The organism is Rhodopirellula halodulae, from assembly GCF_020966775.1.
Classification (GTDB): domain Bacteria; phylum Planctomycetota; class Planctomycetia; order Pirellulales; family Pirellulaceae; genus Rhodopirellula; species Rhodopirellula halodulae.
Window position 1 is genome coordinate 115,343 of the sequence record NZ_JAJKFV010000009.1, and the last position, 115,343, is coordinate 230,685.

Consider the following 115,343-nt stretch of genomic DNA (forward strand, 5'->3'; position numbering starts at 1 on the left):
AATCTCGAATTCCGTTCCGTCGGAATGTTCGATCAATCGTTTGCAAAGTCCGTGAGCTGCCATGCCACCACCGACGATCACCAAACGCTTCGTCGACACAGCATCGACGTTGGCTGGCGGATTGGCGGAGATCGCAACTGACATGGCAGACCGAGGGTGCGCAACGAAGTGGCAAGGACGAGGGGTGTGCAGGCAGCGAGCTGTTCAGCACACATCGCCACTAATTGCACAGACCATTCCAAATCGGTCTGGGTTGTCCCCGTGTCGGGTGCCAACGGCGGTCGTCGGTCGATTAAGGGGGATCATTCCACAAAGATGCATGTGTTGGGCATCTATTGGGGCGCAGGATGAGGGCGCATTTTGCGTCTGCGACGATGACGCGGATTGTCTGGTTGAAAAGGCAGGCAGTGGGCTGCCGATTCTGCGAGCAATCGTGCGCGCTGTTTGGGCACGCGGACAGTCGTGCCTGATTCGCAGGCCGGGGGCATTTTAGGGCATTGCACCACCGAGTCTGGTCAAGAGTTCTCCCGAACATCCATCGCAGGAGTTCCATCGAAGGTGCTCGGTCGCCCCGCCGCCGTGGCTCGGGACCTACGTCGCCGACCATCTTCTCAGCCAATCACTTCGAGCTGGCAGTCTTCCAGTTTGACGCTGACGCCTTGTTCCATGAAGCGGACGGCGACGAGCAATCGCGATTCGCCTTCGCGTCGGATCACCGTTCCTTCGTACCCTTTGAACGTGCCGTTTTTAACGCGGACCTCTTCGCCTGGTTCGATGCGGCTTTCCAAAGTCAGCGGCACGCCCATTTCAATCAGACTGCGGATCTGCTTCAAATCCTCCAGCAGATGATCCACCTGCAGGATCTCGGACGCTTTCAAGATCGAGCCGGTGCAGATGGCTTGGTATTTCGCGTGTTCATCGCCGCGTAAGAAAACGTAGGTCGAGAACAACGGAACATAGGATTCACGCAGTCTTCCGTTGGGCGAACGAAAACGCTGCATGATCAGGGGAGCGTAGTGGGGGACTTGAAGCTCTCGCAGTTTTCGCATCACGGTCTTCTCTTGGCGCGAGCGCGTGTAGAGCAACCACCAAGGCGAATCAGCCGATTCCGCTTGATCGATCAAGTCTTCCGGATAGCAATCAGGTTCGAAAGGCAGGATAGGCATCGTGAAGACAACGTCCGTGTTCTGTGGTGGGGATGCAAGTGGCAGGAGGTTCTCGTCAGTTCATGCTGCGGCAGGCTTCAATCGCGCGGATCACTTTCTCCGCGGGAACATCACCCACGAGCGATACATCGCCGATGCGATTGGGCAGGATGAATCGCAGCTTTCCGTGGGCGACCTTCTTGTCGCGTGCCATCACGGGCAGCATTTGATCCGGATCCGCTTCTTTCCAAACCAGTGGCAGTTTCGCGGCTTCCAAGACCGCCGTTTGTTCTTCTAGCAGACTTGGGGGGCAGAGTTCCATGTCGATGCCCAGCCGCGCGGCCATTTGCATGCCAATCGCGACGGCTTCCCCGTGCAAGCAAACGCCGTAACCCGCGGTGGCCTCGATCGCGTGGGCAAAGGTGTGCCCGTAATTCAAAATCGCACGCCGTCCCGATGTTTCACGCTCGTCTTCCGCGACCACACGAGCTTTCGATTCGCAACTTCGCGTGATTGCGTGTCGCAGTGCGTCGGGATTTCGTTCGGCAAGACTTCCCGTGTTGTCTTTCAACCAACTGAAGAACTCTGCGTCTTCGATCACGCCGTACTTGATCACCTCGGCCATGCCGCTGATGAAATCACGATCGGGCAGAGTCGATAGAGTCTGTGTGTCGATCCAAACCATTTGTGGCTGCCAGAAGCTGCCCACCATGTTCTTGCCGCCGGGCAGATTGATTCCGGTTTTTCCGCCGACACTGCTATCAACCATGGAAAGCAACGTCGTGGGGACCTGCACAAATCGTAAGCCTCGCGTGAACGAAGCCGCGGCGAAACCGGCTAAGTCACCAACGACGCCTCCGCCCACCGCAACCACGACGCTTTGTCGATCCGTCCCGGATTCCAGCATCGTGTTCCAAATCGTTTCGAGCTGAGCGACCGATTTGCTGGTCTCGCCCGAGGGAACTTGGATGTTGGTCACGCGGATGTTCATGCCCGCGAGAACCCGTTCGACTTGGTTCGCCACCGTGTCGGCAATCGCGGCATCGTGAATTAGCACCGCATGACTGCATGATCCAACGGAATCTTGAAAGCTGGAAGCAAAGTCGACGGGGTTGGAGCCATCGGCTTGGGAGGTGGTGATCCAGATTGGATAGCTACGCTCGCCCAGAGCGACTTCGATCGATGGAGATGCCATGGGGATAGGAAAGAATGCTTCCAAGTGGGGTTCAGTTGGGTTGGGGCAACGTCCGTTGCACGGTTAGGATAGTCTAGCCCGCGAGACGAAAATGCGGCAGGGAACGTCGGCGGGTTGCAGCCGGATTGGCGGCCGTAAAACCTCAGTGATTCCATGCCTTTTGGCCTCGTTTTTACCTGTTCGAACTTGATTGTGCCTTTGATGACTGACGCTGACTCCGGCGAACTGGATTCCCTCGAATCGGGAGTCGACTTGGCTCATGCTGACAAATACAACGACCCCCGGGTTCGGGTGACGTTTCGGCATGTCTTCGCGTTGATGATGATTTTCGTTGTGGCGGTCATCGTTGCGTTCGGCAGTCTCTATGCCCGGCGGACTCAACTCGAAAAGACGACTGATTTTTGGGGGCCGGATACGATCACCGCGTTGCAGTTGGGCGACCATGTTGAGTTGATGCCCGGTCCCGGTTCTGAATTTGAACAAGTCGAGCTGACCGCGTTTCCAGGCTTGGGCCATTTGCGCAAAGCGTTGCTGGATGAGCGGCACTACGAGTGGGATTCGCTGGAGTCCGCGCCGGTGGTGGACTTGGTTGGAAAGCCGCTGGCGCCGGGGCAATTCGAAGAGGATGCGGGCGAGCCTCGAGTGGTTCGTTTGGAGTTTTCCGACCCGCACTACAAACGTGTGCCGCCATCGTTGATCGATGTGGAGTTGGCGAGTGGAACGGTTGGCCCCGCCGACGGATCCAAGCGAATCCGAGTGAACGATCGTGTGCGTCCCGCGCTGCGTCACCAATTGGGATTGTTGATGAAGGTCAGCGAGATGCGCTACGATCGCCGCGGGGAGGAAAAAGCGGCGAGCGATGAGGAGTGAGTGTGAGGATGGTGGTTTGATTGTTTGGGTTGGTGGATGTCGTTGATGCGGTAGATGCGGTAGATGCGGTAGATGCGGTAGATGCGGTAGATGCGGTAGATGCGGCACCGTACGGCTTGCGCCGTGACGCTAGATGCATTCCCGGTAAGTCCGGTTCCACCGGACGATAGATTGATCACACCTGAAAAACGTGTTGTCCGGTGGAACCGGACCTACTTTTGGTGTGGGACTCCGTTGGATGAAGCACCGTACGGGTTACGCCGTGACGCTAAGAACGGTGGATGAGCAACATTCCCGTAGGTCCGGTTCCACCGGACGATGGATTGATCACACCTGGAAAAACGTATTGTCCGGTGGAACCGGACCTACTTTTGGCGTGGGACTTCGTTGGCTGAAGCACCGTACGGGTTACGCCGTGACGCTCAAAACGTTGGATGAGCAACACTCCCGTAGGTCCGGTTCCACCGGACGCACTAATCAAAACCGCCGGGGGATCCAAAGCACCAACGCGGCAAGGATGACGTGAATGGCGACGGCGATTGCGAATCGAATTCGATAAGACGTCTTGGCCGTTTTGTGGCGAAGCCGACGCCCGGCGAAGATCGCTCCTGGCCATCCACCCAGCGCACTGGCGGTTAGCAAAACGTTCTCAGGAATTCGTCGCTTGCTGGCCCGAGCCGCACGTTTGTCGATCCAATACAAAACCGCTGTCACCGCACTGGCGAAAACAACTTCCGTGGCGATGATAGGTGGCAGCGTCATGGGCCGTTTCTCCTGTGGCGTCTTCGGTTCCCGTCGCAACGCGTGGGGATTCGCACGTTCATCGGCATGATCTCGCGGACTGATTCCGGGATCGTACTCCAATCCCTTCATCGCATGTCATCACGTTCACGGAAAGCCCGCTCGAAAGCAAAAGCTGATCGCGAAGGCAAAACGACTTTCAAGAACACATCAAGTGGGAGCTTCGGCGACGGGATTTTGTCGGGAGGCAAAACGTCCCCAGGTGGCAACGCCGATGGCAGCGAGAAATGGAACGTACCGTATCCGAATGGTTTGCCGTCGGACCGACCTCTGGATCCCGACGACTACTTTGAACAGCTCGCTATTTGGCTCGATTTGGAAGGCGATGCCGAACGAGCCCGGCTGGCTCGGTTGAGACAGATTCGCTCGCAGCGAGATGTTGAGAGCACCGGCCAGGCGATCGTTGGATTGGATTTGGTCGATTATCACACCGGGTTGGCCGGTCGCTATCTATTGGATTTGGCCAAACCGGGCGGCAAAGAATTGCCCATGAACCGGTTGAAGGTGGGTTCGCCGGTCGTGTTGTCGATGGACGATGACCCATCCGACGAAGGAATCGCCGGCGTGGTCAGTCGACGCAAAAATCACTCGATCCAAATTGCGACCGAAGTGTTTCCCGCTCGTGACCGGACGGAAGGCTCCGGCGGTAAGTCGGGGAAACGTCCGTCGGCGTCTCTTGCGTCAGATCGGTTTCGATTGGATTTGTCGCCCGATGAAACGACTCGACAGCGTCAGTTGGCGGCGATGGGCAAAGCTCAAAACGCTCGCGGGCGTTCGGGCAAGCTGCGCGATGTCTTGTTGGGAATCAAAACGCCGCGCGTCGACGGGAATCCCATCGACACCCATGAGATCGATCCGGAAAGTTTCGCCTTCGAGCTCAACGACATCGAATTCCGCACCGAGCTGAACCCGCCTCAACGAGACGCCGTGGCATTTGCTTTGATGGCGGATGATGTGGCGATCATTCACGGGCCTCCGGGGACAGGCAAAACGACCACGATTTCCGAAATCATCGCTCAATCGGTATTACGGGGCGAACGCGTGTTGGCTTGCGCCGCCAGCAACACCGCGGTGGACAACTTGCTGGAACGGTTGGTGCGTCTGATGCCCAACGTTGTTCGCGTTGGCCATCCAGCTCGCGTGTTCGAGTCGCTGCAAGAACACACTCTGGATGCGTTGGTCGAATCCGATCCGACGAACGCGGTGATCAAGGATCTACGACGCGAGTTGGATCAAATTCTGCGAGAGGCCAACCGTCCGTTTCGAGGCGACCCGGGGCGTCAACGTCGCCAACGCCGAGAGCTGTTCGCGGAAGCCGGTCGATTGCGAGGTTTGATCCGTTCACAAGAACGAAGCATTGTTCGATCCGTGATCGATCGCGCGGACGTGATCTGCACCACGACAACGATCGACGAAGAATTGCTCAGCGATCAATCATTTGATTTGGTGGTGATCGATGAATCGTGCCAGTGCACCGAACCGGGGATGTGGCAAGCGATTTTGCGAGCCGACCGATTGATCTTGGCCGGGGATCACTGCCAATTGCCACCCACGGTGCTGTCAGACGAAGCCGCACGAATCGGGATGCGAGAATCGTTGATGCAGCGTTTGGTGCAGCGTCATGGCCAGCGGATCTATCGCCGGTTGACCGTTCAGTACCGAATGCACGAATCCATTATGCGATTCAGCAGCGACCATTTCTACGAAGGAACATTGGTTGCCGACGCGTCCGTCCGAAGCCACCGTTTGTGTGATTTGGAGAACGTCGACGATTCCGATTTTACGCGAGAACCACTGCTGCTCATCGACACGGCCGGGGCGGGATACGAAGAAGAATTGGAGCCCGACGGTCAGAGCAAGCTGAACCATGGGGAAGCCAAAATCATCCTGCAATTGGTCAAGCGATTGGCCGACGCGGGAGTCACCGGGGATCAAATCGCGGTGATCGCGCCTTACGCCGCACAAGTCCGCAATTTGCGAATGCGATTGGACTTGGACGGCATCGAGATCGACACGGTCGATGGGTTTCAAGGCCGTGAAAAAGAAGTCGTGTTGATCACCATGACTCGTTGCAACCCCGATGGCGAGATTGGGTTCTTGTCGGACCGTCGTCGCAGCAATGTGGCACTGACGCGAGCCAAACGGAAGCTCATTGTGGTCGGCGACAGTGCAACGCTCTGCGGTCACGAATTCTATTCCGACCTCTTCGGTTACTTCGAAGAGGCCGGTGCCTACCACAGCGTCTTCACCTTGGAAGAAGCCTGATCAGTCTCATTTGCTTGCGGTCTGCTGCTCGCGAGGGCGATCGTTTCCCTCAAGGATGATTGCCGGGGCGTTGATGTTTCCGAGCAACAACTTGTCGTCGCTTGCGAAGAAGTACGCCCCATCGACGGTAGGGTCGGCAGTAGCACGCCGGCCCATCTCGCGTTCCGTTTCCAAGTCCCAAAATCTGACGGTTTTGTCGCTCATTGCCGTCATGAGTGTTCTCCCTTCATCAAGAAAAGCGAGCGAGTGCGGGTTGGCTCGAAAACCTCGCAACAATGAAATCTGTTCCTGGGAAGGGAATTTCTTGACTCGAAACGTTCTTCCGCGTTGATACATGGCGATCAGCTTGCCATCGTCGCTGAACTGGATGTTGTGATAAGCGTTCGAAAGGTCGCATTGTTCGAGCAACGTGACCTTACCATCTCGATAAAGCAAAAGTTGATTTTGTCTTTTGACTAGCAAAGCGGAATGGTCACCAGGAATGTTGTGCAGTTGGCGGAATCCTTCTCCGTCGAAGACGATCTCATTTTGAAGTTTGAACTCATCCGGCGAATACACTCGCAAGCGATCGTGGTAGAGCAAGCAAAGCGAATCGCTTGTGTATCGAAAGTCGATGCATTCTCGCTTCGGATCGTAGGGTTGAATTTTGTGAACAGGTAGCCCCGTCTCAAGATCCGTGATCAGCACATCCTTTTCAGAAATGGTTGCTGCCTGAAGCCCGTCATTGGACACGGCGACGTTGAAAAGTCCCGCAATTGGAATGTGACAGAGCTTCACGAGTTTCGTTTCCGGCCTCTGGTGATCATAGAGCCACAAATGACCATCAAATGCGCGAGTGTAAATTTTCGAGCGTGTGATGGGGTGCCGGAACGTGTAAGCCGCAAAAGAGCGATCTTTGTTCTGGTCGTGAAAATCGAGAGACTCAGACAGTTGTTTTGAGAGATCCCAAAGACGCACGTCTCCGTCGAGACAGGTTGATATTAGTTTGGGAATTTGATCGCCATTTGGGACAATCGCTACACTCGAAATGCCGCTGTCGCTCGCCTGAATGACAGTTGTATGAAAGAGTTGACGGTCAGCATTGGTTTGGTTCAGGTCCCAAAAATACAGAAGGCCCTCGTCGGTTCCCAAAGCAAGGTAACGACCGTCCGCACTCAGGTCAGCGTCTCTGATGTGGGAAGGAAGCTTGTCGAGGTACGCGACTAGTCGTTGATCCTTTCCGTCAACGACACGGATTGCATTGAAATCGCAAATGGCAAAACGCGGGACACCGATCTCAGGCAAAATCGCGGTTGCAAAGGCAAGTGAAATTCCCCGCGAGGGCACATCGTAGGCCACGCCATCAGTTGGCACGCTAACACGCAGCAAATCATGTCTGCCTGGGATTCTCCATACAGCAGCCACCTCGTTCGTATCACCAACGAACTCCAGGCACTCGTTGCGTGATTCGCTGTCGAATTCGGCGACTTTCTCGCCGTCGACGGAGAAGACGAACAGTTTCCGATAACGCTCCGCGGTGGCGAAGAGTTTTCCATCCGCTGAAAAGGCCGCGGACTCGATCGAATTCAAATGCCCAAGGAATGCGTGTTCGACGGTGCCGGTCTCGACGTCACAAAGGATCGATTCGTTGATGCCGAGGCTGGTGTTGGTGCCGGTGACAAAGGACTTTTTGTCCGGGCTGATTGCAATCGCACAAAGCTTTTCCCCGACTTCGTGCTTTCGAATCACTTTCTGTTGAACGAGATCGATGACGTGCACCATGCCGTCGTGGCCGACCGAAAGTGCCAGTGTTCCATCATCCGACACGGCGACTTCTCGAGCTTCCGGTTCGTGCCGAGTCAGCAACACGGATTCTTGGGGACGCGTCAATCGCTCGAGATGCCGCCAAGCGAAGTGCGTCTTTTTGAATTCGGGTTCCGTGTCAGGGTGGTATTTCAGAAGGAGTTTCCTAGCCTCGGGCAAATTGTGCGACTCGTACGCTTGGTAGGCCAGCGTCATGTCGGCAACATACAATTGACGTTGAAGCTCTGAGCGACTGCTGTTCAGTTCCGCGTTGGTCAGCGACAACTCTTCGTTGGTGTCCGCCAGCGTCGCATTGATTCGCATCAATCGACCGGAATAGATCGTGATGGTGGCGATCACCGCGACGATCGTCGTGACCGTTCCAATCAAAGCGGCCAACGCCACGAGAGGATTGCGTTCGCTCCAACGATACAGTCGCTCGCTCCAACCGGGCAATTTTGCCGCGACGGCTTCGTGATTGGCGAACCGTCGCAAATCGGCGGCCAACTCTGCCGCCGTTTGATAGCGATCCTTCGGCGAAGTCGCCATGCTGCGAAACAAGATCGCTTCGAGTGAACGCGGCAAATTTTCGCGAAAGGCTCGGGCGGGGAGGTGCGTTCCCTGGGCGACTCGGTTCAAAATTTGGTCCCTGGATCCTGAGAACGCTCGATGTTGCGTGATCCATTCGTAAAGGGTGACACCCAGACTGTAGATGTCGGATTGAGCGGTGGCTTGTCCGCCGGAGCCCGATGTTTGTTCGGGGCTCATGTAAGAAGGCGTTCCAACCATGTGCCCGGTCATGGTCAACGCTGTGTTGTCCTCTTCGTTGAACGCTAGCCCGAAGTCGGTCAACCAGATTTTGCCTTGCTCGTCGATCATCAGGTTCGATGGTTTAACATCGCGGTGGATGATTCGCTGCTGATGCGCCGAATGCAACGCGTCGGCAATATCAGCGATGGATTTCGCGATGTACTCCAGCGAGTCGTGACGACGTTCAGCCGTTGATGGCGGGCTGTCTTGGGTGTCTTTGCGTGTCGCCAAGGTGAACGATTCGGAACCTTCGATTCCGTTGAGTTCCATGATGCGTTCGGCCAGGGTGATGCCATTGATGTAACGCATCACCAAGAACTGCATTCCGTCTTGAACCCCCGAATCGAGGAGCGGCACCACATGTTCGTGGTTCAACTCCTGGACCACGGATGCTTCGCGAGAGAACCGTCGTTGCAGCCGCAGATTGTCCGCGACTTGCAGCCGAATCAGTTTTAACGCGACTTGTTTGCCTGACGTGGTGTCTTCGCCGAGATAGACATCGCCCATTCCGCCCGAACCGAGCGCCCGAAGAATCCGATACTTGCCAAAGTGAGAGTCAGAGAATGAGTCCGCTTCTGATTCCGTGTTGGTCGTCTGCGTGGCGTCTTCGGAAAAGCGAGTCACAGTGGCGGCGGAATCCAATGAGGCAGATTACGGAACGAGCCAGCAAGAAGGCCGGCTGCAAAGCAGCGTTCGAACGCTAGTTTGGTCGGACGCTAGCTTAAGGTGTGCCGAAGAGTTTTTCACGAGAAGTCTCGGTCAACCACAGATCAAGCGGCGTGTATTCGGACCCCGCGAGCAGCATATTCGCATCGCGAAAGAAATGCAGGCGGTTGCGTTTGTGCGCTCCCACCGGTAAAGAGCCCATTTCACGTTCGCTTTCTAAGTCCCAGAATTGAACCAATCCATCTTCTCCCGATGTGATGGCCGTTTTGGCGTCGTCCAGCAAAAGGCAATCGCCCGTACTTTTGGTGGTCCCACGTAGCATCGCGATGGTTTGGTTGTCGGGATAGGACTGGACGCGAATCAGGCGGTTGTCGTGGATGATCGCCAATCGGGTTCCGGATGAATCGAAGATGATTCGTCGGATGTAGTCAGAGCCGGTATCCGCTGAGTGATACGGTCGCACCCGCTGTCCATCGAAGTGGTACAACCCTTTGTTCATCTGGATCAAAAACGTCGACGTGTTCGGGACTGGAACCAATTCGCCTGAGTTGTCTTCCGGCAACGCGATGATTTGGTCCAGGTCGAACGAGGTTTCGGAGTAGACGTGGATTTCGTCGTTGTACAGCAGATAGATGCGTCCCTCGCGATATTTCACGTCGCGGATGATTTTCGCTGAATCAAAGGGTTCGATCTGTGCGAGTTGGCGATCCGTCAGCAGGTTGTAGATGTAGATTTTGTTGCGTGATGCAACCGCCAGTCGCGTTTGATCTTCGTTGGTCGTGAGGAAGTTGGTGTCGCGAATGTCGTGGCGTGCGATCACTCGTAGCCGTCCGGCATCTTTCATCGGGTTGTAGTGTGCGACCGTGCCGTTGACCAAACGCAGGTACAGATCGGGTGATCCCAGAAACGGCGAATGCACCGATACCAAGCGTGTGGCATGCGAATCCATTTTGCCGTCGGTGGGCCGCAGCGGCATGCTGCGTTCCGGATCCCAAAGTTGGACTTGGCCGTCCTCGCAGGTGGAAACGAATCGCGGAATGCGTTTCTTGTCAGGAAGCACTCGCAGGCTGCTGATCGATCCTTCGGAAACGGGAATCACCAGCGGACGAAGCAACTCGCCCGTCACGTTGCGTTGTTCCAGGTCCCAGATGAGCACCAAGCCTTCGTCGGTCCCGCAATAGGCAATGCGACCGTCTTGGCTGATACCAACACACCGACCAGTGCCCAGTTTCAGATCAAAGTCCACCGCGAGGTCTTTCTTGCCGGCGTCTTTGACCATGATGTCGCCGTAACCATGTGCAATGAATCGATAGTCATCCGGCTTGGTTGGCGACGGGCAAAAAGCGAATTCGCAAAGGGTCGTGTTGAGATCGATCGGTTTGATTGTGTCCGTTTCCGGATCCCATAGATGGATCTCACGTCGAGTCTCGTTGTCCATTGTGAACGCCAATCGGCCGTCCTCAAGGAACTGAAGCGTTTCGTTTCGAGCGCCCGAGTGAATGGTTTTGATGTGTTCGCCGGAGATGTCGTGGATCTGAATGTCGCGGTAACGGCCTCCGGTTGCGAATCGTTGCCCATCGCACGAAAAGGCAGCGGACTCGACGTTGTGCCAATGCCCCAGCAGACCCACGGTTTCTTTTCCAGTTTCAATTTCCATCAAGCTGATGCGATTGAAACCTAGGTTTTGATTCAAACCTGCCAAGAAGTGTTTCTTGTCGGGGCTGATCGCGATCGCATAAACGGTGGCTTGCAAATCATGTTGATGCAAGACTTTGTTCTGGACCAGATCGATCACGTTCACGATGCCGTCTTCGCTGACCGAGACCGCCATTTCGCCATCGGGTGACACAGAGACTTCGGTGGCGGGGCTGGTGTACCGAGTCAGCTCAACCGACGGCGGTGGCGAGGTGAGTTGATCCAGGACTTGATAGGGAAGTCGGGATCGGTTCTCAATCTCATCGTCGGACTGATACTTGTCCAACAACTCTCGAGCGGACAAAAGGTTGGATGAAGCAAATGCCTTGTAGGCCAGCGACATGTCGGACACATAAAGCTGATGACGAAGTTCAGCTTCGCGAAGTTCCAACTTCAGGTTGGCGGCGATCAGGTTGTCGTTGGAGTTTTCCAGTTGTTGGTTGATGCGAACCAATTGTTCGGAATAGATCGCCTGCATCCCCAACACGGTCACCACCAAAACCGCAACCGCAATCAATCCAGTTGCCGCGACGGCGGGATTGCGTTGGCCCCATTTCAGTGCTCGTTCGGTCCATCCCGGCATTTTCGCGACGGTGCGTTTGCCGTCGGCGAATCGACGCAGATCCGCGGCGAATTCGGCGGCGGTGGGATAACGATCCATCGGCGACCGCGACATCGCTTTGCATATGATCGCTTCTAACGCGGCGGGGACCTCTGGCCGAATGCTGCGTGGCGTGACAATGCTGCCGTGGGCGATGTTGGTCAGCACCTGTTCGCGATTGCCTTGGAATGGACGCTGAAGCGTTGCCCATTCATAAAGCGTAGCACCCAGGCTGTAGATGTCCGAACGGCGTGTGACTTCGCGATGGGAGCCAAGCGTTTGTTCGGGGCTCATGTATGCCGGCGTGCCGACCAAGTCACCGGTCATCGTGATCGCGGTTTGTTCGTCTTCCATCAGAGCCAACCCGAAGTCGGTCAGCCAGATCTTGCCGGTTTGATCCAGCAACAAGTTGGATGGTTTGACGTCGCGGTGGATGATTCGGTTCTCGTGAGCGCTTTCCAACGCGTCCGCGACATTGGCGATGGATTTCGCCATGAACTCGAACGTTCCCGGGCGACTGTCGGAAGCGATCGGGACCGCAGAGATCACCGCAGTGTCCGTGGAGGCGGTCGCCTCACCGCTGTGGTGCTCGACAATCCCTTTGGCTTCCAAGATCGAATCGGCCAGCGTTTGACCGTCGATCAGCTTCATCGCCAGATAAGGCGTGCCGTTTTCTTGGCCGGTTTCCAGCAACGGCACAATGTGTTCGTGATCCAATTCCTGGATCAGTTTGGCTTCGCGTTGAAAGCGGCGGCGAAACCGTTGCTGATCGTGCACTTGATGCTGCAAGACCTTTAGCGCGACCTGACGGCCGGTCGCGACGTGAGACGCCAAATACACCTCGCCCATTCCGCCAACGCCCAACGTGCGGATGAGTTGGTAGTCGCCGAGGTGCCGAGCGGTCATTCCCTCCGAAGTCGATGTCCGAACTTCTGTTGGGGCGTCTGTATGTCGGGACACGTTTGCAAAGACTGAGGATGAAACGAGATCGAACTCAACGCATCGTATTCACTCACATTTGTCCATCGTAGTCGATCTCGCAACAACAAACACAAGAATCGCAAACTTGCGCATTTCTTTCGCATTGACAATCCGCCGTGCAGTCGTAGCGGTCATTTCTGCGTAAACGGCGGGAATCACGGCCAATTTTGATAGCACAGGGGGCGTACAAACCGCTCTGTGCTTGAGTGTCCCACTGAAGTACTACTCGCATCTAGACTCGCGGGGAAGGGGCCACCGTGCTGAGTCGCCGCCCCGAACTCCATTCCAGTCGGCCACCCGTTGAAAACAATTCGCCCAGAAAATCTTTCCGCGACGGCTCGCCAGCGACGACAAAAGTCCGATTCTGCGTCTTCGCAGTGGATCGTGCTCGTCAACGAACCGTGAAATTGCTCGGCCACGCGAATCATGTCGGGCTCGCTGGGGCAACGGACCAAAATGGACAATGGGCCGAAGGTTTCCGAATGCAACCAGTGGTCATTGATCGCAGTTTCGACGGGCATTGCAAACCAGTGTGCACCCCGGTGCCACGGGCCGTCCGTGGACGACGCGTCCGCGATGAACAGCTCATCTACTTCCGCAGCGGCACGTAGTTTCGCGACGCCTTGATCGAATGCTTCCGCGATTGGACCGCTGAGCATGGGCAGGTTGGGCTGGCTAGCGAGGATCTGCTTGGTTGCATCGATGAACGCCTCCGCGTCATCGTCGTGGATCACAACCACACCAGGCTTGGTGCACATGTGCCCGTTGCCGAAACGCAATGACGCGGCGAAGCCTTCCGCGATCGATGTCATTCGATCGGCGATCGCTTCGCGGGTCAGGAAGACAGGGTTGGTGCTGCCCAGTTCCGCGAAAATGGGAATGGGGTTGTCGCGTTCCAGGACGGCTTTGGCCAAGGCACGACCTCCTTGGGGGCTGCCGGTGAATCCGACGGCGGAGATCGCAGGATTTTGGACGAGCGTCAACGAGGTTTGCGGCGTTCGACCGTGAAGCAATTCGAAGGTGCCATCGGGCATCGAAGTTTTCCGGATCGCTTCTTTGACCGCTTGGCCGAGTAACTCGCATGTGCCGGGATGGCTGGGGTGCGATTTCACAATGACTGGGTTACCCGTCGCGATCGCGGCGACAAAGTCATTACCAATCACCGAAATCGCCAGCGGAAAATTGCAGGCTCCGAAAACGGCGACGGGACCGAGCGGCACAAAACGACGAGTCATCCGCGGCTTGGGAAACGGTTTGCGATCTGGATCGGCGGGATCTTCGGCGGTTCGATCCCAAGGACGCTCCACCGCCAAACGAGCGAACAGGTCCAATTGCCCAGTGGCTCGTTCAAATTCACCTTCGACGCGGGCGCGGACATAGCCGGTTTCTTGCTCGCAACGCTCGACGATAGCTTCTCGCCGGACGCGGACTTCGGTTGCCACGGCTGATAAGAATTGGCTCAGTCGCTGTGGCTCGGCACTTCGCAGCTCAATCGCAGCGTCAGCAGCCCGTTGGCAAGCCGAATGGATTTGATCCGACGTTGCTTCGGCGAAAGTGCCAGGTAGCAGTTCGCCCGTCGCGGCGCAGGTGGCTGAGAAAGCGGCTGGGAAGGTGGTCATGGCGGTGTTGAGAGAGCAAGGTTTGGATTCAGCGTTTCCGCAAAACGAACAGCGCGTCGGTCAGGTCATTGTCCATTTCGCGTTGCTCAGTGATCTCGTAGTCGAAGTCATGCACGCCCACGATTTCGAACACATCGTCGACGGATGCCAAGAGGTCAAACGCTTGTTTCGGCGTGTAGACGCGAAGCGGGAATTCCGATCGCAAACGCTCGACGACTCCGTTGCGTTTGGTGGCTTTGATCGAGACGCGAAGAGTTTCACGGCGTTTGCGTCGTTGGAAATCGATGACTTTGAGTGTCACGCTGATCTGGGTCCCACCGTGAGCGGCTTTCCACCGTTCGGTGCAATCCGGATCCGCGTCCATGGGGATGCAATGAAAACCCAAAATGTAAATGCCGCCGGGACGCAGCGAGTCCGCCACGGATTGCAGATGCGACACCGCGGAGTCTTCGTCCAGCATGTGGCGAAACGTGTTGAACGTGCAAAACGCCGCGTCGATCTGTGGCGAACAAACATGAGTCGTCATGTCGCCGTTGATCAGATCCGCCGACAATTTTCGACGTTGCAATCGACGGCGCAGATAAGCGAGCATCGCGTCATTGTTGTCCAGACCGATGACGTCGTACCCGCGGGCTGCTGAAGCGGCCACCAAGCGACCGCTGCCGCATCCGGGTTCATAAACTCGCGAAACGGTTCCTGTCGCGTACCGCTGGTAGGCCTCGTCAAAGAATGCCATTTCGGCGGTCGTTTCGTCACGAAAGACCATGTCAAAGTACTGAGGCCGGTCGTACCAATCGATCGTGGCCGAGGCGGACTGTTTTCGTGGCGTCGATGCAGACTTTCTCTTCGGAGGGCTCTGTGTCACGGCGCGAGTCGAGGAAGGCATGAGGCGAAATCGTCAGAGATGAATGAATTTTCGTTTCAGACGCTGCGGTCTGGGTGACGACTGTAACGATTAGACGGCTTGTCCGCATTCTCCCACTTGTTCCGCCTAGGAAACTTCGACCATGTCTTCGGTTGAACACTCTTTTCATGTGCCTCCGTTCCCTCCCTTCCCCAGTGCGGAGCGTTACGTTCCCGTTGGATCACAAGACGAGGCACTGCAGCGAATCCAGCGAGCCATCGAGGCTTGGGAGGCCATTTCGCTGGTCATCGGACCACCCGGTGTCGGGAAATCGTTGCTTTGCCAAATGCTGCTCAAGCAGTTTGCCGGTCGTCGCGAAGTCGTGATGTTTGGCGATGCGATGTTGGACAACCCGGTTCTGTTTCAAAAACACTTGCTGACGCGACTGAATCGCGTTCAGGGGATCCACTCCACGCCACTGGAACCGGGCGAGGATCCTCAGTTTGCTTTGGTCGAACGTTTGGCTCGCAGCACCGCCGAATTCCCCGGCTTGTTGTTGTTGGTCGATGAAGCTCAAGCGTTGACGCCCGAAGTCTTGGAAACCATTCGCATCATCACCAACACGATGAGCGAAGGTCAGCCTCGTGTCAGCGCCGTGTTGTTGGGCGGACCGAAGCTGGACGAAACGTTGGCATTGCCATCGTTGGAAGCCTTGGTGCAACGAGTCGCCACGCGTTGCTACTTGCACCCGCTGAACGGCGATGAAGCGATCAAGTACGTGCAGCGTGTGATCGAAAAGTGCGGGTCGAAACCCAGCGAAGCGATCACCGACGAAGCGATCATCGCGATTCACAAAGCTTGCAGTGGCACGCCACGTTTGATCAACCAAATGATGACGGCCGCGATTGATTGTGCGGCGTCGCTGAATCAAAGCATCATCGACACCAAGATTGTCGATCGAGCTTGGGCGATGTTGCAGCAACTGCCCAGCCCCGTCATGGACGAGCCCACGTTGGCTGATACGGGATCGAATCCCACGTCGAATGTTGAGTTTGGTTCGCTGGACGATTCGGGATGGAATGACGAGCCCGTCGCGGTTGAGGCACCTGCCAAGGACGAGGAATTCGGCCGTCGCTGGGACGATGACATGAAGGTTTCGGACGAATCGAGCCTCGGTTTCGCGGCGGACGAAAACTTGATCGAAGACAACAACGAACTCCATGCGAGCAGTTGCGATCAACTGGCCTGCGGCGAATCCGCCTGCGAGGAAACCGGTCGCTGCCAAGCCAACGCTCGAGCCGAAGAAGAAGCCTGCAGCGGAATGGAATTTGGTTCGCTGAGCATTGATTGCCAAACATTCGAAGGCGACTACGAAGTGGTCTCGGATGTTGTCGGCTCTGCACTGGCGTCCGATTTGCCGGAAGGTGACTTGGCATCCACCGAAGTGACCGGGCTTGAGAACGAGTCGGTCGCCTTCGAAAGTGACGTGGAAGAGGAGCAACCGGTTGCGGCGACGCCATCGGCCGAGCAATTGTTTGGTGAGTTCGACGATGAAGAAGAGGTCGGTCGTGTCGCCGACGCTCTCACCGCGGGCGAACCAGCCGACGGTCTGAACGAGTCGATGTCCGACTTGGAAACCTCGCTGCACGAAGAAATTTTGAGCCTGCGTGGCGCGGCGAACTCGCCATTGGCTTTGGTTGATGACAACGACATGATCGTTGACGACGAAACGTCCGCCGAGGCTTGCGACAACGACGTCTGTGACCAGGAAGAGTTGGGCAAGATGCAGGAACAGTCGGCTCAAGCCGCCGCAGCACCCGTGTTGTGGATGGACGAAGACAGCGACGACATGACGATCTCCAACGATGATCGTGATATGCTGATCATCGAAGACGACGTGCAAGTCGAAACGGCGGCGCTGCACCACGAGGCGGCGGATCTGTCGAGTGGTCGCCCGGTCGCCGTGGATTTCCAAGCGATGTTGGCAAAGATGCGTTCGCCGCAATCTTGATTGCCAGTGTCATCGATGCGGAACGTTGGTTGTCCGCTCGCGATGGATGAAGGATGAAATCTCGATGCAGAAACGAACTCGATTGAGTTCGTTTGAAAAGTCGAGACTTAAAGATGGTCTGTCGGTTGAACCGGCAGGCCTGCGAGAGCTTGAAGTGTCTCGGGCTTATCAAATCGACGTGGTTGATGTTCACACCGGATCAAACCTTGCAAGCTTTGTTGCATCGAACCGTGGAGCAAGCCGTTCGCTACGGCAAGACGTTGGTGTTGGTCACGCCACGTGAACTGCGTTTGCAGCCCGCCTTCTTTGTGTCGCTCGGGCACGCGTGGCAGCAAGCCAACGCATCACACACAGACGCTGGTATCGAATCAACGCAAACAGGGATGAGCATTCCAAGGTTGCGAGTGGATTGGTGTTCGGATGACTCGACCACGATGTCGTTGACCGGTTGGTTGGATCGCCTGCACACCCGCAAGTGTGAGAGATGGTTGCGACGCGAACGGTTGTCGGAATGCGTTCAGTTGTCGCGGTGCTTGTTGATCGGCAAAGCCTCCCAGCAAACTTCGACCGTGGTGATGGGCATTGCTCCAGAAGGCCGACCACTCCCGGCGTGGGGAACCGCAGTTCCCATGCAGTGCTGATGCGGGCGAGCGACTTCTAATCGACATCCGCCGATGGGAAATTTCTATTCCGGCAGCTATGATTCGCGGGCTCGTTCGTCACCCGCCCACGTCGATGTGTTCATGCCCATTCAGTGTCTCATTAGCTTCGGATCCAATCTTGGCGACCGCCGTGAGGTGATTGCCGAGGCGGCTCGTCGCGTCGCCGATTCGGGTGTGATCGAGGCTCCTTGCCAGCAGCACGTGGGTGATGCATTGGTGAGCAGTTCGGCTCCGCTGCGAACCAGTCGTTTATTTGAAACGCCACCGATCGGCGGTCCCGGCGGGCAATCGCCTTTTTTGAACGCGGTCGCTGCCTTTGCGACCGAAGCCTCCGCTGCGGAAGTGCTGGACGTCCTGCAGCGACTGGAACTCGATCTGGGCCGCGAACGCATCGTGCGTTGGGGGGCTCGCGTGATCGATTTGGACGTCGTGCTGCACGGCAAATTGGCTGGCCCATCCGCGACGGCCGGTCGTCGTGGCTTGATCGGTGGGCGAGGTCCCGCCGGATCGTCCAAAGCCTTGGTTGTGCCGCACCCACGCTACACGGCACGTCGGTTTGTGTTGGAGCCGGCCTGCGACGTGGCAGCAGATTTCTGCGACCCGCGATTTGGCTGGACGCTGAAAGATTTGCGTGACCACATTGCGTTGGATGTTCCTTCGATCGCTTTGGTCGGCGGCGATGCGGAGCTACGGCAGTCGATTTGCCAACGGTTGTCAGAGGAACACGGGATCACGGTGATTGACCCAGATCGTCCTGGTTCGGCGAAGGGATTGAAGCAATGGGTCGCGGCGGATCCGCCGAAAGTGTTGCGGGACACGCAAGAATGCCTGGCCGTTAACGCGGAGCAACACTGCTTGCCACGCTTGTTGGCTCGCATTCAGCACACGACAGAGAGAGAGCGTTGGCCGGCACCGCATCAGATTTGGCCCGCGGGATGGAAGTGGCCGGAGTACCGATTGGAGGTCGAAGACCTGGACTGGGCCATCGGCGAACTGGCATCCGCCATCGACGCGATGCGATGCGAGATTCATCCCGTCACCGAAAACGGCCAGTGGTGGTAACCAGCCCGTAGTGCAGCCAGCCTGGCTGCAGTCGTTCTCTCGTAGTGCAGCCAGCTTGGCTGCATTCATGTTCTCGCGCCGCAGCCAGTTTGGCTGCCTCAATCCACTTCCAAATCATCGTTCCGAAGAACGCTGTCACCCGCCGACAAGTTGCCATCGATCAGCTTTTGTTTGATCTTTTCGCGAGCGTCGATCAAACGTTGTTTGCGTTCGTCATTCTTCGCCTCGCGACGTTTCAGTTTCGCGTAGCGTTTCTGAATGCCTCGTTCTGCCGCTTCGATTTCTTGCAGACGATGCTGCAGATCTGCTGAAACAGCATGTTGGCCTTTCGAGCCTCCACTCATACCGGTCAATACACCGGACAAGGCAGCTTCGTCCGATTCGTCGAGTGCGTCATCGCCCAATCGCCGTCGGCGAATCCATTCCGGTGACAGGAAAATTCCGTTGGCAACGATCATCATCGTTCCAAAGGTCATCATGCCCATGGACAACGCGATTCCGCCGTGAACCGCAACGGCCATCGCCAGAGTCAGGCCTCGAGTCAGTTTGGGCCAAATCAACGCACAGTAGAAAATTTCCCAGAACATCGTCACGTGAGTCAGCGCCGTGAACACGCGTGGGAAACGGCCAAGGAAAGTCACGTCGAGCGATTGATACTCATAGTTCGCCACCGCAAACCACAACGCTGTGCCATCCCACCAAAGATCCCCGCGGGCTTTCGCGATGCCACCAAATAGATAAATCACGCAAAGATGAATCTGCAGCAACCGAGTCGCGATGTTGGCCGAGACCGTCTTGCGATCGGCGGGGAACAACCATGCCTTCCACCCCGTCACGGTTGCTCGTCCGTTGCCCGAGAAGCGATCGCGAAGTTTGGCGTCGATGGACAAGGCGGCACCGCTGGGGGCGAACGCCAAATACATCGTGCAGTAGGTCAAAATTTGGTCCAAACCAAACAGGCTGCCCAGCAAACGGTGGATCACCATCAATTGCAGGAACCACGCCAACGGTCCCGTGATTCGCGTCAGGAATCCAATCGTGAACGCGACGGAAACCAGAATCGTCACGGCATGGTTCAGCCACAACAGCGTCGGGCTGTCGACCAGCCACAAATACGACCAGGCGGCGGTCGCCTCGCCGAGGGTGCCGTCGTGCAACCGGGCACTGGTTTCGTTGTCGATCCAAGCTTCCGTGCCGATGAACGATGAGAAGTCACTGGCCAATACCAGGTGCGAATAAACCAGCATCGCGCCGGTCAGAATTCGAAGCACCGCCAGCGTATCGATGTGTCGAGGCGTGAACCAAAAACGATCCCACGCGTCAATCCACGTCGCGCCGTATTGCTTCAACGATCCGGTCATGGAGGCTTGGTCACTCACGACGCATCCTCCTCCGGTGCAACCTCGGGTTGTTCCGTTTTGCGGTCGCCGGTCGGTGCGGGCACGGGTTCGCTATTTTCCGGATCGATCGGTGTGAGGTCGGGACCATCAGGCTGTGGCAAGGCTTCGGGGCCGACGCCGAGCAAGTCTTCGATTGAAATTGGCACATCGGGCAGCTCGATGTAAGCACGCTCGTCTGTTAGCGAGAGACCCTCGTTGACAAACAGCACAAAGTCCGGCAGTTGGTGTTCGACACGTTGGATCGACACATCCGTCTTGCCTTGTGACTGCAGGTGTTTGACCATCGAGCCCGCGATCTTTTCGTAGCGTTTGCGTCCCAGTCGTAACGTCGCCAATTCTTCGGGGCTGAGTTCTGGCCCGATCAATTGGCTGACTTCCATCGGCAGAGCGGGCTGGTACGAGTCATTCAGGAACTCGGCCAGCATGAAGTGCCGGTGATACAGCAATCTCGGCCATTGGTCCTCCAGGTTGGGAAACTGCTGGACGCTCTCGCCGCCTTGGGAGGTGGCTCGGATCAGATGGCTCGGGCCGGGATCCGGAGCGAAGAACGCGTAGCCTCGGTCGAGATAAAACATCTGCGAGATGGGCGATACCCAAGACAACAACGTCCCGACCGACGGCGACAAACCGCGGGCCCCTCGGGCTTGGAACGCCAGCGGCGGCAGCACGATCGCCAGCAGCATTCCAATGATCAGCACACTGACCAGGAATCGTTGGCGTCTCGAAAGGGAGTTGGGTGCGGTGGCTGTCACAGAGGGCGATTCAAATTGCGTGTCGGACGACTGAAACACTGGACGAGTGGCCAGCGAAATACAGTGAACGGCGGGGTCGGCCATCGGTCATTTGCATGCTCCGATTTCGCCCAACCATAGTCCGTCCGCAGTGGTTGTACAGATGACTCCGCCCCCCGGGAACTGAACTGCCCGCACCCGTTTTAGGATCGCCATGAATCGCCCTCGCCCGAAACTGCTCGAAACCACGCCGGCCGGATTGCACTGTCCGATCGGCGGTTTCTACATCGATCCGGTCCGTCCGGTCGATCGAGCGGTGATCACTCACGGGCACAGCGACCATGCCCGGTGGGGAAGCCGCCATTACTTGTCCGCCTCCCCGGGGGAACCCATTTTGCGGATGCGGCTGAGCGAGGAAGCCGAATTCGAATTTCTGGACTACGGACAAAAAACGACGGTGGGCGGCGTGCAAGTTTCGCTACATCCGGCGGGGCACATGCTGGGATCGGCTCAAGTTCGTTTGGAATATCGCGGCGAAGTCGCGGTGGTGACCGGCGACTACAAGCTGCAGTCCGATGCCACCTGTGATGACTTCGAACCGATTCGTTGCCATACGTTCGTGACCGAGTCGACGTTTGGCTTGCCGATCTACCAATGGCGTGAAGACTCGGATATCTTCGCCGACATCAACCAATGGTGGCGGACCGCGGCGGCCGAGGGCAAATGCTGTTTGCTGTACGGCTATGCCGTGGGAAAGTCGCAGCGTTTGCTATCCGGATTGGATCCGTCGATCGGTCCGATCTACACCCATGGGGCCGTCGAAAAGGGCGTGCAGGCGTATCGCGAATCTGGCGTGAAACTGCCCGAGACCACATCGGTGACGCGAAGGATCGAAACGGAGGCTGCGAACGCAAGCAAATCGACTTCCGGGGAAGTCACGAAGAGACGCCAATCCTCGCGAGCCGCCAAATTGGATTGGTCGGGATCCATGGTCGTCGCGGTTCCCAGTGCTCACGGGACGCCGTGGATGCGAAAGTTCGGAACGGTCAGCACCGCGATGGCGAGCGGCTGGATGGCGATCCGAGGAGCACGCCGACGCCGCGCGGTCGATCGAGGGTTCGTGCTCAGCGACCACGTGGATTGGCCGGGGCTGATGAACGCGATTGTCTGGAGCGAGGCGGACGAGATTTGGGTCACGCATGGCAGCACCGCCGTCGTCAGTCGCTATCTCAACGAAGGCGGACTGCAGCAACGTTTGCAGCAGCATCGTTCCAACTCGGAGTGGCAACATCGCCGTGAAACACTGTCGGCCCGCGAAATTCCGTCCTATTGGGAATCCACACCGGGTGACGACGACTCATCGGAAAACGAGCTGCCCGGCAAGGAATCCAGTGACGAATCGGGTGATGGGGGAAACCCGACATCCGGTTGATTTTGCCGCGGTAAGGGGCGGTCAGCCCAGAATTCGTCTTGGTCTGGAATGGTTAATTTAGGCATAAGCGGGGAATCGGCGCGAGTGGTCTCGTTGCCAGTCTTCTCATTTGCTCCAAATCAATCGACCAAGCATGCGTCAGGATTCTCGACGAACGCTCCTGTTGTGGCCGATCACCGCGTCGTTGGCCGTGATCGCCGCCACCACTGCTCCCTTCCTGTTGGAAGACGACTCGTGGTCCTTCGCCACCCGTTGGCTGACGCAAATTGGCGTGCTTGAACCATCTCAGCACGTCGCGGACCAAAACGCTTCGCGGCCGGACGGTTTGGCGTCCGACCGACAACATGGTTTTGGTGCTGCAGAACCATTCACGCTCCTCAATCAGTCCGACGTCGAATCGCCTCGCCCACCGGCTGAAAATGCTCATCGCGACGATCGTGGTGCTCGAGGTTTGGCCATGCCTTCGCGGTTGGTCGCCACGACAGAGGATGTGCCAGCCGAATTGAAGGCACCCGTCATCGATTCCGAGGCGGAACTAGCCGGTTTCTCCAATGCGTTGGCCGAAATCGAAGTCCACGAGATCGCGGAAGAACTGAAACAAGCCGTTCCCGCTTCGTTGACTCCCGGTTTGGATGATCCGATTGCGGCGACCGAGATGCCGTTGACGTTGCCCGAGGAAATTTTTCACGCGGACGAGGATGACGAAGAAGTCGCCGGTTCGACAAAACTGATTCCCGAATCCGTCGAGGTGCTGGCGAAACCATCCGCGACCAAACCCGATGTTCCGCAACTGGATTTGAATCTTCCGCACCTGGTCCGTCCGCCGGTGGCTTCGCCGGCCGACGTGGTTCAGGCTTCCCCCGCTCGGCACGTCACGGGGTGGCCGTTGGCGAAACAGTTGCAATCGCAGTTGTCGTCCATCGCTTCGCGAGCAAGTTTGACTCGCAAAGCTGACGCGGGAATGCAACAAACGATGCTGACGTCGGTCGACATTGCCTCGTCCGATTTGCAGTCCGTCGAAAATGAAATGTTGCGTCGTGGCGAGTCCGCTCTGTCAGCCGCCCATCGCGAAACGTTGCAACGCCAAGCGACCTCGATCGTCATGGGACGCTGGGCGGAACAAGTCGAGCAGCGTTTGGAACAATTGCGCGAACACGCGCGTTTGGGTGACGAAAGCGCCGGCGAAGTGCTGCACGAATTGTCGTCTTTGGCCGCGGCGGGTTTGCAATTGGCCGAACGAGTTCCCGCTCGCGATCAACAAGTGCAATGGCTCCAGGCTTCTCACTCGTTGGCTCGTCGAACCAGTGTGTGGGCGTCGATTTGGCATTTGGCTCGCGGACATGCAAGCGACTTCGTGCCGTCGGGGACGCTTCCCAGCGAGACATTGACACTGCATCGCCGATCCGCATCGGCGGAACAACTGGACGTTCATCAATTGCTTCGGAATGTCCGGTCCGGACTATCCGAAACCGGCGACGCGGAAGGTTGGACGACGTTTCTGTTGCTCAACAAAATTCAGTCTCTGGCATCGTCCGATGACATGGACGAGCGAGCTCTGACCGCGCAGCGGTATCTGTCTCGAATCACATCCAATCGCTTGGCACCAGAACACGAGGAGTGGTTGGACCAACCCAGCGTGAAGCAGCTGACCGAAGCGATGAAGACATGGAGTGCCATGCCGATCGACTATGTTGCGTTGCTGCAAGACTTGGAACGGGCCGAAGCGGATTCGATCGATTTGGCGGCGGTGAAAGTCACCAATGCGTTTCAGTCACTTCGCTTTTCCGACGACACCTATGCGGCTCGTGTCGCCAAGGTGATTGACCTGAACTACCGCAACGCCAACGTTCGCACAGCAATTTCCGCGAAATTGATCGAACGTTTGATTCCGTCGGTTCCTGACCAGACCACGCCGATCGTGACTCAGATTGCCGGAACGCCCGTTCGCGGGACCAGCAACGTCAGCACGGCGTTGAACCTGCGATTGAACCCGACGCCAGGCGAATGGAATTTGGATCTGTTGACCCGGGGTGATGTGTCAACGCAAAGTCGTGCTCACGAGAGCGGCGTCACGGTCCACACCGATGGCTGGGCGGACTTTCAAGCATCGACCCCAGTCCGGATTCTGCCGACCGGATTGGAAGTCGGAGGCACCCAGGTCGACGTCAACGCCACCAATCGACTTCGTCGTGTGGATTCCAAAGTCAACAGCTGGCCGCTGATCGGTTCGTTGGTTCGCGGCATTGCCGAAAAGAAGTACGAAGACACCAAGGCGTTGGCCAATCGAAAGACTCGGGATCAAATTCGATCGGAAGTTTCGGGCAAAACACAATCGGAGCTGGGAACGCAAACAGAAAAGGCGGAGCAGAAGTGGGACGACTTGGTGCTTGGGCCGCTGGGACGTTTGGAGCTGGATCCGACCGTCATTGATTTGGAAACCACCCAGGAACGTTTGATCGCACGGTACCGTCTGGCCGGCGACTGGCAATTGGCCGCCCACACGCCTCGCCCTCGCGCGTGGAAAGACAGTTGGTTGAGCGTGCAGATGCATCAGTCCGCGATCAACAACACGTTGGAACAATTGCTGCCTCGCGGTGAGGTGAAGACGTTCGAGCAACTTTACACCGACACGTTTGCTTTGTTCGGAAAAGAGGGTATGACGTTGCCCGAAGAAGTGCCCGGAGACGCGGAGATCGCGTTTTCGTCGACTCGGCCGGTCACGATCGAAATCGAAGACGGTTTGATGTGGCTGACGTTGCGAGTGGTTCGATTGAGCCAACCTGGAAGTCCGAAGCTGACGCGATTCATCGTTCGTGCGGCTTACAAACCGGAGTTCGATGGTTTGGACGCGCGTCTGGTTCGAGACGGGCACCTTCGGATCAGCGGTCCCGGCATGTCGATGCGTCAGCGATTGCCGATTCGAGCAATTTTCAACAAGGTGTTGGCGGAAGATCGAGTGATTCCACTGACCACACCGAAGCTGGTCGAACACCCCGCCGTGCAAGATCTGAAAGTGAGCCAATTGGAGCTCCGCGATGGCTGGATGGCACTCGCGCTCAGCCCCGAATCTGATCGTTTGAGATAGGGGAAGGCTATCGTCTTGATCGTCTCCATTTTTGTGGCGTGCTTGGCATCGCTAGAAAGCTTTCGATCCCGTCGCACTTCGTAGCCGATGAGCGTTAGCTCCGGTTGTTGCATGGGAACCGCGGCTAACGCCGATCGGCTACTAGGAACCCACAGAAACGATGTTTTTTCGCGAGATCTGACATAGTATCAACGCAGAGACGCCAAGTCGCGGAGACAACCCTCTGCGTCTTTGTGTCCTGGCGTCTCTGCGTCTTAATCGTCTCCGGCCTTGTGATGTACTTGGCATCGCTAGAAAGCTTTCAATCCCGTCGCACTTCATAGCCGAAGAGCGTTAGCTCCGGTTGTTGCACGGGAACCGCGGCTAACGCCGATCGGCTACTAGGACCCCACAGAAACGATGTTTTTTCGCGAGATCTGACATAGTATCAACGCAGAGACGCAAAGACGCGAGGCCGCGAAGCTGTCGACATCGCCGAATAACTTTCAATCCCGATAGACTTCTCAGCCGAAGAGCGTTAGCTCCGGTTGTTGCATGGGAACCGCGGCTAACGCCGATCGGCTACTAGGAACCCACAGAAACGATGTCATTTCGCAAGATCTGACATAGCATCAACGCAGAGACGCCAAGTCGCAGGGCCGCGGAGACAACCCTCTGCGTCTTTGTGTCCTGGCGTCTCTGCGTCTTAATCGTCTCCGGCCTTGTGGTGTACTTGGCGTCGCTAGACAGCTTTCGATTCCGTCGGACTTCATAGCCGAAGAGCGTTAGCTCCGGTTGTCACATGAGAACCGCGGCTAACGCCGAACGGCTATTAAGAACACATCCAATTTGTGTTTTTGCGAACGTCTCAGCACCGGCTGCCTCTCCAATCCTTCACGCACACGCCCCCCGATCCATACCGCCTGTGGCCCTGAGTCCCTGCTCCCTTTCCACTTCTCAAATCAACGTCCAATAGCACGCGGCGAACAACCCCGCGTGCGCGAGCAAACAAACGGTCGCGGAGAGGGTACGTTTGGAAAACATTCCCATGATCGCCAGCGTCCCGCCGAGACTGGTGACCAGGATGCCGCCGCCGGGGAACAGCCGCCAACACGCCAGCGAAAACAGCAGAATCACCGCGGACGCCAGCACGGCGGAAACCAAAACGCCAGATTCGGGAACCCAAACCTCGGCGGGCACGATCACGGCGACTTCCGGTGCCAGCGGGCGCACGGAACCTGGAGCGAACGGGCTGCCGTGGCGAACGGCGGCCGTGTCGCTGGCATCCTGGTTCGGCGAATCGTTTTCGGGGTTGTCGCTCATCGAAGCTGTTTCCAGGGGAACGTTCGGCAAAAAACAGCAGATTTCCGGTGGGAATGGGCGCTGAATGAACACTTTCCTCCGTGTCCAATTTTCTAGCCGCAGTTATTCTATACGTATTGAACGCCGCCGCCCATCGAGACCCGTTTTGAGAATGTTGACGTTGAATTCCCTGACTCTTTCCAACCTTCGTTCCAACTCGTTTTGCATCCATCGGAAACGCCTGTCACTTGGTCTCATCCTCGCTGGGATGCTGAGTGCCGGTTTGGCCGCCTCGTCGGTCTCAACGTCCCACGCCGACGAGCCCGCCACCCCGGCAGCCAGTGGCAAACCAGATCCGTTGGAGCCGCAGATTGCGGAAGCCTCCGACGAAGGCGAACAAGCCATGGGCGGGTTCAAGATTCCGGATGGCTGGGAAATCCGTCTGTTTGCGGCCGAACCCGAGGTGGCCAACATTGTCGCGTTTGACGTTGACGCCAAAGGTCGCGTGTTTGTTGCCGAGTCGTATCGCCAAAATCGCGGGGTGACCGACAACCGCGGCCACGACGACGAATGGTTGCTCGCCGATTTGTCCGCGGAGACGGTCCAGGACCGGATCGATTACCACAAACGATTGCTGGGCGAAGCCGCGATCACATACTCGCAGCACGACGATCGAATCCGTCGTTTGGTCGACAACGATGGCGATGGCGTCGCGGACGAATCGGTTGTTTTGGCCAGCGGATTCAACGGGTTGGAAGAAGGCACCGGGGCCGGCGTTTGGGTCAACGGGAACGACGTTTACTACACCTGTATCCCCAAGCTTTGGAAACTGACCGACGCGAACGACGATGGGGTCGCGGAATCGAAACAAGTCCTCTCGGATGGCTACGGCGTGCGAGTCGCTTTTCGCGGCCATGACATGCACGGGTTGATCCGAGGCTACGACGGACGTTTGTACTTTTCGATCGGCGACCGCGGTTATCACGTGACGACCGCCGAAGGCAAACTGCTGTCGAACCCCGCCGTCGGCGCCGTTTTCCGTTGCGAGCTGGATGGCAGCAATTTGGAAATTTACTGCGATGGTTTGCGGAACCCGCAGGAACTGGCGTTCAATGACGTCGGCGACTGGTTCTCCGTCGACAACAACTCGGACAGCGGTGACAAAGCTCGGCTGGTTCACTTGCTGGAAAAAGGCGACTCGGGATGGCGGATGCATTACCAGTACCTGCCCGATCGCGGTCCGTTCAATCGGCTGAAGATCTGGGAGCCGCATCACAACGAACAACCCGCTCACATTGTCCCACCGATCGTGAACTTCACCGACGGTCCGTCCGGCTTGGCGTATTACCCAGGCACCGGATTCGGTGACGAGCTGAAGGATCAGTTTCTGATCTGCGACTTCCGCGGCGGGCCTTCCAACAGCGGCATCCGCTCGTTCCAAGTCGCTGCGGATGGGGCGTTCTACAAAATGGTCGCCGATGACCAACCAATCTGGAATCTACTGGCGACCGATGTGGCGTTCACTCCCGGCGGCGAATTGCTGGTCAGCGATTGGGTCGATGGATGGGATGGGTTGGGCAAAGGACGTTTGTACCGGCTGTTTAGCCCGGAACACCACGATTCTGATTTGGTCACGGAAGTGCGTGAGTTGCTCAGCGGCGACCTGGATTCCGTGTCCGCCGATGATTTGGCCAAGCAACTGACGCACGCGGATCGACGAGTCCGATTGAATGCTCAGTGGGAACTGGCCACACGAGGCGAATTGCAGCCATTGATCGATTTGGCGTCTTCTTCGGACGCTGATGTGCGTCACCGATTGCATGGCGTTTGGGGATCGGAACACGCGGTTCGTGTCGATGGCGAAAAACGACCGGCGGTTTTGGCCGCAAACCGAAAGTGGTTGAGCGATTCCGACCCGTTCATCCGTGCCGCCGCCTGTGCACTCGCCGGTGACCAAAACGATTTCGAAGCGGTCTCGACCATGGTTGGTTTGCTGTCCGACGACAGCGACCGAGTCCAATATTTCGCGACGATCGCCTTGTCCGAATTGCTGATGCAAAAGGAAGCGACGGCTGAATTGAAAGAACAAGCCACCTTCGCGACGCTGCTGAATCTGGCCAAGAATAAGAATGAGGATCCAGCCTTGCGTCACGCGTGCACGCTGTTTCTGCGTCGAGTCGGCGCCGAAAGCATGTTGGCTGGATTGGCGACTCACGATGACCTGTCCGTGCGTCGCGCCGCGGTCGCCGCCCTGCGTGGTCAAGGCAGTGAAAAGATCACGGCTTTCTTGTCCGATGCCAATTCGTTGGTCTTGGCCGAAGCCGCTTTGGCGATTCACGATCGATCCATCCCAGCGGCAACCGATGAGCTGGCTGCGTTGATTTCGGTGGCTGATCTGCCGCTCAATTCCGATGCCTTGCTGCGTCGCGTTTTGACGGCGAACTATCGCATCGGCACTCCGGAATCAGCTGCGGCATTGGCGTCCTTTGCCGCGTCGGGGGAAAAGCCAACCTGGGCTCGCGTGGAAGCGATCGACATGTTGGCAAACTGGACTTCACCCGATCCCCGCGACCGAGTGACGAACCAATACCGACCGCTGGCCAAACGCCCCGAAGTGGTTGCTCGCGAGGCACTTGCAAAACACATCGAAGTGTTGATGCTGACCGATCAAACCGTTCGCGAAAAAGCGATCGATGTGGGGTCGAAGCTGGGGATCAAAAAAATCGCTCCTGAGCTGGTCACACGTTTGCAAGATTCGCAGTCGCGTCCAGCGTCACGAGCTTCGGCGTTGACGGCTCTGGCTCGATTGAATTCTGGCGAAGCGGTCAAGATCGCTCGTTCGATTGATTTGGACCAGCCGACTCAGTTGGTGACCGCCGCCTTGTCGGTGTTGGGTGAACACGACGGAGCCGCTTCGGTGGATCGGTTCATCGCCGCGACGGCCACGGAAAGCCAATTGGTGCGTGGCTTGGCTTGGGACTTGCTCGCCGAGATTGAATCGCCCGAAGCCGTCGCCCACATCAACAAAGGCGTCAACGCTTACTTAGAGAATGATCTTCCCGCCGACGTGAAGTTGAACGTGGTGGAAGCCGCGGCGAAACGTTTGCCCAACGAATGGAACGAAAAAATCGCGAACTACCGTGAGTCGCTGGCGTCGACAGAACCACTGGCGAAATGGATGGACTCGTTGCACGGTGGCGATCCCGACAAAGGGGCGAAGTTGTTCTTCGGCAAAACGGAACTGTCTTGCGTGCGTTGCCACCAAGTCGACCGAACGGGTGGAGAGGTCGGTCCTGTGCTAACGACCATTGGCAAAACTCGTGACCGCCGCACCTTGCTTGAGGCGATTGCTTTGCCGGACGCCAAAATCGCGGAAGGTTTTGAGACGGCCGTGATCGCGGATGAGGATGGGCAAGTCTTCACCGGGATTGTGGCCACCGAAACGGACGACGTGATCGAGTTGATTGCCGCTGATGGTTCGCGGGCGCGGATCGAAAAGGATTACATCATCGCACGGAAGAAAGGCAAATCGTCGATGCCAGCCGGTTTGACGGAACAAATGACAGCTCGGGAGTTACGAGATTTGGTCGCGTACTTGGCCAGTCTGCAAGTGGATCCACGGGCTGGTGAAGAGGGCGGTCACGAGTGAGTGTTCCCGCATGAGCGTTGTCACGACCCTGAATTTCGGCGGCCGCACGGAAGAGGCCGTGCAGCACTATCGAGCGGTGCTCGATGCCGAGGTTGTGATGCTGATGCGATTTCGTGAATGCCCGAACCCGTCGATGATCCCCGCGGGCTGTGAAGAGAAAATCTTTCACGCCACGTTTCGGATCGATGGCACGGATCTGATGGCCAGCGACGTCGGATGCGATGATCCTGACCAAGGGTCGCATTTCGACGGCTTTGCATTCGCGATTCGAGCGACGTCGGTCCAAGACGCGGAACAAAAATTCGCAGGGTTGGCTAGCGGCGGCGAGGTGTTGATGCCGCTGGAGGAAACGTTTTTCACACGACGTTACGGAATGGTCCAAGACCGTTTCGGCGTGAAATGGAAAGTCACCGTCGAGTGACCTCTTTGCGATTTGTTTTTGTTGCCAAAGTCGCAATTTGCGAATGCACTTCCTAGCCGAAGAGCCTTAGCTCAGGTTGTTGCGTGGGAACCGCGGGGAACGCCGGTCGGCTAATACGAACGCACCGATGCGATGTCTTTTCGCAAGAACTAACATGGTTGCAACGCAAAGCCGCGAAGACGCAAGGCCGCGGAGCTCTTGACATCGCCAAGCAGCTTTCAATTTCGTTGGACTTCCTAGCCGAAGAGCGTTAGCTCCGGTTGTCGCGTGAAAACCGCGGGGAACGCCGGTCGGCTGTTTGGTTGGTTTGGGTTGGGGAAACCAACGAGAAGGTGCGCTCGCCAGGTGGACCTGGACTACGTTGGGGTTGCAATAAAACCATGTGGGACTTGGATACTTCAACCCGATGGCAGACGCTGCAGTGCGTCTTCGCGATCCGTCAGTTTTCCGTCGAGTTGATCGTCGCGGATGGATTGCAGGATGGCTTTGAACTCGGGCCCCGGTCGCAGGCCGCTCGCGATCAGATCCGCTCCGGTGACCAACGGCGCCGGGTTCAGCACATCCGGATCACCCGACAGAGCCTTGGCCGCTCGCACAACGCCGCGTGATTTTGGTGCCAAAGCCCGAGCGGTCGCGACAATGGTCTCTGCGTCATCGTCGATCAAGATCGGTTGCAACCGCGACCACGGCAGACTGTCGCACTCCGTGATCATTTGCGCGTGGGTCAGGGCGGCTTCGATGGCACGGCGTTCCGCGACCGACAATTTCCAATCATTGAACAGCAACCGCAGACAATGAACGGAGTCGTCCGTCAAATGGAACAACGCGATTGCCATCGCGACTTCGAAACTGCGGTGCTTGGTTTGCTGGACGGCGCGCGCGTATTCCGTCCAATTCATCGTTTGCAATTGAGGCCAGATGTGCGAGGACAATCCGGTATCGACCAAGGTCTCCAGTCCAAAGTCGCTGTTGGGTGCCATCATCACGCGACGCATTTCGGCCCCAATCCGTTCCCCGCTGACAACCGAGATTTCGTCGGCGTACTTTTCGATCGCCACGAATGTTTTGCGTTCGATTGCGAAACCCAGCGTGGTGGCGAATCGGACCGCTCGCAACATTCGCAGTTTGTCTTCGTCAAAACGAGTCGCGGCTTTGCCGATCGTCCGCAGTTGTTGTTTTTTGAGATCCTCCGTTCCGCCCACGTAGTCCACGACTTCGCGTTTCGACAGATCATAGAACATGCCGTTGATCGTGAAATCGCGACGCAACGCATCCGCCTCGGCGTCGCCGTAGGTGATGTGATCGGGCCGTCGGCCGTCCGAATAAGTCCCATCGGCGCGGAAGGTCGCGACCTCCGTCGGCAGCAACTTGGTGGCGGCCGATTCCGATGCTGGATCGCGTTGGCTCCTTGGCGGCAACACCCCGATCACGCCAAAAGATTCTCCGAAGGCCAACGTGTTGCGTTTGCCAAACACTTCGCGAACGGATTCGGGCGTGGCATCGGTGGCGACGTCGAAGTCTTTGGGTTTACGCCCCAGCAAGGCGTCTCGCACGCACCCGCCAGCCAGCACGGCGACAAATCCGGCGCGGTTCAGTTCTTGGATGATCCGGACCGCTTCCGCAGCTTCGGGGGAGTCAAGAATCTCGAGCGGGAAGTCTGGCATCAAACGTTTGTGATTCGAAAGTAGTAACGAGCGAAAACTGGCGTGGAGATTGCCGAGGCACGTACGGACGCGCCGGCGGCGTCTCGAAAACGGCGAAAAGTCGCTAACATAACGCATGGAAGGCTGGATCAAGGCCGCCTTCTGATCGTCGTTGGCCTCGTTGGGGCGTTGGCCCCGTTTGGTCGTTGAGCTCATTTGTTCGTTCGCGAGAAAATCCGTTGTCCGCTGAGTCTGCCCCATCCGATCCTTTCTATCCCGACGCCGAATTGTTGGCGTTTCTGGATGAGCAATTGGAACCGGCACGTTCCTCGCTGATCGAGCAGGCACTACGGGAAGACGAAACGTTGCGGCAGCGGCTGGTTCGGTTGCGCGGCGAAGACGTGGCTGGATTGCATACGATCGGTGCGATTTGGCGACGTCAGCAACTGTCCTGTCCGGACCGATCCGTCTTGCAGGCGTACGTTTCGAACCAGTTGGACCCGGACATGGCGGATTACGTCCTGTTCCATTTGACGGAAATTGGATGCCGCGTCTGCCGGGCGAATTTCGACGACCTGAACCAGCAATTGGCTCGTGATCGCTCGGCCGAGACCGCGTCGCGGCGGCGACGAATGTTCCAAACCAGTGCCGGGCATCTGCGTCGCCACGATTGAGTCCGCTCTGACATCAATTTGTGAGGTATGTTCCATCATCCAAACGACAACGCTTCGGCGGTTGGTGATGGGCCGGAAAGAGTGCAAAAAACGAGTGTTTTTGCAGGTGGAAGAGGTCTTGACTGATTGACCGATCTCTATGTGCCAAATACGCTTTGCGGCCAAACGTTCTTTTGATTTCCGAACCCCACACAGGGATTGACAGCGACGATGGCAAAAAAAGACAAGATGGTTTACTACTTCGGTAAAACGAAGACCGAAGGAAAAGGCGGAAGCAAAGCCATCCTGGGCGGCAAAGGCCTGAACCTGGCCGAAATGACTTCCATCGGATTGCCTGTCCCTCCCGGGTTCACGATCAGCACCGAAGTCTGCGACGGTTACTACAAAGCCGGCAAGAAGTTGCCCAAGGGCTTGATGGATGAAGTCCAAGAAGCTGTTGCGATCTTGGAAAAAGAATTGGGCAAGACGTTCGGCGACAACGAAAACCCATTGCTCGTCAGCGTTCGCTCCGGTGCCGCCGTCTCAATGCCCGGGATGATGAACACCATTTTGAACTTGGGCCTGAACGACGAAGCCACCGAAGGTTTGGCCAAGGCAACCAAGAACGAGCGTTTCGCATACGACGCTTACCGCCGCCTGATCAACATGTACGGCGACGTGGTCATGGGACTGCACCACGAGCAGTTCGAAGCTGCTTTTGACAAAGTCAAGAAAAAGTACAAGGTCACCGAAGACACCGAAGTGCCCGCCGAAGGTCTTCGCGAATTGTGTGACGCTTACAAAGATGTCTACAAAAAGGGAACCGGCGAAGACTTCCCTCAAGACCCGATCAAGCAATTGCAATTGGCAATTGAAGCTGTGTTCGGATCGTGGAACGCCGACCGTGCGATCAGCTATCGCCGCATCGAAGCCGCCAAGGGCAACACCGAGATCAACAACCTGATCGGTACCGCCGTCAACGTCCAAGCCATGGTCTATGGCAATATGGGCGACGATTCCGGAACGGGCGTTGGTTTTACCCGCGACCCCAACACCGGACAAAACAAATTCTACGGCGAGTTCCTGATCAACGCTCAGGGCGAAGACGTGGTGGCCGGTATCCGCACGCCACAACCTGTGGCGCAGATGTCCAAGTGGGACAAAGCAGCTCACAAAGAGTTGATGGAAATCAAGAAGAAGCTGGAAGACCACTACACCGACATGCAGGACATCGAGTTCACGATTGAGCGTGGCAAGTTGTTCATGCTGCAAACTCGGACTGGTAAGCGAAACGGCATCGCAGCCGTGAAGATCGCTTGCGACATGGTCAAAGAAGGTTTGATCACCGAAAAAGAAGCTGTGCTTCGCGTCCCCGCTTCGGACTTGACCCACTGCTTGTTGCCATCTTTCAAGCCAACCGCTCGAAACGCTGCGGACGTGCTGTGCCGCGGATTGAACGCATCGCCAGGTGCCGCTGTTGGTAAGTTGGCCTTCACCGCCACCGAAGCTCGCGAGCGTTTCGAAGCCGGTGAAAACGTGATCCTCGTTCGTCGCGAAACCAGCCCCGAAGACGTCGAAGGCATGTCGGCCGCTGTTGGTATCTTGACCAGCACCGGTGGTGCGACCAGCCACGCCGCTGTGGTGGCTCGTGGTTGGGGCAAGTGCTGCGTGGCAGGTGCCGGCGAGATCGAAATCAACGAACGGTCGAAGACGATCACCGTTGCCGGTCGCAAGTTCACCGCCAAAGACACCATCAGCTTGGACGGCACGACCGGCGAAGTGATGGCCGGTGAAGTCGAAACTCAAGAGCCAAAGCTGTCGGGCGATTTCGCGAAATTGATGAAGTGGGCCGACCAGTACCGTCGTTTGGCCATCCGCACCAACGCGGATTCGCCTGCCGACAGCAAGCGTGCCCGTGACTTCGGTGCCGAAGGCATCGGATTGTGCCGTACCGAGCACATGTTCTTCGAAGCCGATCGCATCATCCACATGCGTGCAATGATCTTGGCCGAAGAAGAAGATGCACGTCGGGCGGCTCTGAAGAAGTTGCTGCCATTCCAACGCAAAGACTTCGAAGGCATCTTCAAAGCGATGAAGGGATGCCCCGTCACCGTGCGTTTGCTGGATCCACCACTTCACGAATTCTTGCCACACGACACCTCGTCGCAAAAGCAAATGGCGGAAGAGTTGGGAGTCAAACCAGCCGAGATCAAGAAGCGTGCGTCGGCTCTGCACGAGTCCAACCCAATGCTGGGTCACCGCGGTTGCCGCTTGAGCGTTACCTATCCAGAAATCCTGGAAATGCAAGTTCAAGCCATCGTGGAAGCCGCGATCAACTGTGCCAAGAAAAAGATCGACGCACAGCCTGAGATCATGATCCCATTGGTTGGTACAGCTGTTGAGCTTCAAATCCTTCGCGAGAAGGTCGAAGCAACGATCGAAGCGACCAAGACCGCGAAGAAGTTCGACGGCAAGTTGAACATCTTGATCGGTACCATGATTGAGATCCCACGTGCTTGTTTGACCGCAAACGAAGTCGCCGAGTACGCGGACTTCTTCAGCTTCGGCACGAACGACTTGACGCAAATGACGTTCGGTTACTCTCGCGATGACGTCGGCGGATTCCTGCCGGACTACATCGAGAACAAGATCGTTCCCGTCGACCCCTTCCAATCGCTCGACACCACCGGTGTGGGACAATTGGTCGACATGGGCGTCACCAAAGGCCGCAGCGTGAAGAACAAGCTGAAGGTTGGTATCTGTGGTGAGCACGGTGGCGACCCTGCCTCGATCGCTTTCTGCGACCAGGTTGGTTTGGACTACGTATCATGCAGCCCATTCCGCGTGCCAATCGCTCGCTTGGCTGCTGCTCAAGCCGCTTTGAAGTCCGCTTGAGTCAAGCGTTGATTTCACCGCGATGAAATACATAACGGTCGCGGGTGAGGGATTCCTCGCCCGCGACCGTTTTTTGTTTTGTGGGTTGATGATCGCGGCCGAGTGAAGCCCCGGTCGCAACCCGATCACTACAATGACGGTTTTCACACTGATTGAGATCTGATGTCCCGCTGCCGAGTTCTTTTGATGGCCAGCTCCATGCGTGGCGGTGGCAGTGAGTGGCAAACGGCGTTGCTGGCCAAACACCTGGATCGCGAAAAGTTTGAGGTCCACCTTTACCTGACCCAGGCCGAAGGAGATCTGCTGCGAGAGATCCCGAGCGACGTCCAGGTGCATCATCCGCCCGGCTCGTTCCCGCCAAGCATCTGGGATCGTTTGCCCGGCGGCATGTTGCGACGGCAAGCCCAGTGGTTCGGCGAGTTAACGAAGTCGCTCGATGCCGATGTGATCTACGATCGAACGTTCCACATGACCTTGGTCGCCGGGCACCCGGCTGCGGAAAAGGCATCCGGCAGAGCTCGGCCTCGGGTTTCTACCATCGTCAGCCCGCCGCACGTTGCGTTGCCGATGGTGGAAAAGCGTTTCGTGGCTTTGAAACGCCGGCATCTCGCAGCGGCCTATCGCCGAAGCTTTCGCGTGATTGCGGTGAGTGACGCCGCGCGGCAGTCAGCGATTGATTTTTATGGGTTGCCAGCATCCTCGATCCAAACCATTCGCAACCCGGTGGATGTCGAGGCGGTCCGGGGGGCTGCGAAGCGGGGTTCGGCACCGACCGACGATGCGGACGGACTGCGGTTGGCTGTCGTGGGGCGGATGACCGAGGAAAAAGGTCACGCGACGTTGTTGCAGGCCATCGAGCGATTGATGTCGGATTGGCCGGAGGATCAGCCGCCGATGCAGATTCGCTTGATCGGCGACGGACCGTTGCGAGAGGACTTGCAGCGACAATGGCGAGACATCGTTTTGCGAGCCGGTCCGCAAGGCATCCTGCACCACGTCGAATTCGCCGGCGTGATCCAGCCGGCGTCGGGCGAACTCGCCGCGTCGGATGGAATGATCTTGGCATCGCATTTCGAAGGCATGCCCAATGTCGTCTTGGAGGCTTTCGCGTTGGGAGTCCCCGTCATCGCGACGCGTGCGGGCGGCACGGTGGAACTGCAATCGTCGGAATCCGAACCCACTTGTTTCTGGGCTGACCCGCGGGCCCCGGATTCGCTGGCTCGCGCCATTCGCGAATTTGTGTTGAGTCCCGGTGAGCGGGAAGTGCGCCGCGGGCGGGCTGACCGGTGGGTTCGTCAGCACCACGATCTGTCGGACGCCGTCGCACGTATCAGTGAACAGTTGTTGTTGGCGGGATCGTTGCCGCCGGCGTCGTCTTGAGACGTCACGATCATCGTCGCTTTGGCATATCGAAGGCGGTCGAACCCGTGCTCGCTCTGGGGCGGGGGGTGACGCCGTGAGATGTGCCGTGTGGATCGTCACAATCGTTACACTTTCGGCCAAAAAACGCCGGAATCGTCATATGCCCCGTGAATGACGCAATTTTGTTGACACTCATTTTTTGTCGTAACTATACTCTGGGATGAAATTCCCGACCCCTTTTCTCCATCCGGAACCGACCACCCATGACCCTACTCGGGAAATCCTTTTCGGTCATCATCCTGCTGCTCAGCGGGGTGTTCATGGTACTGGCGCTCGCCGTTAACGCGTCTCATCGCAACTGGCGTGACGTCGTGCTCGGACCTACGGGTTTGAAGGCCCAGATCGAAACCATCGCACGAACCAACGAACAACTTCGCGATTCAAGAGCCCGCACCCAAGCGGCCTTGGATCGTGAACAAGCCGCTCGTCGGACGGCACTGGCCGCGTTGCAAACCCAATTGGATCAGTTGGAATCGCAGCTTCGTGAAAGTGAATCGACCGTTCAGCAACTGCAGGCCAGAGGCACCGAGCTCGCTCAGGTGGACCGAGCCCGCGCGGAAGAGCTGGAGCAAATCACCAACGACAACACTCGCTTGCGTGAGTTGATTCGAACCGAGCAACAAGACCGTGACTCCTTGTTCGCTCGCACGTTGGAACTGACCGACCAAATGAACAGCCTTCGCGGCATCGTTCAAACCCAGCAAGACCGCAACGACCAGTTGATGGCACAGGTCACGCGATACAAAGAAGTCGTCGACGCGGCTGGTTTGAACATGAACGATCCACTCGACGGAGCACCACCGGAACGCAACGGCACGGTGTTGGTCGTCAATCGTCCTCGCAAATTGGTGGAAGTTTCCATCGGCTACGACGATGGCATCCGCAACGGTCACTTCCTCGAAGTGACGCGAGGTGGACGTTACGTGACCCGTTTGAAGGTTCGCGAAACCGAGCCTGATCGTGCGGTGGCGGAAATCATGCGAGACTACAGCGAAGGCGTGGTAGAGGAGGGCGATCGTGTCGACACTTCCATCGAATGATGCACCTACCGGAAAGCAACCACCGAGTGTTTACACCGTGATGTTGCTGTTGGCGATGTTGTTCATGCTGATCGCGGTCATCGCGATGTTCATGGAACTGAATCGCTGGGGGCCCGATTACTACAAAACCAACACGGCACGCCCCACCGTGATGCTGACCAGCAACAGCCCCTTCGTCGGCTGATTCAAAATCGAAATTCGCGAACCCAAGTCAAACCGGCTTGGGTTTTCTTTTGCGCGAAAGGAGAACTCGCTGAGCTTCGAGTCTACTTGGACGCGAATTGGTCGACTTCGTCCGGGTCCGTTGATCCCGTGATGACTTCCAACAATCGGTGCGTTAGCTCCGGTGATTTGGCCTGCTTCGGTCGCGACTGGTTGGTGGGCCAGCGGGTGATGGCGGCGGCTCCGCCTAGTTCTGACTGGCCGAACTCGATGGTTCCGCCACAAGACAGCACCAGTTTGCGAACCATGGCGAGTCCCATGCCGCCTTTGCCCGACTGAGCGTTCTTGCCGAGGGTTTCAAACATCCGGAAAACGCGTTCGCGGTGTTCTTTCGGGATGCCGGCACCGTCATCTTCCACGATGAGTTCTGCCATCCCGTCGTCGGACATGCCACCGCGAATCACGACTTCGCCTTTCTCACCAGGATGGTGTTTGATTGCGTTGTCGATCAGGTTCACGACGACTCGCATCACCGGCGAGAAGTTGCCAATGATGGTTGGTAGGTCCGACGCCAGATGAACATGGAAGTTGGGTGGTGCTTCGACGAAGGCGATTGCTTCTTCGGCAATCTGGTTCAAATCAACGGGTTCCGTGGAGGTGTAGCTTTGGTCGATCCGAGCGTATGCGAGCAGCCCGTCCAGGAGAGCTTGCATGCGTTCGATCTGCTTGCCCATCGTGGACAGGTGTTCGTTCACCGATTCCGGGACCTCTTGTCCGGCATCGTCCATGTCTTCCTTGATCCACGACGCCAGGTTCTGCAGGCCTCGAAGTGGCGAACGCAAATCGTGCGAAGCGACGTAGGCAAACTGTTCCAACTCTTGATTGCTTCGCTGCAAAGCTTCGTTGGTTTGAATGCTGTTTTCGAGCGCCGCGTCCAACGCTTGTTCGATTTCGATGCGGCGGGTGATGTCTTGATGCGTCCCGATCATTCGGACGAGCTTGCCATCGTCGTCATAGATGAAATCTCCGATCGATTCGATCCAGCGATAACCGCCATTGGCGTGCCGCAAACGATAAACATTGAAATAGTCGTTTGGAGAACCGTCGGTCACCGTCGCCAACTGAGCCATCGCGCGGTCGTAATCGTCCGGGTGAAGGCGTTCTTTCCAGCTCTGCAGAGTCCACGTGAAGTCCGGTGCCAGGCCAAGCTGATGAAGCAATTCCTCTGAGACTTCGACATGGGACGTTTTGAGATCAAACACCCAGTAGCCGAGCTTCGCGGTTCGCGTTGCAATGCGAAACCGAAGGTTGGTCTCTGTGAGTTGTTTTTCAATGTCCGTTGTCATGGTTGCAAATGTAGCATATAGGGATTGGCGATGGGGGCTCGCGAAAGCGGCTTTCAGATGTGAATTTGTTGCGATTTCGCGCAAATGAAAGCGATGGACGTTGCGGCCAAACGCATGGCCTCCAGGTTAGGAACCGCAACAGCTGGCGCCGTTGTTGCGGCCGGTTTCTGTCGTGAATCCGTCGCATCATTGAATGGACGCGAACAAAAACGCTTCGCACCGAGCCGTTCTAGTGCGACAGATTGATTTTGGTAGGCTGGCAATATGAACGCATCACCCAAGCAACCTCATCGGTCATCGGAACCAGACTTGGCTTTCGATATTGACGCTCTTTTCACCCACTTGGTCGAAGACCTGGAGGTTGATCTGTCGTTTCCGATGGACTGGACTTTCACGCTTCGGGGTGACAGTTTGCAACAGCTCAAGTCCATCGCTGAGACGCTGGAGGAACACAAATGCGAGCTGCAGGAGTCCGTCGAGGAGATTGATGAAAAGGGGCGATTGTCCCAGGGACGGCCGATGTTGAGCGTCGTGAAGACCGGCGCGTTGGTGCCGAGTGAGGTCAAGAAAATCGCCGATCGGATGCAGACCATCGCTGAACGGACCGGCGTCGAGTACGAAGGTGTGGAGGTGTTCGACTCGATCGAAGACGACGAGTTGTTCGATTGGATGAGCCTCGACGACGCGGTGTGGCGGATGCGTCACTTCAGCGATAGCGGGTTGAATCCCGGTGAAGAATTGCCGTGGGCGTTTCTGCTGATGGGAGACACACTGCCTCAAATGCAAACTTTCGCGGACGCGTTGGTCGAAGGCGGGTTTGGCAACAGTCAGGCGGATGAGGATCCCGACGAAGATGGCCGGTTCGGCGTCTTTGTTTTCATGGATGGCAGCAACGACGAGGAACGCTTGGTCGCGGCTCACAAACAGATCATGGCTATCGCAACCAAGCACGACGCCGAACTGGAAGGCATCCAGTTTCTGTCGGAAGAGGACTTCGTCGACGTGTCGCTGGATTGATGGATGGACGCGTGAGTTGGTCGATTCAATCGATTGGTGACACGCGCCGTAGCCTTTAGGTGTCTTTCATTTCCCAGTCAGTTTTGACTCCGAAGTGAGTATCGAACAGCGCACAAAAAAACGTGCGAGGCTTTCACCTCGCACGTTTCATGTCGCTTTCGCCGAGCAGTCTCCGACTCGGAACCCCGGACAGCTATCAAACCGGAGTCCACCCGGCAGAACCTACCGCCTATCAGGAACGTTTGCTCCTGCCGAGTCCAGCTCAGAAGTCGATGACACAGCCCAGGTCGATGCCGTGGGTGTACAGCGAGCTGTCCTTCCGCTCGGACACTGGTTGCACCAATGGTGCGGCTGGGAACGTGATGCCGTCGCCGTTGTAGACGTTGTTGATGTTGTCGCCCGACAACAAGACGTCATCCCAGTAGATGAAGCTGTAGCCGACGGACATCGAAACGTTGGGACGGAACTGGTAAGCCAGTTTGATGTTGGCTTCGGGTGCGAAGGTGAACTTGTCTTCGTCCAAGTCGGTCGTGTTGTACGTGTTGCCCAAAGCGAGCACACCACCGTCGGTCGAAGTCACGGCTCCGCCACCATCGTCGAAGGTTCGCGAACCGATGCCACGATAGATTTGTTCCATGTTGCCCAAGTGGACCTTCGTCAATGACTTCAGGGTCCATTTGCCACGGGTGATCGAGGTGTCGAAACCGATCTGACCACCGTAGAAACGGTTTTCCGTTTCAATTTGGTCGAAGATGTCGGTGCGATCGCCGATGTTGCCGCCGAGTGCATTCGTGGTTTGGATGCTGGTGCTACGCACGGTCAACGTGTCGTCGATCCCGAAGTGCGAGAAACCACCGATCAAGTCCGAACGGAAGCCCGAGCCACTGAGCATCTTCATGCGGGCGTAAGCTTCGGCCGCGTAGATATCCAACGAGCTTTCAGCGGTGTACGAACCTTCGAAGTCATCGTTGCCCGCAACGCCGGTGCTGGCGATCAGGATGCTATTGTCCGAACCAATGTTGGTGTCGAAGAATGGTCGACCGATGGACTGAGCATTGCCGTTGACGATTCCGCCGGAGCTGGCGTCTTCGCTGCTTTCGCTGAGCCACCAGAAACGGCCGCCCACGCCGAAGTCGTCGCTGAGATCGCGACCGATATCGATACGGAAACCAGCGGTCATGTCGCCACCGATGGCTTCGTCGCCACCGAACAAAACGCTTGTGCCGGGCACGTCCAATTCAGGATCGGCTCCAGCGGTGTTTTGAGTAATCAAGGCGGGAGTCGAGCGGGCTTGGGTGAACCACAACAATGCTTCGGCTGTGACCCACATGTCGTGCTTCTTCATCATGCCGCGAACGGGACGCTTGCGGCATTTGCCACAGCTTCCACCGCATGCGGAACCGCAGCTGCTGGCCATTTCGTAGCTGCTGCCACAATCGCCGGTGCTGCAACCCGCTCCCTCGGTGACGACGTAGGAATCGTCCATGATGGGAGCTGGGGTGGGCACGCCGCTGCCAACTTGATGATCGCCGACGAAGGCGACCGGCTGAAGTGCTTGAGCGTCGTCGTACATCGACGATGCCAAGTTCTCTTGTTCGCTGGAGTAGTCGACATCGTCATAAACGATCTCGCCGGCTTCAGCGTTCAGAGGAGCGGCACCGGTGTAGTACTGGCTGATTTGCGAGTTGCCCTGGTCGGCCGCCGAGGCCGTTCCGGTGGTTAGCATGGCTGCCAACGCGAGCAACTTCCATTTCGTCGATTTTTTCGTTTCCATTGGTACTCTCGTGTAGTCCGGGAACACGGGATTTATCTGGTTAACTGTTTCGACCGAATTCAGCGGACCATTCAGAACCAACCCTAACCTAGGAACACCCGACGCAGATTGCCTGTTTTGAACCAAAGGGGCGGCACAAGTTCTCTATCTCTCCTCGAAGGCAGATAAAATGATGTTTCACGGCGATTGGAGGTCGCTCTGCGCGCCCCCCAGTGCGTAAAAATGGTAATTCTTTGCAACGCCCGTCCCCCCGTTGGCCCTCTCGATGTCTGAATCTTCCGCTCGCGAAACGACTTCTTCAGCCGAATCCAGCGAAAAGGCTCCCACGGCATCCTCCGTCCCGCCGGATCCGCTGATCTCCGATCCGAGCATGCCGTTGCCCGAGGAGGAATCTGATCCGTCGCTGCCGGAGCTTTCCGAGGCGGTGGAGATTGATCCACTGGCGCCCAACGAACCCTTGACGATCTCGGGCGAGGAAAATGAAACACCTGCCAACGCGACGCAGCAGGCGGTTGCCCGCCGATCCAGCGACCCATCGGCTCAGAAAAAGAAATGGGCCAAAGCGTCGAATTGGCGTCCGCGAATGGTGCGGTGGCAAAAACAGTTGGCACGCGTCAACGCGCTGGAGAACACTCTGAAGTCAGAGGATGACGCGAGCCTTCGTAAACGGAGCTTGGCGTTGCGTTACCGAGCGATGGCGGGCGAGAAGCTTCGCGACTTGTTGCCGGAAGCGTACGCACTTTGCCGCGAAGCGGGGCGACGCAGCCTGTCCATGCGCCATTACGATGTTCAGATCCTCGGTGGCATCGCATTGTTCGAAGGTCACATCACTGAGATGCAAACGGGGGAAGGAAAAACCCTGACGGCGACGCTGCCGCTGTACCTGCACAGCTTGGTTGGCAAAGGAGCGCACCTCGCGACGGTCAATGATTACTTGGCCAAACGGGATGCCGAGTGGATGACGCCTCTGTTCGAGATGTTGGGCGTTTCCGTCGGCATCATTCAAACCGAAGATGATCAAGGCAGCCGGCGCAAGAGTTACGCCGCCGCGATCACCTACGGCACCGCCAAAGAGTTCGGGTTTGACTTCCTGCGAGACCGCTTGCTGTTGCGAGCCCAAAACCGAATGCAGACGGAAATGCTGGGCACCGGCGATGGTGGCTTCAGTGGTTCCGGGGACCAAGTCGTGATGCGCGGGATGCACTTTTGCTTGGTCGATGAAGCGGACAGCATTTTGATCGACGAGGCCCGTACACCGCTGATCATCGGCAGCATCGAAGACACCGTTCGAGATCAGATCATCGAGACTTACAAATGGGCGGCTGAGCATGCACCCAGTTTCGAGCTGGACCAACATTTTGAGATCGACGACGAGACCAAACGTTACGAATTGACCGCTCGTGGTCGCAGCATGGTCCGAGCGTTGCCCAAGAGCGATTTGGTTCGCACGATGGGCTTGGTGGATTTGTACGAGTACATCGAACGATCGATCAAAACCAATCGCGAGTTCTTGCTGGATCGTCAGTACGTGATTCGGCCCAGCGAAAAGGATCCGAACGTCGATGAAATCGTGATCGTCGATGAGTTCACTGGTCGCTTGGCCGAGGGACGTAAGTGGCGAGATGGGATTCACCAATCGATCGAAGCCAAAGAAGGCGTCGAAATCAGCGTGCCGACCGGACAGGCCGCTCGCATCACGGTCCAAGATTTGTTCCTGCGGTATCCACACCTCGCGGGGATGACCGGGACCGCGGCAACCAGTGCTGGTGAGCTACGGAAGATCTATCGCACGCCTGTCGTGCGCGTTCCGACCAACCGGCCGCCACAGCGCGTTCAGTTACCGTCGCGCGTGTTCGGCACCTTGCAGTCGAAGTTTGAAGCCATTGCTAAAGAAGTCGCTGAGGTGCACGCGACCGGACGTCCGGTGTTGATCGGAACCCGATCGATCGACAAGAGTGTGTTGCTTTCGCGATTGTTGGAAGACCTGAACATCGAGCACGAGGTGCTGAACGCGAACAATGTCGAACGCGAAGCGGACATCGTCGCACAGGCGGGCGGGCAAGGTAAAGTTACCGTGGCAACGAACATGGCGGGACGTGGTACCGACATCAAGCTGGCGGACGAAGTCGAGTCCATCGGCGGGATGCATGTGATCTGTACCGAACTGCACGATGCGGCACGAATTGACCGCCAATTGATCGGACGTTGTGGCCGTCAGGGTGACCGTGGGTCGTATCGCCAGTATTTGTCGCTGGACGACGACATTTTGAAGGGCGGTTTTGGTGCGATCAAATACGAGAAGTTGAAGAAACGCGGCGAAGCGACGTCCGGCAGCGTGGATCGTTTAGCGGCCATGTTCCACCGAGCGCAACGGAAAGTCGAACGTCGTCACTTCCGAGACCGAATGGTGCTGATGCATCACGAAAAGGAACGCAAGAAGATGCAACGCGAAATCGGCCAAGACCCTTATCTGGATACGCCCGATTGATCGGGATGAGGCGAGCGGTCGGGCGCGGCGGCGAAGGTCGGCGTTCGGGAGATGGTTGCGAGCGTTGATGTGGGGCAACGCAGAGACGCAAAGGCACGGGGACGCAGGGAGGTGATCGGCCGTTGAACGCAACACCAATTGAATTTCACCGATCGCTCGAGCAACGAAGTAGCCGATCGGCGTTAGCCGCGGTTATCGGGTTGCGAAGGTGGTGAGTTTTTTGGCCAAGTGGACTCTGCTCGGTGGTGGATCTCTCGGCAATCAACCAGCGTCCGGTGGAACCGGACCTACAGCGATCAACGTCCGGTGGAACCGGACCTACGGGGGAGGACGCGTTTGGCTACTGGTCGACTTGTTCTTCGTAGCGCTCGATGGAGATGGCTTTGCCTTCTTCGTTCGCTTCGACGATCGCACCTGACAGACGGACGTCGCGGGTGGCGACGTGGAAATGGCAGGGCTCGAAATGGAGCGTGGTTTGCGTCACTCGTTTGATGTCGCGTCCAATGATGCTGTCGTAGGGACCGGTCATTCCAACATCGCATTGAAATGCGGTTCCGCCCGGCAAGATGCAGGCGTCCGCGGTGGGGACGTGCGTGTGGGTTCCCAGGACCGCGGTGACTCGCCCGTCTAGATACCGACCCATGATCTGTTTGTCGCTGGTCGCTTCGGCGTGCATGTCGACAAAGATGTAGCGTGGGTTTTCGGTGGCCATCTCTTCGAGTGCTGCGTCGACCGCCGTGAACGGACAATCGACGGGCCGCATGAAGACCCGACCGAGCAGCGAAATCACACCCAGCTTGCCCGCTGGTGTTGAGACGACGGTCCAGGCTTTCCCAGAGGAGCTTTCGGGGTAGTTCGCTGGGCGAACAATGCGTTGGCTGGATTGCAGGATGGGGATGATCTCTTTGCGGCGATACAGGTGATCGCCCATCGTCATCACGTCCACGCCGGCTTCCACCAACCGCCGATATTGGCGTGGCATCAGCCCCGCTCCGTCGGCCGCGTTTTCCGCGTTGATGATGATCGCGTCGAGTCGGGCTTCTTTCCGGATGTCTGCCGCGCGGGCCAGCACCGCAGAGTATCCGGGTTTGCCGACGACATCACCGAGAAACAGAAAACGCACGCGGGGTCCTCGCGTTGAAGAAGCCTTGAGTCACGGGCGGCGTGCATCACCGGAGCGATCACGCCGCGAAAGGAAGGTGTCGTTCCGGCGAAGGATTACCAACGCAGTCCGAAACGTTCTCCACCCGACGCGCGGTCGTTGCCACCCTTGAGCGGTCCGGCGTGTTGTGCCTTCACGGCCAGTTCACGTGGCGGTTCGATCACTTCTTCCTCTTGTTTCTCGCCTTCGGCGGCGGGTTTTGCATGAGCCGCTTTGATCGACAGGCCGACTTTTTGCGAATCACGATCGAAGCTCATGATCTTCACGTCGACTTGGTCGCCAACGTTGACCACCGAACTGACTTTGGACACTCGGTGAGGTGCCAGTTCGCTGATGTGGCACAGTCCTTCGACACCGGCGGTCAAGCGAACAAAAGCACCGAACTCGGCGGTCCGGGTGACTTCGCCCTTGTGCACGGAACCCACGGCAAAAGTGGCTTCGGCACTGTCCCAGGGGTTTTCGAGCAGATCGCGATAGGTCAGCGACATCTTGCCCGATTGCTTGTCAATTTTGTCGACGCGGACTTTGACGTTTTGGCCTTCCTCAATGACTTCGCTTGGGTGCTTGATGCGTTCCCAGCTGAGCTTGCTGACGTGGATCAAACCATCCAGCCCGCCGACATCGACGAACGCACCGAAGTCACGCACGCTGCGGACGACGCCTTCCAAGATGTCACCGGGTTCGATCTTTTCGAGTTGTTCTTGGCGTTTGGCTTCTCGTTCCCGTTCGAGCACGGCGCGACGCGAGACAACCAAATTGCCGCGACGGGCGTTGGCCTCGGTGACCAAGCAGACCATTTTCTGATCCACGAATTCGCTGAGGTCTTCCACGCGATATTCGGAGATTTGGCTGATGGGCATGAAGCCGCGAACGCTGCCGACTTTGCATTCCAAACCGCCGGTGTTGTGTCCGGTGATCGTGGCTTCGACAACGCTGCCTTCGTCGATGTCGTCCCAATCCGAAACTTCGGTGGCTTTGCCGGGAAGGCTGCAGGAGTACAGCCCGTCCTCGGAATTCATGCCGCGAATCAGAACCTCGACAGGTTGCCCCGGTGTGGGTTCGGCTTCCGTGAATTGCTCAAACGGAATCACGCCTTCGTCGGGACCGCCCAAGTTCACGAACACGTTGTCTTGGTGAATCTTGATCACTTGAGCGTGAACGCGGGATCCTTCCGCCAGTGGCTCGCGACGGTCGGGCAATCCCGCACCGTCGCCGAAGAACGAATCCAAGTCCGCATCGGTCAGCGAAGCGTCCAATTCGGCTTGCAAGTCATCGCTGAGCTTTTCGCGAATGTTGGGGACGACTGTTTTCTTGTTTTGGGGAACGTAGGGCTTCTCGCCTTTTTCCGTGGGTTTTTCGCCGGCCAATCGGGGGCGTGGAGCCTCTTTGCCGCCCGGTTTCCCCCCGCCGCGTTTGCCCTTGGGTTTGACTTTGCCGCCCTCAAGTTGCTCCGTGGAAACCGCCGCAGGTGAGACGGGTTTTGCAACGCCCAAACCGCGAGCCGCCAAAGGTCCGCCGCCGATTCGAGGCAAGGGAGCCTTCGATTTTTGGCTTTGGGGTCTGGGGGAGGTCGCCGTTTGCTCCGTGTTTGCCGATGACTCAGCGGCAGCGGACGGGGAATCCGCAGCGGGTGAGGCGGGCGTTTGCGGAGTTGGCGTTTCTGCCGCGGGAGAATCAGCCGTGGTTTCGGTGGCTGGTGCGTCGGTGGGATTTTCGCCGCTGCTCATGGACAGTCAGGGGGATCGGAGAAGGGGGAAATGGCAATGTCGCCAAAGGCGTCCCGCAGTCTAGCAATCGGGAGGGCCACTCGGTAGCCTTCCTGGTTCGGTCACCGCACAATCCTGGAACAACCCGAGCACCCATGCCCAACTTTGACGATTACACCTCTTCTTCGGCTGCGAATTCGAGCGAGCGACCCGTGTGGATGTCAGGCCTGGATGACGCCACCGCGAAAACGTGGGTGCGAGCGATCGAAGCGGCGGAGATGCCTGGATTGGGCGACGGCCCGTACCAGAAAGAGTTGGCGGAATTGTTGGAGAGTGATTCGGCCAAGCAGTTCACTTCGTTGCAACGAAGCGGGCTGTGGCTGTTGGCGGGCGACTTGGATCGGTCGCACACGATCAGCCAAGACGAAGGTTCATCCGAAGGCAGTTTCTGGCACGGAATCATGCACCGGCGAGAGGGTGATTTCGGCAACGCGAAATATTGGTTCCGCCGCGTGGGACGACATTCGATCTTGTCGGACCTATCGGGCATGTATCCCGAATTGCATGCCGACGCCGACGAGTTCGTGGACAACGTCGCCCGAGCCGTTCGAAGCGGTCAAAACGTTGACGAATGCCAGCAAGTCCAGTGGACCGAATGGCAGTGGCTGATGAACGTCAGCTGAGCAATCGTTGGCTTCGGCAGCTTCGGCAACGCGGACTGCCTTGCCCGCAGGCGATCACTTGCCCGCGACACTGGCCTTGGTCGGCCGCTGAACATCCGAGATCAGCCCGATCATTTCCCAAAACCGGATGATCCCCCACGACATATCGAACTCGTACCACTTGTGGCCGTGGCGAGCTGAACGTGGTGTGGCGTGGTGGTTGTTGTGCCATCCTTCGCCGTGGCTGATCAAAGCTACCAACCAGTTGTTCGTGCTGTGGTCGCGAGTTTCGTAGTTGCGATAGCCGAACAGGTGGCTGAGCGAATTCACGGACCAAGTTCCATGCAGCACGAACACGGTGCGGACCGCGACGGCCCAAACCGTCCAAGACAACATGTAGCGATAGGCTTGCCCCCAATCACCGCCGCTGACGCCGTAGCCGACGGCTCCGCCGATCAACGAAATCACCAAACCGTGCAACAGGAACACAAAGAACCAACCGTCTTTTCGTTCCAGTTTAAGGTAGAACCGGTCGCGAAGCAGGTCGCGGACATAGCGTTCGTAATGACTCGTTTTGTCCAGGTCTTTGTGTCGGCAAACCACCCAGCCCACATGCCCCCACAAAAAGTTTGCCAGCGGTGAATGGGGGTCGGGTTGATGATCGCTGTGTTGGTGGTGCATCCGGTGAATCGCCACCCAACGTGCCGGGCTGTCTTGCAAGTTGCACATGCCCAACATCGCCAGCGTGTGTTCCATCCATTTGGGGCACTTGAAACCGCGATGCGTCAGCAACCGGTGGTACCCGATCGTGATGCCGAACATTCCGAACAAGAAGTGTCCCGCGATTGCGGCGATGAAGCCCGACCAAGTGAACAGGTACGAGAACCACATCGGCACGAAGGCGGCCAGTGCTACCAAGTGGACCATTCCCAGAACGATCACGTATCGCCACATGATTTTCAGTGGCTGAGTTTCTTCGGGCAGAGGCAATCGCTGAGGGTCGATGCCTTTGCGGCCGGCGGTCATGACTTCGGTGGGAACGGCACCCGACCCATAGTCATTCGATTCGTCACAAACCAGCTTGTCTTTGGGCGTGGTTTCTGGGGGTGCGGGGGCTTCGGAAGTCGACATCGTCAAAACCGGCGTTTTTCGTTTCTAGGCCTGCGGTTGTTCGGAGACCATGCTAGCTATCGATCGAACCGCTCGGGAGGGTGATTTGATAACAAAATGCGGAGGAGGACGCGGCTGACCAGGAATAAAAAAACGACGCGGGGAAATTCCACACGTCGTTTGAGTGTTCGGTCGTGGTGGCGAAGCCGTTTGCTCCGCGAGAAGACTACTTTTTCTTCTTGTCGTCGGCTTCGTCGGCCTTTTTGACCTTCTTCTTTTTCTTCAGCGAGACCTTCAGCACGCGAGTTTTCGGCATACCAACGATGCTCTGCTCTTCGTCGAACTTGTCGAGTTCCTTCATACGCTCGACTCGTTCGGCACGCGTCAGGACGTTGCGAGTCTTAATGGCCCCGGCTTGCACCTTGAGGCTGCGATCCATGGTCATGGCGGATTATGTTCAATCGAAGGGGAATGCGGACGGTCAAGTCGAACAGGTTATCGACAGATGCCAAGACTGGCAAGCCGTAACTGATGTTCCGGCGTTTGCAAGGTGGTTTCCACCGAAACGGTGTCCGGCGAAGCCAATCCACCACGGGAAAAGTCGCAAATGGATTGGCTGGAAGCTAGTTTTTCGGCCAAGGACGATCGGAATCCCGAGCCGAATTGGGCGTGATTGGCGAATCCGCCCAATTCGATCGTCTTTGCCCGTCGGTCTCCGAATCAGGCGGCCTGCAGCGATCGGTGGTGTCCGGCGTAGGAAACCCACTCGGTCACCTCTTCCAAGTCAGGAAGCTTGCCGCCACGGGCGATTCGCTTGCCTTCCCGAGAATTGGCAATCGCGTCGACTTCGCCGAACAAAGTGACTGGATTTTGGTCGGCCAACTCTTCCGCAGTGGTCACACCAGCCGCAACCAGGAATTGAGCGTCATGGCCACGCATCATGGGGACTCGGCAAACCAAAGTGGTTTGCTGTTGCCACGCCAAAACGGTTTCTGCATCCACGCGGCGATGGTTGAGCTGCTCGGCCACCTTTTCAGGCATCGATTTCAGCAAGTCATCCACGGTGTAGATTCCGATTTCGTTCAGGCGTTCGGCCATGCGAGGTCCAATCGAAGGTGCGTCGACCACGTCGCTGGCACGTTCCAGATAAAAACGCAATTCGGTTTCGCTCTGCGATTGGCTGCTGTAGGAGCGTTCTTCACGGGAGGATCGATCGTTGCTTTCGCTGCGTGGTTCTCGTTCCGTTCGGGATTGGCGATCCGATCGGCTGTCGCGTTCCGATCGGCTGCTGCGTTCAGACCGGCTGCTACGTTCAGATCGGGAAGATCGTTCCGAACGCGAGCTGCGTTGGCGGGAGGAGTCGTGGTCTCGCATCGACACCACACCGTCCGAACGATTGGATTGCCCGTTGCCGTAGCCTGAACCGTTGCCAGATCCATTGCCTTCGCCGGAGACACCGCGGGAGTAACCATTGGATCGGCTGCTGGAGCTGCGCGACGATGAGCTGTTGGACGAGCTGCGTCGACTGGAGCTGCGTGAACGGCCGTCATTATCGCTGCTGCGACGAGTCCGCGTTCGGACGCTTTCGCGACCGTCGCTGTTGCGAAGTGATTCCATTTCGTTGGCCAATTGACGACCGCGGCGAACCGATTCGACTTCGTAACGATCGCGGTCAAATGCGTCGTCATCGTAGTCGTCAACCAATTCAAAATCGTGATCGATGATGTCTCGCTGGACGGCACGTCGTCCACTCAGTGATCGGCGACCGTTCAGGCTGCGACGACTGCGGCGATTCAACGTCCGGGCATCCACTGCCCGGGAATCCACAGCCCGGCCGTCGACCGTGCGAGTGTGCGTGCGGACTTGGGTGGATTGGTTGGCCGAAGCGATCCAGCTGGTGATGCGGGAAAGCTCGTAGCTCGAACCGCTGAGCAAAATGCGTTGACCGCGTTCGGTTGCCAAGAACGTTTTGACTTGGTCCAGCAAGTCGCTGGGGTGGATCGCTGCCAATTGTGCCGGATCAGTGATGCCGCATCCAACCAAAACGCGAGCGTCGAAGCCGCGAAGCTGAGGAACGCGGCACATCAAACGGCATTCGGCTTGCCAACGACGGATCGTGCGTGCGTCGACGCCGGCCAAACCCAGCGTGTCCGCCAAGCGGTTGCTGTCTTGGCTCATCAGGTGAGTGATATGCGAGATGCCGATGCGTCGCAAACGAGACGCCGCGACACCATCGATCGATGGAGCCGAATCAATGGGGCTGTCGACCGTCAAGAAGAACGGCGTTTCGGGTTCGTTGGCATCCAGGTTTCCTTCGTTTCCGTCGGCGATTGCTCGTCCTTCTGGGAAAGCTTGACCGCTGGGAATGGTCGAAGTGGTCTCGTCCGAGTAGTAGTATCCGTCGCGGTATTGCGTTCCAGCGGGGGCTTGGTCAGTCGCCGAAGCTGGGTGGCTTGGCACGAAAGCTTGGCTGCTTGGATAAACCGAAGGTTGCGCCGGAGCAACGTTGCCGCGAACCCATTGGTCTTCGTCCAGTCCAGCGGATTCGCGATAGGCGGCTTCGAATTCGTGGTTGATATCAGCCGAAGCACCGTGGATCCAACGCGAACGTTCGCCCGTTCCCAATTGCGTTTGATCGTCCAACCCGTGAGGTCCGACGTAGCGATCGTGGCGACGACCGTTTCGCCACACGGGACGGTGAGCGTGGATGACTCGCGAGGCGTGCAGCCGGAAGGTGCGGGCGCCGTTTCGTGAAAGGGATCCAGCCAGTGGTTCGTGACTGGTCAGCAACACAATTTGTCGGCCAGGTGCGGAGTAGTCTGATAGGGCCGATGCGATGACGTCGCCGGTCACACCTTCGGCGGTCCAAGGCCGGAAAGCGTCTTTCAGATCGCTCCAGTCGGCGGTACTGTGGTTGTAACCGCCATCAAACGCCGCGAATAATTCGCGATGGGTTTCGATGACCAGCGGCACTGAGCGGCCGGTGCGATCCAGCAATTCGCCGGCGGCCATGCGGACGGCCATCGAGGCAATCGCTCGGGTGACTCCGGGCAATGACAGTTCGTCGTGTCCATCGATCCGCACGTGGACTTCGCGACCACCGGAAACGGTTCGCGTGTTGGTGAAGCGGCGTTCGGCTTCGGCGCGATCCAACGTATGAGGATCCAATTGCACCGGCGTTGTGGTCCAGGTGATGCGGCGATGTCGTCCGCCCGACAAACGCACCAACCAACGGCTGGATAGTTCCACCAAAGAGGACTCGGTCCGAGCGACCGGACGATTGCGGTTCAGCTCAGCAATCAATTCGTCGCGTCGACGCAACAGATTTTCGCGGCGTGCCGAGTGCAGTGCTGGCCGAACGCGAGGGCGGATCGGCGCGACGGTGGGAGCCAGCTCCAATTCGCGTCGGCGAGCGGCATTGGATTCGAGTTCCACCTCGACTTGGTGCAATCGTTCTTCGACTGCAGCCAAATCAAACGCGGTGGCGGGCATTCCGATCGGATAGTCAGCGTCGACGATTGGCAAACTGCGGAGACTGCGACGGACCGATGCGGTTTCATCGAGAACGTTTCGCAGTTCCAATTCTGTTTGTCGCAGTTCGCTCAATCGCGTGTTGCGTTCGTTTGACCAATCGGGGTGATGTCCCCAGATCGTCACGAACTCTTGCAATTCCGTTCGCGAAGCGGCCAGTTCGTCGACAATTCGTGAGCGGTCCGCGAGCAACTGTTCGAGCGTTGCGGTCAGCTGGCGAGTGACTTGGTCAATGTTTTCGCCGACACCGTATGGCGAGCGACGTAGTTCGGATCGAATTTGGCGAAGCGTTGACGCCAGGGAAGCATGACGGTCCCAAACGCCGCGAAGCGGTTCGAAAGTGACAGGGTCGACTGATCCGGAGACTCGGTCCACCGATTCGCGTTCGATCTTGCCGAGCAACCAATCAATTTGGTTGGTGGCGGAATCGATTCGCAAGTCGATGTCATCGATCGTGTGCAGCGGGCGATAGGCATCGCGATAGAAATCGTCCCACTTGTTGCCGACGTCATAGCGGTCAATGGCGTGGATGAAGTGGTCGTAACGACGGTGGCGGATGCCATCCATGTCGACGTGATAAGCATGTTGGCGAGCCGACGCGATCGAATCACGCAAGCCACGGATTTCAGCCAGCGTGCGACGCAGTTGAATGATTTCCGAATCCGCGTTGCGAAGTTGGGCTCGCAATTCGGAGGCCGACAACTTGGCGGCGTATCGCCAATCGGTGGTCAGGTAGCCGCTGCCCAGTAAAGGCTCTCGTGAAATTGGTGTGTGGGCGACGGGGGCTCCGGTGATGGGATCGTAAGCCGTTGCCCGTGGGATCGAACCGGCCTGAACGTCCAGGTCGGCAATCCAGCGTTTGAGTCCGGCAGCACGCGCCCGCAAAGAGTCGGCTTGTCGGTGCAATTCACGCAAGCGAGCCGTGTGTTCGCGATGCTTTTGGGCTTGGATGCTTTCGTAGCGAGCGGCCCGCGAACGATGGGCTTGAATAACCGAACGGCGAGCGTTCAACGAATCGCGTTGGCGTTGCAGTTCCACGCGTTGACGCTGCAGGTCACTCAGTTCACGAGCGATCGTTTCGTTGTGTTTGTAAGCGGACGCGTCGTCCCAATCGTGGCTGGCGTACCAATCAGAAACTTCGAGTTCGGTTTCTGGCAAAGCCGCCAATTGAGCCTCGATGTCGGCCAATTCCGATCGCAGCGCTCGGCGACGTCGGTCTTCCGTTTCATTGAAAGCGTGAACGGAATGGCCGGAAACGTTGGTATTGCGGAATTCCGGATGATCGTAAGTGAATCGGGCGGTTTCCGATTCGTATGGCAACGTTGCCAAACCTTCGCGATCCAAGCCGGATTGAATGCAAGACGCGACGACTCGTGACACGCTGGTCACGGTGGTGTCGACCATCACACCGTCAACGATCGATTCTGGCATTTGCACGTTGCGAAGTGCTCGTGCGGCAAGCGTGCTGTGTTTGGAGTTGGAGCGAATTTCGTCTTCGCTGCCGAACCATCCGTCTTGGTAGCTTTCCCAGGTCCGGGTGGTTTCGCTGCGTGGTTCAAATTCGACGGTGCGACGACCGGCGGTGGTTCCATCGGCTTCGCGGCGACAGTGAACCCAGCCGTGCCCGTCGACCCAAACGACGCGTCCGGTCGAACCTGACAGCATGCCGTTGGGGTAGTTTCGCGAAACGAGCGAGTCGCGAATGAAGCGGCTGATCGCGGTTTTGCCGGACCCGATGGGGCCGAGCACCACGTTCAAGTGATGCGAGAGTGGCCCGAGTTCCACTCGGTTCAGTGGGCCATGATTGTCGATTTCGATTCGATCCAACAACATCGCAAAACGCTCCTTCCGTGGCTGCGCGTGGTCATGCCTTTCGAGGCGGCACGCCCTTCAAGGGTCCATGGTTCGCGGCAAAGAAAGGGGACATCCTGCCCGCTTGCGGGAAACCTTGCCGAGATCCTTTGTTCACCACCAGACGGGTGAACTCGCGAAGACTTTAGCCGAATCGACAAAATTTTGGAAAGAGCGATTTCGTGAAACTGCGGCTGCGTTTTGAAAGTCTTTGGATTGACTGCTGAAACATCGTGTTTGACGCGATTTTGAAGCACGTCCATGTCGGGTTAGCGAGCGATTGGGGCCGGTTTTCGCTTGGTCGTTGGGACTCGGTTGCAACAAATTTGACGGAATTGGGTGACGCGAGTTGCATTCATGGTGCGGAAACTCACCTAGCGAGCGGGCGTCATGTTTGCCGCGATCAGAATGCTTGTCTGAGACGATCCGGCGTCGCCATTTTGGCGTTTGGGTTCTCAGCTTGAGCCAAAACTAAACTTCCGTTGCGAAACTTTGTTTGAATTTGCTATGCCGAGCCTTGTCGAACGCCGTTTTGACCGGTCCACCTGTTGGGCTGCCCTCCAAAATTTCCCACCGCACCACAAGAACGCTAACAATTCGATGCCCCGGAGTTGGCTGCGAGAACGATTGACCTGCATGTTCAGGGATGCGTGCTGCGCAGTGGGTTGGTTTGGAGTTGTTGCTCTGTTGGTTTTGGTTTCCGGCTGTGGAACGACCAAAGAGCACCAAGCAACCGAACAATTGTTGTTGTCCGACGCGGTGGATCGCAGTGTGTCCACGATTGACTTTCGTCCGCTGTCGGGTGAGAAGGTGTACTTGGACACGAGCTATTTGCGTTCGGTGAAGTCGACCTCGTTCGTCAACGCCGACTATGTGACCAGTGCTTTGCGGCAACAGGTGATGGCGGCGGGCTGTTTTTTGCAAGACTCGGCCAAAGAAGCGGACATCATTATCGAAGCTCGAATTGGAACGCTTGGCTACGACGATCACCGCGTGACGTTTGGTGTTCCTGAAAATAGCGCGATCAATTCCACGGTTTCGTTACTTCCGAGTGCACCCAACGTTCCGCAGATTCCAGAGATCGCGCTCGCGCGTCGGGATGCCCGAGAAGGCGCCGCGAAGGTTGCCGCCTTTGCCTACGACCGCGAAACGCGTGAGGCGATTTGGCAATCGGGAATCAGCCAGTCTCGCTCCACCGCTCGCGATACGTGGGTGATGGGTGTGGGGCCGTTTCAAGGTGGTTCCATTCGTGATGAAACCCGATTGGCAGGAACCAAACTCGTTCGTTTCGGCCGGCGTTCCACCGGTTCGCCACCGCGAACGTTCTCTCGTCCGCCGGTCGATTACACGGCCGAAACCCGGTTTGATGGCGGTTGGCCGGTGCTCGGATCGGAGAACGGAAGCATGATCGGCGGAGGCTTGTTGCCCGGTGAGCCTTTGCCGGAAATGAGATCCGGTCCGGTGATGGTTGCTGAAAACGCAGGGGAGGCGGAATCGGAATCATCGGAGCAGCCGAAAGGCGAAGCCAAGCCCGAAGCGGCCGAAAAGATCGCCCGCCCGCCTGATTCAAAACGCAAGATGCGATGAGCAAGATTCGCCTTCCTGGCGATCAGGTGGTTTTTGTACAGGTGTGTTTCGGCGGACGCATCGAAGGATATGGCGTCCGCTTTTGATGAATCATTCCGTTCATTGCTTCAGTCATTATTGCGTCCGCCAACACTGGGGCCGCTAACACCGCGTCCGCACGGGTCGTTCTGGCATCGACTCTCTGAGGTCATCATGAGTTCCATTCGTTTTATTTCCTGCGTGTTGTTGGTCAACGTTTGGTTGTTCAGCGGCGTGTCGGGCTTTGCACCGGTCGACGTGTACGCGCAGCAAGTTCCCAGTTGGCAAGCTGGAAACTCCACTTTCAATGGCACCGGTTACGATCTTCCCAGCCCACCGCCGGCTCTCGCCGCATCGTCACCGTCTCCCGCCATTGGAGCTTTGGAGTTGCCAGCCGATACACCGGAGTCGATATCGCCTGGTTTCAGTGATTTGCAACCGAGTTGGGGCGGAGAATTTGGGTTGTCGCCCGCTTCTTTGGACACGCCGATTGTGGCCCCGGAAGAAACCGTGGTGGAAACGTCGAGCTATTCCGACGTGATCAGCACGGGGCAACCTGTTGAGTCAGCTCCGTTGGAAGAAGAGGTCGTGCGTTGGTACCACCGGCCATGGATTTGGATGACTCAAGGATGGGACAATCACGCGGAGTTCGGATTGGACGGCAGTTCGGGCAACGCGGACACGTTGGCGTTGCAGACCGGATTGGAGATGAAACGCAAAACGGACGCTTACACCTTGGCGTTGGATTTTGATTATCGACAAGCCAGTGCGAGCAACGTGACCACCGAAGACAACGGTCGATTCAATCTGGACTACGACAAATTGCTGAACGATTCGAATTGGTCGTTGTTCGGTAAGTTCGGGATGGAGTTTGATAAGTTCAAATCGTTTGATTTGCGTCTGAACCTGAACTCTGGTGTGGGATACCACTGGATCCGAAACGACACGACCAATTTGGTGACTCGTTTCGGTGCTGGTGCGTCGAAGGAGATTGGTGCACCGGATGATTCGTGGATTCCGGAAGCGGTGTTTGGAATCGAAGCCGATCATCAGCTCAATTCCCGGCAGAAGATCAAAGGCAAGTTGGATTACTTTCCGGCCTGGGACGACTTCAGTGACTTTCGTTTGGTCACCGATGTCGCCTGGGAAACGTTGCTAAGTGATTCGGACAACTTCTCGCTGCGTTTGTCGGTGACGGACCGCTACGACAGCACGCCGCAAGGTGCGTTGAAGAACGATTTCTATTACTCCGCACTGTTGCTCTATAAGTTCTGATCGTTTGCCGCGATCGCTTTAGCAGATTGGCGGCGCACGTCGTTCCGCGTCGCCATCCAGGTCGTTTTGATTGATTGGATCCGTTCATCCGGATTGACCGGTTGATTCGTCATAAGCAACCATCTTTTCAGCGGACTGCGGTGGGCAGTTGGTCCCGCGAACCGTGGGCAGTGGTCTTTTGTGACCTAGGGTAATTTTGTCCGCTTGAGTGGCGCGAGCAATGTTTCGCGTCCATGCACAGGGAACAGCGAGCAAGGTGACGTTGCGTTCTCTTGATTGCGTTCCAACCGGTTGCCGCGGGGGCACCGTTTCTCAAGCGTGAACGAACTTCCTTGTGGGAACAAATTCATGCGAAAGCCGAAACGATCGCATCGCAGCGGGATCGCCGTCACCGAGTTGGCGGTTGGTTTGCCCGTGTTGTTGCTGGTGATGATGGGCACCGTTGAGACGTGCACCATGATCCGTTTGCAGCAAAAACTGAAAATGGTTGCATACGAAGGGGCTCGCGTGGGCGTGCTGCCGGACGCGAAGGCCAGCAATGTGGAATGGCAATGCGAAGTGTTGTCGACGGATCAACGTTTGAACGACGTGATCACTGTGCTCGATCCGGTGGATCCTCAAGCCTTGGAATCAGGCGATTGGTTCACCGTGGAGGTGCGAGCACCTTACGCGTCCAATGATCTGATGGGCGGTTGGGGATTTGGTTCCTACGAATTGACTGAGTCGGTGACCCTGCAAAAACCATGATTGATAACGAGCGATCTTCCGTGCCAGTCCATCCTTCCTCGTCGAATCCGCGGCAAGGCGCCGTCATCGTCTTGTTGGTGGTGATGCTGCCTGTGTTGCTGATCCTGGCGGCTTATGTGATCAACATCGCCTACGTCGAAGCGGTCACCGCGGATAGCCAAGTGGTCACCGATGCGGCGGTACGTGCCGCGGGGCGTGCCTACATCCAAACGGGCGATCGTGACGCGGCGCTGGCGGCTGCTCGCGACGCGGCGAATCGCAACCCGGTCGCGGGCAAAGTCGTCCCGATCAACATGAACGACTTGGAGTTTGGTACCAGCGTGCGAAGCAGCTTGGAAGAAAGCTACAACTTCGTTCCGGTGACCAGCGAAGAAGAGTTGGGCAATTCAGTTCGGTTGACGACACGATCGTTGGCCAATGCCGCGAAACCTGTTTTGACTCCGTTGTTTCCAACGATGGGAACCAACATCGAAATTCGGCCACAGCGAACGGCGGTCAGCACGCAGAGCACAATGGACGTCGCGTTGGTGATCGATCGCAGTGGATCGATGGCCTACGCCAGTGACGAAACGCCCGACCCGTATGTGAACCCGGCGGCGGCTCCACCGGATTGGACATACGGACATCCCGTCCCACCCAATTCGCGATGGTTGGACTTGGTCGCTTCCGTGAATGCGTTCAATGGTTTCTTGGAGGATTCGCCTCAGTGGGAAAAGCTGAGCTTGGCAACCTATTCCGACAATGCAACGCCGGACTGCAATCTGACGCACACCTACGCCCAAATTTCCAATCAACTTGACGCGATTTCGTACGAGTTCAATGGCGGTGGAACCAATATTGGCCAAGGGTTGCAATCAGGTTTGTCAACGTTGACCAATGCCGATCACGCTCGCCCCTACGCGGTTCGTGTGATGGTGTTGATGACGGATGGCCATCACAACACCGGGACCAGTCCCGAAAGCATGATTTGGGCATTGAAGAACTCCACGGTGACGTTGTTCACCATCACCTTCAGCGACGAAGCCGATCAAGGACGAATGGCGTATTTGGCGGAGTCTTGCGGTGGCGAACACTTTCACGCGACCGACGCGGCTCAGTTGCAAGAAGCGTTTCAATTGATTGCGAAACGTTTGCCTTCGTTGATGACCGAGTGATCTCGAACGCCACGCCGAAACAGAAGGACTCGTCGCGGTTCAGTGCGGCAACTGAAGCAGCGATCCGAACCACGATTGACAACAAGATTTATCCGTATGGTTTCTCTGGACTTGTCCAGGGAGATTGCCCCGAGAGATTGACAGCATGAACGTCCCTCGCAGGAAAATTCCGCCCCGCACCGGCGCGACCGTCGTTGAGATGGCCGTGGTCTCGGTCGTCCTATTCACGATCTTGGTTTCGGGAATCGAATTGTCCCGAGTTTCCATGTTGCGTCATTCGGCCGATCACGCGGCGTACATCGGTGCACGGCGAGGAATCATCACGGGTGCGAACTCGAGCCAAATTCGCAACATTGTTCAAACGCACATGGATGCGATCGGCATTCGCAACGCGGATGTGACCGTGATCCCAGAGGAAATTTTGGAATCGACAACGCAGGTCGAGGTGCAGGTCGAAGTGCCGTTGGTGCAAAACACTTGGATCAGCCCCGGGTTGTTTGGCAACGCGTTGACCGGGCGAGCTCGTTTGTTGACCGAGCGTGCCGCGATGGTCATGAACCAGTCCATGCCGACGCCTCCGCCACCGCCGCCTCCACCACCGGAACCAGAACCCGAGCCGCAGCCCGAGCCGGAACCTCAGCCTGAACCGGAACCGCAGCCAGAGCCTGAGCCACAACCGGAGCCCGAGCCGCAGCCGGAACCACCACCACAGCCACCACCACCGCCGTTGCTGTGATGTTGGATGGAAAATCGCAAACGCTGTTGCCTTGCCGGGCGGCAGCGTTTTTCCGTCGGAACGTCGCGTGTCGAGTCAGTGATTTACCTAGCAGTCAAACGCCTGTGAGCACATCGCGAAGTCCCTCGCGGTAGGTCGGATATTGCAGAGACGGCAGCAAGTCGCGACGGACGCGGCGGTTCCATACTCGTTTGTCGGATTCGCTTCGGAAGCGGACGCCCGAGTCCGCCGACGGATCGACAAACGTTGGCATGGGCGATCGCGTCTGCTTCGCAATCTCAACATAGAATTCACGTCGAATGACCGGATCGTCATCCGCGACGACGTACAGGCTTTCAGGCGGGGTGTGTTGGAAACTGTTCATGACGGCCGTTGCGGCATCGTCCACGTGGATCAGATTCAGGTAGCCGTCCGGCGGTGAGGCGATTGGTTTTCCCGCGATCACATCGGCGGCGCGGGGGACTCGATTGGGACCGTAGATGCCAGCCAAACGCAGCGTCACCGTTGGTTTGCCACATCGCAAACTACGAAGCTTGGCTTCCGCCGCCAAATGGGCTCGGCCGCCTTCACGTTTGGGGTGCGTGGGGGAGGTTTCGTCGACCCATCGTCCGTCGGTTTGATGGTAGACGCCGGTCGTGCTGATGTAGGTGACTCGTGCCGGTTCATCCGTTGCTTGCTGATCAAGATGACGGACGAGACGAGCGAGCCCATCCACTTGCGAGGTGAAGCGTTCCACTCGGCTGTTTCGATCATAGGCAACGGCGATCAAAACGTTGTCTGCGGTGGGTAGGTTGGCGAACGTTCGTGAGTCATTCCAATCGAACGCGACGGGGGTGAATCCTTCGTGACTCAAAGAATCAAATCGAGAGCGGGTGGTCGCGGACACGGTCCATCCGCGCCGCAACGCTTGGCGCCCCACTCGAATTCCGAGGTACCCGCAGCCGATGATCAACAAGTTTGAGTGGGATCGCCTGGCGGAAGGATCGGATGCCGCGGCGGGATGGGAAGTGCTCATGCGTCGGAAAGCTGGATAGAAATGGGTTGGGTGTAGAACCGGAAAAACCGGTGTGACCGGCGTCGAAACCGCAAGTGTCGTGAAGCCGCGGCAGTTGCCGGGGCAAAAAGGCCATTGCCAGTGGGGCCGCGAACCAAAATGCGTTGACCGCGACGATTTCGGGATTTGAGCGGTTTGGGTGGTGGCGTTTGGCACTTTATCGATTGTTCCGATGCGTCGCGACCGGCAAGACCTTGAACCAACCGCGACCGGGTGGGGTACAATAGGAACCGCTCGAATTCCTTTCAACGAAACACGCTATGCAACATTCGAACGCCTTCGACCCGAAGTCCAATGCGCCGGCTGCTCCTGCGCCGATTCCGTTGTTCGAAGGAAGCCGATGGCGTTGGCGATGTGTCGGAGGATTGGTCATTCGGACGATCTTCTGTGCATTGTTTTGCGGTGCATCATTTTGCGGTGCGTTGACCGCGACATCGCACGCTCAGGGCTTCCCGGCCAATCCGCCGGTGATCGGCGGGCCGCCTCCATTGCCGCCGGGCGCAACGTTGGTCCCGCCGCAATCGTCATCGCGAGCCGTGGGGCCGGTGACCCAGAACGCCTTTGTGGATTCCGACAACGATTCGCGAAACGTCGCTGGAGGAACCCATCTGGAACCGCCCGTTGAGCTTTTGCGTTTGATCGAGGATGGCGGTGTCCCAGCTACGCTGGATGAACTTCGTTTGCTTCAGAGACAACAACAACGCGTCGCGGGCTTGGCGGAAGCTTGCACGGTCAGTGTTCAGATCGGACCGGCCCAGGGATGCGGCGTGATCATCACACCCAGCGGCTTCGTGTTGACAGCCGCCCACGTGGCCATGCGTCCTGGCGAAAGTGCGATGTTGACGTTGAACGACGGTCGCACCGTGACGGCGAAAACGTTGGGCATGAACCGCGGCGTTGATGCCGGGCTGATGAAGATCTCGTCCGGTCAGAAATCGCGGGATTCGGCGGGACGTGAAATTCCTTGGCCTCATGCGTCGTTGGGAACCAGCGATGGTTTGAAATCGGGCATGTGGTGCATCGCCACCGGGCACCCCGGCGGTTACGAAGCAGATCGAGGCATGGTGACGCGGGTGGGGCGTATCTTGGCCGTGTATCCTGATCGATTGGTCACCGATTGTGCTCTGATTGGCGGTGATTCCGGCGGGCCATTGTTTGACCTCAGCGGAAAGTTGATCGGCGTCCACAGCCGCATCGGAAACGACGTGGCGGACAATTTGCATGTGCCCGTCGATCACTACAACGAATCATGGGACCGGATGCAGTCCGGGGATGCTTGGGGATTCCTTCCCGGGTTTCGTCCCGTGCTGGGGATTCGCGGCAACAGCGAAGGCGGAATCGCGAATGTTGTGAAAGTCGGTCCCGGATCGCCCGCGGAAGCGGGTGGCATTCGCCCGGGGGACCAAGTGGTCTCGTTTGGCAAAGTTGATATCTCGGATTTCGAATCATTGAAAGCGGCGGTGTCGGACACCATGCCCGGCGAACGGGTAAAAATTTGGCTGCGTCGGGAAGGCCGGCCTGTGAAGGTGACGGTCGAGATCGGACGTGGTGACTGATTGATGGACAACGTTTTGAGAGACAACGTTTCAAACGCAGCCAACGTGGATTCCATGTTACGCAACCAAGACCTATTCAATCGCTTTGACGCACAACGAGGCTCGGTTTTGAAGACACTGCTCGACAAATTTGCTACTCATTGCACGTTGGTCTGCACGCTTGCGTTCGCAGCGTTATCGACGGGGGCTGTGACTGCGCAAGACGAAGCGTCCGTGCCCGCATGGTTGCAGGAACGTTTGGTCGAACGAGTCATGCATCGCCGAGACAACGGCGAAATGATGCAGTTGGTTCGTCCGATCGCGGAGCGGGCCGAAGACGGCGTGGTGGGAATCATTTGCGGTGGTCGGCCGGTGGCATTGGGAACCGTGGTGTCCCAGGCCAGCGTGGTTGGAATCTTGGGGAACCGGACAACGACTGGAGGCAATGTCGCTTCGTCACAGTTCACCTCCAGCGACGCCTATGTCATCACGAAACGCAGCGAACTTTCCAACGATCCGATCCGCGTGCGATTGCGGGACGGCCGCATGTTCCCGGCTCGCGTGGCCGCGGTGCGACGGCGTAGCGATTTGGCGTTGTTGGTCATCGAACGCGACAACACGGGCAACCTGCCCGAGCTTCGGCCGGTGACCTTGACCGCGACGATTCCGGTGGTGGGTAGCTTTCTGATCAGCCCCGATCGAACCAACCGTGTGATTGGTTTGGGTGTGGCGGGGGCTGGTCCGCGAAAGGTTTCTCACCGTGGGATGTTGGGCGTTCAGTTGAACCCGAATTCGTCGACCGCCGGCGCGCAGGTCGAACAAATTTTGCCCAACAGCAGTGCTTCGGAGGCGGGACTGGAGTCCGGTGATCGAATCATCGCGATCAACGGTGAGATGCAAAACAACAAAGACGCGGTGATGTCGACTTTGAAGCGAATGTTTCCCGGCGAGATCGTGCGTCTAACAATCGTTCGTGATGGGGACACCAAGGAACTGTCCGCGAAAATGCGTGAAGCGGCGATCGTTCAAGAGTCACCCAACGACGCTCGCGTCAACGGTGCTCGCAACATTCGGTTGTCCGGTTTCGAAGAAGTCTTGCAGCACGACACGGTTTTGAACCCCGATCAATGCGGTGGCCCTTTGTTGGACACCGATGGTCGTATCGTCGGCATCAACATCGCGCGAGCGGGCCGGGTTGTGAGTTACGCGCTGCCGGCTTCGTTGGTTGCGGTGGAAGTGTCGAGCATGATTGCCGAAGCGGGCGGGAAGTGATCGTTGGCTGACGAGAAGAAATCTGGCGGAGCGTTTCAACCGTTTGCTGTTCAATGCGTCAGTTGCCAATCCAAGTTGAAGGTCACTAACCCTCAACTGATCGGCAATATTGTGAATTGCCCCAAGTGCAATTCATTCGTCCAGATTGACGCGCCCGCTGAGCAGGGGCATGCCTCGACCTCGCCGCCCGTCACGCCTGCGCCGCCGTCGCAGGTCAGTTTGGGCGACGATTCATTTGATAGCGAAGCGTTGACCGAAGCCGGTTTGTCGACCGGTGATTTACCAACTGGTGATTTACCAACCAGTGCGTTGGAGCACGCCACGGTACCTCCCGACACGATGGATAGCGGTCCGCCGCCTGTCGACGATTCGGCGATGTCGGAAAGCATTGGCGAAGAAGAAAGTTCGCATGCCACGATTGATCCGAACGAGCTGTATCAAACTCGTCGTCGCGGTGTCTCCAAGTCCGCCGCGATTTGGGTGGTTGGCTCGTTGGTTAGCGTCAGCGGGATGGCCGCGGCGGTGTTGTGGTTTCGCTCACCCGATCAAACGGCAGGTTTGCCCGTGCCACCCTCGCAAAATGCGGTGGATCAAGGTGATGGAGCGATGCCGACGGGAGAACTCACGGACGAACCGGTTGGCGAGAATCTGGAGGATAAAAACTCGGGCGAACTGAGTGACGACGCGACCACGGATGGTGAAATACCAACGGATGCGGCATCGACGGATGAGTCCAAACCTTCGGATGGGATGAACTTGAATCCGTCGGTCGATTCCGTTGATGAAGGCCCCGGTGCCCCGTTGGCAAATGATTCCGCGCCGAGTGATCCAATGCCAGAGGATTTGATCCCTGGTGATCTGTTGCCGAGCAGTCCGCTGGATGGGCCGTCTGCGGTGCTTGGACGTGATCAGCCTGTCAAACCGGGGACGGCAACGACAGATGGCGATCCAGAGGGCCCGACCGAATCGGTGATGGAATTGCCGCCGGAGTTCGCTCAATTTCAGATGTTGCTCGACATGCCTGGAAAGGCGCCGGACGCTCCTCCCATGACGGAGGCACCTGTGATGGATGAGGTGGTGTTGGACGCCGGCGCAGAAGAGTTCTTGGATCCCATGCTGATCGCGACTCCGCCGGAGGAGATCAACATTGAGAACTCGTTGAAGATGCGTTTGGCGTTGAGCACCCAAGGTTATCCGTTGTCGGACTTGGTGTTGTTCATTGGCGAGGCGACCTTGATTCCCATTCAACTGGATTGGGTATCGATGGATTTGGCGGGTTTGGATTTGAAGCAACCCGTTGCCACCAACGTGAAGGGGTGGACGACATTCGGCAAGCTGATCGGCGACGCCACTCGGGAGGCCGGGTTGGAGGTCGAAACCAGCGACGATCGGTTGGCGTTGCAGGTGCCGATGGAAACCCTGTTGCAGAAGACGGAACCCATTGTCGCTCATGTGGACTTTGGCGAGGAACAGTCGTCCGCTGCGGAGTTGTTGCAGCGAATTGCCGAAGCCGTTGAGTTGGAACCTCGCGATGCGAGGCACCTTGAATGCTTGGCCACGGAATCGCTGCGTCGGATGCGTGGAATTGAATTGCGCTTGTCGGATGAAGTGATGTCGCGTTGGACGGCGGAGTACCTGCATCGCCCCAACGATCAGTTGGTCGCCGATGGATTGCCGCCGGCGTGGCCCGAACTGAACGCAGGCAAAACGGGTGGTCAGTTGGACACCGCGATCGCGATGGCAGGGTTGCTGCGTCGGACGGCGCGAGTCAACTCGGCCACTTGCGTTGTCAATTGGAACGATGCCCAGCGGCGTCGATTGTCGCCCGGTCAATTGGTGATGGCTTATGCGGGGTTGCCGGAAGACCAAGTGACGGCGGGGCAGATGCTGCGACGAACGTTGCAGCCGATGGGCATGCACGTTCGTATGGTGGACGCTGAACATTGGTGGGTAGGAACCGCGGCGACCTACGACCGTTTGCCGATCGTGGTGCACAGTGAGCCTCTGGGGCCGCGGCGCGATGACGTGCTGAATCGAATTCGTGAATCGGCTCGTTTGGTGGGGGCTGGTCTGGCGATTGAACACGACCCGGTTTCGGATTGTTTCTTGGCCGTGATGCCTCGGTTCCTGTATCGCCAGTTGCCCAAGATCATCGGTCCGGAACTGTAGCGGACTCGTTTTCGATCAGAGCGACGTTCAACTGGACCGCTGGCAATAAAAAAACGCCGCGGCGGAATGCAGCGGCGTTTTTCGATGGATGGTTTCTCGGAGCACCGGACCGAGCGGGTGGGCTCAACGAGGTGGGACGACGTGGGGACGAACGTCAGGCCGCCAAACTGGTGGCGGCAGGGGATTACTTAGCAGCGAGGGTACGAAGTTCTTCCAATTCAACACTCAAACGGTGACGGAGCGGGCTTTCGTCACGCAGTTCTCGCTCGAGCAATTCTTCGGCTTGATCGAACGTTTCTTCGGTGCACTTTTTTGGTTCAGCGACGAGTTCGCGGAACATGCGTTCGATGGTGGCTTCAGTTAACACGACGGGGACCTCAACAAGGATGACGGGGGTTCTTAACAGTTCGTCCATCTTAGGATGGCGCGCGATGATCGCAAGTCCAAACCATCACGCGTGACAACGGCGGCGAGACCGTTTTATCACGTTTGAATCGCGGCGGCCAACAAATTGTCGGAACGGTGGTGTACGTTTTGGTCGGAGAATCGGAATCTTTCTGTCATTTGCCAAGCTTGCCAATCAAACGCATCGTCCCACCATTTGTGGGGCTTGGTCCCGACGACAGATCGCCTTGAGACGGATAGACTGATCCATGGTCCAATCGTTTTCCTCCTAGTCCAACGTTGCTGATGAGTTCTGAACCACCCTTCGAGCCTCCGTATGATGGCCCTGCCAACGATGACTCTGGTGCGGATGAGAATCGTCCCGGTGATGGTCAGCCGGAAGGCCAAGGGCAACCGGACCCGGGCGAGCCCAATGCCAACCCGCAGGCGAACAATCCCGCCGTGCGAGCCCGCGTTCCGGATCATGTGGCCGGCGGTTGTTTCAGCACGGGAGCGATCGTGATGACTGGTCCCAGCGAATTCATTGTGGATTTTTTGCAAACGGTCGGTCGCCCCCACCGGGTGGCGGTACGGGTCGTGATTCCGCACGCGGTGATGCCTCAGTTTGTGGACGCGTTGCAAAAGAATTTGGATCTGTACCGAGGTCGGTTTGGTGAGCCGATGATGCCAACCCCGACGCCCAATCCGAATGCTGAACAACGACGCCCGTCCCCGCAAGAAATCTATGACGATTTGAAGTTGCCCGATGAGGTGCTGAGCGGGACGTATGCCAACGGCGTGATGATTGGTCACGGCGCCACCGAGTTTGGGCTGGATTTTTTGACCAGTTTTTTCCCGCAGTCCGCCGTGAGTGCGCGTGTGTTTCTGGCGGCTGGCCAAGTCCCAAGGTTGCTCGATTCGTTGCGCGGAGCGACGAAGCAATTGGAAGATCGACGACGTGGAAACAGTGGCGAGTAGATCTCGTTTGGATATGGCGAGGTCGCGGTGGTTGGATTGTTCAAGTGGCCTGGCGATGCGATTGATCGAGGGCACTTCATAGCCGCAGTGCGTTAGCACCGGTTGCCCTGTCGAACGCCTCGCCACCCGGCACCAACCGAGTGACCACCGATCGGCCGAGTCACCGGTAGGCCGTACCGAGCGTAGCGAGCTACGGCGGTGCGTGTTGGGCTTTGATCGGGAGCGTTTTGCCGCTCGATGGTGCGGTGAAGGTTTGGGATGAACGGGCCAACCGCGGCTAACGCCGATCGGCTAGGAGGTTGGTTGATTGTTTAGGTTTTTGACCGAAGGCAGATCGACTATTGAGCGCACTTCATAGCCGAAGTGCGTTAGCACCGGTTGCCACGTCGAACGCCTCGCCATCCCGGCACCAACCGAGTGACCTCCGATCGGTCGAGCCACCGGTAGGCCGTATCGAGCGAAGCTAGCTACGGCGGTGCGCGTTTGGTGATGATTGGGTGCGTTTCGTCGTTCGATGGCACGGTGAAGGTATTGGGTGTACGGGCCAACCGCGGCGAACGCCGATCGGCTATGGGGTTGGTTGATTATTTTAATTTTTCATCGAAGGCAGATCGACGATTGAGCGCACTTCATAGCCGCAGTGCGTTAGCACCGGTTGCCCTGTCGCACGCCTCGCCATCCCGGCACCAACCGAGTGACCACCGATCGGCCGAGCCACCCGTAGCCGTACCGAGCGAAGCGAGCTACGGCGGTGCGTATGGGGGTCGATTAGGAGCGTTTTGCCGTTCGGTGGTGTGGTGAAGGTTTGGGACGAACGGGCCAACCGCGGCGAACGCCGATCGGCTAGGAAGGTCGTTCAACCACCAAACAACAGCGTGGTTTCTGCGACAACTTCGGCGGAGCCGGTCAGACGCGGGATGATCTCGCCGTTTTCACCGCGTCGGTAGGTGGCTTCGAAACGGCTGCCGGTGATGGACTCTTGATGAAAGACTTCGCCAGGTCGCAACTTGCCCGCATCCGCGAGACAAGCGACTTTGGCACTGGTCCCCGTCCCGCAAGGCGAACGGTCATACGCGTTGCCGGGACACAGGACAAAGTTCTTTGCATCGGCCGTTTCCGATGGCCCAACCAATTCCACGTGATCAATCTCGGCACCGTCTCGTCCCGTGATGCCTTGGTCACGCAGCGCCGCTTTGATCTGCAACGTCGCGGCCATCAACTTGTCCACGTGAGTCAGGTCCAGGTCCAACCCGTGGTTCTCAACCAAGTAGAACCAGTTGCCTCCGTAGGCGATGTCGCCAGTGATGCTTGCGGTCGGAATCGAGGTTGCATCGGCCACTCGCAGCGGCACGTCGGCTTGATAGCGTTCGCTCGGCACGTTCTCAAACGAAACCGTTTGAAGGTCGTCATGCAGAGTGACTTCCACGACGCCGACCGGCGTTTCCAATCGATGCGTTCCCGGGGCGAGCAATCCTTGCCAAGCCAAAGTGGCGACCAGTCCGATCGTCGCGTGACCGCACATCAACAACACTCCCACGTTGTTGAAGAACACCACGCCAGCGAAACAGGATGGATCCACTGCGGGGCACAACCAAGCCCCCACGATGATGTCGTTCCCGCGCGGTTCGTTGACGATGGGGGCCCCAAGTTCTTGGAAATGTTCCTTCAGATACAGACGCCGCGCCGTCATCGACTGGCCCTGCAAAGTGTCTTCCAATCCGATTACCAATCGCGTGGGTTCACCGCCGGTGTGTGAATCCAAGACTTGAACGCGTTCAGGCAGCATCATCGTTCCCAAAGCAACGGAGGTAGGTGAGGGATTTCGCCATTGAGCAAGGAATCTGTGTCCGGAACGCCCGGCGTGATTTGACTCAACTACAGTGAGTCGGTGCCCGCGAAGTCCATGGATTTCAATCCGGCCTGCGACAGCTTGATCGATTCGATCTGCCGACGCAGTGAACCAAAACGCTCGGACTAAGACGAACGAACAGAACATATAGACATGAATCAAACGTTCCACAATCGGATGCCCGCCGAATTGCATGACTCATTTGCCGCTTCCGATCGTCAAGGTCGATGCGTCTTGAAAGCCAATTTGTTTCGCTGTGTTGCACTCTTTGCGGGCGTTTCCGTTGCTTGGCTAAGCACGGCAGAATTCGCAAATGCACAAAACGGGGGCGATTCATCACCGCGAGCGAAGTCGCAACCGGCCCGAGTGATCCAGCAAACGCTCACCCCGCATTGGTCCGACAACGACTCGTTTTGGTTTCGCCGCCAGAACCCAGACGGAACGTCGACCAGTATCCGAGTGGATGCGGCATCGGGCGAAATGAAAGAGGTCGACCCGGGAGACAGCGACGCGACTCGAGAAGCCGTTTTGAAAGGCGGACGCACACCGCGATCTGGACGAGCATCGGATGCGGATACCGAGATCACCTTCATCAACCACGCGGACCAAACACTGAAACTGTTTTGGGTCGACAGCACGGGCAAACGCGTTGGGTATGGTGCGGTTAAAGCCGGCGAAACGTTGATTCGCACAACCTACGCAGGACACGTTTGGGAACTGATCGGCGACGGCGAGACGAAGTTTGGTTACTTCGTTGCGGAAGTCGAACCAACACGAGTGGTGATTGAAGAGCCAGCGAAGTTTGTTCAACCAGAACGCGGCGCGTCTCCTCGACGTCGTGGAGGTTCGCGACGCCCCGGGAATCAGAATTGGAACGAAGGCGTCAACACTCCGGCGGAGTTCCCCATCGCAATTCGTTTGAAGGATGGAAAGCTGCAGCGTCGCAACACCGAGGGTGAAGACACCGAATGGCAGACGTTGATCGAAGAGTCGACTCTGGCCGAAAGGTTTGCCGACAAAGTTCGTGACGAAGCGAAGTCGATCGAATTGCAGTCGCCTCAGTGGTCACCCGATGGAACGGTCGTGATGGTGCGCGCCGTCATTCCGTACGAGACTCAGCAGGTGCACTTGGTCGAATCGTCACCGAAAGAAGGCGGGCGAGCAAAACTCAGTTCACGACCTTATCTGCTACCCGGCGATCCGGTGGATCAGGTTCAACATTTGGCGTTCAACGTGGAGACTGGCGAAGAGGTTGCGTTGGACTTGCCGTGGTTGTCTCAGCGATTTTGGAGGTTTCGTTGGGCGGGGCCGCATCGCGGATTGTTGGCGGCGACGCAGCGCGGGCATCAACAGTTTCGACTGTTCCTCGTCGACGCGTTGGCAGGAGAAGTCGATACCGTCATCAACGAAGAATCGGACACGTTCATTTGGACGACTCACAAAACGGACTTGCCCCGTTGGACGTATCTGGAAAGCAGCGATGAAGTCATCTGGGTCAGCGAAAAGGACGGTTATCAACATCTTTATCTCGTCGATCTGAAAAAGGATCCGGCGGATGAAAACGCGATTCGACCGATCACCGCAGGAGAGTTCGTCGTTCGTGGAATCGATCACATCGACGAAGAAAACCGAGTGATCGATTTGGTGGTCAGCGGCGTTTATCCCAATCAAGACCCGTATCTGAAACACTACGCTCGCGTCGATTTCAGTGGCGACAACTTCACGTTGCTCACCGAAGCCGACGGCAATCACTCCGCAGTTTTCTCGCCGGAACGCGATCGTTTGGTGGTGACTCATTCACGAGTCGATTCTTTGCCGGTGCATGAACTTCGTTCGGCGGATGGCAAGCTGATCCAAACACTCGCGACGGCATCCGTTTCGCCTGAGGGAGCAGAACTGAATCTGCCAACCGTTTTCTCTGCCAAGGGACGCGATGGAGAAACGGATATCTGGGGATTGGCGTGTTTTCCTGAGGACTACGATCCGAGCACGGACAAAAAATATCCCGTGGTCGAGTACATCTACGCGGGGCCGCATGATTCGCACGTTCCCAAATCATTTCGTTCGGCAGCTTGGCACCGTGATTACTTAAAAGCCGGTTTCATCGTGGTGCAGATCGATGGCATGGGAACCGCCAACCGATCCAAAGCATTTCACGACGTTTGTTGGCACAACTTGAAGGACGCGGGATTCCCCGATCGCATTGCTTGGATGAAAGCACTGGCGAAAGAGCATCCCGCGATGGATTTGGAACGAGTCGGAATCTTTGGCACGTCCGCCGGCGGTCAAAACACGGGATCGGCGTTGTTGTTCCATGGCGACTTCTACGATGCCGGTGTCGCTGCGTGCGGTTGTCACGACAATCGGATGGACAAAGCGTCTTGGAACGAACAATGGATGGGTTATCCCGTCGAAGATCACTATTCCGCCAGTAGCAACATCGACAACGCTGGCAATTTGAAAGGCGACTTGTTCCTCATCGTTGGCGAGATGGACACCAACGTTCCACCCGAGTCCACGCTCCGTTTCGCGGACGCGTTGATCAAGGCGAACAAGGACTTTGACTTGTTGGTCATGCCTGGCGTTGGACACAGCGACGGTGGTGCCTATGGCAAACGACGAACGTTGGACTTCTTCATCGAAAAACTGCGACCGGGGAGTGCGTTTGACGGCGACGATGGACCGGAATCTTCCAATGCCGACTCATCGGTGGCGAAAAAGCTGATCGACTGGGAACAGTTGCAACCACAGACCGCTTGGATGGAGATTCAAAACCATTTCCAAACGGACTTGGCGACGTTGAAGCGGCGCTTACCGATCCGCATTTCGCAGGAACGTTTCGAACAGACGACCGCGTTTTTGCAATCGTGGGATCGTGAGTTGCTATCGGCGATGAAGATCGAAGACGAGCAGAAACTCAGCGACGCTGACATGGAGATTGCCAAAGCGATCGCCGCCGATGTGGAAAAAGAATTGTTGGCGATTCGGTCGGACAAGTTGTCTGCGAAACGAATCAGCGAACTCGCGCCGTTCGCCGGTCAATTGATCGATTTGACCAACCTTTCGCACCGCGTGAAAACGTTGAACGGGCAAGCCATGGCTGCGGTGGTGGAAAACATGACGGAAACGATTGCGTTGAGTTTGGAAGGCAACGAGCCAAAGTCCATCGCGGTCAGCCAACCAGTGCTGGATGCCGCCAACGATTTGTTGGAATCGTACCGGTCATGGAAAACGTTCTACGAAGGCTACCATCCGGACTTCAACTGGTGGGTGTTGGATCTGGCCAACGAAACGGACGAAAAACTGGAGCAGTGGACCAAGACGCTGGTGTTGGACGAAGACCTGACCGACCAACATGCTGAGACGGCGGCAAGCGGCAACGTTCCATTGCCAAGCGGCCCGAAGACGTTCGTGTTCGGTGACGCTTATCCACCCATCCGAGATTGGATGGAGCGAGAAACGACATTCATGCCAGCCGTGACGCGCCGCTTTTTTCGCCGTGGTGAGAATCGTGATCGCAGCGAACAATCACTTGCTCGATGGACCAAGGAACTCGAAGAACTTTCGTGGAATGGCACGTCGTTCGATGATTGGTCCATTCAAGATCAGATCGATTGGCATCTGTTGAATGCGGAAGTCGCCACGCAGTGGGGACGGAAACGTATTCAAGAGACCGGTGAAAAATTGCCGCCCGCAACCTCGTCCGTGGAAAAGGACTTGTCCGGCACTCCGGTCGGTCGCGAACGGATTGAATTGGAGCTGCGGCGTCAATTCATCGATCATTCGCCAGAAGAACTGATCGAGTTGGCGGAACGCGAATACGCGATTGTTCGAGCCGAGATGGTTCGAGTTGCCCAGGACATGGGGCTCGGCGACGATTGGAAAGCCGCCGTGGAGCGGATGAAGAACCAACACGTGCCGCCCGGTCAGCAGCCGGTGCTGATTGGTAAGATGGCGCGAGAATCAGTCGACTGGCTGCAGAAACGCGACTGGATCACCGTCCCCTCGTTCGCTGATTATTGCTGGCGGATGATCATGATGACGCCGGAACGTCAGAAAGTGAATCCGTTCTTCACCGGCGGCGAAGTGATCAGCGTTTCGTTTCCGACGTCGGAGATGTCACCCAGCGACAAGCGTCAGAGTCTGCGTGGAAACAATGTTGGCTACGCAAGAGCGACCGTGCATCACGAGTTGATCCCAGGTCACCATTTGCAGATGTTCATGAATGATCGCTACCAATCGCATCGCAATCGAATGCGAACGCCGTTCTGGCTGGAGGGTTTGGCGGTGTATTGGGAACTAAAACTGTATGACGACGGATTCGCACGAACGCCGGAGGAACGCATGGGAATGCTTGTGTGGCGGGCTCACCGCTGTGCACGGATCATCTTCTCATTGAATTTCCACCTGGGGCGTTTTTCGCCCGACCAATGTGTTGACTTCTTGGTGGACAACGTCGGGTTCGAGCGACGCAACGCGACCGCAGAGGTTCGGCGTAGCATTGGAACAAGCTATCCTCCGCTTTACCAAGCCGCCTACATGCTGGGCGCGTTGCAGATTCGTCAGTTGCACCGCGAAATCGTTTTGTCGGGCAAGATGGAAGAACGAGAATTCCATGACGCGATCATGAAAGCGGGCGTGTTGCCGATCGCGATGTTGAAGCAAGTGTTGTTAGACGAGCCGCTACAAAAAGAGGCGCCGCCAATGTGGCGTTTCCAAAACGATTGACCCGCTGTCGTAGCACAGGCTGCCAGCCTGTGACGTCAGCCAGTGATCTCTCAAAGATACGTGCAGTCACTGCCGGCGTTCGTTGCAGGAATGGCCGCAAGCAAATGCAAAAAGACTCATGGGCTTGCAATCGATTGAAAGCAAACCCACGAGTCTTCGTATGATGTTCGGTTCCCGTGACATTTCGGTCATGAGAACCGTGATTGCTGATGGAAGTCTCAGTCGACCAGTTGTGCACCGGGCGGCAATGGGTCGGCGTGAATGATTTCGTCGCCGTGGATGTCATATCGATTCGACATGACTCGTGGGCCGAACGAATCGCCTTGCATCACGCCGTGATCGGAGTAACTACCGGGGACGATGGTTTCGCCGTAGCCGATGGTGCCGCTGCCCAAGTACGGGTCGACGGTGCCTTCGTAGTAGCCGGATGAACTCGACATATATTCGCCACCGCAACCATCACCCACGTACGGTTGCACGGGTGGGCACGTGGTGCAGGTTCCGGCAGACGCTTGCGGTGCTGCATAAGGAACGTAAGCAGGTGCCGGCGTGTAAACCGGTTGTTGTGGGACCACGGGCGGTGGCACAACGGCTTGGCCGCGGTTGAACAAACCGCAGGAGCCCGTGTTGCACCCGCCGGCCGAAGGTGGCGGTGGAGGAGCAAAGGGATTCACGGCGCGCCCAATCGCGCCAACTCGATTGCAAAGACCGCAGTTGGCACCGCGGCCGAAAAAGAAGTTTCGCATTCCCGAGCAGCCGGTCGAGGTAACCGAGACCGTCACGAGCGTCAGGAGCGTTAGAGTTCGGATTGTCATCAGAGTTTCCTTGACTGGCAAAGCAGGCGGATCGGGCAAGGTGGTCCTAACGGACAAACCGAGCCTAAACGTTGGCCTTGGCATCAAGACCACTCAAAAGTAGGACGCTCTGCGCGTTGTGCAAATGCAACGTGCAGATTTTGGGCAACAATTTGTTGACAAAACGCCACATTCCCCGCCTGCAACGGCCCGTGGTAGCTTGGACGCCCCGCACGATTCATACGACCCGTTTGATTGTTCGCATGATGCCGCTCCCCACCAAACTCGAATCTTCCACGCTCATGACCGTGACCTCACCAGGCCGATCATCGGGCAGCTTTTTACAACGCCACTCGGGACGTGTCGTGGATCCACCACGTGCCACTTGGTTGCAGCGTGGACCGGTGGTCACCTGGGCAATTGTCGGACTGTGTTGTTTGGTGGCTGCGACCAACGGCGCTTTGGGTGATCGCAATGCCAGAGCCGCAGAACCTTTCCGGTTGATGGCGGAAGCGGAGTCATCGCAGCCCTTGTCGCTTGCGGATGCCAGTCAGTGGACTTCCACCGGCACCATCGCCGCGAAAAAGTTGGTGGAGCAGAATGCAGACGAAGAGTTGGAGCCGCTTGCAATTCCCGCTTTGACGCTGCAACACAACCAAGTTCAGTCCGTTGCCATTTCAACTTCGGTGCACGCGACGCAGTTTCCCTCTGCGTCGCAGATGCCAACAGCATCTTTGTCTACCAGCGACTTGTCACCGAATGCAATTTGTTTGCCGACGCCCTCTTCGCTGCGAGAGTCTTTGTCGAGCGATCGGTATTGGTTGATCAGCACGCGACACATCACCAGTACCGCGTGTCGAGCCAATTTGATCAATCCGTCGCTGCACATTTCGCGACTGAACCGTTGTGGGCGAACCACGCCATCCAGTTTGGAAGAGTATCTGGCGACGTTCGATCCGTCTCGGCCGCGAGTCATCTACGTGCACGGGAACCGACGCTCCGCTCCGTTGGCCATCGAACGCGGGTTGAACGTCGCTCGTGAATTGCAATGCAATCGGTTGGATTCGACCCCGATGGATTTTGTCATTTGGAGTTGGCAGAGTGATCGCGAAACCTTCGCGGTGGCGGACGCGCGGATCAAGGCGGAACGCACCGACGCGCAAGGTTTGTATCTCGCATGGTTGTTGCATCATCACGTGGCGGCGGGGCAACCCACGGCATTGATCGGATTCAGCTTCGGTGGTCGGATCGTCACGGGAAGTTTGCATGCTTTGGCGGGCGGCGTTTTGGGCCGGCGGCAATTGCCCAACGAGCCCGTCATCGCGGCCAACATCGACGTGGGTTTGTTGGCTCCTGCGGTTCAAAGTGATTGGCTGACGTCGCGCGGTTATCACCGCATGGCGACACAGAACATGAATCGTCTGGTGCTGCTGTACAACCAACGCGATGCGATCCTGAAAAATTACTGGCTCATTTCACGAATTCGTGGTGTGCGAGCGTTGGGATACACCGGCCCAACACGTTTCGCGGCACGTTATGACGGCACGGTGTTGCCCGTTCGTTCGCACGATTGTTCTCCCACGGTTGGCAAGGCTCATTCGGAAGAGGAATACTACAAGCGTTCTTGCTACGCCGGTCGCGAAATGGCGTCGCTGCTGCAAACCTGTTTTCAAGTGGACTGAGCTCGGGATCACACTTCACGCTCTCGAACGTAGGTCCGGTTCCACCGGACTGAGCTGCTCCGCATTACGCTGTCGCATACGTTCGGTGGCATGGGACGAATGAGGCTGAGTTGTGCGGGCGGATGTCGGCCAAGAGTGGCCAACCTACGACTGAGCGCGGTGTCACCGTTCAGCTCCCGAACGTAGGTCCGGTTCCACCGGACGAAAACTCTCAGCAACCGTCACAGGTTCTCTGGCCCGTGAAGTCTGCCTGTTGCGTGCGATGCGTGAAACGAAGTTCGCATTGGTCCGAAGCGATCGATTGCGACGATTCCAAGCCTGTCGCAACGGATTCGCGACGTATCCCCGTTCGGTTTCGCAGGAAGCATTGCCGGTAGCCCAATGAAAGCCATTTCGTTTCGATCGCTCGTCCCTGGATTGTTGGTTGCTTGCATGGCAAACGGGGCGGCGTCCCTGTGCCAAGCGGATTGGCCGTTTCCGTTGCTTCGTCCCGATGGGGCTCAGCGAATCGACGTCATCGGACCAATCGGCAATCGGTTGCCTGAATCCTATCGTCGGCAATACAACCGCCCCACGTATCTGGGCGGCAAAACCGCAGCGATCATCGCTCCGTCCAGCCAAGAAGCCATGGCGTGGCGGCGTGCCGAAGCGTTGGGACTTTACGACAACAACGGCGTGAAGGGATTGATGCACGGCAAGCACTGCCCGCCTCAACGCGTCGAGCAGCACTACTTCTATCCCAAGCCATGGGAAGTGTTGACCGTTGGCCCGCGGCAATCCAAGTCGGCAGTCACGGACGAGACCATGGGCGGGTACGAAGAACCGGTGATGCTCGACGAAAACGCTTTGTTGAACGAAGAAGCGGAGTTGGTCGAAGAAGCGGAAACGATTCGTGCCCCCAGTCCCAATGAACTGGAATCCGTTCTGCCCGAACCGGGGGCCCAGGACGACGTGTTGGATCTGAATGACCAGTCGTCGATCCGAAATCCGATTGCTGATCCGGTTTTTGTCGCACCCGTCAGTGGACTTCTGAAGCGTTGAGTCGGTGAAACGTCGAATTTTTGTGGCAAATTCGCGACCCACCGTTCCTTGACCTAACCAAGGTGCTCCATTAATCTAGGCTTACGCGGGGATCAGCCCCGCTCCCGCCTGCCACCCTCCCCAACGGCTACCGAATCGATTCATCCCCGGGATTGATTCGGATCGGCGATGAATTTTCGTCCCCAAGCATTTGCTGGAAGGAATTTCGTCGTGACAGATGTTGCATTGATCACGTTGTCCACTCGGTCACCGCGATCCCCTCTTCCCCACCTACTAGCCGTTGCGGGACTTTTCTTTTGCATCGCCCTCGGTCTCGTTGGCGATGTCTCAACGCAGCGAGTAAGCGCCGACGAAGTCGTCCCGCCGGCAGAGAAGACTCTGGTCAGCTTCCACGCGGACGTGCTGCCCATCCTGCGAAGCAATTGTTTCGGATGTCATCAAGGAGCCAAGCAGCTCGGCGAATACCTGATGACTGACTTTGATGCGATGATTCGCGGCGGTGAGTCAGGGGATCCAGCGATCGTTCCCGGCGATGCGGATGCCAGCTATTTGGTGAATCTGATCACGTCTCATGATGGCGTGGCGGAAATGCCTAAGTCACCACAAAAGCCGCTGCACGAAAGCGAAGTCGACACGATCCGTCGCTGGATCGATCAAGGTGCCCGGGACGATTCGCCCGAGGACAGTGGCCCGCGTTTTGACGCTGAACACCCGCCGATCTACGCCGGTGCTCCCACGTTGCCATCGATCGATTTGTCGCCCGACCAAAAGACGCTGGCGATCGCGGGCTACCATGAAGTTTGCCTGTTGGACCCGACGACTGGCAATGTCACCCAGCGTTTGGTTGGCATGTCGCCTCGGATCAATTCCGTTCGCTTTTCACCGGACGGAAAACGCATCGCCGTCGCGGGGGGTGTGCCGGGGGAAAGAGGCGAGTTGCAGGTTTGGAACACGGACGATGGAACGTTGTTGCTTTCACGTCTGGTGACCTACGACACGATCACCGGTTTGTCGTGGTCGCCCGACGGCACGATGATCGCTATCGGAGCGAACGACAACACGATCCGTGGATTGGATGCGTCGACCGGCGAGCAGCGTTTGTTCCAAGGTGCCCACGAAGATTGGATTCGTGACACGGTCTTCACGAGCGACGGCAAACATTTGGTCTCCGTCGCGCGAGACATGACGTGCAAGCTGACGGAGGTCGAGACCGAACGCTTCATCGACAACGTGACCTCGATCACACCGGGGGCTCTGTCCGGCGGTCTTTCGAGCGTCGCGGTTCACCCTTCACGAGACGAGATCGTGGTGGGCGGAGCAGACGGTGTCGCGAAGGTTTATCGTGTTTTTCGACAAACCAAACGTCAAATTGGCGATGACGCAAACTTGGTGCGGAATCTGCCTCGACTCAACGGACGGATTCGCCAAGTCGTGGTGAACCCGGCGGGAACGCATTTGGCTGCCGTCGCGACGATCGATGGCCAATCCGAGGTCCGTGTTTGGAAGTACGACTTTACCGGAGACTTGACTGACGAATTGAAAGCCATCCTCGGCAAACGTGTCGCGAATCGATCCGCGGAAGAGAAGAAGAAGGTCGAAGAATCCGTCAATCAAACGGTCACCCAGACGCTGCAGTACCATCTGCCAAATGCCGCGGCGTATGCGATGGAGTTGACGGACCAAGGCGAAGTCTTCTTGGCCGCGAACGATGGCAAGATCCGTCATCTTGGTAACGATGGCGAACTGCTTCACGAATTCGCGGCGGTGCCTGAGACGGATGAAGAGGCAGACCAGTCCGACGAAAAAGTTGCATCCGACCCCGATGCGAACCCGTTGAAGTTGGCTGATCGAAGCGAGTTCGCCGAAGCCAACGCGAACGACGACGCTCAACCAGAAACCGCAATCGACCCATCCGAGTTGGTTACGTTGTCGGTGGTTCCAAGTGAGATCGAGCTTCGTTCTCCCTATGCCTACGCTCAGTTGGTCGCGACCGGAACGATGCGAGATGGCGGAACGATCGACGTCACACGAATGGTTCAGGTGTCTGGCGATGAGTCTTACGGTTGCTCGTCCTCTGGATTGATTCGACCGAAACGGAACGGTTCCACCGACTTGGTGGTTTCTTTCGGCGAGCATCAGGTTTCCGTTCCCGTCGTGGTGACCGGGCAATCAGATTCCTCCGTCGACTTCATTCGCGACGTGAACCCGGTTCTGTCTCGATTGGGTTGCAACCAAGGAACCTGTCACGGGGCGCAAAAGGGCAAGAACGGTTTTCGTTTGTCGCTTCGCGGTTATGACCCCATTTTTGATCTACGAGCGTTGACTGATGATTTGGCTGCTCGCCGAATCAATCCATCGGCGCCGGATGATTCGATGATGTTGCGAAAGCCGTTGGGGATCACGCCGCACGAGGGTGGCACGTTGATGTCCAAGGGGGATCCCTATCACGCGGTGTTGCATCGCTGGATCGCGGACGGATCTCAGTTGGATCTGGAAACGCCTCGTGTGACAGCATTGGAGATCTTCCCAAGCAATCCAGTCGTTCAATCCACGGACGCGAAACAGCAGGTTCGGATCGTCGCGTCTTATGCGGACGGGACCACGCGAGATGTGACGCGTGAGGCGTTCATCAACTCCGGCAACACCGAAGTCGCGACGACTCAGGCCGGCGGTATGCTGCAAGCCGTTCGACGCGGGGAAGCACCCGTGTTGGCTCGGTACGAAGGTGCCTACGCCGCGACAACGCTGACCGTGATGGGTGATCGTGCGGGATATGAGCAAGCCGACGCGGAAACTTGGGGACGCATTGATGAATTGGTCGCCCAGAAATGGGACCGCATGAAGATCGTGCCCAGCGATTTGGCCGACGACGCGACTTTCCTACGACGGTTGCACTTGGATTTGACCGGTTTACCGCCGACCAGCGACACCGTGCGAGAATTCTTGGCCGACCAGACGCCGCAGCGGATCAAACGCCAAGCCATGATCGACGAGCTGATTGGCAACAAAGACTTCGTGGAGTTTTGGACCAACAAGTGGGCGGATCTGTTGCAGGTGAACCGAAAATTCTTGGGAGTCGAAGGCACCAAACTGTATCGAGATTGGATTCGCGATGCGGTGCAGGAGAATCGACCGTACGACGAATTCGCCTATCAAATTTTGACCGCTTCGGGTTCGAACAAAGCCAATCCAGCCGCCTCGTACTACAAGGTCCTTCGCACACCGGAGGACACGATGGAAAACACCACGCACCTGTTCCTGGGGATCCGGTTCAATTGCAACAAATGCCACGACCATCCGTTTGAACGTTGGACGCAGGACCAGTACTACGAGCTGGCGGCATATTTCGCAAAAGTGAATCGCACGAAGGATCCGGAATCGGGCAACAAGAAAATTGGTGGCACGGCGGTCGAAGGTGCGACGCCGTTGTATGAGATCATCGCGGACAATTCTGACAAGGAAGTTCAGCACGGCCGAACGGGTGAAAACGTCGTTCCGTCGTTCCCCTATGAGTTGCTGAGTGCTTCGCCGGCGGAACCGGCTGACTCACCCGAGACGAATCAGGTGTCCGATGTCCAATCGGGTGAAGCGACCGGTCAGACTCTGGTGACTCACGCGAGTGATCCGCCGACTCGCCGCGAAGAGCTGGCCCGTTGGATGACGGACCCCACCAACCCGTATTTCGCTCGGTCATACGTGAACCGCGTTTGGGGCTATCTGACTGGCGTCGGCTTGATTGAGCCCATCGATGATATTCGCGCGGGCAATCCGCCGACCAATCCGCAGTTGCTGGACCACTTGACCGAAGAGTTCATCGCGTCGAATTTCAACACTCAGCAGTTGATGCGTTCCATCGTCAGTTCGCGGACGTATCAGTTGTCGGTCGAGTCGAATCAGTGGAACGACGATGACCATCTGAACTACTCGCACGCCACACCCCGACGTTTGCCGGCGGAGGTGATCTACGATTCGGTGCACGCGTTGACCGGGGCCACCAGTCAGATTCCTGGCATGCCGGCTGGGACACGAGCCGCCGCCGCGACGGATTCCGGTGTTTCGCTTACCGACGGGTTCTTGGCCAACCTTGGGCGCCCCGTTCGCGAAACGGCGTGTGAATGTGAACGAGGCACGGATTTGCAGCTCGGTCCAGTCATGGCATTGATCAGCGGCCCAACCATCGGCACCGCGATCAGTGACCCGAAAAACGAACTAGAGAAGATTGTCGCCGAGCATTCCGAAGATGCGGCGGTCGTGGAAGAAATCTTCTTGCGTGCCTTGGGACGTTATCCCGCGAAAGAAGAGCGAGCGGCGTTCGCTTCGATGAATCAGCAGATCGCTGGTGATCACGAAGCGTTGGTGAAGCGTTTGGCTTCCGCGGAAGAGGCTTGGAAAGAGCGATTCCCGCAATTAGAAGATGCACGCAAAAAGATGCTGGACAAATTGGCGGCTGACATCGCGGCCAGGACCGAGGCCATCGCTGTTGAACGTGCCAAGATGGAAGCGGATCGGCAATCGAAAATCGAAGCCGCTCAAAAGAAGCTGGCGGGGGAAGAAGACAAGCTACCAAGCCACGTCGATGCCTTCCTCAAGGAAAAGCAATCCGATGTGGAGTGGTATCCGCTGCTACCGAAGAGTTTGTCCGCGAGCAATCAGGCCACGTTGTCAGTTCAACCGGATCGGAGCGTTTTGGCCAGCGGCAAACAGGGCAATGGCGTCTACACGGTGGAGTTTGAGACTCAACTCACGAACATCACGGGCTTCCGAGTCGAAGCGTTGACCGATCCGAGCTTGCCACAGAATGGGCCCGGCCGAGCGGGCAACTTCGTGGTGACCGAGATCACCGTGAAAGCGGGGGCCGATGCCAAGGCAAAGTCGAAAGATCTGCCGAAGCAAAAGATTGCTCGAGCCTCGGCGGACTTCTTGCAGAACGGTTTCAAGATCGAACAGACCTTCGACGGCAATGCGGGTAACCAGAATGCTTGGGCGGTCTCAGGTGCCAATGGGCATCAACACTGGGCCACGTTCCAGTTCGCCGAGCCGATCCAGGCGGAGGACAAGACTCGATTGCGTTTTGAAATCGCACAAAACCACAACGCGAAAGAACATCAACTGGGACGATTCCGAATCAGCGTGACCACCGCCGAAGGTGAGTTGCCACTTGGTTTGCCCGAATCTTTCGCGGCCGCGGCAGCAACGCCAACGGAGCAGCGATCGGAAGGTGTTGCCAAACCGTTGGAGGCGTACGTTGCAGCGACCAACGACAAGATTCGCTCGGCTCGCGACGCCGTGAACCAAGCCAAGAAACCTCTGCCGAAAGACGAGCAGTTGGTCTCGCTGGAAAAACGTCGCCAACGGTTCGAACCCGAAACGCCGGTGGATCCGTCTTTGGTCGAGCTGCGAGCCAACGTCGAACGGTCCAAAAAACAACTGGCCAATTCGCGTTTGACTGCCGCCGAAGATTTGGTTTGGGCGTTGGTGAATTCGCCTGCCTTCCTGTTCAACCACTGATTCATTTCGACGTGTGACATGCGAACCGAGGACGCCGCGTTCATCCGGATTCTGCTTCCTTGTCATTTTCACAACGTCTTTCCATTCAACGCCGCCCACGATCGTTCTATCTCACCGCTGAGGACTCGACATGCTCTCCTTCAAAGGCCCGCGAGCCAAAGATCTCTGTGATCCCCAGTTGGGTGAAACCCGGCGAGCGTTCTTGCGAATCGGCGGGGCGTCGTTGTTTGGTTTGTCTCTGCCGCAGTTGATCCAGTTGCAATCGCAACAGGCTGCCGCAGCGGAAGCGACCGGGCCAAAAGATGGTCATCATGGCGGTGGTCCCGGTTGGGGAAAAGCAAAGTCGATCATCATGGTCTACTTGCAAGGAGGTCCCAGCCATTTGGATTTGTGGGATCCCAAGGAAAACGTGCCGGACAACGTCAAAAGCAAGTTTTCGCCCATCTCAACGAAGATTCCCGGAGTTCAATTCACTGAGAACTTGCCTCGTCTGTCGCAGGTGAATGACAAGTTCACGATGATCCGTTCGATGTCGTACACTCCGAACGGATTGTTCAACCACACCGCGGCGATCTACCAGATGATGACGGGGTACACGACGGACAAGGTCAGTCCGTCCGGGCAATTGGAACCGCCCTCGCCGAAGGACTTTCCGAATTTTGGCAGTAACATCGTCAAGATGAAGCCGATCGAGGAGCCCATGTTGCCGTTCGTGATGTTGCCTCGTCCGTTACAGGAATCCAACGTGGTCGGCAAAGGCGGCACCGCGGGATTCCTCGGAAAAGCGTTTGATCCCTACACGCTGTATCCACCCGGCGACGACATGGACATGGAGAAGATGCAACGCATCCGTACCGATGATCTGTCGCTTCGCGATGAAGTCTTCGATGTTCGGCTGCAACGGCGAGCGAACTTGCGTCAGGCACTCAACGCCCAGATGCCGGTGATCAATGAAGCGGTTGAAAAGTTCGAGTTGGATCAGAACTACGATCGGGCTTTGTCGTTGATCCTGTCCGGACGAGCACGAGACGCATTTCAGCTTTCCGCGGAGGACGACGTGCTTCGCGATGCCTACGGACGCAACACGTTTGGACAGAGTTGTTTGCTGGCTCGCCGTCTGGTCGAAGCCGGCACCCGCGTGGTGGAGGTCATCTGGCCGAAGGTCGCCAACAGCAACAACCACTCGTGGGATCACCACTCGGGTTTGTCCGATCGCATGAAAAAACAGTCGGCACCGATGTTGGATAACGGGCTGACCACGTTGATCGAAGATCTGGATCAACGCGGCATGCTGGAGGAAACACTGGTGGTCGCGGTGGGCGAGTTCGGTCGCAGCCCGCAACGTGGTGTCAGCACATCAGGCAACAACAATTCGGACGATGGCCGCGACCACTGGCCGTACTGCTACACCGCCGTGGTGGCGGGGGCTGGGATGAAACGTGGGTTCGTGTACGGCAAGAGTGACAAGACCGCTTCAGCTCCGGTGGAGAATCCTGTGCACCCAGGCGAGTTGCTGGCAACAATTTACCACAGCTTCGGAATTCATCCGGAAACGATCGTCTACAACCACCTGAACCAGCCTCGAGAGTTGGTGAAGGCTCAAGCTGTGACGGCGTTGATGTCGTAGTTTTGAGGGTGTGTGGCGGGGTGTTGTCGAGACACTGGGTGGTGTCGAGGGACAGTGTGGCACCGGGCGGCTCGCGCCGCTGCGCTAAGAGTTTTTTGCGCCGGCGGTCATTGCTGGCTCCATTCTTCGTCGTAGAACCGGACCAGGATTTGGTCGTTCAGACGATTTGCCGGAACATCCAGCGGTTGCTGATCTGCCGGCAGATCGAACAGACTCGCGAGCGTGGAATTGGTGAGATACCGTAGCTCGGTCAATTCTCCGGGCAGCGTGGGAGGCAACTGCCACGGTTTCGGCTCGTCATTCACGGCCGTTTTCTTCGCCAACGCGAATCCCCAAATTCCAAAGGTTGGCACCGGCGCGTGATAGGGCGTGACATCAAAACCCGCTTCCTGCATCGTTCGCAAAATGCACCAGTATGATTTGGGGGCCACCAGTGGTGAGGTGCACTGGATCGCCAATCCGCTGTCATCCGTCATCCGTTGCCGAAGCAAACGGAAGAACCTCGACGAGTACAGTTTTCCGATGGAGTAATTTCCTGGGTCAGGGAAATCGATGACCACCGCATCGTAAGTCTCATCGCCCTCCCCCACCCAGAGAAATGCATCGCGATGTACCACGGTGACTCGATCGTTTTGCAGGGCGTTGTGGTTCAGCTCGGCGAGCGGTTCGAACTGGTTCGCCAACCGAGTCATCGCGGGATCCAAATCGACTAGCGTGACCGATTCAACATGCTCATGCCGCAGGATTTCACGCACCGCCAATCCATCTCCCCCACCCAGCACCAACACTCGTTTGGCCGAATCGCAAATTGACATCACCGGGTGCACGAGCGCCTCGTGATAGCGGTATTCGTCGACGCTGTTGAATTGCAGGTGACCATTGAGGTAAAGCTGGAAGCCCTTGTCCGTTTGCGTTACTGCGATGCGTTGGAACGGCGAGGTGTCGGCGTACACAATGCGCCCGCCCAGCGTGTTTTCCTCAGCCAAGCTTGTCAGCGAATCGGCTTTGATGAAGCCGGCGATCAAGATTCCGATCACCAAGAACGCACGGCCTCGCAAACCGTCCAAGCCTTTGTTGGAGAGCAACGGGCGTAGCAAGTAAGTGCCCCACAACCCAACGAGTGCGTTCAGAATGCCAAAGACGATGGCGGTGCGGTTCAAGCCCAAACGCGGGACCAAAAAAATTGGAAACAGTAGTGATGCAAACAAGGCACCCAGGTAATCGAACGCCAAAACTCGCGAGACAAGTTCGTCAAAATCGAGGTGTTCTTTCAAGATCCGCATCAGCAGCGGCAGCTCGAGTCCAACCAGCGTCCCGATGACGATGACGCTGCCAAACAATAGCCATCGAAACCATTCGATGGCGGGAAATGCAAGGAACAAAAGCGGCGTCGAGAATCCACCGAGCAACGCCAATGCCAACTCGACTTCGATGAAGACGCGAGCCAGTTTGGTCGTCACGTATTGCGACAGCCAGGCACCAAACCCGAGTGCCGAGAGATAGACACCGATGATCAGCGAGAACTGAGTGACTGAATCGCCAAGCAAGTAGCTCGCCAGCGTCCCCGCCAACAACTCATAAATCAATCCGCACGTCGCGATGACGAGAACATTGAGATAGAGCCAATGCAGCGGGGCGCGATGGAGCACGTTGGGTCAATTGCCGAAGGAAGGCACGAATGCCGGCGGATCAGCCGCGAAGGTTTCGCAGCACAGTCGGCAGGATGCCACCATTTTGGTAGTACTGCAACTCCACCGGGGTGTCGATGCGGACGCGGCATTGGAATTCCGTTTTGCTACCGTCTTCCGCTGTCGCGATCACGGTCGTCATCGAACGTGGCTCCAGGTCGTTGGACAGGCCAGGAATGTCATACGATTCTTCGCCCGTCAGGCCGAGTGATTTCCAAGAACCGCCATCAGCAAACTCCAAAGGCAGCACACCCATGCCCACCAGATTGCTGCGGTGAATGCGTTCGAAGCTGGTGGCGATCACGGCTTTGACGCCCAACATCAAGGTGCCTTTGGCCGCCCAGTCTCGGCTGCTTCCGGTTCCATACTCAGCACCTGCTAACACGACCAGCGGAACGTTGTCGGCTTGATATTTCATTGACGCGTCATAGATGCTCATCGTCTCACCGGACGGCAAGTAACGCGTCACGCCGCCTTCGGTGCCCGGAGCGAGCTGGTTGCGAATACGAATGTTGGCAAACGTTCCTCGCACCATCACTCGGTCATTTCCACGGCGGGAACCAAACGAGTTGAATTCTCGAACGGGAACACCGTTCTCTTGCAAGTAGCGACCCGCGGGACCGTCGGTTGCGATGGCTCCCGCCGGGGAGATGTGGTCCGTGGTCACCGAATCACCCAGCAACGCCAGCACCTTCGCGCCCGAAATCGGCGTGATGTCCGGAACCGCTTCGCCGGTGACATTGTCCAGGAACGGAGGGTGGTGGATGTAGGTGCTGGAATCGTCCCAAGGATAAAGTGCACCGCCCGCGGCTTCGATCGCGTTCCACATGTCGTTGCCGGACACCGCCGCCTCGTATTCGCTGGTGAACATGTCGGGCTGGATGCTGGACGCAATCGTGTCGCGAATTTCGTCGGCGGATGGCCAGAGGTCTTTCAGATAAACATCGTCGCCGTTGGTGTCTTTTCCGAGCGGTTCCGTCACCAGGTCAATGTCTGTCGTTCCTGCCAAAGCGTAGGCAACGACCAACGGTGGGCTGGCGAGATAGTTGGCTTTGGTCAGGGGATTGACTCGGCCTTCGAAGTTGCGGTTGCCCGACAGAACGGCGGACGCGACCAAGTCACCTTCTTCGATCGCCGCGGCAACGGGCTCGGGAAGCGGGCCTGAGTTTCCGATGCAGGTTGTGCAACCGTAGCCGACGGTGTTGAAGCCGAGCTTATCCAGCGCGTCCGACAATCCGGCCTTGTTCAGATAGTCCGTGACGACGCGAGAGCCGGGGGCCAGCGACGTTTTGACATACGACGGAACCGCCAAGCCTTTCTCAACAGCCTTCTTGGCCAGCAAGCCCGCGCCGACCATCACCGATGGGTTCGATGTGTTGGTGCATGAGGTGATTGCGGCGATCACTACGGCACCGTGTGTGATGTCCGTGCTAGCGCCGTCGCTGGAGACGTGCCCGGTGTGCTTCAGGTCCTCGGGGGCGAGGCCAAACCCGGACGCTCCCACGGGTGCCGTCAGGGACTCGTTGAACGCTCGCTTCATTTCGGCGAGTGCCAAGCGGTCTTGCGGTCGTTTGGGACCAGCCAAACTTGGTTCAACGGTCGACAGGTCGAGCGACAGTGTTTTCGTGTAGTTCAGTTTCGGACCGTCGTCCAAGCGGAACAAACCCTGCTCTTTGCAGTAACGTTCGACCAGTTCCACACTGGCTTTGCTGCGTCCTGTTTGACGCAGGTAGTCGAGCGTCAGGTCATCGACGGGAAAGAAGCCCATCGTCGCACCGTATTCGGGAGCCATGTTTGCGATGGTCGCGCGGTCGGCAACGCTCATCGTGTTCATGCCGGTTCCGAAGAATTCCACGAACTTGCCAACGACGCCTTCTGCACGAAGGATTTCGACGACTCGCAAAACCATGTCGGTTGCGGTGGCCCCCGCTGGGAGTTCGCCGGTGAGTTCAAAACCGATCACCTCGGGCATCAGCATGTAGAGCGGTTGGCCCAACATGTTGGCTTCGGCTTCGATGCCACCGACGCCCCAACCCAGAACACCCAAACCGTTGATCATCGTGGTGTGCGAATCGGTGCCAACCAATGTGTCGGGCATCGCCACGGGGCCTTGTTCGTCCTCTCCCATGGCAACGACGCGAGCGAGGTATTCCAGGTTGACTTGGTGCACGATGCCGACGTTCGGGGGAACCACATCGAAGTTGTTGAATGCTTGTTGGCCCCAACGAAGGAACTCGTATCGCTCTTTGTTCCGCTCAAATTCGCGTTCCACGTTTTGAACGAGTGCACCGTCGCTGCCAAAGAAGTCGACTTGGACAGAGTGATCGATGACCAAGTTCACTGGAATCAGTGGATTGATCTTGTTGGGATCGCCTCCGATGCGTTGCATTGCCGAACGCATCGCCGCGAGGTCCACGACGGCGGGCACGCCGGTGAAGTCTTGCAGGACAACGCGATAAGGTTTGAAAGGGACCTCGTGCGACGCGACGTCAGAAGCCTGCCAACCGGCCAGGTTGTTCACGTCTTCTTCTTGAATCTGGAATCCGTCGCAGTTCCTGAGCACGGCCTCCAGCAACACGCGAATGGAAAACGGAAGACGATCGATTTGTCCCAAGCCCTGCTTTTGCAAAGCTTCCAAACGATACATCGCGGCGGTACCGGAACCCGTTTCAAACGTTTGGCGCGCACCGAAAGTGTTCGAAGTCACTGCAAGAATCCTTTTGTTGGTCGAAAAAAGCTTCTTGAGCGATAGTTTAGCAATGCTCGTACCAAAACCGTAGTGGGAAGCCGTGGCGGCGGCTCCGACGAACGGTAGTAATGGTTCGGTCGAGTGAAATTGGCTGCTCTTTGTTCTTGATAAAGCGGTTTTTAAGAACGCGGTTTTGAGAACGCAGTTGTCGAGAACGCAATGGCTATCAGACCATCCGCATGCGTTGCCATTTGCCTTGAGCAAAGCGCCCGGCCATCACCGCCGCTAGCGTGCAGATCCATCCAGTGATCACCCACCACCACCAATCCAATGCGTTCAGGGCCGCGGGGGCGGCACCGGGGTCTTGGAATCGACCGGTGGATGGTTGCCACCACACACCAATGATCACTGCACCGACAGACACGGTCAGTCCCGCCATCAACACGAACCAAGTGTCCCCGGCACCTCGCAATGCGCCGGCCAAAATCAATTGGGTGGCATCCAGGATCACATACAACGCGACAAAGCCCAGCAATGTTTCCGCGATGGCAAACGCGGCTTCGCTATCCACTCCCGTCGGCGACAAGGAATACAACGCGATCAAACCACCGGGAGTGAACACGTAGGCGATGGCCCAAACAAACGAGTAGCCCCAGCCGACCAGCAACGCCGCGACGACGCATCGAATTGCATTGCCGGGCCCGGACCGAATCAGGTGCTGGCCGACAAGAACCGATGCCGCGATGGACATGCCGACCAACGGTATGAAAGCGATCATGTTGAAGTTGATCGCCATGGTGGTGGCTTGTAGTGGGACGTCGCCCAGGCGTCCGATCTGCAACACGATGACGCTGAAGCCACCTGCTTCGGTGACGTACATCAATCCGGCGGGCAAGCCGAAGTAGATCAAACGTTTCATCATGCGGCGATTCAGCCGAATGCCTCGAAAGATCCCGTAGCGTTCCCGTTCAATGGGCTTCATCAGAAGAACGGCGTAGCAAACCGCTTTGAACCAGAACGAAAGCGTGCTTGCAATCGCCGCGCCCGCGATACCCAGTTCCAAAAAACGTTGGCCGGTCTCGGGAGAAGGCGATCCAAGGCCGAAAATCAACACGACATCGAGCACGAGATTCAGACAACCGGACGCCAGCGAAACGAGCATGATGGTTCGCGTGCGATGCGTGCCGCTGTAGAAACCCGACAGTGCCGTTTGCAAGACTTCCCCCGCGCCGCCCCACATCAAAATGCGGAAGTAGACCGCTTGCATGGGGATCAAGTGTTCCGGTTGGTCCGTCCAACGAAACAGGGATTCCGCGAATTCGCCGATGAGAATGAACAATGGGCTCGTCGCGAGTGCGAACCAAACGGATTGCCACAGGAGTTGCCCCACTCGTTTGGGCTGGGCCGCGCCGATGTACTGGCTGACGATGGCGCTGGTCATCGAAGCGATGCCAACGAAAACACAAACCGACACCCAAAACAAATTACCGGCCGCCATCGCGGCGCCCATTTGAGATGGTTCGTGCCACAGCAATAGCGTGCGGTCGACGAACAGGACCAGCGAAAACATGCCGGTGCTGACCATCAACGGAATCGCGACGCGAAGTACTTCCTTGAGAGCCGTGATCATGTGTGAAGGCGATTTGGTGGCAGATGGTCAAACGCGATTCGTCGGACCGAGCCTGCAATGATGGGGATGGAGCGAAGGTAATGAAAGGGACGTCGTCTGGTAACAGCGTGGGGTGTTGTGGTCCAGCCCGCGGATTTGGGAAATGGCGGTGCCAGCGATTGCTTGCGAGTCGTGCTGGCATGGGATCGCTGGTATGGCGTGGCTGGCTTGCCGGACGGAATCTCTCGATGCCGACTTGTCGCGTTGGTCCGCCATCTGGTTAAGCTAGTCGTATGCGACGCTTTCTTCTGACGTTTCTGGCAGCTTTCTTCATCCTGATGGGGACATGTTGGGCGACGAATCGGTTCGCGCCCCATTTAGTTCCCGACTCGCCGAGCTACACCGAATACTCGTTTGAGTCTGCCGAGACCGTCGCTTCGCAAATTCGCACGCTAGGCTACCCGGTCTTGCTCCGGTTGTCAGGAATCGTAGGCGAACGCAACGCGAACCAAACAATGGTTTTGATTCACATCGCGTTGCAAGCGATGGCGGTGACACTGCTTGCCTGTGAACTGAGAGCTTGGGGAGCCACGCGAACGGCGACCATCGTCGCTGCGGCGTCACTCGCGATTGGCTGCACGTTCTGGGATCACGTCAACACGATCGCGACCGATGCTCCCGCGATGTCGTTGGCCGTCGTGGTAGGAGTCTTGCTGCTTCGGACCTACCGGGTTGCTTCCGACGGGAAGTGGCTGGCATTGATCGGAACATTCACGGCGGTGGTGATTTTCATTCGCCCAGCGTATCTGGTTCTGATTCCTTGGTCGGTCCTCATCGTGTTGGGCCGACCCTCCTCGTTGGTTTCGCGACGTTTCGTGGAAGCGTCGATGGTCGCCGTCGTACCGGTGGTCATGGTGTTGGCTTGGTGCGGTTTCCGGTTCGCCGCGGTGAGCGACTTTGGCTTTTTGCCATTCGGTCATCAGAATATGGCGGCGGTCACGACTCAGTTGTTGGATGCCGACGAGTTGGAATCGTTGCCAGGTGACCTGGGGACATTGGGGGCCAACATCGCGGATCGCCGCGTCGAGATGGCCGCTGCGGATCGCGAATATTCGGATGGTTTGGATTTGCGGCCCGTTCCAAATGCTGAACAACGAGCGGATTCGTACACCACGATCGAAAACCGCTGGGACGCTATGACCTACATGGTGGTGATTCCGGCAGCTGCGGAGTTGGAGCCTGATTCAGTTCGCCAGCATCAATTGCTTGCCCGAATGGATCAAACCATCGTCACCCAATATCCCTCACGCTATGCGAAATGGTTCGCTTTGGCCGTGCGGCGCGGTGTGTGGGGATCGCTCGCGGACACCATCATGCACCCGATTTTCTTCGGCGTTGCACTTCTTGGCATTGCATCACTTTGCTGGGGATGCTGGCGTCTGCTGTCGCAGTCTTCGGAGGCAACCTTGGCCACGCGAATGAATGCCGGGCGATGGCGTTTACTGGCGACGCTGACCGTGATCACGCTCAGCTATTGGCTTAGCAACATCGCGTTTGTTGCTTTGACCAGTCCACCCATTGGTCGGTTTTCAGATGCGGCGGCCGTTTGGATTCCCGTTTGGCTCACCGTCGTGGTGGCGGAAGGTTACGCGTCGTTTTCGATCTCGCTGAGCAACGCTTCCAGTTCTTCGGGAGACAAGTCTGACGCTTCGATGTCCGAATGAATCTCGTCGACCACGTCCGTCTCCGCGACGTGACCATCGTCGGGCGAGCCGCCGGCCAATGTTTCGGCCAAGTAAGCCGCCAAGCGTTCCGGCGTTGGGTAGTTGAACGCCAACACGGGGGTCAGCTCAATGCCCAGCCAATCTTCCAGTTCGCTGCTGAGCTCGACCGCCGTCAGTGAATCCATTCCGGTTTCAGCGAACGGCGTTTGCGGCGTCAAGGATTCTCGTTCGACGCTGCTGTCCTCGTGAACCTGTTCGCCGCTGTGTCCGGACAACCATGCCAGCAACCAAGCCGTGATTTGTTCGGTGGCTTCGGGAATCGTTTCTTGGGTGACTCGCGTGGGCAATTCTGGCATCGCCACCGATTCCGAATCGTCTTGGAATCGATTTCGTGACCATTGATACCGTGCGGTCAGCTCACCGGACTCGATCATGGCGCGGCATTGTTGTCGCTGAACTTTGCCGCTGGTCGTCAGTGGAATGGCGGCTGGCCGAGTGATCAGGACTTGGCGAGCGTCCACTTCGTGTTCGTCGATCACCGCACGTCGAATGTGGCGAACGATGTCGGGAAGTTCTTCCGATTCGACGTGTCGCGAAACTTCGGCGGCGATGGCCAAGGCGTCGCCGGTACGACCGCTGGTGGCAACGGCGACGCATTGCAACACGTCGGCGTGGATCAAGCCTTTGACCGTTGCCTCGATGTCTTGCGGGAACAAGTTGCGACCACGAAGGATCACCACATCTTTACTGCGCCCGGTGACGTAAACCTCGCCATCATGCAGGAAGCCTAAATCGCCGGTGCGAAGGAATTTGTCGTCGGCGTCATCGTCAGCGAGCTTCGCAGCGAAGACCTCGGCGTTGACTTCGTCTCGTTTCCAGTAACCCGATGCGACGGACGGACCGGAAAGCCAAATTTCACCAATGTCGCCGGGATCACAAACACGCTTGGTTTTCGGATCGACCACCAACACGGTCATCGCGTGTGCGGGGCTGCCGGAGCTGACCAGTTGCCGAGTGTTTTCGTTGTTGGTTTCGGTTGGTTGAGCGGACGCCTCGCACAGCGTTGTTTGGCGAACCACCTTGCCTTTTCCCAAAGCCAACGCATCCTTGTCGACGTCGATCAGATTGGGCGTTTGACCGGACCGACAGCTAGACGCCATCAAGGTCGCTTCGGCCAGACCGTAACAAGGACAGAATGTTTCGCCGCGGAAGCCCGATTTGGCGAAGCGATTGGTGAATTGTTTCAGTGTGTCCGCGTTGATCGGCTCCGCACCACAGAACGCCAATTCCCAGCCTCGCAAGTTCAGCGATTCGGCTTGGGCCGCTTCGATGCGATCCACGCAAAGTTGATAGGCAAAGTTGGGAGCACCGCTGATGGTGGCTTTGTAATCCGAGATCGCTCGCAGCCATCGCATCGGACGAGCCAAGAACGAACGGGGCGACATCAAGATCGCGTGGCCGCCGACGTACAGCGGTTCCAAGATCCCGCCGATCAAACCCATGTCATGGAAGGGGGGCAACCAGAACAAACCGCGTTCGTAATCGTCGCGATCGTCACCGGTCCACTCGATTCCAAACGCTTGGCGGATCGTTTCCAAATTGCTCAGCAGGTTTTGGTGCGAAACCATCACGCCTTTTGGATCGCTCGTCGATCCGCTGGTGTATTGCAGCAACGCCAAATCGCTCGATTGGATTTGATCCAACGGCAAGTCGTGATCGTTCTCGTCGGATGCCAAGTCAGTTTCGATCGACGCGTCGGTTGCGATCTTGGGCAGGGCCGCGGTTTGTGCCGAAACGCGATGCGGATCGATGCCTTCGATGGTTTCGGTGTCGCTGATCAGCACCGTGGGTTGGCAATCAGCGACCGAGGAATCCAGCCGAGGCATCGCGCGGCCGGGTTTGGGATAGCTGGTTGGCACGGGTACCAATCGAGCCATTTCGCAAGCCATGAACCCGATCATGAATTCGAGTCCCGGCGGGAACAACAACATGGCTCGGTCACCCGCCACGGCTCCGGTGTCGCGAAGCAAACGAGTCGCGACGGCTCGCACGCGGCGATGCAATTCCGCGTAGGTCAACGTCGTTTCGACGGAGACTTCTGATGGATCGTTGCCGCTGGGATCGTCGGCTAAAAACGTCAATGCCGGCCGACTGGGATGTCGCGCAGCACGATCGGCGAGCAAGTGAGCGAGCGATTTCCATCGCGTCTCTTGCGACTCGCGGGTCGTTGAATCAGGTTTCTCTGATTTGCGTAACATACGGACTCGGGCGCAGGAATCCGATCGGTTGGCCGTTGGAGACGTGGCCACTTATCGGGTAGGCAGTGAGTGGGTGGGAAGTCTGTTGGTGCGTTGGCTCGCCGAGGCAGGATAGTGAGTCTGGGTCGTCTAGCCTCCTAGCATATAACTCTGCTAGGTGGATGGAAAGGATGACGACGTTTCTTTGATGGCGCAGCCAAAAATGTCATGGCTCGGTCGGATTTTGCCGCAGAATCGGTATCTTTTGATAACCGCCCACAGCTCCCTGTTTACCTCATCGTTAATGTCTGGCAAGCGGTCTGTTTTCTGAGCCCAAATTCGCGAACGCTGAGTCCCGGGGGGCGTCCAACAAATGATTCGCTGCGACAGTCATCCGCAACGCTCAATTGTCGCTCTAACTTCACTGACACACTCTGTTTGCCGAGATCGCTTGATCGAATCCGCGAGTCCAGCGTGACGAATTGGTTCGCGTCACTTCTTTTTGTTTCGGGGCGACAGAGCGATTCGGGAATGATAAGATTCGCCCATGCGGTTCGCCAAATTCTCTCCGCGAGAACCCGCCGGGTGAATTTCAGGACCGCCATCCATCATCCCACCCAGTTGGTTGTTTCGTTTTGCGAAGACGGGCGATTCCAGTCCTACGCACCGCGACGACAGTCGGCTGTGAAGCGAGCGGCCTCGCTGCTGCGTTTCGCCACAAGGCTCAAGCGGCCAAAGACATCACTTCGAGGACCCATCGTCTTGAAACTGAACGTGTTCGGTGAATCCGCCATGCCCCGACGGGCATCCTTGGTCATGACATCTTGGTTGGCGGCGGATTCCGATCGTCTGGTTGGCGGATTGGTTGTTCGCGGTTCGGATTCGCCCGAGCGGTCATCGATAGGAACGAAACAAGTGGGAACGAGCTGACGAGGCGATCCGACGAGGAAATCCAGCGCGACGTGCGACCCCATCCGTCACGTGCGTTTGATTTCGACCGTCGCCATGACGGACGATTGTCGCACCGGCAGTTCTTCGTGGACCAGACGAATGCGTCGGTGATGACGCTCAGCAGCGAGGACTCGCGTGTGGAACGTTGGCGAGAAAGCCGACTCCCGCGATTTGTGCATCGGTAGATTTCACTCAACTTCTTTTGACACCATACAGAACTGTTTTCCATGAGCGCTTACGACAACTACCTGCAGGAAATCAAAGAACGTCAAGCGGAAGGGCTCCATCCCAAGCCGATCGATGATGCGGGTTTGCTCAGTGAGATCATCGCGCAGATCAAGGACACTTCGAATCCACATCGCGAAGACTCGCTGAAGTTTTTCATCTACAACACGTTGCCGGGAACCACCAGCGCGGCCGGCGTCAAAGCGAAGTTCTTGAAAGAGATTGTTCTGGGCGAATCGACGCTGGATGAGATCTCACCCGAGTTCGCGTTGGAACAACTGTCGCACATGAAGGGGGGGCCTTCGATCGAAGTGCTGTTGGATCTGGCTTTAGGGGACGACGCGACGATCGCGAAACAAGCCGCCGACGTTTTGAAAACGCAGGTGTTTCTGTACGACGCGGACACCGATCGTTTGGCAAAGGCTTTCCAGGCCGGCAACCTGATCGCGAAAGAGTTGTTGGAGAGCTATGCACAGGCCGAGTTCTTCACCAGCCTGCCCGATGTTCCCGAGAAGATCGATGTTGTGACTTACATCGCCGGGGTCGGCGACATTTCGACCGACTTGTTGTCACCCGGCAGCGAAGCTCACTCGCGTTCCGACCGAGAGCTTCACGGCAAGTGCTTGATCAACGAAGAAGCCCAGAAGGAATTGGTGGAGCTGCAGAAACAACACCCGGACAAACGAGTGATGTTGATCGCGGAAAAGGGAACCATGGGTGTTGGTTCGTCTCGCATGTCGGGCGTGAACAACGTGGCGTTGTGGATTGGAAAGCAAGCCAGCCCGTACGTGCCGTTCATCAACATTGCACCCGTTGTGGCCGGTACCAATGGGATCTCGCCGATCTTCCTGACGACCGTCGGTGTGACCGGCGGGATTGGCGTGGATCTGAAGAACTGGGTGAAGAAGGTCGACGCCGACGGCAAAGTGGTCGTCGATGAGAACGGCGATCCAGTGCTCGAGCAAGCTTACTCCGTCGACACCGGCACGGTTCTGACGATCGATACCAAGGCGAAGAAACTCTACAACGGCGACGAAGAGCTGATTGATATCTCCAGCTCGCTGACGCCGCAAAAAGTTGAGTTCATGAAGGCCGGCGGTTCGTACGCGGTTGTGTTCGGCAAAAAGCTGCAAACCTTCGCTGCAAAAACGTTGGGCATCGACATCCCGCCCGTGTTTGCTCCGTCGAAAGAGGTCTCGCACGAGGGACAAGGTTTGACCGCGGTGGAGAAAATCTTCAACAAGAACGCGGTTGGAAACACGCCCGGCAAAGTGTTGCACGCGGGATCCGATGTGCGAGTGGAAGTCAACATCGTTGGGTCGCAAGACACCACGGGGCTGATGACGTCGCAAGAATTGGAAATGATGGCGGCGACCGTGATCTCGCCAATCGTGGACGCGGGCTATCAATCCGGTTGCCACACGGCTTCGGTTTGGGATTCCAAGGCGCAGCAAAACATTCCCAAGCTGATGAAGTTCATGAACGACTTCGGCTTGATCACCGCCCGCGATCCGAAGGGCGAATACCATGCGATGACGGACGTGATCCATAAGGTTCTGAACGATCTGACCGTGGACGATTGGGCGATCATCATCGGTGGCGATTCGCACACGCGGATGTCAAAGGGAGTCGCGTTTGGTGCGGACAGCGGAACCGTCGCGCTGGCACTGGCAACAGGCGAAGCCACCATGCCGATTCCTGAATCGGTGAAGGTAACCTTCAAAGGTGCCATGAACGAGCACGTTGATTTTCGCGACGTGGTCCACGCGACGCAGGCACAAATGCTGAGCAAATTCGCCGGTGACAATGTGTTCCAAGGTCGCATCATTGAAGTGCACATCGGAACGCTGCCCGCCGACCAAGCGTTCACGTTCACGGACTGGACCGCGGAAATGAAGGCGAAGGCGTCGATTTGCATTTCCGAAGACGACACGTTGATCGAATCGTTGGAAATCGCGAAGAGCCGCATTCAAACGATGATCGACAAAGGCATGGACAACAACAAACAAGTCCTGCAGGGATTGGTCGACAAAGCCGAACGTCGCATCGCGGAAGTCAAATCCGGTGAGAAACCACCGTTGGCTCCGGATACCAACGCGAAATATTTCGCGGAGTTCGAGGTGGATCTGAGCTTGATCGACGAGCCGATGATCGCGGACCCAGACGTGAACAACGAAGACGTCTCGAAACGCTACACGCACGACACGATTCGCGACCTGACGTATTACAACGGCGAGAAGTCAGTCGATCTTGGCTTTGTGGGTTCGTGCATGGTTCACAAAGGCGATTTGAAGATTGTCTCGCAGATGCTTCGCAACTTGGAATCGGAGCAGGGAACGGTCGAGTTCAAAGCACCCTTGGTGGTCGCGGCGCCGACCTACAACATCATTGATGAGCTGAAAGAAGAAGGCGATTGGGACACGCTGCAAAAGTACTCCGGATTCGAGTTCAACGATTTGGCGCCCAAGAGCACGGCTCGGACAGAGTACGAGAACATGATGTACCTGGAACGCCCCGGTTGTAACCTCTGCATGGGCAACCAAGAAAAGGCTGCCAAGGGTGACACGGTGCTCGCAACGTCCACGCGTTTGTTCCAAGGTCGCGTGGTTGCTGACTCCGAACGCAAGAAGGGCGAATCTTTGCTCGCGTCGACTCCGGTTGTTGTGTTGTCGGCGATCCTGGGACGAATCCCAACGATCGAGGAATACAAAGCCGCCGTGGTTGGCATTCCGCTGACCAAGTTTGCTCCGCCAACGAAGAGCATGAGCACCGCCGGGCCAACTCACTTGGTGAATTTCTGAACCGGCTCTGAGGGGTTTCTCGAGAGATTGGTGAGTTTTCTCGAGAGATTGGCTTGATAGTCAGTGGCAACCAGGCCTTCCGAGTAAGTTGCCACGAGGCTTTGGCGGAGTGGAAAGTCACAAAGTCTTGCTGCAATGTCCGTTTGCGATCCATTGGTGCCGTTTTCCTGCCCACTTGGGGGTGTGGATCGGGCATAATCGAGGCTTCGTTCATTTCATCCGCGTGACGGAATGCTAGTGAGGCCGCCCTTGGCCTCTGCCAACATTCCTCGGGTCGCGGTCGAGTTCGTTGCCAGGAGCGTTCATGGGGTCGCGATTTCTGATGCCGGGGGTTTGTGCTGTCGCCCTGTGGCTTGCTTCAGGATGGAGTATTGCGGAAGAACCGCATCAACCGCATCGGGTGAGCGACGGGCTGTTGGCTCTGTACACCTTCGACGAGTGCGATGGGACAACGATCCGGGACCGGTCCGGACGTGATGCTCCACTGGACTTGGAAATCAAACGTCCCGAGGCGGTGGAGTGGCGTGATCACTCTTTGCTCATCCGCCGTCCAACGGAAATACGATCTTCGCAACCCGCGAAACAGTTGGCCGACGCGATCAAGCGAACGAACCGTTTGACGGTGGAGGCGTGGGTCAGTCCGGCGAACCTGACTCAAAAGGGGCCCGCGAGGATCGTTTCGCTTTCAGGTAGTTCTATTCAACGCAATGTGACGCTGGGACAAGAACGTGACCGCTTTCGAATTCGTCTGCGGACCACGCGAACCAGTGACAATGGCATTCCCGAAAACGACGCGGGAGTGAAGCTGAAGACCGAGCTGGTTCAACTCGCCGTGACTCGAGATCAACGCGGCAAATTGCGAACGTTTGTGGACGGGAAGCTGACGGCGGAGCACCCGGTCAATGGCGAGTTGTCCAATTGGGATGACTCGTTCGCCTTGTTGCTGGCGAACGAGCAAACAGGCGATCGTGCTTGGTTGGGCGAGTTCCATTTGGTTGCCATCTACGATCGCGACTTATCGCCGGAGGAGCTTCGTCAGAACTTTCGGGCGGGGGCGAACGCTGGCATGGATCCACGCGCTGCCGAAAGGCTGGTGGTCAAACAATCGGAATCGCTGTTCTCGAATCAGGTGGCTCCGCTGCTGGCTCGGCATTGTTTGGAATGTCATGACTCGGCGACTCAAAAGGGCGGACTGGATCTTTCGCGTCATCAACTGGCCATGGTGGGTGGAGAAAGCGGTGCCGTCATCACGCCCGGGAACGCCAGCGACAGTTTGCTTTGGGACCAAGTGCATTCCGGTGACATGCCGCCCCAAGGCCAACCGCTTTCCGATGAAGAAGTGAAGTTGCTGAAGGAATGGATTGACTCTGGGGCTCGTTGGTCAGTCGACTTCATCGACCCGATTGTGTTTGTGACCGGGGCGGCCAGCCAACCCTTTGTGCAACGTCTGACGATCGATGAGTACATCGAAACGGTGCGAAGTGCGGTTGGCGTGGAGATCGCTGATGAGGCTGAAGAGTGGTTGCCGCCCGACTTGCGTGCGGACGGTTTTAGCAATACCGCCTACAACTTGAATGTGGATTTGAAGCATGTTGAGTCCTACGCGCGGCTCGCTCAAATCATTGTCCAGCGGATGGACGTTGCGAAGTTTGCCAAGCGGTTTTCCAAATCAAGGAGCTTGAACACAGATGCCACGGCCCGGAAGTTCGTTGCCGCTTTGGGCGAGCATTTGTTGCGTGGGCCGCTCGATGAACGGGAAGTCAGCAACTACAGCGGCATTCTGACGGCGGTGGCCAGCGCCGGTGGCTCGTACGAGCAGGGCGTTGGTTTGATGATGGAGGCGATGCTTCAATCACCGCGATTTGTTTATCGAATCGAACGTCAACAAAACGCTGGAGCGGTGGACCATTACGAACTGGCTTCGCGCCTGAGTTACATCGTTTGGGGTGGCCCACCGGATGCAACGTTGATGCAAGCTGCCGCGGACGGGCGATTATCAAACCGCACAGAAATTCGCGAACAGGTTCAAAGGATGTTGGATGATCCTCGTGCGGTGGATCGTTCGGCGCGGTTTGTTTCCGATTGGTTGCATTTGGGCCGTCTGGAAAACATGCAGCCCAACATCAAGCGTTATCCGCACTGGTCGCCGGAGTTGGGACGCGACATGCGGAGAGAGACGTTGGCGTTTTTCGAAGACGTGGTGTGGAAGCAACGACGACCGCTCAGTGATCTGTTCAATGCCTCGTTCACCTATGTGACGCCTCGATTGGCTGCCCACTACGCACTTCCGTTTGAACGGTCGCAGTCCAGCAGCACGACCGCAAGCGATGCGTTGCAAAGGATTGACCTGACAAAGGTGGAGTCTCGCGGCGGGTTGTTGACGCACGGCAGCGTGTTGACCATCGGTGGCGATGATGCCTCGATGGTAACGCGAGGTTTGTTTGTCTTGAGGGACATCCTGCGAGGCGTCATCGGAGCACCGCCTCCCGGTGTGGACACGACTCCGGTGCCGACTCAGCCTGGCATGACTCATCGTGACATCGCTCAAGACCGAATCGACAACGTGGCGTGTGGTGGTTGCCATCGCAAGTTTGAGCCTCTCGCGTTTGGTTTGGAACAGTTTGATGGCTTGGGGGCGTTTCATACTCAAGACGAATTTGACAACACGCTCCGCAGTGACGGCCAATTGGTCATTCCGGGCGAGCCACAGCCGATTTCGTATCAAACGTCCGCGGAACTGATGGATCACTTGGCCGCCAGCGAGCGAGTCCGGGAGACGCTGACGTGGAAGTTGACACAGTTTGCTATGGGGCGACCGCTGGGGCCCGCCGATGCTGCCATCGTCCAGTCCATTCATTCGGAGGGGCAGCGTGATGGCGGAACCTATCAGAGTCTGCTGACCGCCATTGTGACGAGTGATCTGGTCACTCGGTATCGTCCGCCTTCCGTGCCGTGATATATCGTTTTGTCGTCTTCCGGCCCTCACGTGCTAGCTCAACAACGCTCGCCGATTCGCCCGCATCATTCAATTCAAATGACTCTCGAAGGGAATTGATCCATGAAGAACACTCGTTTGCAACGCCGGGCTTTGTTGAAGAGCGTCGCGGCCGCAACCGTGGGGCTGCCTCTGTTGGAAGAGATGATGGTCGGTTCCGTCTCGGCGGCGACGGATCAAGCCGTTCCGGTGAGAGCGCTCAATGTGTTCTTCGGTTTGGGGATTCCCGCACCGATTCAACAGGAAGGTTTCGACGACGTTTTGGAGCCGTTGAAACCGCTGAATGACAAACTGTTGATCATGCGGAAAGTGGACCAGATTCGCTGCGATGAAAAAGGAAGCAACGCTCACTACGATGGTGCTTCCGGGGCGTTCACGGCCGAACCACCGGACGGCGAAGCGAAATCGGGTGGTCCGTCGATTGATCAAGTCATCCGACACACGCACTATCCGGATGGAATGCCGCCCGGGATGGTGCCAACGTTACTGGCGGGAACCTATTTCCGGCGTTCTCGGGTTGGCCGGTATGTCCACAGTTACAACATGGACGGAACGGTTGCGGCGACGACTCAAGAGAAACCACGCGATGTGTTCGATCGTGTTTTTGGTGGAATGGCTGTCTCGGGCGACGATCTGAACCAGCGGTTGCGCCGGAGCGTGCTGGATTCCGTGGTGGAAGATTATCGGTACTACACCGGACCGCGATCACCGCTGGGTGGTTCTTCGAAATCACGCGTGTCAGACCACCTCGATCGAATTCGCGAATTCGAGCAACGTGCTTTCGCGATGAAACATCGTGATGAAAACAGCCCGCCCATTCCGCCACGTTCCGTCATCCCTCACGGTGGTCCGGCGGATCCGGGAGGTCAGGGTATCGATATCACGTTGGATGAACTCACCAATGAATGGCGTTTGCTGGCCGACATTTATGCGTTGGCGATCCAGATGGATCGCGTGCGGTTCGGTGCGCTGACGTTCTTGGCTGCCGGAGAGCGGATTCGGTTGACGGGAGATTACGTCTACGACGGCGAAACCCGGTATCGGTTTGACGATGCGAAGCAACTCAACGCCAGTGGTGACAAAGGGTGCAGCCACGAGTGGTGGCACAAGTTCAACGAGAAGAAACGCAACGAAGCCTTGCGGGCTCATGCTCATATGAAAATGAGGGAAGTGGCTTACTTCCTACAAGCTTTGGACAGCGACGATTGCCGTGAAGCCAACGGACGCACGATCCTTGAGAACTCACTGATTACCGTTTCAACCGAGTCGGGTGACGGCCGACACAACGACGTCAAACGCGAATTGTCGGGCGTTTTTCACTGCATCACGGGGGCCAATGGTCGGTTCAAGACAGGCCAAATTCTGGATGTGGGGGCCGAGGGGATCGACGTCTACAACACGATGCTGGATGCCTATCAAACGAAGCATCGCTTGGGGCCGGCCAAACGCGAATTTCAGGCGACCGATTCCATCCGAGCGTAACGGACGACCCAAGAAAGTTTTCGTGTTTCGGATGTTCGGATTTGTTAAGATTTGGGTTCAGCCATTGGTCAACGATGGTCCCGCCCCAACTTGCTGCTCCTACCCACCCCAGGCATTCCGATGAACAACGATCGTTCTTCCGCGTCACAGATCGCCCGCCGTGACTTTGTCAAACTCGGAGGAGCCGTCGCGGCTGGCGTTGCAACCGGCGGTCTGCTCAACACTCGGTTTGTCCACGCAGCGGGAGCCTCCAATGTGTCCGCCGAGAGTGTTGTTGGAGAGCTGTATGCTTCACTGACGGATGCGCAGAAGCAAGTCGTTTGCCGACGTTACGATCACGCGGATCGAAGCAAGATCAATGCGAACTGGCACGTGAGCAAAGTCACCATCGGTGACAGCCTGTTTTCGAAGCATCAGCGAACGTTGGTCGATCAAATTGTCCGCAACATCACATCATCAGACGGCTACGATCGGTTGCAGGAACAGATGGAATACGACGACGGAGGCATGGACAGCTACAGCTTCGCCTTGTTTGGCGAACCCGGAAGCGACCAATTTCAGTTCGAGATGACGGGGCGTCACCTGACGATGCGTGCGGATGGAAACCATGACGACAAGGCTGCCTTTGGAGGACCGCTCGTTTATGGGCACGCTCAGGAATATCTGCCGGACAGCGTCTTCTTTTATCAGACTCAGCAAGCGAACGAGGTGTTCCAAGCGTTGGATCCGGAGCAAGCCAAACTGGCTTTGCGAAAGAAGGCTCCCAGTGAAACCGCGGTGCAATTGCAGGGCGAAGGCGGGAGGTTCCCGGGAATCGGTGTCGATCAACTTTCCGCCGACCAGAAAGAACTTGTGCAATCCACACTCAAGACTCTCCTGGCACCCTATCGCGAATCGGACGTGGATGAGGTGATGAAGATTTTGAAGGAAACCGGCGGGATGGATCAGTTGCACATGGCGTTCTATCAGGAAGAAGACGTCGACAACGATCAAGTTTGGGATATCTGGAGAGTCGAAGGTCCCTCGCTGGTCTGGCATTTTCGCGGTGCACCTCACGTACACGCGTACATCAACATCGGCGTGAAAGCTTAGTTGGATCTGGTACGGACCCCACGGGTTGAAGTCGATGGATTAATTTGGGCGGAGGAAACGTTGTTTGGTTTCGCCCTCCTGCCCTCCAGCCTGCCATGTCCCGCCCCAGCCTATTGTTTCGTCCAGTGCACGTCGGACGAGCATCGATCCGCAACGGATGGTGCTCACAACACTTGCGATCACTCGTTGCAGTCGGAATTTGTGTCCGAGAAAGGCTTGCGTCGGCACAAGCCCGAAGCCTTGCCATGGCGAGTTTGTTAGTTGGATGTCTGCTGGTCACAATCGGTTCGCCAAACGCTGCTGCGGAACAACCGGCGTATGATTTGGTGCTTCGGGGCGGCAAGGTCATCGATGGGACGGGGACTCCGTGGTATCGAGCCGACGTTGCCATTCGTGATGGCAAGATTGTTGAGATCGGTCGCATCGGAGCGGACCGGGCCAAGCAATCGATCGACGTCGATGGTTTGATCGTCGCACCGGGGTTCATCGACATGATGGGCCAAACGGCGACGCCAATGTTGCGGGACCAACGGTCCGCCATCAACTTGCTCACGCAAGGCATCACCACCATCAACGCGGGAGAGGGCTATTCCGCCGCGCCGGTTTCCGATCACGATGCGAAGTCGTTGGGTTGGAAGACGATGGCGGAGTACTTCCAGTTGTTGGACATGGAAGGCATGCCAGTGAACGTCGTCCAAACTGTGGGGCACACGCAAGTTCGCGAACTGGTGATGGGGGAAGACAATCGCCGCCCCAGCGAAGACGAACTGAAGCAGATGCAGGATCACGTTCGCGAAGGGATGCGGGCCGGTGCGATTGGTGTTTCGACCGCGTTGATTTATCCGCCGGCTGTTTACGCGACGACGGAAGAGATTGGTGCGTTGGCAAAGGTGGCGGGTGAGTATGGCGGTCGCTACTACACTCACATGCGGAACGAGGGCGACCAGCTTCTGGAAGCGATCGACGAAGCCTTGCAGATTGGTCAGGTCGGAAATACACCGGTGCACATCTTTCATTTGAAAGCCGCGGGCCAATCGAATTGGGGCAAGATGCCGTTGGCGATCGCGACGATCCAGGCGGCTCGTTCGGCTGGCCAAGAAGTCACCGCGGATATCTATCCGTACATCAACAATGGGCTTGGGATTGATGCCTTGATCCATCCGAGGCACTTCGGTGAAGGCCGCGGCAAGTTCTTGCAGCGATTGGAGACCGATGCGGAGCTGCGTGCCGAAGTGAAGGAAGAGATCGAGACCACCGGTGGTTGGGAGAATTGGTATCGGCATGCCGGTTCGGATTGGAATCGCATCATCGTCGGCAAAACCAACCATCCGCAGTATCGCGAACATGTTGGCAGTTCCGTCGCGGCGATTGCAAAAGCCACCGGCGATGACGAATGGGAGGTTTTCTTTGGGTTGTGCACGTCCGCGACGTTCGCACTGCCAGAAACGATGACGGACGCGAACAAGATTCTGGCGATGCAGCAGCCATTCGTTTCGTTCTGCACCGACGTCGGACCGGCGGGCGGCAACTACGGTGCGTCTCATCCAAGGTCCTACGGTGCTCTGCCGCGGGTTCTTTCGCGATACGTGCGAGGGTACGGCGCAATTCCGATGGAACGAGCGATCGCTCAAGCCAGTGCGGGGGCGGCCAGCGCGGTGATGCTGCGTGACCGAGGCCGGATTGCGGAGGGCTTGGCGGCTGATGTGATCGTGTTTGACGAAGACGAGCTGGCTGACCGTGCCACATTCGAGGAGCCGCACGCCGAGTCAGTCGGCATGAAGCACGTGATTGTGAACGGAACTTTGGTCTACACCGACGGCAAAGCCACGGGCAAACGTCCCGGCCGCGTTCTGCGAGGCCCTGGTTACGAACCAGTTGACTTTGCCAAACAGGCTCAGGTTGGCGATTCGCGAGAAAACTATGTTGAGTTGGACGGCGTCATTCAAGATTTCCTGCGGGAGAATCGGTTGCCCGGTGTTTCGGTCGCGATCTCCGAAAGCGGCAAGCTGGCTTACTCCAAAGGTTTCGGTTTCGCCGACGTTGGGTCTCGGGAGCTTGTCACGCCAGAAAGCCGTTTCCGGATCGCCAGCGTTTCTAAACCGATCACATCGGTTGCCGTGATGAGGTTGGTTGATGCGGGCAAGCTGTCTTTGGAAGACAAGGTGTTTGACCTGTTGGACGCGGAGCCGCACTTGGAAGACGGAGCCAAATTAGACGAACGTCAAAGCGAGATTACGATTCAGCATTTGCTGCAACATCGTGGTGGCTGGGACCGTAATCAGTCCTTCGATCCCATGTTCCGTGCCGTGCCATTTGCTGAAATGCTCGGCGAGGAACCTCCGGCCACGCCGCGGATGGTGATCCGAGTGATGCGTGGCAAGCCTTTGGACTTTGATCCTGGCGAGCGATCCGCGTATTCGAATTTTGGATATTGTTTGTTGGGACGCGTGATCGAGCAGGTGAGCGGGCAGGACTATGGTGAGTTTGTTCAGCAGGAAGTGCTGCGTCCGTTGGGAATCACCGACATGGAGTTGGGAGCCACACGTTTGGAGGAACGCAAGCCTCGTGAGGTGCGGTACTACGACCCCGCGATCGGAACGTCGGTCTTCGCGGATGATTTGAATTCCGAGGTGCCTCACGCTTACGGGGCATGGCATTTGGAAGCGATGGATTCGCACGGTGCCTGGATCGCGACGGCGTCAGATTTGGTGCGATTTGGGGATGCGTTTTCGGACCCCAGTGATTGTCCCATTTTGTCGCGAGAGAGCGTGGAGGCGATGTTCGAACGCCCGGATGGACTGGCGGGGCACAAGAAAGATGGTGAGCCAAAGTCCAGCTACTACGGATTGGGATGGTCGGTCCGGGAAGAGGAGAGCGGCAAGCGATATTCGCACAACGGATCACTACCAGGGACCAACGCGATGTTGGTGCACCGTCCGGATGGACGAACGATCGCGATTCTTTTCAATGCACGAGTGACCTGGAACAACGCTGCGGTGGTCGGTGGTTTGCTGCGACGTTTGGAACAGGTGCTGGATCGGTGAGAGTGCGCGTGAGCCCCTCTCCCCCGACCCCTCTCCCCGAAGCGGGGCGAGGGGAGCCAGGGTATTCGCTTACACACAATATCCAGGCTCCCTTCTCCCCCGTGGGGGAGAAGGGCTGGGGAAGAGGGGGCAGGCACCTGAAAAAACTTCGATCTCTCGAGCGGCTTTGATAGCGAAGGTGAATCAAGATGCGACGCAATCCGGAGCGACAAGCCGAACGCATTGAGTTTGCTCGAGAGCAGCGTCATCAGGCGAATGAGTTTTCGGTGGATGTTTGGCAAATGGTTCGAGCCGGTCGAATGCTTGGCGAGAAGTTTCGTCGCGAACATCCGTTGGGAAGTTACACGCTCGACTTTGTTTGCCTACGTCTGCGTTTGGTGATTGAGGTGGATGGGAAGCATCATTTGAACGAGGAAGGTGTTGAGCGTGATGCGGTGCGAGATCGGTTTCTGAAGGATCGTGGCTTTACGGTTCTGCGAATTCGTGGGTTTGAGGTCACGCAGGATGGGGCAGCGGTGCGTCGTCGAATCGAGGAGGTGGTGAGGCGGTTGCAGGGTGATGCCCCCTCTCCCCCAACCCCTCTCCCCGAAGCGGGGCGAGGGGAGCCAGGGATTTAGACAAAACCTAATCATCCAGGCTCCCTTCTCCCCTGTGGGGGAGAAGGGCTGGGGAAGAGGGGGCTGGAGCCTGAAGCAATTCCGATCGCTTGAGAAAGACGATCAGTTCGGTGCAATTCATAGGCTGGAGCGCTGAGCAATACGGTCATTTCCAAAGCCCCGGCTCCCTCAACATCTCCTGACGAGCTACGGTGAGCACCAGTTGGTTCGAACGATCGTTTCGTCGCTTTGATTCGGAGGTTGTTGGGTGAGTTCGAGTGACGCTTTGTGCCGAGTGGGGACGCATATTGAGTCTCGGAGGCACGTGGTTTGGTTTCCGCATGCGGGGGGCGCGACGGCTCCGCTGTTCAAGCAAATGCGGGCTCTATCGGCCAGTCCATCCACGCTGCCAAAGCTCAATCTTTGGGCGGTTCGACTGGCGGGGCGAGAGTCGCGATTTTCGGAACCACTCGAGACCGAGATGGAGTCGTTGGTCGATACGCTAGCCCAGGATTTAGAACATCAATTCCAACCTGATGACGAACTCGTTTTGGTAGGACACAGCCTGGGGGCATTGATCGCGTATCGCTTGGCAAGCCGCTTTCTTCCAACAGACGCCGCCGCTTCGTGCCCGAGAGTGAAAGGCTTGATCGTGATGGGCAGCTCGCCTCCGATGATGTGGACTCAGAATCGAGACTGGTTGGACTGGGACGACGATGCTTTTGCGGACGAACTGGATCGGCGTTACGGCGGTTTGCCGGCTGGGTTGAAGGACCATCCCGATGCGCTGACGATGTTTCTGCCCATTGTTCGAGCCGATCTGAAGTTGGCTCGTGGCGTTGCAGATGCCGACCATCCGGTGTTGTCCGTTCCGATTCGTGCTTTTGCGGGGGCGGACGATCAGGTGGCCAATCGGGTCAAAATGCAGGGCTGGCAATCGTTGACTCAGGCTGGGTTTTCGTTGCGTGTGTTGCCGGGAGGGCATTTCTTTCCTTTGCCAAACCTGAGCAAAATTCTGCTGACCGCGGAGTCAATGCTGGGCTGAGCAGAAGTTTGACGGCCGCGATTGCGTGTGAAACGGTCGGATTGCTCTTGAGGTGCTTGGGGGTGGGATGCGATTGTGAAGGGCGATCCGCGAAACGGCGGATCGATGGTTGCCCGTTCATTCCCGCGTTGGTTCGTTCCGCCCGTGACCCAAATCGATCGCTACGTTTTGGTGCTCTTCCTGCGCACGGTGCTCGTGTGCTTTTTGTCGCTGGCGGGCATCTTCATCGTGTTTCACGCGTTCACGGCGATGGACGATTTGATTGCGCAATCCAAAGCTGGCGAGCCGTTGCCTCTGGTCCTGGGAAAATTCTACGGGCCGTATCTGTTGCTACTGTTCGACATGACCGGAACGATCATCACGCTGATGGCGTTCCTGTTCACGGCGGGATGGTTGCGACGCACCGGGGAACTGACCGCCACCTTGTCCGCCGGAGTGTCCCACGGGCGGATCTTGCGACCGATGGTCATGGCATCGCTGGTGATCATCACCGTTCAATTGGCGAACCGTGAATGGGTGATTCCTCGGTTCCGTGATTCGCTGACGATGAAAGCGAAGAACCTCAGCGGTGACACGGAACAAGCCGTCATGCCGACCTATGATCAAGCCGCCGGTATCTTGATCGAAGGCGACCGGATGCGAAGCCTAGCTCGCGTGATCTATCGCCCCAACTTTCGCTTGTACAGCGACTACGCCGGTTTTGGGGAAGTCTTGCTGGCCGACGAGGCGATCTGGTGGGACCCAGAAGAAACCAGAGTTTGGTTGCAAGGTGGAAACGCCGTTTCCCCAGCAGCTACCGAATCAAACACATCAGATGACGAACCGGCAACGGTAGATTGGACGGATCTCACGTCTCGTCAGGGAATGCCCGAAACAACCGGCTATCTACTGCGTGGCGTGCGTCGACCAGAGGACCTGCGGCGCGTTCCATCGGCGGGGCCTGCGGCGATGGAGCAGTTGATGTTGCTGACGCCGGCCGACCAGTCTTGGTTAGGACCGGATGAGTGCTTTGTTGTCACCAGTATCGATCCCAACATGCTACAAACGCAGGAGACCGCAACGAAGCTGGCTTCGGTGTTGGAGTTGTCGGGACGCATCCGCAATCCGGCCGTGCACAGCAGCATGGCGCTGCGAACGCTGACCCACGAGCGAATTGTGCGGGCTCCGTTGGACTTCGCTTTGATTCTGTTGGTCTTGCCAATGGTAGTCAATCGGCGTGGTCGGAAGCTGTTTGTGCTAATCGCCTCGGCGGTGGGGCTGGTCATCGGCTTCTTCGCTTTGAAGACGATCGCAAGTACTCTCGGCGGCAGCACCAATTTGGTGACGCCTGGGGTCGCTGCGTGGATCCCGTTGCTCGTGATCGGGCCACTGGCCTATTCGCGACTGCGTCATGTCCAAACGGTGTGAACGCGGCGTCGTGAACCAGTCGTGATGCTTCCGCCTGGCAGGGATATCGAATGAAGGTCAGCGTGGTGATTCCGACTTGGAACGAGGCTGGCAATATCGCTGATTGCATTCGGTCCGCGTTGCAATGTGGTGCCTGGGAAGTCATCGTCAGCGACGGAGGCAGTCAGGATGACACTTTGGCGGTGGTGAGTTCTCTGCAAGAGTCGCGAGTGAAGTTGTTGCGAAGCGATCCCGGTCGCGGGGTGCAACTGCGAATGGGGGCTAGCCACGCAAGCGGCGAGATGTTGCTGTTCCTGCATGCGGACAATCGATTGCCAAGCGATGCGCTGGAGCAGATCGCGGGGGCGGGGTGGCCAAAGTGGGGCGGATTCTGGCAGCGAATCGACGCGAAAGGGATTCGGTTTCGATTGTTGGAGTGGGGGAACGCCTATCGCGGGCGGAGCCGCTCGAATTTGTTTGGCGACCAAGCAATCTTTGTTCAGCGTGGGTTGTACGAAGCGGTCGGCGGTTTCGCGCCGGTGAGTTTGATGGAGGATGTCATGCTCTCGGCCGAGCTTCGGAAGCATTCGCCGGCGACTCTGTTGCCTGGTCCGGTCTCGGTGGATGCCAGACGTTGGAAGCAACGCGGTGTGGTGCTTCAGACCTTGCTGAATTGGCGGATTCAGCGAGCGTTCGCAATGGGCGCTTCACCCGACGAGTTGCGTCAGATTTATGACGGTTGAGACGATCGCATGATGACGGCGGCTCGCATGGGGCGTGCGGCTGGCACCGATCGAGCGAACTTTGACGTGCTCGCAACGCCGAAAGGACACTTTTTGCCTGCTCGATTTGAGCGTCTGTGAGTTTTTGGTGAATGGTTGATAGGACGTGGTCCCCTCCGGGGTGCGGTGTCCGCCACATCCGTTCTGAAACACTCACAAGTTGGAAGTCTCATGCCCGTTCTGTTGATGATCAACCTCAAAGGTGGAGTTGGAAAAACCGCGTCGACGGTTGCGATTGCGGAGACATTGGCGGAGCAGGGCTACAAAACGCTGGTGATCGATGCGGATCACCAAAGCATGGCTGGCGAGTTGCTTCTTGGCGAGAAACGTATGTTGCAGTGTGAGAAAGGCAAACGCACGTTGCACGATGTGTTCCTGGAAATGTGCAGCGATGATTTCGAGCTAGCCGACCTTCGCAATTTCATCGCGCAGGACACGTCGAATGTGGAAACGGTTTGTGACTACTTGGACGTGATTCCGTGTTCGTTCCGGATCGATGATTTTTACAACAACGCCTTTCGATCAAAACGCAAGACGGGATTGTTTGATACCGAACGAGAGTTGTTCGACCACTTGAAGAAGCAAATGCCGGGCGTGAAGGCGTGGCTGAATCAACTCTACGATTTTGTGATCGTCGATTGTCCGCCCAGCATTGCGATGCAAGTCAAAATGTTCTTGCGAATTGCTGACGGTTGTGTGATTCCGTCCATTCCCGATCAGTTGTCAGTGCGAGGGTCAGCCAACTTGGTGGATCGTTTGCGTCGCTATCGTGTGGACACGATCGGAACTCTGTGGACGCTCTATCGTCAGCAAACGTCCTTGCATCGCATGATGGTCAACGAGCCCTATTCGAAATTGCCGACGCCGTTTGACGCGGTGATCCCCAACGCGACTCAATTGGCAACCGCGGTCGATCCACGCGAGTTGGCAACGGTCAAGTCAAACTGCGATGCGAAGTACAGTCGTCAATTCGCGTCTCGCTACCGAGACCTCTGCGGCGAGATGATCTCGCGGCTGCGAAATCTGGGCGTGGTTGTCGAAGAGCGACAAGAAGAACTGATCTGCTTGTGAGACCTAGCTGGGAAAGCAAGCTTTCAGGCCTGCCTGATTTAGCAACGCTTGAACGACAAGTGACGATTTTAAACAAGTGACGATGTGAGCGCTGTGGCACAAGCCGCCCGGTGAGGAACCGGAGGGCTCACGCCCTACCGTTATGCCATCGGCTGTTCGCGTGACTCTTAGAACGGCGGTTCAGCTACTGGCGTGAAATCTTTATTCACGTTGCCTGACAAGTGAATGTCATCCGGGTCGAGGGTAAGAGCAGGGGAACCGGAGGAGAGATCCAAGTCCTCCAGGTTCACCCAGATGACGTTGGGGCTGGTTGTCAGCTCAAAGAAAAAACGTCTGGCATCCAGGTTTGCGACGGTGCGGTATTCGGTGTCGTAGATCGTTCCCGGCGTCTTGTAAGGCGCATTGAATGGCACGGAAGCGTTTCGGGCCAGCGACAGCGTCGTGGCAATTGCTTCTCGTTCTCCTTCGGGTTTGCGAAGCGTCTTCAAGAAGTAGTGGGCTCGCACAAAACGATCGATCGGATTGACGTTGCCGGGGAGCGGTGTTTGGCGAGTCGCATTCGCGAAATCCCACTTCTTTAGTTCGAGCAACTGTTGATCGTAGGGCGGATCATTGGTCACCACTTGATGTTCGGATCCATGATAGATCTTTGGCTGGCCATCGACGTATTCGATGATCGCGGAATCTCCTGATGCATCTTCGATTGCAAAGTGAAGCGACGACTTGAATCCCGCGTGTTCGACCATGATTGGTTGAACGTCTTTCATTCGCTGCAGAGCTTCTTCGACTGTGGCGGCGTTGTCGAGCAAGTACTGCCCCCACAGGCCCGCCTGAAGACCGGCCTTTTCAGGGTTTCGCGGCCCGTAGTCGGTGGCGGTTAGGAACAGCAAATGCATCGCGAGTCCCTTTTCGTTCAAGCCATCGACCGATGCCAGGCCATAAGCAGACACGACTACCGATCCATAGCGAGACGTCCAGGAGAGCGGGTTCTTATCACCGATATCAATCGGTCCAACTCGACCACCATTTCGTTGCATGCCTCTCGGGAAGACATGCAACTTGGGTTCTGTTGATTCCGCCCAATCCATCGTCCGTCCGGCAACCGTCAGGACACCATTGGTATTCCACAGAATGCGAGTGCACGCCATGGCGGTGGAGGCGGACATTGCCAGACCAATCGCCAGGATTGACCACATGGATTCGTGAAAGAAGTGCTGCTGCGCCGCCATGCAACTGGTCCTTGATTTCTTGAAAAGATATCCCTCGAGCAAACAACGCATGGCATTGTCCGGCAGTGAAGAGAGATTGCAAGTCGTGTGACGATTCCCCTTCCTTGCTGACGCAGCGGATGGGAATGAATGCAGCGATGGTCCGAGGTCTAGCTGATATCGGCTTCGGAGAATCAGGCGATGATTTCGCGGATGGGGCGTACGGGTTCGACGCCGACCAGTTTTTGATCCAATCCGCCGTAGAAGTACGACAGGTGGTTTGGATCCAAGCCCATTTGATGCAGGATCGTGGCGTGTAGGTTACGCACATGCAGTGGGTTTTCGACCGCGGCCGCACCTAGTTCATCGGTGGTTCCGAAACTGACGCCGCCCTTGATGCCGCCGCCGGCCATCCACATGGTGAATCCGTAGGCATTGTGGTCGCGACCGCTGCCTTTGGCGTATTCCGCGGTGGGTTGGCGACCAAATTCACCGCCCCAAACGACGAGCGTTTCGTCCAACATGCCAGTGCGTTTGAGGTCGGCCAGCAGCGCGGCGATCGGTTGATCGGTCGCGCCCGCGTGTTTGTTGTGGTTGATTTCTAAATCGCCGTGGGCGTCCCAGTTGTCGTCGTTGTGGGCTCCGCCGCTGTACAATTGGATGAAGCGAACACCACGCTGTGCCAGTCGGCGAGCGAGCAAACAACGCTTGCCGAACGCTTCAGTCTTTGGATTGTCGATGCCGTACATCGAAAGCGTTTCCGCCGTTTCGTCGGACAGGTCGACGGCTTCGGGGGCGGAGGATTGCATTCGGTAGGCGAGTTCGTAACTGGCAATTCGCGAGGCGAGTGGTTCTTCGCCAACATGCTGTGCCAAGTGGCGACGGTTGGCAACTTGGATGGAATCGATCAGGCGACGTTGCAAACCAGGTGGGAAGTCCGACGGTGGGTTCAGGTCCAGGATTGGATTGCCTTCCGTGCGGAACACGGTGCCTTGATAGGTCGCCGGCATGTAACCGCTGGACCAGTTTTTTGCTCCGCTGATCGGGCCTCCGGTCGGGTCGAGCATGACCACGAAGCCGGGCATGTTTTGGTTTTCGCTGCCCAATCCA

72 protein-coding genes (2 of these 72 running past the window's edge) are annotated in these 115,343 nt (G+C 57.3%); 42 read left to right on the forward strand and 30 right to left on the reverse strand.

Translation table 11 applies throughout. The features are described 5' to 3' along the window. The 3 genes from LOC70_RS06775 to aroB form a co-directional block, all read right to left on the reverse strand. Window positions 1–144, reverse strand: partial view of an FAD-dependent oxidoreductase gene (locus LOC70_RS06775; RefSeq protein WP_230252732.1) — the 5' end (the start) only. 1,866 nt of this gene lie to the left of the window's left edge; 144 of the gene's 2,010 nt are visible here — the first part of the coding sequence; its start codon is at window positions 142–144; its stop codon lies beyond the left edge, outside the window. Between the two features lie 467 nt (window positions 145–611). Continuing rightward, window positions 612–1,166 (reverse strand): transcription termination/antitermination protein NusG, encoded by a 555-nt coding sequence (gene nusG, locus LOC70_RS06780; RefSeq protein WP_230252733.1) that lies wholly within the window; start codon window positions 1,164–1,166, stop codon window positions 612–614. A 55-nt stretch (window positions 1,167–1,221) separates the two neighbouring features. After that, window positions 1,222–2,340: a 3-dehydroquinate synthase gene (gene aroB, locus LOC70_RS06785; protein WP_230252734.1), complete on the reverse strand. Its 1,119-nt coding sequence runs from the start codon at window positions 2,338–2,340 to the stop codon at window positions 1,222–1,224. A gap of 201 nt (window positions 2,341–2,541) precedes the next feature. On the opposite strand from aroB, the gene LOC70_RS06790 reads away from it, so the two are divergent. Then, on the forward strand, window positions 2,542–3,210 hold the full coding sequence (locus LOC70_RS06790; protein ID WP_230252735.1) for a hypothetical protein: 669 nt from the start codon (window positions 2,542–2,544) through the stop codon (window positions 3,208–3,210). A gap of 477 nt (window positions 3,211–3,687) precedes the next feature. On the opposite strand, the gene LOC70_RS06795 is transcribed toward LOC70_RS06790, so the two are convergent. Continuing rightward, complete coding sequence (locus LOC70_RS06795) at window positions 3,688–3,972, reverse strand: DUF1294 domain-containing protein (protein WP_230252737.1); 285 nt, start codon at window positions 3,970–3,972, stop codon at window positions 3,688–3,690. A gap of 114 nt (window positions 3,973–4,086) precedes the next feature. Between LOC70_RS06795 and LOC70_RS06800 the strand changes: the two genes are divergently transcribed. After that, on the forward strand, window positions 4,087–6,276 hold the full coding sequence (locus LOC70_RS06800) for an AAA domain-containing protein (RefSeq protein WP_230252739.1): 2,190 nt from the start codon (window positions 4,087–4,089) through the stop codon (window positions 6,274–6,276). Window positions 6,277–6,282: 6 nt separating this feature from the next. Here LOC70_RS06800 and LOC70_RS06805 read toward each other — a convergent pair whose 3' ends face one another. The 4 genes from LOC70_RS06805 to LOC70_RS06820 form a co-directional block, all read right to left on the reverse strand. Continuing rightward, window positions 6,283–9,492 (reverse strand): WD40 repeat domain-containing serine/threonine protein kinase, encoded by a 3,210-nt coding sequence (locus LOC70_RS06805; protein WP_230252741.1) that lies wholly within the window; start codon window positions 9,490–9,492, stop codon window positions 6,283–6,285. Between the two features lie 97 nt (window positions 9,493–9,589). Then, window positions 9,590–12,790, reverse strand: a complete 3,201-nt coding sequence (locus LOC70_RS06810; RefSeq protein WP_230252743.1) for a serine/threonine-protein kinase — start codon at window positions 12,788–12,790, stop codon at window positions 9,590–9,592. A 176-nt stretch (window positions 12,791–12,966) separates the two neighbouring features. Beyond that, window positions 12,967–14,430 (reverse strand): aldehyde dehydrogenase (NADP(+)), encoded by a 1,464-nt coding sequence (locus LOC70_RS06815; RefSeq protein WP_230252744.1) that lies wholly within the window; start codon window positions 14,428–14,430, stop codon window positions 12,967–12,969. 28 nt (window positions 14,431–14,458) lie between these two features. Then, complete coding sequence (locus LOC70_RS06820; RefSeq protein WP_315857212.1) at window positions 14,459–15,196, reverse strand: class I SAM-dependent methyltransferase; 738 nt, start codon at window positions 15,194–15,196, stop codon at window positions 14,459–14,461. 241 nt (window positions 15,197–15,437) lie between these two features. On the opposite strand from LOC70_RS06820, the gene LOC70_RS06825 reads away from it, so the two are divergent. From LOC70_RS06825 to folK, 3 genes are all read left to right on the forward strand, one after another. Further along, window positions 15,438–17,285, forward strand: a complete 1,848-nt coding sequence (locus LOC70_RS06825) for an ExeA family protein (RefSeq protein ID WP_230252746.1) — start codon at window positions 15,438–15,440, stop codon at window positions 17,283–17,285. Window positions 17,286–17,470: 185 nt separating this feature from the next. Further along, a complete protein-coding gene (locus LOC70_RS06830; RefSeq protein WP_230252747.1) occupies window positions 17,471–17,926 on the forward strand; it encodes a hypothetical protein in 456 nt (151 codons plus the stop codon). Window positions 17,927–18,028: 102 nt separating this feature from the next. Next, a complete protein-coding gene (gene folK / locus LOC70_RS06835) occupies window positions 18,029–19,009 on the forward strand; it encodes a 2-amino-4-hydroxy-6-hydroxymethyldihydropteridine diphosphokinase (RefSeq protein ID WP_390889013.1) in 981 nt (326 codons plus the stop codon). A 98-nt stretch (window positions 19,010–19,107) separates the two neighbouring features. Here folK and LOC70_RS06840 read toward each other — a convergent pair whose 3' ends face one another. Together LOC70_RS06840 and LOC70_RS06845 are read right to left on the reverse strand one after the other, a co-directional pair. Beyond that, window positions 19,108–20,370, reverse strand: a complete 1,263-nt coding sequence (locus tag LOC70_RS06840; protein WP_255715702.1) for an HTTM domain-containing protein — start codon at window positions 20,368–20,370, stop codon at window positions 19,108–19,110. Between the two features lie 14 nt (window positions 20,371–20,384). Further along, window positions 20,385–21,245, reverse strand: a complete 861-nt coding sequence (locus LOC70_RS06845) for a hypothetical protein (protein ID WP_230252750.1) — start codon at window positions 21,243–21,245, stop codon at window positions 20,385–20,387. 109 nt (window positions 21,246–21,354) lie between these two features. Here LOC70_RS06845 and LOC70_RS06850 point away from each other — a divergent pair, with 109 nt between their 5' ends. Both LOC70_RS06850 and LOC70_RS06855 read left to right on the forward strand, forming a co-directional pair. After that, window positions 21,355–22,572: a ligase-associated DNA damage response exonuclease gene (locus LOC70_RS06850; RefSeq protein WP_230252752.1), complete on the forward strand. Its 1,218-nt coding sequence runs from the start codon at window positions 21,355–21,357 to the stop codon at window positions 22,570–22,572. 133 nt (window positions 22,573–22,705) lie between these two features. Continuing rightward, window positions 22,706–25,657 (forward strand): hypothetical protein, encoded by a 2,952-nt coding sequence (locus LOC70_RS06855; protein ID WP_230252753.1) that lies wholly within the window; start codon window positions 22,706–22,708, stop codon window positions 25,655–25,657. 936 nt (window positions 25,658–26,593) lie between these two features. Here the strand turns inward: LOC70_RS06855 and LOC70_RS06860 are convergent. Beyond that, on the reverse strand, window positions 26,594–26,959 hold the full coding sequence (locus LOC70_RS06860) for a hypothetical protein (protein ID WP_230252755.1): 366 nt from the start codon (window positions 26,957–26,959) through the stop codon (window positions 26,594–26,596). Between the two features lie 247 nt (window positions 26,960–27,206). On the opposite strand from LOC70_RS06860, the gene LOC70_RS06865 reads away from it, so the two are divergent. Both LOC70_RS06865 and LOC70_RS06870 read left to right on the forward strand, forming a co-directional pair. Further along, complete coding sequence (locus tag LOC70_RS06865; RefSeq protein ID WP_315857213.1) at window positions 27,207–30,587, forward strand: DUF7133 domain-containing protein; 3,381 nt, start codon at window positions 27,207–27,209, stop codon at window positions 30,585–30,587. Window positions 30,588–30,597: 10 nt separating this feature from the next. Then, window positions 30,598–31,008, forward strand: a complete 411-nt coding sequence (locus LOC70_RS06870) for a VOC family protein (RefSeq protein WP_230252759.1) — start codon at window positions 30,598–30,600, stop codon at window positions 31,006–31,008. 398 nt (window positions 31,009–31,406) lie between these two features. On the opposite strand, the gene LOC70_RS06875 is transcribed toward LOC70_RS06870, so the two are convergent. Beyond that, the gene (locus tag LOC70_RS06875; RefSeq protein ID WP_230252761.1) at window positions 31,407–32,672 is read right to left on the reverse strand and encodes a CCA tRNA nucleotidyltransferase; all 1,266 of its coding nucleotides are present in this window, start codon (window positions 32,670–32,672) and stop codon (window positions 31,407–31,409) included. A 185-nt stretch (window positions 32,673–32,857) separates the two neighbouring features. Between LOC70_RS06875 and LOC70_RS06880 the strand changes: the two genes are divergently transcribed. The 5 genes from LOC70_RS06880 (at window position 32,858) to LOC70_RS06900 (ending at window position 38,845) form a co-directional block, all read left to right on the forward strand. Further along, a complete protein-coding gene (locus LOC70_RS06880) occupies window positions 32,858–33,325 on the forward strand; it encodes a hypothetical protein (protein WP_230252762.1) in 468 nt (155 codons plus the stop codon). A 210-nt stretch (window positions 33,326–33,535) separates the two neighbouring features. After that, window positions 33,536–36,199: a pyruvate, phosphate dikinase gene (ppdK, locus tag LOC70_RS06885; protein WP_230252763.1), complete on the forward strand. Its 2,664-nt coding sequence runs from the start codon at window positions 33,536–33,538 to the stop codon at window positions 36,197–36,199. A gap of 162 nt (window positions 36,200–36,361) precedes the next feature. Further along, window positions 36,362–37,579: a glycosyltransferase gene (locus LOC70_RS06890; RefSeq protein ID WP_230252764.1), complete on the forward strand. Its 1,218-nt coding sequence runs from the start codon at window positions 36,362–36,364 to the stop codon at window positions 37,577–37,579. Between the two features lie 302 nt (window positions 37,580–37,881). Beyond that, window positions 37,882–38,661, forward strand: a complete 780-nt coding sequence (locus tag LOC70_RS06895) for a hypothetical protein (protein WP_306796764.1) — start codon at window positions 37,882–37,884, stop codon at window positions 38,659–38,661. Next, window positions 38,639–38,845 carry a hypothetical protein gene (locus tag LOC70_RS06900; RefSeq protein ID WP_230252766.1) on the forward strand — a complete coding sequence of 69 codons (207 nt, stop codon included), beginning with the start codon at window positions 38,639–38,641 and terminating at the stop codon, window positions 38,843–38,845. The genes LOC70_RS06895 and LOC70_RS06900 overlap by 23 nt, the downstream gene beginning before the upstream one ends. 82 nt (window positions 38,846–38,927) lie before the next feature. Here the strand turns inward: LOC70_RS06900 and LOC70_RS06905 are convergent, their stop codons facing one another. Continuing rightward, window positions 38,928–40,169: a sensor histidine kinase gene (locus tag LOC70_RS06905; protein WP_230252767.1), complete on the reverse strand. Its 1,242-nt coding sequence runs from the start codon at window positions 40,167–40,169 to the stop codon at window positions 38,928–38,930. Window positions 40,170–40,433: 264 nt separating this feature from the next. Here LOC70_RS06905 and LOC70_RS06910 point away from each other — a divergent pair, with 264 nt between their 5' ends. Continuing rightward, a complete protein-coding gene (locus LOC70_RS06910) occupies window positions 40,434–41,186 on the forward strand; it encodes a ribonuclease E inhibitor RraB (protein WP_230252768.1) in 753 nt (250 codons plus the stop codon). 262 nt (window positions 41,187–41,448) lie between these two features. On the opposite strand, the gene LOC70_RS06915 is transcribed toward LOC70_RS06910, so the two are convergent. Beyond that, window positions 41,449–42,960 (reverse strand): BBP7 family outer membrane beta-barrel protein, encoded by a 1,512-nt coding sequence (locus LOC70_RS06915; RefSeq protein ID WP_230252770.1) that lies wholly within the window; start codon window positions 42,958–42,960, stop codon window positions 41,449–41,451. A 370-nt stretch (window positions 42,961–43,330) separates the two neighbouring features. On the opposite strand from LOC70_RS06915, the gene LOC70_RS06920 reads away from it, so the two are divergent. Further along, on the forward strand, window positions 43,331–45,448 hold the full coding sequence (locus tag LOC70_RS06920; RefSeq protein WP_390889014.1) for a preprotein translocase subunit SecA: 2,118 nt from the start codon (window positions 43,331–43,333) through the stop codon (window positions 45,446–45,448). 340 nt (window positions 45,449–45,788) lie between these two features. Here LOC70_RS06920 and LOC70_RS06925 read toward each other — a convergent pair whose 3' ends face one another. Then, complete coding sequence (locus LOC70_RS06925; RefSeq protein ID WP_230252773.1) at window positions 45,789–46,571, reverse strand: TIGR00282 family metallophosphoesterase; 783 nt, start codon at window positions 46,569–46,571, stop codon at window positions 45,789–45,791. A gap of 95 nt (window positions 46,572–46,666) precedes the next feature. Next, window positions 46,667–48,337: a 30S ribosomal protein S1 gene (locus LOC70_RS06930; RefSeq protein WP_230252775.1), complete on the reverse strand. Its 1,671-nt coding sequence runs from the start codon at window positions 48,335–48,337 to the stop codon at window positions 46,667–46,669. Between the two features lie 134 nt (window positions 48,338–48,471). On the opposite strand from LOC70_RS06930, the gene LOC70_RS06935 reads away from it, so the two are divergent. Continuing rightward, window positions 48,472–48,999, forward strand: coding sequence for a hypothetical protein (locus LOC70_RS06935; RefSeq protein WP_230252777.1), 528 nt, complete (start codon window positions 48,472–48,474; stop codon window positions 48,997–48,999). Window positions 49,000–49,053: 54 nt separating this feature from the next. Here the strand turns inward: LOC70_RS06935 and LOC70_RS06940 are convergent, their stop codons facing one another. The 3 genes from LOC70_RS06940 to LOC70_RS06950 form a co-directional block, all read right to left on the reverse strand. Next, window positions 49,054–50,109 carry an acyl-CoA desaturase gene (locus LOC70_RS06940; protein ID WP_230252779.1) on the reverse strand — a complete coding sequence of 352 codons (1,056 nt, stop codon included), beginning with the start codon at window positions 50,107–50,109 and terminating at the stop codon, window positions 49,054–49,056. Between the two features lie 205 nt (window positions 50,110–50,314). Then, window positions 50,315–50,533, reverse strand: a complete 219-nt coding sequence (locus LOC70_RS06945) for a small basic protein (protein ID WP_230252782.1) — start codon at window positions 50,531–50,533, stop codon at window positions 50,315–50,317. A gap of 275 nt (window positions 50,534–50,808) precedes the next feature. Beyond that, window positions 50,809–55,452, reverse strand: a complete 4,644-nt coding sequence (locus LOC70_RS06950; RefSeq protein WP_230252783.1) for a DUF4332 domain-containing protein — start codon at window positions 55,450–55,452, stop codon at window positions 50,809–50,811. Between the two features lie 705 nt (window positions 55,453–56,157). On the opposite strand from LOC70_RS06950, the gene LOC70_RS06955 reads away from it, so the two are divergent. The 5 genes from LOC70_RS06955 to LOC70_RS06975 all read left to right on the forward strand — a co-directional run bounded on the left by LOC70_RS06955 (window position 56,158) and on the right by LOC70_RS06975 (window position 60,987). After that, on the forward strand, window positions 56,158–57,057 hold the full coding sequence (locus LOC70_RS06955) for a DUF6655 family protein (RefSeq protein ID WP_230252784.1): 900 nt from the start codon (window positions 56,158–56,160) through the stop codon (window positions 57,055–57,057). Window positions 57,058–57,249: 192 nt separating this feature from the next. After that, window positions 57,250–58,350 carry a DUF481 domain-containing protein gene (locus LOC70_RS06960; protein ID WP_230252785.1) on the forward strand — a complete coding sequence of 367 codons (1,101 nt, stop codon included), beginning with the start codon at window positions 57,250–57,252 and terminating at the stop codon, window positions 58,348–58,350. 348 nt (window positions 58,351–58,698) lie between these two features. After that, window positions 58,699–59,097, forward strand: a complete 399-nt coding sequence (locus LOC70_RS06965) for a TadE family protein (RefSeq protein ID WP_230252786.1) — start codon at window positions 58,699–58,701, stop codon at window positions 59,095–59,097. 83 nt (window positions 59,098–59,180) lie between these two features. Then, window positions 59,181–60,251, forward strand: coding sequence for a vWA domain-containing protein (locus LOC70_RS06970; protein WP_255712447.1), 1,071 nt, complete (start codon window positions 59,181–59,183; stop codon window positions 60,249–60,251). A gap of 145 nt (window positions 60,252–60,396) precedes the next feature. After that, the gene (locus tag LOC70_RS06975; RefSeq protein WP_230252788.1) at window positions 60,397–60,987 is read left to right on the forward strand and encodes a TadE/TadG family type IV pilus assembly protein; all 591 of its coding nucleotides are present in this window, start codon (window positions 60,397–60,399) and stop codon (window positions 60,985–60,987) included. Between the two features lie 94 nt (window positions 60,988–61,081). Here the strand turns inward: LOC70_RS06975 and LOC70_RS06980 are convergent, their stop codons facing one another. Beyond that, window positions 61,082–62,002, reverse strand: a complete 921-nt coding sequence (locus LOC70_RS06980; RefSeq protein ID WP_230252789.1) for an SDR family oxidoreductase — start codon at window positions 62,000–62,002, stop codon at window positions 61,082–61,084. Between the two features lie 299 nt (window positions 62,003–62,301). On the opposite strand from LOC70_RS06980, the gene LOC70_RS06985 reads away from it, so the two are divergent. The 3 genes from LOC70_RS06985 (at window position 62,302) to LOC70_RS06995 (ending at window position 67,017) form a co-directional block, all read left to right on the forward strand. Further along, window positions 62,302–63,597 (forward strand): S1C family serine protease, encoded by a 1,296-nt coding sequence (locus LOC70_RS06985; RefSeq protein WP_230252791.1) that lies wholly within the window; start codon window positions 62,302–62,304, stop codon window positions 63,595–63,597. 54 nt (window positions 63,598–63,651) lie between these two features. Continuing rightward, window positions 63,652–64,848, forward strand: a complete 1,197-nt coding sequence (locus LOC70_RS06990) for a PDZ domain-containing protein (RefSeq protein WP_230252792.1) — start codon at window positions 63,652–63,654, stop codon at window positions 64,846–64,848. Window positions 64,849–64,923: 75 nt separating this feature from the next. Further along, the gene (locus LOC70_RS06995) at window positions 64,924–67,017 is read left to right on the forward strand and encodes a hypothetical protein (RefSeq protein ID WP_230252794.1); all 2,094 of its coding nucleotides are present in this window, start codon (window positions 64,924–64,926) and stop codon (window positions 67,015–67,017) included. A 184-nt stretch (window positions 67,018–67,201) separates the two neighbouring features. Here LOC70_RS06995 and LOC70_RS07000 read toward each other — a convergent pair whose 3' ends face one another. After that, the gene (locus LOC70_RS07000; protein WP_230252796.1) at window positions 67,202–67,384 is read right to left on the reverse strand and encodes a hypothetical protein; all 183 of its coding nucleotides are present in this window, start codon (window positions 67,382–67,384) and stop codon (window positions 67,202–67,204) included. 323 nt (window positions 67,385–67,707) lie between these two features. Between LOC70_RS07000 and LOC70_RS07005 the strand changes: the two genes are divergently transcribed. Then, complete coding sequence (locus LOC70_RS07005) at window positions 67,708–68,379, forward strand: DUF3467 domain-containing protein (RefSeq protein WP_230252798.1); 672 nt, start codon at window positions 67,708–67,710, stop codon at window positions 68,377–68,379. An 856-nt stretch (window positions 68,380–69,235) separates the two neighbouring features. Here the strand turns inward: LOC70_RS07005 and LOC70_RS07010 are convergent. Then, window positions 69,236–70,168, reverse strand: coding sequence for a proline racemase family protein (locus LOC70_RS07010; RefSeq protein WP_230252800.1), 933 nt, complete (start codon window positions 70,166–70,168; stop codon window positions 69,236–69,238). Window positions 70,169–70,381: 213 nt separating this feature from the next. Here LOC70_RS07010 and LOC70_RS07015 point away from each other — a divergent pair, with 213 nt between their 5' ends. Further along, window positions 70,382–74,956 carry a DUF885 family protein gene (locus LOC70_RS07015; RefSeq protein ID WP_230252801.1) on the forward strand — a complete coding sequence of 1,525 codons (4,575 nt, stop codon included), beginning with the start codon at window positions 70,382–70,384 and terminating at the stop codon, window positions 74,954–74,956. Between the two features lie 218 nt (window positions 74,957–75,174). On the opposite strand, the gene LOC70_RS07020 is transcribed toward LOC70_RS07015, so the two are convergent. Beyond that, a complete protein-coding gene (locus LOC70_RS07020) occupies window positions 75,175–75,630 on the reverse strand; it encodes a hypothetical protein (protein ID WP_230252803.1) in 456 nt (151 codons plus the stop codon). A gap of 422 nt (window positions 75,631–76,052) precedes the next feature. Here LOC70_RS07020 and LOC70_RS07025 point away from each other — a divergent pair, with 422 nt between their 5' ends. From LOC70_RS07025 to LOC70_RS07040, 4 genes are all read left to right on the forward strand, one after another. Further along, window positions 76,053–77,432 carry a hypothetical protein gene (locus LOC70_RS07025; protein WP_230252804.1) on the forward strand — a complete coding sequence of 460 codons (1,380 nt, stop codon included), beginning with the start codon at window positions 76,053–76,055 and terminating at the stop codon, window positions 77,430–77,432. Window positions 77,433–77,813: 381 nt separating this feature from the next. Further along, window positions 77,814–78,473 (forward strand): hypothetical protein, encoded by a 660-nt coding sequence (locus LOC70_RS07030; protein WP_230252805.1) that lies wholly within the window; start codon window positions 77,814–77,816, stop codon window positions 78,471–78,473. A 168-nt stretch (window positions 78,474–78,641) separates the two neighbouring features. After that, window positions 78,642–83,981, forward strand: coding sequence for a DUF1549 domain-containing protein (locus LOC70_RS07035; RefSeq protein WP_255715648.1), 5,340 nt, complete (start codon window positions 78,642–78,644; stop codon window positions 83,979–83,981). 130 nt (window positions 83,982–84,111) lie between these two features. Then, window positions 84,112–85,608 carry a DUF1501 domain-containing protein gene (locus tag LOC70_RS07040; RefSeq protein ID WP_230252807.1) on the forward strand — a complete coding sequence of 499 codons (1,497 nt, stop codon included), beginning with the start codon at window positions 84,112–84,114 and terminating at the stop codon, window positions 85,606–85,608. A 107-nt stretch (window positions 85,609–85,715) separates the two neighbouring features. Here the strand turns inward: LOC70_RS07040 and LOC70_RS07045 are convergent, their stop codons facing one another. The 3 genes from LOC70_RS07045 to LOC70_RS07055 all read right to left on the reverse strand — a co-directional run bounded on the left by LOC70_RS07045 (window position 85,716) and on the right by LOC70_RS07055 (window position 91,615). After that, entirely contained in the window at window positions 85,716–87,257 is a 1,542-nt protein-coding gene (locus tag LOC70_RS07045; protein ID WP_230252808.1) for a polyamine aminopropyltransferase, read from the reverse strand. 40 nt (window positions 87,258–87,297) lie between these two features. Further along, window positions 87,298–90,003 carry an aconitate hydratase AcnA gene (gene acnA, locus LOC70_RS07050; RefSeq protein WP_315857211.1) on the reverse strand — a complete coding sequence of 902 codons (2,706 nt, stop codon included), beginning with the start codon at window positions 90,001–90,003 and terminating at the stop codon, window positions 87,298–87,300. A 208-nt stretch (window positions 90,004–90,211) separates the two neighbouring features. Then, a complete protein-coding gene (locus LOC70_RS07055; protein ID WP_230252809.1) occupies window positions 90,212–91,615 on the reverse strand; it encodes an MATE family efflux transporter in 1,404 nt (467 codons plus the stop codon). Between the two features lie 272 nt (window positions 91,616–91,887). On the opposite strand from LOC70_RS07055, the gene LOC70_RS07060 reads away from it, so the two are divergent. Then, window positions 91,888–93,318, forward strand: a complete 1,431-nt coding sequence (locus LOC70_RS07060; RefSeq protein ID WP_230252810.1) for a hypothetical protein — start codon at window positions 91,888–91,890, stop codon at window positions 93,316–93,318. On the opposite strand, the gene LOC70_RS07065 is transcribed toward LOC70_RS07060, so the two are convergent. Together LOC70_RS07065 and LOC70_RS07070 are read right to left on the reverse strand one after the other, a co-directional pair. After that, window positions 93,240–95,576, reverse strand: coding sequence for an AMP-binding protein (locus LOC70_RS07065; RefSeq protein WP_230252811.1), 2,337 nt, complete (start codon window positions 95,574–95,576; stop codon window positions 93,240–93,242). The genes LOC70_RS07060 and LOC70_RS07065 overlap by 79 nt on opposite strands. A 956-nt stretch (window positions 95,577–96,532) precedes the next feature. Then, a complete protein-coding gene (locus tag LOC70_RS07070; protein WP_230252813.1) occupies window positions 96,533–96,685 on the reverse strand; it encodes a hypothetical protein in 153 nt (50 codons plus the stop codon). A 48-nt stretch (window positions 96,686–96,733) separates the two neighbouring features. Between LOC70_RS07070 and LOC70_RS07075 the strand changes: the two genes are divergently transcribed. From LOC70_RS07075 to LOC70_RS07120, 10 genes are all read left to right on the forward strand, one after another. Further along, the gene (locus LOC70_RS07075; RefSeq protein ID WP_230252814.1) at window positions 96,734–99,532 is read left to right on the forward strand and encodes a bifunctional aconitate hydratase 2/2-methylisocitrate dehydratase; all 2,799 of its coding nucleotides are present in this window, start codon (window positions 96,734–96,736) and stop codon (window positions 99,530–99,532) included. A gap of 400 nt (window positions 99,533–99,932) precedes the next feature. Then, window positions 99,933–102,488 (forward strand): DUF1592 domain-containing protein, encoded by a 2,556-nt coding sequence (locus LOC70_RS07080; protein ID WP_230252815.1) that lies wholly within the window; start codon window positions 99,933–99,935, stop codon window positions 102,486–102,488. A gap of 102 nt (window positions 102,489–102,590) precedes the next feature. Then, entirely contained in the window at window positions 102,591–104,009 is a 1,419-nt protein-coding gene (locus LOC70_RS07085; RefSeq protein ID WP_230252816.1) for a DUF1552 domain-containing protein, read from the forward strand. 120 nt (window positions 104,010–104,129) lie between these two features. Beyond that, on the forward strand, window positions 104,130–105,101 hold the full coding sequence (locus LOC70_RS07090; protein ID WP_230252817.1) for a DUF3500 domain-containing protein: 972 nt from the start codon (window positions 104,130–104,132) through the stop codon (window positions 105,099–105,101). Between the two features lie 245 nt (window positions 105,102–105,346). Next, a complete protein-coding gene (locus tag LOC70_RS07095) occupies window positions 105,347–108,145 on the forward strand; it encodes a serine hydrolase (protein WP_230252818.1) in 2,799 nt (932 codons plus the stop codon). A gap of 188 nt (window positions 108,146–108,333) precedes the next feature. Then, on the forward strand, window positions 108,334–108,762 hold the full coding sequence (locus LOC70_RS07100; RefSeq protein WP_230252819.1) for an endonuclease domain-containing protein: 429 nt from the start codon (window positions 108,334–108,336) through the stop codon (window positions 108,760–108,762). Between the two features lie 304 nt (window positions 108,763–109,066). Further along, window positions 109,067–109,786 (forward strand): thioesterase II family protein, encoded by a 720-nt coding sequence (locus LOC70_RS07105; protein WP_230252820.1) that lies wholly within the window; start codon window positions 109,067–109,069, stop codon window positions 109,784–109,786. Between the two features lie 144 nt (window positions 109,787–109,930). Then, window positions 109,931–111,193, forward strand: a complete 1,263-nt coding sequence (locus LOC70_RS07110; protein ID WP_230252991.1) for an LptF/LptG family permease — start codon at window positions 109,931–109,933, stop codon at window positions 111,191–111,193. Between the two features lie 50 nt (window positions 111,194–111,243). Further along, on the forward strand, window positions 111,244–111,915 hold the full coding sequence (locus LOC70_RS07115) for a TIGR04283 family arsenosugar biosynthesis glycosyltransferase (protein WP_230252822.1): 672 nt from the start codon (window positions 111,244–111,246) through the stop codon (window positions 111,913–111,915). Window positions 111,916–112,125: 210 nt separating this feature from the next. Further along, a complete protein-coding gene (locus tag LOC70_RS07120) occupies window positions 112,126–113,025 on the forward strand; it encodes a ParA family protein (protein ID WP_230252824.1) in 900 nt (299 codons plus the stop codon). A 167-nt stretch (window positions 113,026–113,192) separates the two neighbouring features. Here LOC70_RS07120 and LOC70_RS07125 read toward each other — a convergent pair whose 3' ends face one another. Both LOC70_RS07125 and LOC70_RS07130 read right to left on the reverse strand, forming a co-directional pair. Then, window positions 113,193–114,191, reverse strand: a complete 999-nt coding sequence (locus LOC70_RS07125; protein ID WP_230252825.1) for a linear amide C-N hydrolase — start codon at window positions 114,189–114,191, stop codon at window positions 113,193–113,195. 236 nt (window positions 114,192–114,427) lie between these two features. Next, window positions 114,428–115,343, reverse strand: the 3' portion of a protein-coding gene (locus LOC70_RS07130) for a DUF1501 domain-containing protein (RefSeq protein ID WP_230252826.1). Its footprint extends 566 nt past the window's final position; the window shows 916 of its 1,482 coding nt (coding positions 567–1,482); the start codon falls outside the window, past its right edge; its stop codon occupies window positions 114,428–114,430.

Coding starts and splice junctions, on each gene's coding strand:
- nusG (WP_230252733.1), bottom strand. CDS start 1,166: ATGCCTATCCTGCCTTTCGAACCTGATTGCTATCCGGAAGACTTGATC.
- aroB (WP_230252734.1), bottom strand. CDS start 2,340: ATGGCATCTCCATCGATCGAAGTCGCTCTGGGCGAGCGTAGCTATCCA.
- LOC70_RS06790 (WP_230252735.1), top strand. CDS start 2,542: ATGACTGACGCTGACTCCGGCGAACTGGATTCCCTCGAATCGGGAGTC.
- LOC70_RS06795 (WP_230252737.1), bottom strand. CDS start 3,972: ATGACGCTGCCACCTATCATCGCCACGGAAGTTGTTTTCGCCAGTGCG.
- LOC70_RS06800 (WP_230252739.1), top strand. CDS start 4,087: ATGTCATCACGTTCACGGAAAGCCCGCTCGAAAGCAAAAGCTGATCGC.
- LOC70_RS06815 (WP_230252744.1), bottom strand. CDS start 14,430: ATGACCACCTTCCCAGCCGCTTTCTCAGCCACCTGCGCCGCGACGGGC.
- LOC70_RS06820 (WP_315857212.1), bottom strand. CDS start 15,196: ATGGTCTTTCGTGACGAAACGACCGCCGAAATGGCATTCTTTGACGAG.
- LOC70_RS06825 (WP_230252746.1), top strand. CDS start 15,438: ATGTCTTCGGTTGAACACTCTTTTCATGTGCCTCCGTTCCCTCCCTTC.
- LOC70_RS06830 (WP_230252747.1), top strand. CDS start 17,471: ATGTTCACACCGGATCAAACCTTGCAAGCTTTGTTGCATCGAACCGTG.
- folK (WP_390889013.1), top strand. CDS start 18,029: ATGCCCATTCAGTGTCTCATTAGCTTCGGATCCAATCTTGGCGACCGC.
- LOC70_RS06840 (WP_255715702.1), bottom strand. CDS start 20,370: ATGACCGGATCGTTGAAGCAATACGGCGCGACGTGGATTGACGCGTGG.
- LOC70_RS06845 (WP_230252750.1), bottom strand. CDS start 21,245: ATGGCCGACCCCGCCGTTCACTGTATTTCGCTGGCCACTCGTCCAGTG.
- LOC70_RS06850 (WP_230252752.1), top strand. CDS start 21,355: ATGAATCGCCCTCGCCCGAAACTGCTCGAAACCACGCCGGCCGGATTG.
- LOC70_RS06855 (WP_230252753.1), top strand. CDS start 22,706: ATGCGTCAGGATTCTCGACGAACGCTCCTGTTGTGGCCGATCACCGCG.
- LOC70_RS06860 (WP_230252755.1), bottom strand. CDS start 26,959: ATGAGCGACAACCCCGAAAACGATTCGCCGAACCAGGATGCCAGCGAC.
- LOC70_RS06865 (WP_315857213.1), top strand. CDS start 27,207: ATGCTGAGTGCCGGTTTGGCCGCCTCGTCGGTCTCAACGTCCCACGCC.
- LOC70_RS06870 (WP_230252759.1), top strand. CDS start 30,598: ATGAGCGTTGTCACGACCCTGAATTTCGGCGGCCGCACGGAAGAGGCC.
- LOC70_RS06875 (WP_230252761.1), bottom strand. CDS start 32,672: ATGCCAGACTTCCCGCTCGAGATTCTTGACTCCCCCGAAGCTGCGGAA.
- ppdK (WP_230252763.1), top strand. CDS start 33,536: ATGGCAAAAAAAGACAAGATGGTTTACTACTTCGGTAAAACGAAGACC.
- LOC70_RS06890 (WP_230252764.1), top strand. CDS start 36,362: ATGTCCCGCTGCCGAGTTCTTTTGATGGCCAGCTCCATGCGTGGCGGT.
- LOC70_RS06895 (WP_306796764.1), top strand. CDS start 37,882: ATGGTACTGGCGCTCGCCGTTAACGCGTCTCATCGCAACTGGCGTGAC.
- LOC70_RS06905 (WP_230252767.1), bottom strand. CDS start 40,169: ATGACAACGGACATTGAAAAACAACTCACAGAGACCAACCTTCGGTTT.
- LOC70_RS06910 (WP_230252768.1), top strand. CDS start 40,434: ATGAACGCATCACCCAAGCAACCTCATCGGTCATCGGAACCAGACTTG.
- LOC70_RS06915 (WP_230252770.1), bottom strand. CDS start 42,960: ATGGAAACGAAAAAATCGACGAAATGGAAGTTGCTCGCGTTGGCAGCC.
- LOC70_RS06920 (WP_390889014.1), top strand. CDS start 43,331: ATGCCGTTGCCCGAGGAGGAATCTGATCCGTCGCTGCCGGAGCTTTCC.
- LOC70_RS06930 (WP_230252775.1), bottom strand. CDS start 48,337: ATGAGCAGCGGCGAAAATCCCACCGACGCACCAGCCACCGAAACCACG.
- LOC70_RS06935 (WP_230252777.1), top strand. CDS start 48,472: ATGCCCAACTTTGACGATTACACCTCTTCTTCGGCTGCGAATTCGAGC.
- LOC70_RS06940 (WP_230252779.1), bottom strand. CDS start 50,109: ATGTCGACTTCCGAAGCCCCCGCACCCCCAGAAACCACGCCCAAAGAC.
- LOC70_RS06945 (WP_230252782.1), bottom strand. CDS start 50,533: ATGACCATGGATCGCAGCCTCAAGGTGCAAGCCGGGGCCATTAAGACT.
- LOC70_RS06950 (WP_230252783.1), bottom strand. CDS start 55,452: ATGTTGTTGGATCGAATCGAAATCGACAATCATGGCCCACTGAACCGA.
- LOC70_RS06960 (WP_230252785.1), top strand. CDS start 57,250: ATGAGTTCCATTCGTTTTATTTCCTGCGTGTTGTTGGTCAACGTTTGG.
- LOC70_RS06965 (WP_230252786.1), top strand. CDS start 58,699: ATGCGAAAGCCGAAACGATCGCATCGCAGCGGGATCGCCGTCACCGAG.
- LOC70_RS06970 (WP_255712447.1), top strand. CDS start 59,181: ATGCTGCCTGTGTTGCTGATCCTGGCGGCTTATGTGATCAACATCGCC.
- LOC70_RS06975 (WP_230252788.1), top strand. CDS start 60,397: ATGAACGTCCCTCGCAGGAAAATTCCGCCCCGCACCGGCGCGACCGTC.
- LOC70_RS06980 (WP_230252789.1), bottom strand. CDS start 62,002: ATGAGCACTTCCCATCCCGCCGCGGCATCCGATCCTTCCGCCAGGCGA.
- LOC70_RS06985 (WP_230252791.1), top strand. CDS start 62,302: ATGCAACATTCGAACGCCTTCGACCCGAAGTCCAATGCGCCGGCTGCT.
- LOC70_RS06990 (WP_230252792.1), top strand. CDS start 63,652: ATGTTACGCAACCAAGACCTATTCAATCGCTTTGACGCACAACGAGGC.
- LOC70_RS07005 (WP_230252798.1), top strand. CDS start 67,708: ATGAGTTCTGAACCACCCTTCGAGCCTCCGTATGATGGCCCTGCCAAC.
- LOC70_RS07010 (WP_230252800.1), bottom strand. CDS start 70,168: ATGATGCTGCCTGAACGCGTTCAAGTCTTGGATTCACACACCGGCGGT.
- LOC70_RS07015 (WP_230252801.1), top strand. CDS start 70,382: ATGAATCAAACGTTCCACAATCGGATGCCCGCCGAATTGCATGACTCA.
- LOC70_RS07025 (WP_230252804.1), top strand. CDS start 76,053: ATGACCGTGACCTCACCAGGCCGATCATCGGGCAGCTTTTTACAACGC.
- LOC70_RS07030 (WP_230252805.1), top strand. CDS start 77,814: ATGAAAGCCATTTCGTTTCGATCGCTCGTCCCTGGATTGTTGGTTGCT.
- LOC70_RS07035 (WP_255715648.1), top strand. CDS start 78,642: ATGAATTTTCGTCCCCAAGCATTTGCTGGAAGGAATTTCGTCGTGACA.
- LOC70_RS07040 (WP_230252807.1), top strand. CDS start 84,112: ATGCTCTCCTTCAAAGGCCCGCGAGCCAAAGATCTCTGTGATCCCCAG.
- LOC70_RS07055 (WP_230252809.1), bottom strand. CDS start 91,615: ATGATCACGGCTCTCAAGGAAGTACTTCGCGTCGCGATTCCGTTGATG.
- LOC70_RS07060 (WP_230252810.1), top strand. CDS start 91,888: ATGCGACGCTTTCTTCTGACGTTTCTGGCAGCTTTCTTCATCCTGATG.
- LOC70_RS07065 (WP_230252811.1), bottom strand. CDS start 95,576: ATGTTACGCAAATCAGAGAAACCTGATTCAACGACCCGCGAGTCGCAA.
- LOC70_RS07070 (WP_230252813.1), bottom strand. CDS start 96,685: ATGCACAAATCGCGGGAGTCGGCTTTCTCGCCAACGTTCCACACGCGA.
- LOC70_RS07075 (WP_230252814.1), top strand. CDS start 96,734: ATGAGCGCTTACGACAACTACCTGCAGGAAATCAAAGAACGTCAAGCG.
- LOC70_RS07085 (WP_230252816.1), top strand. CDS start 102,591: ATGAAGAACACTCGTTTGCAACGCCGGGCTTTGTTGAAGAGCGTCGCG.
- LOC70_RS07090 (WP_230252817.1), top strand. CDS start 104,130: ATGAACAACGATCGTTCTTCCGCGTCACAGATCGCCCGCCGTGACTTT.
- LOC70_RS07095 (WP_230252818.1), top strand. CDS start 105,347: ATGGCGAGTTTGTTAGTTGGATGTCTGCTGGTCACAATCGGTTCGCCA.
- LOC70_RS07100 (WP_230252819.1), top strand. CDS start 108,334: ATGCGACGCAATCCGGAGCGACAAGCCGAACGCATTGAGTTTGCTCGA.
- LOC70_RS07115 (WP_230252822.1), top strand. CDS start 111,244: ATGAAGGTCAGCGTGGTGATTCCGACTTGGAACGAGGCTGGCAATATC.
- LOC70_RS07120 (WP_230252824.1), top strand. CDS start 112,126: ATGCCCGTTCTGTTGATGATCAACCTCAAAGGTGGAGTTGGAAAAACC.
- LOC70_RS07125 (WP_230252825.1), bottom strand. CDS start 114,191: ATGTCCGCCTCCACCGCCATGGCGTGCACTCGCATTCTGTGGAATACC.